101 protein-coding genes, 1 pseudogene and 1 other annotated feature (2 of these 103 cut by a window edge) are annotated in these 115,343 nt (G+C 50.1%); of the genes and pseudogenes, 45 read left to right on the forward strand and 57 right to left on the reverse strand.

The genetic code is table 11. The features are described from left to right. The 14 genes from C9I98_RS16680 to cls form a co-directional block, all read right to left on the reverse strand. On the reverse strand, positions 1–623 hold the 5' end (the start) of the coding sequence (locus C9I98_RS16680; protein ID WP_107272230.1) for a vWA domain-containing protein. Its footprint begins 961 nt before the window's first position; only the first 623 of its 1,584 coding nucleotides appear in the window; it begins with the start codon at positions 621–623; its stop codon lies off the left edge, out of view. Positions 624–633: 10 nt separating this feature from the next. Next, positions 634–1,239, reverse strand: a complete 606-nt coding sequence (gene tadF, locus C9I98_RS16685; protein ID WP_245907172.1) for a tight adherence pilus pseudopilin TadF — start codon at positions 1,237–1,239, stop codon at positions 634–636. Then, positions 1,178–1,756: a TadE family protein gene (locus C9I98_RS26875; protein WP_081878905.1), complete on the reverse strand. Its 579-nt coding sequence runs from the start codon at positions 1,754–1,756 to the stop codon at positions 1,178–1,180. The genes tadF and C9I98_RS26875 overlap by 62 nt, the downstream gene beginning before the upstream one ends. Beyond that, complete coding sequence (locus C9I98_RS16695; protein WP_051902095.1) at positions 1,757–2,464, reverse strand: tetratricopeptide repeat protein; 708 nt, start codon at positions 2,462–2,464, stop codon at positions 1,757–1,759. A gap of 5 nt (positions 2,465–2,469) precedes the next feature. After that, positions 2,470–3,318: a type II secretion system F family protein gene (locus C9I98_RS16700; RefSeq protein WP_036820406.1), complete on the reverse strand. Its 849-nt coding sequence runs from the start codon at positions 3,316–3,318 to the stop codon at positions 2,470–2,472. Beyond that, positions 3,318–4,229 (reverse strand): type II secretion system F family protein, encoded by a 912-nt coding sequence (locus tag C9I98_RS16705; RefSeq protein ID WP_036820403.1) that lies wholly within the window; start codon positions 4,227–4,229, stop codon positions 3,318–3,320. The genes C9I98_RS16700 and C9I98_RS16705 overlap by 1 nt, the downstream gene beginning before the upstream one ends. Next, positions 4,226–5,500: a TadA family conjugal transfer-associated ATPase gene (locus C9I98_RS16710; protein WP_107272232.1), complete on the reverse strand. Its 1,275-nt coding sequence runs from the start codon at positions 5,498–5,500 to the stop codon at positions 4,226–4,228. Before C9I98_RS16710 ends, C9I98_RS16705 begins: the two co-directional genes overlap by 4 nt. Next, positions 5,497–6,735 (reverse strand): CpaE/TadZ family protein, encoded by a 1,239-nt coding sequence (locus C9I98_RS16715; RefSeq protein ID WP_107272233.1) that lies wholly within the window; start codon positions 6,733–6,735, stop codon positions 5,497–5,499. Before C9I98_RS16715 ends, C9I98_RS16710 begins: the two co-directional genes overlap by 4 nt. Before the next feature lie 15 nt (positions 6,736–6,750). After that, positions 6,751–7,236 carry a hypothetical protein gene (locus C9I98_RS16720; RefSeq protein ID WP_146153884.1) on the reverse strand — a complete coding sequence of 162 codons (486 nt, stop codon included), beginning with the start codon at positions 7,234–7,236 and terminating at the stop codon, positions 6,751–6,753. Positions 7,237–7,244: 8 nt separating this feature from the next. Then, on the reverse strand, positions 7,245–8,591 hold the full coding sequence (locus C9I98_RS16725; RefSeq protein WP_036826137.1) for a type II and III secretion system protein family protein: 1,347 nt from the start codon (positions 8,589–8,591) through the stop codon (positions 7,245–7,247). Next, a complete protein-coding gene (locus C9I98_RS16730; protein WP_036826139.1) occupies positions 8,591–9,418 on the reverse strand; it encodes an RcpC/CpaB family pilus assembly protein in 828 nt (275 codons plus the stop codon). Before C9I98_RS16730 ends, C9I98_RS16725 begins: the two co-directional genes overlap by 1 nt. Positions 9,419–9,428: 10 nt before the next feature. After that, positions 9,429–9,872 (reverse strand): A24 family peptidase, encoded by a 444-nt coding sequence (locus C9I98_RS16735; protein ID WP_036826141.1) that lies wholly within the window; start codon positions 9,870–9,872, stop codon positions 9,429–9,431. Between the two features lie 6 nt (positions 9,873–9,878). Next, positions 9,879–10,109 (reverse strand): Flp family type IVb pilin, encoded by a 231-nt coding sequence (locus C9I98_RS16740; RefSeq protein ID WP_107272234.1) that lies wholly within the window; start codon positions 10,107–10,109, stop codon positions 9,879–9,881. A gap of 449 nt (positions 10,110–10,558) precedes the next feature. Continuing rightward, entirely contained in the window at positions 10,559–12,016 is a 1,458-nt protein-coding gene (gene cls / locus C9I98_RS16745) for a cardiolipin synthase (protein ID WP_107272235.1), read from the reverse strand. A gap of 366 nt (positions 12,017–12,382) precedes the next feature. On the opposite strand from cls, the gene C9I98_RS16750 reads away from it, so the two are divergent. The 4 genes from C9I98_RS16750 (at position 12,383) to C9I98_RS16765 (ending at position 16,139) form a co-directional block, all read left to right on the forward strand. Next, entirely contained in the window at positions 12,383–13,816 is a 1,434-nt protein-coding gene (locus C9I98_RS16750) for a sodium-dependent transporter (RefSeq protein ID WP_107272236.1), read from the forward strand. A 130-nt stretch (positions 13,817–13,946) separates the two neighbouring features. Next, positions 13,947–14,648: a TIGR01621 family pseudouridine synthase gene (locus C9I98_RS16755; RefSeq protein WP_036830756.1), complete on the forward strand. Its 702-nt coding sequence runs from the start codon at positions 13,947–13,949 to the stop codon at positions 14,646–14,648. Between the two features lie 179 nt (positions 14,649–14,827). Then, positions 14,828–15,034: a hypothetical protein gene (locus C9I98_RS16760; RefSeq protein ID WP_036830759.1), complete on the forward strand. Its 207-nt coding sequence runs from the start codon at positions 14,828–14,830 to the stop codon at positions 15,032–15,034. 166 nt (positions 15,035–15,200) lie between these two features. Next, a complete protein-coding gene (locus tag C9I98_RS16765; RefSeq protein ID WP_036830760.1) occupies positions 15,201–16,139 on the forward strand; it encodes a class I SAM-dependent methyltransferase in 939 nt (312 codons plus the stop codon). Between the two features lie 59 nt (positions 16,140–16,198). Here the strand turns inward: C9I98_RS16765 and gspS2 are convergent, their stop codons facing one another. The 12 genes from gspS2 to C9I98_RS16825 form a co-directional block, all read right to left on the reverse strand. Next, positions 16,199–16,588, reverse strand: coding sequence for a type II secretion system pilot lipoprotein GspS-beta (gene gspS2, locus C9I98_RS16770; protein ID WP_036830762.1), 390 nt, complete (start codon positions 16,586–16,588; stop codon positions 16,199–16,201). 24 nt (positions 16,589–16,612) lie between these two features. Then, positions 16,613–16,912, reverse strand: a complete 300-nt coding sequence (locus C9I98_RS16775; protein ID WP_036830764.1) for a YciI family protein — start codon at positions 16,910–16,912, stop codon at positions 16,613–16,615. A gap of 185 nt (positions 16,913–17,097) precedes the next feature. Then, the gene (yciA, locus tag C9I98_RS16780) at positions 17,098–17,502 is read right to left on the reverse strand and encodes an acyl-CoA thioester hydrolase YciA (protein ID WP_036830766.1); all 405 of its coding nucleotides are present in this window, start codon (positions 17,500–17,502) and stop codon (positions 17,098–17,100) included. A 14-nt stretch (positions 17,503–17,516) separates the two neighbouring features. Next, positions 17,517–18,056, reverse strand: coding sequence for a septation protein A (locus C9I98_RS16785; protein WP_107272237.1), 540 nt, complete (start codon positions 18,054–18,056; stop codon positions 17,517–17,519). A 185-nt stretch (positions 18,057–18,241) separates the two neighbouring features. Then, on the reverse strand, positions 18,242–19,489 hold the full coding sequence (locus tag C9I98_RS16790; RefSeq protein WP_036818220.1) for a dicarboxylate/amino acid:cation symporter: 1,248 nt from the start codon (positions 19,487–19,489) through the stop codon (positions 18,242–18,244). 330 nt (positions 19,490–19,819) lie between these two features. Then, entirely contained in the window at positions 19,820–20,629 is an 810-nt protein-coding gene (gene trpA / locus C9I98_RS16795) for a tryptophan synthase subunit alpha (RefSeq protein WP_036818221.1), read from the reverse strand. Further along, a complete protein-coding gene (gene trpB / locus C9I98_RS16800; RefSeq protein WP_036818222.1) occupies positions 20,629–21,819 on the reverse strand; it encodes a tryptophan synthase subunit beta in 1,191 nt (396 codons plus the stop codon). The genes trpA and trpB overlap by 1 nt, the downstream gene beginning before the upstream one ends. Positions 21,820–21,831: 12 nt before the next feature. Further along, positions 21,832–23,205, reverse strand: coding sequence for a bifunctional indole-3-glycerol-phosphate synthase TrpC/phosphoribosylanthranilate isomerase TrpF (gene trpCF / locus C9I98_RS16805; protein ID WP_107272238.1), 1,374 nt, complete (start codon positions 23,203–23,205; stop codon positions 21,832–21,834). A gap of 2 nt (positions 23,206–23,207) precedes the next feature. Beyond that, positions 23,208–24,218 (reverse strand): anthranilate phosphoribosyltransferase, encoded by a 1,011-nt coding sequence (gene trpD, locus C9I98_RS16810; protein WP_036818226.1) that lies wholly within the window; start codon positions 24,216–24,218, stop codon positions 23,208–23,210. Between the two features lie 27 nt (positions 24,219–24,245). Beyond that, positions 24,246–24,854, reverse strand: a complete 609-nt coding sequence (locus C9I98_RS16815; protein WP_036818228.1) for an aminodeoxychorismate/anthranilate synthase component II — start codon at positions 24,852–24,854, stop codon at positions 24,246–24,248. Positions 24,855–24,866: 12 nt separating this feature from the next. Then, a complete protein-coding gene (locus C9I98_RS16820; protein ID WP_036818229.1) occupies positions 24,867–26,447 on the reverse strand; it encodes an anthranilate synthase component 1 in 1,581 nt (526 codons plus the stop codon). After that, on the reverse strand, positions 26,444–27,457 hold the full coding sequence (locus C9I98_RS16825) for a bifunctional 3-deoxy-7-phosphoheptulonate synthase/chorismate mutase (protein WP_036818231.1): 1,014 nt from the start codon (positions 27,455–27,457) through the stop codon (positions 26,444–26,446). The genes C9I98_RS16820 and C9I98_RS16825 overlap by 4 nt, the downstream gene beginning before the upstream one ends. A 102-nt stretch (positions 27,458–27,559) precedes the next feature. Further along, positions 27,560–27,653 (reverse strand) — a sequence feature (Trp leader region). Between the two features lie 126 nt (positions 27,654–27,779). Between C9I98_RS16825 and rnm the strand changes: the two genes are divergently transcribed. The 3 genes from rnm (at position 27,780) to rluB (ending at position 30,502) form a co-directional block, all read left to right on the forward strand. After that, positions 27,780–28,655 (forward strand): RNase RNM, encoded by an 876-nt coding sequence (gene rnm / locus C9I98_RS16830; RefSeq protein WP_036818235.1) that lies wholly within the window; start codon positions 27,780–27,782, stop codon positions 28,653–28,655. A 36-nt stretch (positions 28,656–28,691) separates the two neighbouring features. Then, positions 28,692–29,312 (forward strand): L-threonylcarbamoyladenylate synthase, encoded by a 621-nt coding sequence (locus C9I98_RS16835; protein ID WP_036818237.1) that lies wholly within the window; start codon positions 28,692–28,694, stop codon positions 29,310–29,312. A gap of 176 nt (positions 29,313–29,488) precedes the next feature. Further along, positions 29,489–30,502, forward strand: a complete 1,014-nt coding sequence (rluB, locus tag C9I98_RS16840; RefSeq protein WP_107272239.1) for a 23S rRNA pseudouridine(2605) synthase RluB — start codon at positions 29,489–29,491, stop codon at positions 30,500–30,502. Between the two features lie 85 nt (positions 30,503–30,587). Here rluB and C9I98_RS16845 read toward each other — a convergent pair whose 3' ends face one another. Continuing rightward, positions 30,588–31,349, reverse strand: a complete 762-nt coding sequence (locus tag C9I98_RS16845; RefSeq protein WP_036825178.1) for a YciK family oxidoreductase — start codon at positions 31,347–31,349, stop codon at positions 30,588–30,590. 93 nt (positions 31,350–31,442) lie between these two features. Here C9I98_RS16845 and sohB point away from each other — a divergent pair, with 93 nt between their 5' ends. Both sohB and C9I98_RS16855 read left to right on the forward strand, forming a co-directional pair. Continuing rightward, positions 31,443–32,501, forward strand: a complete 1,059-nt coding sequence (gene sohB / locus C9I98_RS16850) for a protease SohB (RefSeq protein WP_036825177.1) — start codon at positions 31,443–31,445, stop codon at positions 32,499–32,501. 8 nt (positions 32,502–32,509) lie between these two features. Further along, positions 32,510–32,938, forward strand: coding sequence for a DUF805 domain-containing protein (locus C9I98_RS16855; protein WP_036825175.1), 429 nt, complete (start codon positions 32,510–32,512; stop codon positions 32,936–32,938). A gap of 77 nt (positions 32,939–33,015) precedes the next feature. On the opposite strand, the gene C9I98_RS16860 is transcribed toward C9I98_RS16855, so the two are convergent. Further along, positions 33,016–33,261 carry a YciN family protein gene (locus C9I98_RS16860; protein ID WP_036825174.1) on the reverse strand — a complete coding sequence of 82 codons (246 nt, stop codon included), beginning with the start codon at positions 33,259–33,261 and terminating at the stop codon, positions 33,016–33,018. 661 nt (positions 33,262–33,922) lie between these two features. On the opposite strand from C9I98_RS16860, the gene topA reads away from it, so the two are divergent. Beyond that, complete coding sequence (topA, locus tag C9I98_RS16865; protein WP_107272240.1) at positions 33,923–36,568, forward strand: type I DNA topoisomerase; 2,646 nt, start codon at positions 33,923–33,925, stop codon at positions 36,566–36,568. A 69-nt stretch (positions 36,569–36,637) separates the two neighbouring features. On the opposite strand, the gene miaE is transcribed toward topA, so the two are convergent. Further along, positions 36,638–37,426 (reverse strand): tRNA isopentenyl-2-thiomethyl-A-37 hydroxylase MiaE, encoded by a 789-nt coding sequence (miaE, locus tag C9I98_RS16870; protein WP_107272241.1) that lies wholly within the window; start codon positions 37,424–37,426, stop codon positions 36,638–36,640. A gap of 279 nt (positions 37,427–37,705) precedes the next feature. Between miaE and C9I98_RS16875 the strand changes: the two genes are divergently transcribed. From C9I98_RS16875 to C9I98_RS16885, 3 genes are all read left to right on the forward strand, one after another. Further along, entirely contained in the window at positions 37,706–38,704 is a 999-nt protein-coding gene (locus C9I98_RS16875) for an ABC transporter substrate-binding protein (protein ID WP_107272242.1), read from the forward strand. 74 nt (positions 38,705–38,778) lie between these two features. After that, entirely contained in the window at positions 38,779–39,675 is an 897-nt protein-coding gene (locus tag C9I98_RS16880; protein WP_036827197.1) for an ABC transporter permease, read from the forward strand. Further along, positions 39,672–40,925, forward strand: coding sequence for a quaternary amine ABC transporter ATP-binding protein (locus C9I98_RS16885; RefSeq protein ID WP_107272243.1), 1,254 nt, complete (start codon positions 39,672–39,674; stop codon positions 40,923–40,925). The genes C9I98_RS16880 and C9I98_RS16885 overlap by 4 nt, the downstream gene beginning before the upstream one ends. Before the next feature lie 78 nt (positions 40,926–41,003). Here the strand turns inward: C9I98_RS16885 and C9I98_RS16890 are convergent, their stop codons facing one another. Further along, positions 41,004–41,765, reverse strand: coding sequence for a hypothetical protein (locus C9I98_RS16890; RefSeq protein ID WP_036828087.1), 762 nt, complete (start codon positions 41,763–41,765; stop codon positions 41,004–41,006). A 381-nt stretch (positions 41,766–42,146) separates the two neighbouring features. Between C9I98_RS16890 and cysB the strand changes: the two genes are divergently transcribed. The 3 genes from cysB (at position 42,147) to C9I98_RS16905 (ending at position 45,196) form a co-directional block, all read left to right on the forward strand. Continuing rightward, positions 42,147–43,121, forward strand: a complete 975-nt coding sequence (gene cysB / locus C9I98_RS16895) for an HTH-type transcriptional regulator CysB (protein ID WP_036828939.1) — start codon at positions 42,147–42,149, stop codon at positions 43,119–43,121. A gap of 149 nt (positions 43,122–43,270) precedes the next feature. Next, positions 43,271–44,458, forward strand: coding sequence for a methyltransferase (locus tag C9I98_RS16900; RefSeq protein WP_036825325.1), 1,188 nt, complete (start codon positions 43,271–43,273; stop codon positions 44,456–44,458). Further along, positions 44,459–45,196, forward strand: a complete 738-nt coding sequence (locus C9I98_RS16905; RefSeq protein WP_036825323.1) for a sulfite exporter TauE/SafE family protein — start codon at positions 44,459–44,461, stop codon at positions 45,194–45,196. Between the two features lie 135 nt (positions 45,197–45,331). Here the strand turns inward: C9I98_RS16905 and C9I98_RS16910 are convergent, their stop codons facing one another. Both C9I98_RS16910 and C9I98_RS16915 read right to left on the reverse strand, forming a co-directional pair. Further along, positions 45,332–47,338 (reverse strand): putative bifunctional diguanylate cyclase/phosphodiesterase, encoded by a 2,007-nt coding sequence (locus C9I98_RS16910; protein ID WP_036826423.1) that lies wholly within the window; start codon positions 47,336–47,338, stop codon positions 45,332–45,334. Between the two features lie 364 nt (positions 47,339–47,702). Next, positions 47,703–48,911, reverse strand: a complete 1,209-nt coding sequence (locus tag C9I98_RS16915) for an aromatic amino acid transport family protein (RefSeq protein ID WP_036832707.1) — start codon at positions 48,909–48,911, stop codon at positions 47,703–47,705. A gap of 434 nt (positions 48,912–49,345) precedes the next feature. Here C9I98_RS16915 and C9I98_RS16920 point away from each other — a divergent pair, with 434 nt between their 5' ends. Next, on the forward strand, positions 49,346–50,590 hold the full coding sequence (locus tag C9I98_RS16920) for a CinA family nicotinamide mononucleotide deamidase-related protein (protein WP_036832705.1): 1,245 nt from the start codon (positions 49,346–49,348) through the stop codon (positions 50,588–50,590). A 42-nt stretch (positions 50,591–50,632) separates the two neighbouring features. Here C9I98_RS16920 and yfaE read toward each other — a convergent pair whose 3' ends face one another. From yfaE to ubiG, 5 genes are all read right to left on the reverse strand, one after another. Then, entirely contained in the window at positions 50,633–50,920 is a 288-nt protein-coding gene (gene yfaE / locus C9I98_RS16925) for a class I ribonucleotide reductase maintenance protein YfaE (RefSeq protein WP_036832702.1), read from the reverse strand. Then, positions 50,917–52,050, reverse strand: coding sequence for a class Ia ribonucleoside-diphosphate reductase subunit beta (nrdB, locus tag C9I98_RS16930; protein ID WP_036832699.1), 1,134 nt, complete (start codon positions 52,048–52,050; stop codon positions 50,917–50,919). Before nrdB ends, yfaE begins: the two co-directional genes overlap by 4 nt. Positions 52,051–52,107: 57 nt before the next feature. Further along, positions 52,108–54,375, reverse strand: coding sequence for a class 1a ribonucleoside-diphosphate reductase subunit alpha (nrdA, locus tag C9I98_RS16935; RefSeq protein ID WP_036832696.1), 2,268 nt, complete (start codon positions 54,373–54,375; stop codon positions 52,108–52,110). 385 nt (positions 54,376–54,760) lie between these two features. After that, positions 54,761–55,438: an HAD family hydrolase gene (locus C9I98_RS16940; RefSeq protein ID WP_036832694.1), complete on the reverse strand. Its 678-nt coding sequence runs from the start codon at positions 55,436–55,438 to the stop codon at positions 54,761–54,763. 132 nt (positions 55,439–55,570) lie between these two features. Next, positions 55,571–56,278: a bifunctional 2-polyprenyl-6-hydroxyphenol methylase/3-demethylubiquinol 3-O-methyltransferase UbiG gene (gene ubiG, locus C9I98_RS16945; RefSeq protein WP_036832692.1), complete on the reverse strand. Its 708-nt coding sequence runs from the start codon at positions 56,276–56,278 to the stop codon at positions 55,571–55,573. Between the two features lie 909 nt (positions 56,279–57,187). Here ubiG and gyrA point away from each other — a divergent pair. After that, positions 57,188–59,818, forward strand: coding sequence for a DNA topoisomerase (ATP-hydrolyzing) subunit A (gyrA, locus tag C9I98_RS16950; protein WP_036832690.1), 2,631 nt, complete (start codon positions 57,188–57,190; stop codon positions 59,816–59,818). A 223-nt stretch (positions 59,819–60,041) separates the two neighbouring features. Beyond that, a complete protein-coding gene (gene serC / locus C9I98_RS16955; RefSeq protein WP_036832687.1) occupies positions 60,042–61,124 on the forward strand; it encodes a 3-phosphoserine/phosphohydroxythreonine transaminase in 1,083 nt (360 codons plus the stop codon). A gap of 273 nt (positions 61,125–61,397) precedes the next feature. Here serC and C9I98_RS16960 read toward each other — a convergent pair whose 3' ends face one another. Continuing rightward, positions 61,398–62,642, reverse strand: a complete 1,245-nt coding sequence (locus C9I98_RS16960) for a sensor histidine kinase (protein ID WP_107272244.1) — start codon at positions 62,640–62,642, stop codon at positions 61,398–61,400. Then, entirely contained in the window at positions 62,617–63,282 is a 666-nt protein-coding gene (locus C9I98_RS16965; RefSeq protein ID WP_036831768.1) for a response regulator transcription factor, read from the reverse strand. Before C9I98_RS16965 ends, C9I98_RS16960 begins: the two co-directional genes overlap by 26 nt. Positions 63,283–63,376: 94 nt before the next feature. Here C9I98_RS16965 and C9I98_RS16970 point away from each other — a divergent pair, with 94 nt between their 5' ends. From C9I98_RS16970 to C9I98_RS17010, 9 genes are all read left to right on the forward strand, one after another. Then, the gene (locus C9I98_RS16970) at positions 63,377–64,642 is read left to right on the forward strand and encodes a DUF5666 domain-containing protein (RefSeq protein WP_036831770.1); all 1,266 of its coding nucleotides are present in this window, start codon (positions 63,377–63,379) and stop codon (positions 64,640–64,642) included. Between the two features lie 159 nt (positions 64,643–64,801). Continuing rightward, complete coding sequence (aroA, locus tag C9I98_RS16975) at positions 64,802–66,082, forward strand: 3-phosphoshikimate 1-carboxyvinyltransferase (protein ID WP_036831772.1); 1,281 nt, start codon at positions 64,802–64,804, stop codon at positions 66,080–66,082. Positions 66,083–66,307: 225 nt separating this feature from the next. Beyond that, on the forward strand, positions 66,308–66,991 hold the full coding sequence (cmk, locus tag C9I98_RS16980) for a (d)CMP kinase (RefSeq protein ID WP_036831774.1): 684 nt from the start codon (positions 66,308–66,310) through the stop codon (positions 66,989–66,991). 98 nt (positions 66,992–67,089) lie between these two features. Beyond that, positions 67,090–68,760: a 30S ribosomal protein S1 gene (gene rpsA / locus C9I98_RS16985; RefSeq protein WP_036831775.1), complete on the forward strand. Its 1,671-nt coding sequence runs from the start codon at positions 67,090–67,092 to the stop codon at positions 68,758–68,760. Positions 68,761–68,832: 72 nt separating this feature from the next. After that, positions 68,833–69,123, forward strand: a complete 291-nt coding sequence (gene ihfB / locus C9I98_RS16990; RefSeq protein WP_036831776.1) for an integration host factor subunit beta — start codon at positions 68,833–68,835, stop codon at positions 69,121–69,123. Positions 69,124–69,321: 198 nt separating this feature from the next. Beyond that, complete coding sequence (locus C9I98_RS16995) at positions 69,322–69,606, forward strand: LapA family protein (RefSeq protein WP_036831777.1); 285 nt, start codon at positions 69,322–69,324, stop codon at positions 69,604–69,606. Positions 69,607–69,609: 3 nt separating this feature from the next. After that, positions 69,610–70,779: a lipopolysaccharide assembly protein LapB gene (gene lapB, locus C9I98_RS17000; protein ID WP_036831778.1), complete on the forward strand. Its 1,170-nt coding sequence runs from the start codon at positions 69,610–69,612 to the stop codon at positions 70,777–70,779. Positions 70,780–71,090: 311 nt separating this feature from the next. Continuing rightward, positions 71,091–71,786: an orotidine-5'-phosphate decarboxylase gene (gene pyrF / locus C9I98_RS17005; protein ID WP_107272245.1), complete on the forward strand. Its 696-nt coding sequence runs from the start codon at positions 71,091–71,093 to the stop codon at positions 71,784–71,786. A gap of 128 nt (positions 71,787–71,914) precedes the next feature. Then, positions 71,915–73,183 (forward strand): MgtC/SapB family protein, encoded by a 1,269-nt coding sequence (locus C9I98_RS17010; protein ID WP_107272246.1) that lies wholly within the window; start codon positions 71,915–71,917, stop codon positions 73,181–73,183. Between the two features lie 107 nt (positions 73,184–73,290). Here the strand turns inward: C9I98_RS17010 and C9I98_RS17015 are convergent, their stop codons facing one another. From C9I98_RS17015 to pspF, 6 genes are all read right to left on the reverse strand, one after another. Further along, positions 73,291–74,115 (reverse strand): peptide ABC transporter ATP-binding protein, encoded by an 825-nt coding sequence (locus C9I98_RS17015; RefSeq protein ID WP_036829260.1) that lies wholly within the window; start codon positions 74,113–74,115, stop codon positions 73,291–73,293. Continuing rightward, the gene (locus C9I98_RS17020) at positions 74,112–75,113 is read right to left on the reverse strand and encodes a peptide ABC transporter ATP-binding protein (protein WP_036829262.1); all 1,002 of its coding nucleotides are present in this window, start codon (positions 75,111–75,113) and stop codon (positions 74,112–74,114) included. The genes C9I98_RS17015 and C9I98_RS17020 overlap by 4 nt, the downstream gene beginning before the upstream one ends. Beyond that, positions 75,113–76,000, reverse strand: coding sequence for a putrescine export ABC transporter permease SapC (gene sapC / locus C9I98_RS17025; protein ID WP_036829265.1), 888 nt, complete (start codon positions 75,998–76,000; stop codon positions 75,113–75,115). Before sapC ends, C9I98_RS17020 begins: the two co-directional genes overlap by 1 nt. Continuing rightward, complete coding sequence (locus C9I98_RS17030) at positions 75,987–76,949, reverse strand: ABC transporter permease (protein WP_107272247.1); 963 nt, start codon at positions 76,947–76,949, stop codon at positions 75,987–75,989. The genes sapC and C9I98_RS17030 overlap by 14 nt, the downstream gene beginning before the upstream one ends. A gap of 1 nt (position 76,950) precedes the next feature. After that, complete coding sequence (gene sapA / locus C9I98_RS17035; RefSeq protein ID WP_107272248.1) at positions 76,951–78,573, reverse strand: ABC transporter substrate-binding protein SapA; 1,623 nt, start codon at positions 78,571–78,573, stop codon at positions 76,951–76,953. A 155-nt stretch (positions 78,574–78,728) separates the two neighbouring features. Continuing rightward, complete coding sequence (gene pspF, locus C9I98_RS17040) at positions 78,729–79,793, reverse strand: phage shock protein operon transcriptional activator (protein WP_036825425.1); 1,065 nt, start codon at positions 79,791–79,793, stop codon at positions 78,729–78,731. Positions 79,794–79,983: 190 nt separating this feature from the next. Here pspF and pspA point away from each other — a divergent pair, with 190 nt between their 5' ends. From pspA to tyrR, 6 genes are all read left to right on the forward strand, one after another. Further along, entirely contained in the window at positions 79,984–80,649 is a 666-nt protein-coding gene (gene pspA / locus C9I98_RS17045; RefSeq protein WP_036825423.1) for a phage shock protein PspA, read from the forward strand. Between the two features lie 80 nt (positions 80,650–80,729). Then, positions 80,730–80,960, forward strand: a complete 231-nt coding sequence (pspB, locus tag C9I98_RS17050; protein ID WP_036825421.1) for an envelope stress response membrane protein PspB — start codon at positions 80,730–80,732, stop codon at positions 80,958–80,960. Further along, positions 80,957–81,343, forward strand: coding sequence for an envelope stress response membrane protein PspC (gene pspC / locus C9I98_RS17055; protein ID WP_036825419.1), 387 nt, complete (start codon positions 80,957–80,959; stop codon positions 81,341–81,343). The genes pspB and pspC overlap by 4 nt, the downstream gene beginning before the upstream one ends. 172 nt (positions 81,344–81,515) lie before the next feature. After that, the gene (locus tag C9I98_RS17060; protein ID WP_036825417.1) at positions 81,516–82,913 is read left to right on the forward strand and encodes a YcjX family GTP-binding protein; all 1,398 of its coding nucleotides are present in this window, start codon (positions 81,516–81,518) and stop codon (positions 82,911–82,913) included. Next, positions 82,910–83,950, forward strand: coding sequence for a YcjF family protein (locus C9I98_RS17065; RefSeq protein WP_036825416.1), 1,041 nt, complete (start codon positions 82,910–82,912; stop codon positions 83,948–83,950). The genes C9I98_RS17060 and C9I98_RS17065 overlap by 4 nt, the downstream gene beginning before the upstream one ends. Positions 83,951–84,052: 102 nt before the next feature. Next, positions 84,053–85,588, forward strand: coding sequence for a transcriptional regulator TyrR (tyrR, locus tag C9I98_RS17070; RefSeq protein WP_107272249.1), 1,536 nt, complete (start codon positions 84,053–84,055; stop codon positions 85,586–85,588). Between the two features lie 80 nt (positions 85,589–85,668). Here tyrR and C9I98_RS17075 read toward each other — a convergent pair whose 3' ends face one another. Further along, complete coding sequence (locus C9I98_RS17075) at positions 85,669–86,145, reverse strand: methylated-DNA--[protein]-cysteine S-methyltransferase (protein ID WP_107272250.1); 477 nt, start codon at positions 86,143–86,145, stop codon at positions 85,669–85,671. Between the two features lie 190 nt (positions 86,146–86,335). Between C9I98_RS17075 and rimJ the strand changes: the two genes are divergently transcribed. Further along, a complete protein-coding gene (gene rimJ / locus C9I98_RS17080) occupies positions 86,336–86,920 on the forward strand; it encodes a ribosomal protein S5-alanine N-acetyltransferase (protein WP_036817950.1) in 585 nt (194 codons plus the stop codon). A 65-nt stretch (positions 86,921–86,985) separates the two neighbouring features. On the opposite strand, the gene cydC is transcribed toward rimJ, so the two are convergent. The 4 genes from cydC to ald all read right to left on the reverse strand — a co-directional run bounded on the left by cydC (position 86,986) and on the right by ald (position 92,827). Then, positions 86,986–88,707, reverse strand: coding sequence for a heme ABC transporter ATP-binding protein/permease CydC (cydC, locus tag C9I98_RS17085; protein ID WP_036817948.1), 1,722 nt, complete (start codon positions 88,705–88,707; stop codon positions 86,986–86,988). Further along, positions 88,700–90,472, reverse strand: a complete 1,773-nt coding sequence (gene cydD / locus C9I98_RS17090) for a heme ABC transporter permease/ATP-binding protein CydD (RefSeq protein ID WP_036817945.1) — start codon at positions 90,470–90,472, stop codon at positions 88,700–88,702. Before cydD ends, cydC begins: the two co-directional genes overlap by 8 nt. An 82-nt stretch (positions 90,473–90,554) precedes the next feature. Continuing rightward, complete coding sequence (trxB, locus tag C9I98_RS17095; RefSeq protein ID WP_107272251.1) at positions 90,555–91,517, reverse strand: thioredoxin-disulfide reductase; 963 nt, start codon at positions 91,515–91,517, stop codon at positions 90,555–90,557. A gap of 188 nt (positions 91,518–91,705) precedes the next feature. Beyond that, positions 91,706–92,827, reverse strand: a complete 1,122-nt coding sequence (gene ald / locus C9I98_RS17100) for an alanine dehydrogenase (RefSeq protein WP_107272252.1) — start codon at positions 92,825–92,827, stop codon at positions 91,706–91,708. Between the two features lie 156 nt (positions 92,828–92,983). Here ald and lrp point away from each other — a divergent pair, with 156 nt between their 5' ends. The 5 genes from lrp to serS all read left to right on the forward strand — a co-directional run bounded on the left by lrp (position 92,984) and on the right by serS (position 100,918). Then, the gene (gene lrp / locus C9I98_RS17105) at positions 92,984–93,478 is read left to right on the forward strand and encodes a leucine-responsive transcriptional regulator Lrp (RefSeq protein WP_036832575.1); all 495 of its coding nucleotides are present in this window, start codon (positions 92,984–92,986) and stop codon (positions 93,476–93,478) included. Positions 93,479–93,878: 400 nt separating this feature from the next. Beyond that, positions 93,879–97,265, forward strand: coding sequence for a DNA translocase FtsK (locus tag C9I98_RS17110; RefSeq protein WP_036832577.1), 3,387 nt, complete (start codon positions 93,879–93,881; stop codon positions 97,263–97,265). A gap of 110 nt (positions 97,266–97,375) precedes the next feature. After that, on the forward strand, positions 97,376–97,990 hold the full coding sequence (gene lolA / locus C9I98_RS17115) for an outer membrane lipoprotein periplasmic chaperone LolA (protein ID WP_036832604.1): 615 nt from the start codon (positions 97,376–97,378) through the stop codon (positions 97,988–97,990). Positions 97,991–98,158: 168 nt separating this feature from the next. After that, complete coding sequence (locus C9I98_RS17120; RefSeq protein ID WP_036832580.1) at positions 98,159–99,499, forward strand: replication-associated recombination protein A; 1,341 nt, start codon at positions 98,159–98,161, stop codon at positions 99,497–99,499. Positions 99,500–99,625: 126 nt separating this feature from the next. After that, on the forward strand, positions 99,626–100,918 hold the full coding sequence (gene serS, locus C9I98_RS17125; RefSeq protein ID WP_036832583.1) for a serine--tRNA ligase: 1,293 nt from the start codon (positions 99,626–99,628) through the stop codon (positions 100,916–100,918). A gap of 414 nt (positions 100,919–101,332) precedes the next feature. Here serS and C9I98_RS17130 read toward each other — a convergent pair. The 5 genes and pseudogenes from C9I98_RS17130 to C9I98_RS17150 form a co-directional block, all read right to left on the reverse strand. Next, a pseudogene (locus tag C9I98_RS17130) lies at positions 101,333–102,917 on the reverse strand (sodium:solute symporter family transporter); the annotation flags it as partial. After that, the gene (locus C9I98_RS17135; RefSeq protein WP_036832585.1) at positions 102,910–103,905 is read right to left on the reverse strand and encodes a nuclear transport factor 2 family protein; all 996 of its coding nucleotides are present in this window, start codon (positions 103,903–103,905) and stop codon (positions 102,910–102,912) included. The pseudogene C9I98_RS17130 and the gene C9I98_RS17135, both read right to left, overlap by 8 nt. 60 nt (positions 103,906–103,965) lie before the next feature. Further along, complete coding sequence (locus C9I98_RS17140) at positions 103,966–104,940, reverse strand: nuclear transport factor 2 family protein (RefSeq protein WP_173424735.1); 975 nt, start codon at positions 104,938–104,940, stop codon at positions 103,966–103,968. Positions 104,941–105,269: 329 nt separating this feature from the next. Next, positions 105,270–106,229, reverse strand: a complete 960-nt coding sequence (locus C9I98_RS17145; protein ID WP_036832587.1) for a LacI family DNA-binding transcriptional regulator — start codon at positions 106,227–106,229, stop codon at positions 105,270–105,272. Between the two features lie 65 nt (positions 106,230–106,294). Then, positions 106,295–107,035 (reverse strand): HpcH/HpaI aldolase family protein, encoded by a 741-nt coding sequence (locus C9I98_RS17150; RefSeq protein WP_036832589.1) that lies wholly within the window; start codon positions 107,033–107,035, stop codon positions 106,295–106,297. A 364-nt stretch (positions 107,036–107,399) separates the two neighbouring features. Here C9I98_RS17150 and hisD point away from each other — a divergent pair, with 364 nt between their 5' ends. The 5 genes from hisD (at position 107,400) to C9I98_RS17175 (ending at position 112,807) form a co-directional block, all read left to right on the forward strand. Continuing rightward, complete coding sequence (gene hisD / locus C9I98_RS17155; protein ID WP_036832591.1) at positions 107,400–108,701, forward strand: histidinol dehydrogenase; 1,302 nt, start codon at positions 107,400–107,402, stop codon at positions 108,699–108,701. Further along, the gene (locus tag C9I98_RS17160) at positions 108,698–109,432 is read left to right on the forward strand and encodes an SDR family NAD(P)-dependent oxidoreductase (RefSeq protein WP_036832593.1); all 735 of its coding nucleotides are present in this window, start codon (positions 108,698–108,700) and stop codon (positions 109,430–109,432) included. The genes hisD and C9I98_RS17160 overlap by 4 nt, the downstream gene beginning before the upstream one ends. 46 nt (positions 109,433–109,478) lie before the next feature. Next, a complete protein-coding gene (locus tag C9I98_RS17165; RefSeq protein ID WP_036832595.1) occupies positions 109,479–110,483 on the forward strand; it encodes a cupin domain-containing protein in 1,005 nt (334 codons plus the stop codon). Continuing rightward, positions 110,483–111,193 (forward strand): alpha/beta fold hydrolase, encoded by a 711-nt coding sequence (locus C9I98_RS17170; protein ID WP_036832598.1) that lies wholly within the window; start codon positions 110,483–110,485, stop codon positions 111,191–111,193. Before C9I98_RS17165 ends, C9I98_RS17170 begins: the two co-directional genes overlap by 1 nt. A gap of 240 nt (positions 111,194–111,433) precedes the next feature. After that, positions 111,434–112,807 carry a YjiH family protein gene (locus C9I98_RS17175; RefSeq protein ID WP_036832600.1) on the forward strand — a complete coding sequence of 458 codons (1,374 nt, stop codon included), beginning with the start codon at positions 111,434–111,436 and terminating at the stop codon, positions 112,805–112,807. Positions 112,808–112,863: 56 nt separating this feature from the next. Here the strand turns inward: C9I98_RS17175 and C9I98_RS17180 are convergent, their stop codons facing one another. Both C9I98_RS17180 and C9I98_RS17185 read right to left on the reverse strand, forming a co-directional pair. Continuing rightward, positions 112,864–113,727 carry a hypothetical protein gene (locus C9I98_RS17180; RefSeq protein WP_051902746.1) on the reverse strand — a complete coding sequence of 288 codons (864 nt, stop codon included), beginning with the start codon at positions 113,725–113,727 and terminating at the stop codon, positions 112,864–112,866. Positions 113,728–114,180: 453 nt separating this feature from the next. Then, positions 114,181–115,343, reverse strand: partial view of a dicarboxylate/amino acid:cation symporter gene (locus C9I98_RS17185; protein WP_036832602.1) — the 3' portion only. It continues 160 nt past the right edge of the window; the window shows 1,163 of its 1,323 coding nt (coding positions 161–1,323); its start codon lies beyond the right edge, outside the window; the stop codon is at positions 114,181–114,183.

Consider the following 115,343-nt stretch of genomic DNA (forward strand, 5'->3'; position numbering starts at 1 on the left):
CTCTCCAGCACTTCGTATGACAGGGTCTCAATGGCTTGTTTTAAGTCTCTGATTTTTGATTTTGGATCATTCATGGAGCCTGAGAAATCAGAGACAAATACGAGGTCGATACTTCGATCGCCAAGGTATTCAATATAGCTTTTCGAGCGGGCCCGATTTGCCACAAGTTGGGTTTGATCGAAACTAGGCACGATGTCGCTGTGAAACCACGACAGGTGCTCGGTTTTGGCTTCAACGGCGTATTGATAGTATTCGGTTGGCCTGCCTAGTTCGTGGAGGTCAACCTCGTTAGTGATTTCCTTGCCATCAAAGCGGGTGATGGTTAATTCCGGAATAGCTTGAGTATGGCGAACGTAGTGCTGGATATAGCTTTGGGTTAACTCAACCTCGGTAGCCGTTGGCTGGTAGCCGATACTGTTGTTTTCATCTTGGTAATGGCCTGGTGCATTGGCACTCGACAAAGCCAATACTGCCGCTTCGGTCGCATCAGCGAGGCGGTTTTGTTTTTGGATATAGCGAGTCCCTTCGGTTGCCCAAAAAATAATCCCAAATAGGCCAACCAGCGACATGGCAACGTAGATAGTTGCGATACCTTGTTGTTTGTTGAAACTTTGATTGTTCATACACGTCTCGCTAACGACCGACAATGGCTGAAGTTGAATGCAATGTTTGGGTGCTGCTACTGTTGAAAAAGCGGCTGAACCAAGACTCCCGCTGCATGCAAACCGTGACTTGGTACATAGGTAGCGGCTCGTTGTCGAGGTTATAGGGGATCAACGGCGAGCTGGGTGTAAGTATCGCCACCGGGCAGTTAATGTTGTTAGCCGATTGGTATTGCTGGTGCCGGCCACCGACTAAGGATTCAGTTGTTAGGTGGAAAGCATTTGCATCCGCCCCCAGCATTCGCTGAGCAATTTGGGCCATTTGCTGGTGGTCAGTTTGGGATAGCGAGAGCCGTACAACGCCTTCTTCGTTGGCATAAAAGCGTCTGCGCTCTTTCAGGACATTGACCAAGGTATAAGATGTACGATCGAGGCTGACACGCTGGAGCAGCTGCATGCTGATGTCACTGACAAACAAGAAGATCGCGCACAGAAATACCATGATGAAGGCCATCTCGATGGCAAATACCCCGCGTTGGCGCGCAAGTGTGCGGCATGCTTGGCTTGGTTTTAGGCTATTCACTGCGATACCACCCTTGATGTTCTTGAACAACGACCATGCGCCGCTTGATGTCACGGGAAGCGGCTCCGGCCAGGATAAACATGGGTTGATAGGTATAGCTGAGCTCGAACTCGACCAAAGGGCAGTAGGCTTGTGCTGAACCATTGTCAGGGTTGGCATGTCGGCAGCCTTGCGTAGATAGGTTGTTCGCCAAATCACTGACATTGGCAAAATAACGTGATTGAAACCGAAACTGATTAGGTTCAACCAGGTAGTGCCAAATGGCATTCTCTTGTTCGAAGCGTTGCTCTATCAGGCTGTCGTAGTTGTCGGTCATCACCACTTTACTGTCACGGGCAGACTCCCTCAGGGCAGACTCAACCAAGGTGGTGATATAGATAAACCGGCTGATTTCGAAGATGGCGAAAACCGTCAGGATCAGCACGAGTCCCCCCAAGGCAAATTCAATCGCCACCACTCCCCGTTGCTTGGATGGACGGGATTGTTTAAATGGACGACATTGCTTGAATGGGCGTATTTGTCTATTCGCGAGTGATCCATTGCTCATTGGTGAGCAAGCGCGCCTTTGCATTTAGATTTCCTCTGCGTGAGTCAGAACAGAAAACAGCGCCACCATTTCTTGTTCGGAATGGTGTGGCGAGAGCAGCTGGCGTGCCTGTGTGTAATCGCCAAGCCTGACGAATGCAAGGGCAAGGTTAGTCCTGACTTGGCGGTTTTCAGGGTGGTTTTGATATACCGGTAGCAACATGTCGACCACTTGGCTGTACTGGTGTTGGGCTAAATGGATCACAGCGAGGTTGTTCTTGATGGTGATATCGTTATGCCCAGCCAAGCGGGCTTGATTGAAGGCTGCTTCGGCGTTGCGATAGTCATTCAGGTAGCTATAGCTAACCCCTTGAAGGACATAGAGATCAGGATCTTGGTACCCGGCCAGCTTGGCCTGCTGGTAGAAATCCAGTGATTGCTGGTAGCGTGACTCCCGGCTGGCAATTTTTCCTGCTAGCAGGTAGAGCTTAGGATGTTGCAAACCCGCGTTGAGTTGGTGCTCAACGTAGAAGTTGGCTGATTCGGTATCATTGAGCTGGAGGTAGCTTTCTGCCAATGCCAGCATGATGTCCCCGTCGCCAGGGTTATGTTGTAACTGCTGACGGTAATGGTCAATCAAGCCCTGGTGATTGTTGGCTTTGGTGAGATTCTCAACATGCTGTTGCTCGCTGGGTGCTGTTGCGCAGCCAGTCAAGAACAAAGCGGCAATGATGAATAGGTGAGAGGCTTTCATTGGCTTTACCCCAAATCTCTTAATAGCATGATGGCACCCGGTGCCAAGATTAATATGACAATGGGAAACATGATCAGCAGGATAAGCGGGACACTCATCTTGGCTGACAGTTTGCCAATCTTTTCTTCGACATTGAGTATTTGCATGTTGCGCATGTCTTCAGCTAACGCACTGAGTACGTTGGCAATGGAGGTACCGTATTGGATGTTTTGGATTAGCGTTAGCGTGAAGCTGCGCACCTCTTGGGTGGGAATACGCTCACTCAATTCATGCAATGACTTTTCCAGCCCAAGGATTTTGCTGCTGTCGGCTGTTTTACGGATGTGGAAGCTGAGATCCTTATCAAAAGCCGTTAATTCTTCGCCTAAGTAGGTGAGTGAGGCTTCAATCGTCATCCCGCTTTGGATACAGACCGACATCATGTCGAGCATGTAAGGCAATTGGCGGGAAATTTTTGCCACCAGGACTTTCTTGCGCATGGCTAGCATCATGTCCGGCATGAAGACAATGACGAAAGTCGCTATAACCCCGAGCAGGACTTGGTTGGTGATCGTAAAACTAGACGTCGCCAGAAGTACGATAACGCCTACAAGCAATATCAGCTTGGCCGGCACATAGTATTTGGCGAGTTGCTTGTTGTAGATACCGGCATCAACGAACTTTTGCTCCATCTCCTGCTGCTTTCCCTTGCCGAACTGGCTGACAAACTGGTTAAACTTTTGCAGGTTAGTGGCTCGATTTTCATCGAGGAAAGATTGCACGTTGTTTTTGTGCAGCTTCTGGCTCAGCTTTTGGGTGATTAAAGTTGCTGCAACAAAGCTTAGCAACAGTGCAGAAATGATCAGGTAGATCATTAGCGTACCCCCTTGATCAATAGCCAAATAATCAGCAGGCCAAGGACCTCGCTGCCGACGACATAGTAGAGTACGTAGCGCCCTGTTGGATCATATAGGACAAAGTCGAGGTTGGTCGGGTTGAGGTAGCTCAGCAGTACCATGAAAGCGATGGGTAGGGCGGCAACGATTTTGGCTGACAGCCTGGCTTCGGATGTCATTGCTATTTTCTTTTTTTCCAGGGTACGGGCGTTGACAAGCACCCGGATCAGGCGTGCCATTACCCCCTTCATTTGCCCGCCCCGTGACATATTGGCGCGAATAGTCACGACGAAGAACAGAAAAGCCGGGTAGGGATAGTTGTTACAGGCACGGCGGAACACTAACTCTGGCGGTTCGCCAAGCTTGAGTCGTTCACCCATCACCTTGAATTCTTTGCCGATGTCGTTCTCAAGGGCTTCGCCAACGTAGCTGATTGAACGCATAACGCTTTCACCAGCCGTAATGGCACTCATCATAATGTTGAGCGCGTCGGGAAAGGTTTCCTCAAACTGATCGCGGCGACGTTTCAGTAGCCACCCCCAACCCCATAACAGGCCAATAAGCGGCATAATGATCGGCAGCCAGTAGTTATCGACAAGCAAGATCCCCTTGTTGATATACCCTGACACGGAAGCGAGTGCGGCAACAAACACCAGGATTTTTAGCCATGCGCGATTACCCAGCATATTGACTGCTGGGTGCAGGGTATCGGTGATACGGCGGTAGTAGGGGTTACCCGTGAGTGAACGGATATTGACCACTTGCTTGCTGTCTGGATCGAACTCGACCTTGGCCATTTGCTCATACAGGTAGTGCTGGCGCAGGTCATTGCGGCGCTTACCATAGAGCAAGGCGGCAATACCAAAGAGTATCAAAGAGAGATAGATCATTGTCCGCTCCGGAATGCGGCAAGCAACTCTTCATGCAGGCCATAGAATTGTGCTTTTTGCATCAGCTGCGAGCGTTGCATGATACCCGGTGTTACAAACTCGCCCATGACCCGATCAGGCAATTGGTGTTCGCTGGTTTGGAAGCTAAATAGCTCCTCCAGTACGACGTTATCGCCTTCTAAGCCCACCACCTCGGAGATGCTGGTGATCTTGCGGGTACCGTCCCGCTGTCGGCTTACCTGAACGATTAGGTTAACCGCACTGACAATGGTACGGCGAATGGCTTCGAGTGGTTGGTTCAGGTTCGCCATCATCACCATGGACTCCACACGTGAAATCGCATCGCGGGGGGCATTGGCATGGAGGGTCGACATCGACCCGTCATGGCCGGTGTTCATCGCCTGCAACATTTCAAAGGCTTCGGAGCCTCGACACTCGCCAAGGATTATCCTGTCCGGGCGCATACGCAGCGAGTTGATCACTAGGTCTCGTTGGGAGATCAAGCCGGTATTTTCTGTGCTGGCAGCGCGGGTTTCCAACCGGACCACATGGGGCTGCTGTAATCGGAGTTCGGCGGCATCTTCAATGGTGATGATACGCTCGTCTTCCGCAATGTATTGGGAGAGCGCGTTGAGCAGGGTGGTTTTACCTGAGCCTGTTCCGCCAGAAATTAAGATATTCATCCGGCAGCGAGCGGCAATCATCAACACCCTGGCCATCTCTGGTGACAGGGAGTGATACATGACCAAGTCTTCCAGGCCGATTTTCTTCTCGCGGAATTTGCGGATTGAAATCGAGGTGCCGTCAAGCGCGACTGGGCTGAGTACGATATTGACCCTGCTACCGTCGGGCAAGCGGGCATCCACCATTGGGGAGGATTCATCAACTCGACGACCAACCTGCGCGGCGATGCGCTGGGCGATGTCAACTAGCTGCTGTTCGTTAACAAAAGTAATGTCGGACTTTTGTACCTTGCCGTTACGTTCAAAGAAGATGTTATTGCAGCCATTCACCATGATGTCGCTGATGCTGTCATCATCAATCAGCGACTGGATTGGCCCGAGGCCAATAAGCTCATCAACCATGTTTTTGACAATGGCGTTGCGGATCAGGTTCGGGACCGGGTAGCTAGCGTTGTCAGCCAGTACATTGACGGCATTTTGCAGCTGCTTGACTAATTCGTCACGCTCCATGCTCGATACCAGTTGGGCATCGAGGACTTCGTAGATCTTGTTGCGAAAGTCGAGGTAGATATCTTTGCTGCTGTTCATCGTTTAAACCAGGTTTGGATCTTGGACATAATCGGCGCTTTTCGCTCGACAGCTTGGCCTTTGATCAAGCGGATCAAGGTCGTTAGCGGGCCGTTGCTGTTTTCTAGCTTGTGCAAGCGCTTGCCACTGAGAAGGTGGTGGGCGGTATTTTTATCAAACGGCATTACCACATCGATGGCTCGCCCGAGGTAGGCTTCTATTTCGGCTTGGTTCATCGCAAACGAAGGCTCAGGGCGGTGAGCGTTGAGGATAGTGATGATCCGGCTCTCACGCATGTTGAGGCTTTGGTAGTTTTGTAGCTGCTCGATGATCTTCTTGGTATTGCGTGCCGATGTCACACTTGGTTCAACGATCAAAATACAAATGTCATGATCTTCCGCCAATTGCTTGATGTTCAGCGGGAAGCGTACCGATCCCGAAAAGTCATCAATAATAAAGTTGGTTTGGCGGATCAGCAGATCACTGATGGTGCGGGTGTAGTCAAACAGCGTATGCGGTGGTTCCTCGCCCGTCACGGAGAGTAGGCGGCATTTCTTATTGATTCGAATCAGGTAGTCGGCAGCACTTTGCTCATCCATATCGTGCAGCTGGTGGCTAAAGTGCGAGGTGTCATGGCGGTTAAGGTCTTTTTTACCCAGCATAATGTCCATATTGGTCATATGGTACTGGTGATCAACCAACACGCAATCGGCTCCCGAGCTGGCCAGCGCGGTAGCGATTTCTGCACTGAACAATGAGGTGCCCACACCGCCCTTGCTACCAACCACTGCCACCGTTTTTGCCTTGCGGTTTTGACTCACCCCGGCAAATTTCTTTTGGTTGTTGTGAACGTGGCGGATAAAGTCGGTAAGCTCTTCCTTACCCACAGGCCAGAATAGGTAGTAAAAGCCCATGTCCTTCAAACCACGCAATGTGGTGATCGCATCTTCTTTGCCGATCACGATAACACCGTTATGGTTTGGTAACTGGCTGGCAAAGCTGCGGGCGTCTTCAACCACATTGCTCGATTGGTTCAACTCTAGCAAGACTAACTCTTGCAGTTGGACACTCTGCAAATCGGTGGTGTTGATATTATCACTTCGACACTCGGGGGCCGCCCAGCCTTCGAAGCGGAATACTTCTTCCACCAAAGCTTTGCAGTTTGGTGTTTGGTAGAAAAGGGTACAGCCAGCTGGCCCATGCGCACTTGGCTGAGGTTCTGGTGATTTGGCTATCGCCTTGGCGAGATCAAACATACAATACCTATCGGATTAGTGGCGCAAACGCTTTGGGTCGCTTACCTGGTTAATACGGTTACCCTCGGTATAGCAACCCTCGGGCATATCCCAAATGCCAAAGCCCATTGTCGGGCAATGCTCAATCAGAAGCCGGTAGGCATTCACCGTGATAGTGATATCGCTGAGTGTGGCGCTATTACCTTGGCTGGCGGCTATGGCTGTGACATTTTGCGGAGCTACGCCTTGTGAAATCAGTTTTGATTTCAAATAGCCAGCCAGCGCTTTGCCTTGGCGCGAGTAATAGACTGTTTGCCATTCAAGGGTTTGTTGCTCTTGATATAGCTGGTTGATGAGGTCGTCTATTTGTTGCTTTGCCGCTTTGGTAGAGCGCTGTTTTATTTGTAAGTCCAGGGTATGAACCTGTTGGTAAATAAGCGCTTCGCTGCCTTTGGTATTGACGGCCTTATCGGCACACCCTGCAAGCGCCACGAGCATCAAGGCGATCGGGAGATTTTTCATATAGCCCATCATTGGATAAACCCTCCTTGGCTGAGGATATCTAGGGTCATGGCTTCAGCATCAGGATCAGATTGTTGATGGCTTGATGGCGTCAGGTTCAATAACCGCTCAAGGGTGCTGGTTTTATTAATGTGCGGCAGTCGGATCGTCTCGCTTGCTACTGGTTGCACTAGGTTTACCGTGGCGATGATCACCAATTCGGACTTGGTGCGTTGGGTGCTGGCTTTTGAGAAGGCCGCGCCAAGAATGGGTAAATCACCCAACAGCGGGATCCGACTCGCTTTTTCAAGATCATCACTGCTCATCAAGCCGCCAAGCATAAAGCTCTCGCCGTCGGCCAGCTCCAGTGTTGTCATGGCTTTTCGCGTTGTCAGTAGGGGGACTTGAATACCGGCAGACTCTGCCGTTCCCGTAACCGAGCTGACCTCTGGTGATAACTGCAGGCGGATCTTGTCGTTGTGCAGCACCCGAGCGGCAACACCGAGTTTGATACCGAATTCTTTATAGGTAATGTTGGTGGCGCTACTGCTGGTCACGATGACGGGCACCTCGCCACCCACCAAGAAGTTGGCAGACTCGCTAGACATCACGGTGAGGTTGGGCTCGGCCAACACTTCGGCAATGCTATCTTGGCCTATGGCCGTGACCAAGGTGCTTAGGTCACTGGCATCGAATTGCTGAAATGAAAACATGCCGCTGGCATTGCCAATGGATGACCAGTCAGTGCCGATGGTTTGGTTAAACTCTTGCGAGACTTGGGCAATTGAAACCTTGACGTTGACTTGCTGGGTTGTGGCCAGCTCTAGCCCTTCGATAATGCCTATATATGTGGTGTCTTGCTCGACATCGACCCAAGGGGGAGTGTCGGTGATGTCTTCTTTGTTGTTAGCTTCGTTGTCGTAGCGTTCCTCACGTTCACGATTGAGCAAGCGGGCAACTAGGCGATAGACATTTTCACGCTGCTCGGAGCTGTATACGGTGCCGCGTACAGCCACTTGCTCGCCGACGGATTCAATCTTGATATCCAACTCAGGGAAAGACAGCTTAAGTTGGCGGCGAACTTGGCTAAGATCGATATCTACAAAAATAGCTTGGGACAGGAGTACTTGCCCCTCGCGCCCGTAGACAATGACCCTGGCGTTACCGACTTCATTGGCAAACAAAACCAGGTTGTTATTGTTGACCACCTTATAGTCGGCAATGGTTGGGGCACTGATAAACACAGTCCCGATGTCTTGCTCCAAGGTGATATTTACCGCGTCGTTGACGGTGATATAGCGAGTTTGTGCATTGGCAAGGCTGGCAAACAGCGTACTGGTTACTGCCAATAACACCAGAAGGCGAAGTAGTGCCATTAGAATAACGCCTCCAATTGTTGTTGGTTCTCGTTACCGCGTAGCTCTTTGACGCCAATGTAATTGTCGATAATATCTTGCACCATGGCCTCCGGCGGTTGTGGGTAGTCGTGGCTTGGGTATGCCTCGATATACAAGGTGCGCTGGGCGAGTGATAACGTGGCGATATGCTCTGGCTCGATTTCTATCACAATGGTCGATTGGTTTTCGTTATCGTAGTTAACCTTGGCCTGTACACTCGATTGCTTGGCGTCGCTAAGTGCAATGACCTTGACTTGTCGAAGTAGCAAGTGCGCTTTGATGCCAGTGAAGTCATCGAGCTCGACGTCCTTGTTGGTGAGGTTCACTTCCGATGAGCTAATCGCCAGCAGGTCAATAAAATCACCAGGCTGAATGTAGTGCTTGATAAGGTTGCGGTTGGCGACAGTCAGCGGGTAAAGCATCATGCCTTCGGTGGTAATTAAATCGAAATAGCCAGTTTCGCCCGCAGAAGTTTGGTCATGGGGGAATACCCACTCGCCGGCTGCAATATCACGATTGAGCAAGGTGGTTGTATCGAACTTGAGTTCAACCTCTGAGGTAACCCCCAAGCTGTTCGCTTCTTGTTGGCTGAGTTGGACACGGGAAACGGTGGTTTTATCTAGTTGGGCGCCACGTTTAAGCGCCGTATTGGCACGCCACGCCGTTATGGTGTTTTCAGTTACGGACGCAACCGGTTCTAGCGTTGGCGGTGTTGGCTCATTAGCGAGAATAAAGGTATCAACCAAGCCATAAATGCCGGTTAATATGGCAAAAAATGCCACAAAGAAAATGAGTCTGGAATTCATTGTCGACCTGTTAGTAGTAAGCGACGAGAATTTGCAGGTAGAAACCTATTGCAATGGCCACCCCATAAGGCAGCCCTTTCTCTTTTTCACGGCTTTGCTTTAAAAGGTACTGGCATATGAGTCGGTCTTTAACGAGGTAAAACAGCGCTAAGACCCCGCCAATGACCAGCGTATATATAACGGCTGGCAATAGCTGGGATGGTAATAGTGCGGCAGCAAACGCGGCGGCTAATTTCCCGTCGCCGGCGGCAAAAAGGTTGAGCTTAAAAAGGAGCATGCCGACAACAAGGACAATCAATGTACTAAACAACCCATATACCAAAGAGCCAGCACCCAATGAAAGGAGTGCAGAGACGATAAAAATGGCTAGGCACAATTCATTGGGTATCTGGCGCTTAAATATATCAATACTGGCTGTGAACAAAATCAGTAAAGCCAGTGTTAATACTAGCAATGGTTCTTATGACTCAGTAGCAGGGCTAACCACAGCAATGGCATCACGAATTGAGTTGTAAGCATGCTCTAAAGTTTCTAATAGGCTGTTACCCTCAAAAGATTCAACAGAAAAAACAACTGCTAATAAAGTTGCCATTGCTACACCGATTAGACCGTACTCAATCGCTGTTACACCACGCTCGTCTTTTTTAAATGAAGTGAAAAATGCTGCAGTATTAGTAATTAGCTTATTCATTACCTTATTCCTATATTAGCTGATGCTTCGTTATGTAATTTGGAATGAAATGGTATGGATATACACCAAATTGAAAAAGATAGATGTAATAATGAAATCTTATAGATGGTTGTATGGTGTATAAAATGGTGGGTTAAAGGGCGGTTTTGGGTAAAACTTAAAAATAATCGAAAAATAAGAATTGGATAATAAATAACCAAGCTAAATATTAGCCTTGCTAGTTATTAATTGTACCGTGCAATATAAACTCGAAAAGTAATACCTTATCCATAATTTAAACAACTTGTTAAAATGCTGATCTAAATATTCACCTAGGTTATTGGTTTTGGATGTAGCATGTGATAGGTGTGCTTTAAATATTTTTTTCAAAAAAATATTTAGTGACAGAAGTCACAATAAAAAAGCTAACCCTTAAGAGTTAGCTTTTAATATCGAGCAATAAATATTGCTTATAGTAACGGGCTAAACATATAAAAGAATTGCTCGATGAGTTTGTTGGTAATATGCCGTTTTTCCCATTCAGATCGGTTTACCAGCGTAGAGTCTTTAATATATTCCTGTTGCAACCAGTTAAGCTGCTGGGTGAATTCAGGGTCATCGACGGCTAATGTCACTTCAAAATTCAGCCACAAGCTACGCATATCTAGATTAACGGTACCGATTAGGCAGTGGTTGCGATCGATAACGACAGATTTGGTATGGAGCAGGCCACCATGGAAGCGGTGAATGTTTACCCCTGCATTGAGTAGTTCTGTGAAGAAGGAGCGGCTTGCCCACTCCACCATGATGGAATCATTCTTGTCGGGAATAACAATATCAACCGAGACTCCACGCTCGGCTGCATCTTTCATTGCCTGCAACAGGTTTTCACTAGGCACAAAGTAGGGAGTGGTGATGACCACGCTTTCTTTAGCTTGGTAAATACTCAGTAACAGCACTTGATGAATAATGGCTTCCGGCATACCAGGGCCTGATGGGATCACTTGGATCATATCCATAGTGTCGGCCAGGCTCGGTAGGGCACACTCTGGCAAGTTTGGTAGGTAACGATCGCCGGTTTCAACCTCCCAGTCCCAAGCTTGAATTGAGTTCATGACGGCGACGGTCGGGCCTGTCACCCTTACCATCACATCTACCCATTGGCCAACACCGGCCTCGGTCTTGAAAAAGGCAGGATCAACCAAGTTCATCGAGCCGGTATAGCCAATTTCGCTGTCGATCACAACGAGCTTGCGGTGCTGGCGTAGATCAAGGCGGCGAAGGAACATCCTGAATGGGGTAACAGCCAAGGCTTCGGTGATCTTGATGCCCGAATGACGCATCAATTTCGGCCAGTGGGAGCGGAAAAAGCGCGCACTGCCGGCGGAGTCCAAGAGCACTTTCACTTCTACGCCGCGTTTGGCAGCTAAAATCAGCGCCGTCGCCACTTCATCCGCCAAGCCTCCTGGGTGCCAAATGTAAAATTCCATATCAATGGTGAGGTTGGCTTGATGAATATCTTCTATTAATGAGCGCAGGATTTTTTGTGGTGAGTCTTGCAGCGATAAAGTGTTGCCGCTGAGAGCAGGGATCCCAAGCCGGTTTTCGCATAAATCGCTAATCGGCCTTGCGTGCTCGCTCATTAACTGCGGCTGGTGGCCGGGGCAGTCATTCAAACTTTGGAACCAGTCGGCATAGGGTTGGAACATCTCCTTGGCGCGTTCAGCTCGTTTCTTGCCAAGGTTAAGTTCACCAAATAGTAAGTAAGCTACCACCCCGCCAACGGGGATGATGTAGATAATCATAAGCCAGGCAAGCGATACCCCTACAACACGGCGCTTGAACACCACGCGCATGGTAACGGCTGCAATCATCAGCCAGTAAAAGAATACCCCGACCCAGGCTAGTATTTGGTAAAACTGTTCCATTTAGATTAATTGGTGGTGGACGTTATTCTCTATTCTGCATTGAAACGATAGGAATACCAGAAAAATCCATCTCAAGAGGGTGAGAAGACTGCAAAAAATGGAAAGAAATTTATGCTGATTTGTTTGACAAATGTAACAGGTAACAGGGCGAAGGTGTGCAATATATAAGCTAAATGCACAGAAAAGTAGAAAAAAGGCAGTTAATGATCAAAAAGTAGAGTCGCGGGCTTCACATTCTAATCGCAACCTGTTTTACTTGGCAATGTTAAGGCGTCAGAAACACTTTTTAAGGTGTACACTAAAGTTTACAGCTATATTTACAGACGCCAATTTCTATCAAACACAACAGAAAATTTTGGAGCGATTGTGGCTACGAGTAATACAACCACACAACCCCGCGATAACTGGGGGTCAAAATTAGGCTTCGTAATGGCCGCGGCAGGATCCGCAGTAGGTCTAGGTAACATCTGGAAGTTCCCATACACAGCTGGCGAGAGTGGTGGTGGTGCTTTTGTTGCGATCTATCTATTGTTCGTTATCGTTATCGGTTTCAGCGTGATGCTGACCGAGTTTGCCGTGGGTCGTAAAACCGGCCTTTCCGCTGTAGGTGCGTTTAAATCAACAGATCGCCGCTGGACATTTGTCGGCGTCATCGGTGTTGTCAGTGGCCTACTTATCATGGGCTTCTACCCAGTTGTTGGTGGCTGGGCGATTGCCTACATCTACAAAATTGCGACTGGCCTGCTAAGTACGCCAGAAGCCATTGGTGATAGCTTCGGCAGCTTTATCTCTAACCCAGTTCAGCCACTTCTGTGGATGGGCCTATACCTAATGTTCAACATTCTTGTTGTTATCAAGGGTATTTCTGGCGGTATCGAGAAAGCCGGTAAGGTGCTAATGCCTCTACTATTTATCATTTTGATTCTAGTAGCGGTTAAAGGCCTGACGCTGCCTGGCGCGATGGCGGGTCTTGAGTTCTTGTTCAAGCCAGACTTTTCTAAAGTCGACAGCAACGTTGTTCTAGCCGCACTGGGTCAGGCATTCTTCTCACTAAGCTTGGGTATGGGCTGTATGATCACATACGGTAGTTACCTGAAGAAGAAAGAGAACCTAGTTCAGACTACAGCCATGGTTACTGCGATGGATACGGGTGTTGCACTACTTGCTGGTATCGCAATGTTCCCTGCAATGTTCGCATTCAGCATGGAGCCTGCGGCAGGTCCTGGTTTGATCTTCGTCGTTGTTCCTCAGCTATTTGCTGAAATGGGCGGCGTGATTGGTCTTCTACTGGCTATCTTGTTCTTCGTGGCATTGAGTGTTGCGGCACTGACGTCTTCTGTTTCGCTAATGGAAGTGGTTGTTTCGTACCTAATCGATGAAAAAGGCATGAAGCGCTCGACAGCAGTATTCTCTGCAAGTGCTGTGATGGCTGTACTGTGTGTATTCGCTTCACTATCACTAGGCGGTACTGGTCCTCAGCTATTCGGTACGGGTGCATTCGACGTATTTGACCTACTGACTGACAAGATCTTCCTAGCTGTGGGCGGTATGCTTGTGTGTATCTTCGCTGGCTGGCGCCTAAGCCGCAGTGAGCTTGAAAAAGAAATCACTAATGACGGTGAAATCAAGTTCCCACTATTTGGCCTATGGTACAACCTAGTTAAGTACATTATCCCATTCGCTATCGCAATCGTTGCAATTGCTGGTGTTAAAGCAGGCTTCGACAGCGGCAAAGGTGAGATTATGGTACTGGGTCTGGTGATCATCGCCCTTGGCGGTCTGGCTTCTAAGAAGCTGTAATCAGACTAACAAAACCTTTTGTGACAAAGCGGGAGCCTTGATGGCTCCCGTTTTTTATTTGTCATAGCCTGACTGGCTTTAGCCCTAATTATCGGTATACTTCACGCGTTACTTCCAGAGCCTGACTGTTATGTTCGATATCCTTCACTCCCATCCTGATTTTCTCGTTATTAATAAATACCCTAATGTTTCCGTGCATAAGGATGACGGCGATACTATGCTGTTGCAGGAAGTCGCCAAACAGAGTGGGGATGAGCAGCTGTATTTGATCCATCGGTTGGATAAGATGACATCGGGGTTGCTGCTATTAGGCCGAAATCGGCAGGCTGCCGCTGAGCTGTCGGCAAACTTTGCTCAGCGGGAGGTGGAAAAATACTACTTGGCAATTGGCACCAAGAAGCCAAAGAAAAAACAGGGCATTGTGGTCGGCGATATGACCCGCTCTCGCCGTAGTAGCTGGAAACTCGAGTCCAGTTGCGATAATCCATCGGTGACTCAGTTTTTCTCGACTGCAGCCGGCAATGGCCGTCGGTTGTTTCTATGCAAGCCGTATACGGGGAAAACCCATCAGATCCGCGTGGCATTGAGAAGTGTCGGTTCGGGGATCGCGGGGGATCCTATCTATGGCACGGAAGATCTGGATCGTGGCTATCTTCATGCCTATGCCATTCGCTTTCCCTATCAAGGGGAGCAGCAGCAGTTCACCTGCCAGCCAAGCAACGGTGAGCTATGGCTGGTTGAAGAAACGAAAGCAGCGCTAGCACAATGGTCTGCGCCATGGTTGTTAGACTGGCCTGTAATACCGAATAAAATCAAACTGGCGGCGGAATAACCGCATTTGTGGAAATTTAACTATAAAAATAGCGATTATCATTGGGTTTTTGAATGAAACGCGTATTTAGTTAAATTAAATCTGTGCTGGTTGCGCTAATTTTGACCGTTCGCAATTACAATGTTGATAAAGATCACATATAATATCGGTCTAGGAACTACCTAGACCGAGAGTAAAAAATGCGCCTGACCCGCTCTGTTTCGCTTCGTATGCGATTGAAGAAAAAGAAGAATAAATCACGTTTTTGGGGGCTGGCGTCATTTCGTCGTAATCGTCTAATCAACAAGAAGCGCATAGCCCGCCAGCGTCAGGTACGCATGAACGCGGAATATGTCGTTCTGGCAACGCATCGCCAACAGGAAGATGCAATAAAGCTTGTGGCTTAATTTGCCGAGTTTATCGAATTTTTAAAAAGCACCTTTTGGGTGCTTTTTTGCTATCTGTTGCTTGGTATTGGGTTAACAGCTATGTCTGGCACGACCAGGAAGGCTGCACCTTGGCGTGACTTGGGGGTATAATGGCGCCCTTAATTTTTCTTGACGTTGTAGAATGATGGAAACCAGTGCGCTAAATACCCTTGAGCAACATTTGCTTGAACAATTAACTACGCCACCGACAGAGGTACGCCGACTATTTCATGGCCGAGGCCGATGCTGGCCCGGGCTTGAGCAGCTAACGGTGGACTGGCTTGCAGGGCAAGTACTGGTTTCCTTGTTTAAAGAGCCGTCTGAGGAATTCCTCGTCGAGTTGAACCAGCTGCTTGAGACGCTCACCGCTTCTGTCGTGTGGAAAAACAGCGGCGCAACATCTTTGTTGCTCCAGCACCGTGATCGCCAAGGCTCCCCGATGGAATTGCTCTGGGGGGAAAGCTCTGAGTATCAGGACGTGGTGGAGAATGGCCTGACGTTTAAGCTGGATCTTGGCCGTAAGCAAAATAACGGCCTGTTCCTTGATATGCGATACGGGCGTGACTGGGTCATGAAACATGCCGAGGGTAAGCGCGTACTAAACCTGTTTGCTTACACTTGCGGTTTTTCTATTGCGGCGATTGAAGGCGGGGCAGAGCATGTGGTGAATTTGGATATGGCGAAAGCGGCCCTGAGCCGTGGCCGAGATAACCACCACCTTAATAAGCATGATCTTAAAAAAGTCAGCTTTCTTGGCCATGAACTATTCAAATCATGGGGTAAGGTACGCAAATTAGGGCCTTACGATATGATTATCATTGATCCGCCTTCTTTTCAAAAAGGCAGCTTTGCCCTGACCAAAGATTACCAGAAGATCCTTCGTCGCTTGCCGGAGCTGTTGACGGAAAAAGGTCAAGTGGTCGCTTGTGTGAATGACCCGGCTGTTTCATCGAGTTTCTTGATTGAAGGGATGGAAACGGAAGCGCCTGAATTAGTTTTCGAGCAGCGTTTGGAAAACCCACCGGAGTTTAAAGACATCGAGCCCGAAGGGGGCTTGAAGGTGCTTATCTTTAACCGCCAGTAGTAACTAGCACTGTAGTGGTTAGGTAGCAGACGCCCGGTGTTATTAGCCGGGCGTTTTATTTACTGAGCCAGCTGGTTGCAGAGCTCGGTATGAACGGGTTGCTGAACCATGGTACGGCCCCGCATATCCATAATCACGATGTTATAGCTGATCCCTTCGTTAACGATTGGGCTTAGCTCTTCGCTGTTGCAGTATCCCATCGCTGCGGTTTTGGCTGCTTGGGTTGGCGGTGTTTTACTGCCGCCGCCATAAAGGATAGTGATCTCGACCACTTTTTCTCGTGCCTGTGCCTTCATGATTTGATACTCATCAACCTTGTCATATGGAGCACGGTTATTGATAGCTGCAGCCCGGCTTTGCGCGAGTGCATTGATGGCATCGTCCTGAGAGTTAGAGGCACAACCTGACATAACAAGTACGGCTAAGCAGGCAAGTGTTCGTTTAAGCATATCTTTGTTTCTCTGTGCGTTCTGCTATGGCAGAACTTTCTTGAAAGGTTTGACAATCACGTTGTCGTAGACGCCCGCTTCAATATATGGATCGGCATCAGCCCAAGCTTGTGCATCTTCAAGAGAGTTGAACTCAGCAATGACGGTTGAGCCGGTAAAGCCAGCTTCGCCTGGGTTCTCGCTGTCAATGGCAGGCATCGGACCGGCAACAAGTAGGCGGCCTTGCTCTTGCAGATCTTTAAGGCGTGCAAGGTGGTTTTCACGCACGCTCAAACGGCGCTCTAGGCTGTTTTCAACATCTTGAGAAAAAATGACGTACCACATGTAATTGTTATCTCCTTATCTGGCTGGCAATCCCCAGCCATGGGTGACCAATAGAAATCCCATACTAATCGAAAAGAAAAGCCCTAACTAGCAGTTAGGGCTTTTTTGCGGAACTGAGCATCGTTTTAAGAAGTAATCTCTCAAAAGGAGGTGTTATCACACGTCATGCCGAAAAAAGTTGGCGATTACTTCTGTGCTTGTTTCACTGCGCGAGGGCGGCCGTTGCTATCAACCGCCACGTAGTTGAATGTGGCATCGCAAACCATGAAGCGCTCTTCAACGCCGTGTTCTTTAACGGGCTTAACCCATACTTCAAGGTCAATGCTCATCGAGCTGTTGCCGATTTTAGTACATTCGCCATAACAGCAAACCACATCACCCACCTTAACCGGCTTTTTGAAGGTAATGCTGGAAACCGAAACGGTAACGATACGGCCACCGGAGATCTCTTTGGCAAGGATACCGCCAGCAAGGTCTAGTTGTGACATGATCCAGCCGCCAAAGATATCACCATTGGCATTGGTGTCGGCAGGCATTGCGAGGGTGCGAAGCAGAAGTTGCCCGCGAGGGATATTGTTTTCTGATGTCATGTTGCGGCTCTGTACTACTCTGAATCGGGTTCTTTGGGCATATGGTGGTAAATATAGCCGCCGGTGGCAAGGGTGAAAATCAAAGTTAGTGCCAAAAGTCCGAACACTTTGAAGTTAACCCATACATCGAGCGGTAAACGGAAGGCAATATAGACATTCAGCACCGCGCAGACAATGAAAAAAATCACCCAGGCCGCATTTATTCGCTTCCATGCAAATTCAGGAAGGGTGATGTCTTTACTTAGCACCCCTTTGATCAATGGCTTACCAAGCATTTGGCTGATGGCCAAACCAAGGGCGAAAATGCCGTACACGATAGTCACTTTCCATTTGATGAAATTTTCGTCATGGAAGAAGATGGTCAGCCCGCCAAACACCGCCACCATCAAGAATGTGATGACCTGCATTTTCTCAACGGTTTTGTACAGTACCCATGTCACCGCCATTTGAACAGCCGTTGCTGCAATGAGCGCCCCCGTTGCGACGTAGATGTCATGGGTTTTATATAAGATGAAGAAAACAACGAGCGGGATAAAGTCAATCAGCTGCTTCATGTATAGAGAATCCTGATGAGTATGGTCTTGTATTATATCAATTACTTATAATTATACCCAAGTTACTTCAAGGTGTAGGATTCAGGGCGAGAGTCACGGTGGTACAGCGCTTGGAATGAAGAAAGGCTGCCAAGATGGCAGCCTTTATCAAAGTAGGGCAAGCGCTGTTTTATAGCGTGCAGGGTCTACGCTTGGCTGTTGCTAGGCTTGGCCTCGCCGGTATCAACCATGCTATCAACGATGACGGCACAGGCGGCATCACCGGTGATGTTCAATGCGGTGCGAGTCATATCGAAGATACGGTCAAGGGCGAACAGGAGCGGCAAGCCTTCGATGGGAATGCCCGCGGCAAGCAGCACGGCAACAACCAGGAAGGACGGGCCCGGTACGCCTGCTTGGCCAACCGCACCCAACGTCGAGGTTAGGATAATCGCGATATAGGCCCCGATACTAAGGTCGATATTAAAAATTTGGGCGAAGAAGATAGCCACAAGGCCGTAGTAAATGGCGTTACCGCTCATATTGATGGTGGCGCCAAGCGGTAGCACGAAAGAGGCGGTAGCATTTTTTACCCCTAGCTCTTCTTCACAGACTTCCATGGTGACCGGTAGGGTGGCCATTGACGACGCAGTGGACAGGGCAACGGCTTGCGGCTTTTTCATTACCGACAAGAACTTGAGCGGCGATACGTTGCTAAACACCTTGATCATGGCCGGGTAGAAAATAAAGCCGTAAATCAACAAGGCGACGATGTACACCATGAACAGCTTGAACACCACCATAAGGGCATCGAAACCGAATGTGCCAACCGCATCTGCCATTAGGCCAAACACACCCAGCGGGGCGACTTTCATCACGACATTGATCATCCAAATCATGGCTTCGACAATGGTGTTGACCCCGTTAATCAGCGGGTCACGGCGTGCTTTGTCCACCTTGGACAGGGCGATGCCGAAAAACAGACAGAAAACAAGGATCTGAAGGATGTTCGCTTCTGTCAGTGATTGGAATACATTGGTGGGGATCATGCCAAGCAGGGTCGCCCAAAATGAAGGTAGGTCGCCCTGGTCGGCATAGGCATTGGAGAACATGCCTTCAACGCCGGTTAAGTCGACCCCGATGCCAGGCTTGAAAACGCCGCCTAAAACCAGTGCCAAGATAACAGCAACGGCAGATGTTAGCCCGAAAAAGCCAAGGGTGGCGAGGCCAACTTTGCCTGCCGACTGGCTGCTCCCCAAGCTGGCGGCGCCCGAGATGATCGCAACGGCAACAAGCGGGATGACCAACATCTTGATTAGGTGAATGAACATGCTGCCGAGCGGGGCAAACATGCCGGCAGCTGGCCCCATCATTGCACCGACAATGGTACCCACGCACATGGCGATGACGACTTGTACGCCGATATTGCCGAATATTCCCTTTTCCTGTAACACCGTTTGAGACCCTCAGTTTTGCTGGTTAGCAATGCATGTTTGCGTTTGTTTGGTTGCGCTGTAGTTATAAATATTTGTACTTGGAATGTTGCGTCAGTGTTTTACCGCTAAACCTGTGAACGGTCAATAAATAGCGGAAAATCCTTATGTTTAACGGCTGTAGCAAATGGTGGTGTTCATTGTGCTACGACTGGTTAACAAGTTGGTTACTGTAAGGGCTGAAGGCAGGAAGATCTTTGATCTCTGTTTAGTTTTTGCTTCGTCAGTGGAAACGAATACAAAAAAGCCGTACTAAGTACGGCTTTTGCGAGGCAATTAAGTGAAGCGCGCTTAGCCCAAACGGCTAGCGGCTTTCATTTCACTAATGAACTGATGCATGTTGGATAAAATTGCATCGTCGTTGCCAAGGTTGCTTTCGATCACTTTCACTACCGCTGAGCCTGAGATGGCACCCGCGGCGCCAGCTTCGATCGCTTCTTTCACCTGTGCTGGCTCAGAAATACCGAAGCCAAGCAGGGCTGGTGGCGCATCGTGCGCTTTTAGGCTGTCAAGCAGGTGGTTAATCGGCATGCCTGCTTTGGTTTCTGCGCCAGTCACACCCGCACGCGATAGCAGGTAGGTGTAGCCGCCGCCGTATTGTGAAACGGTTTTAAGCGTGGCTTCATCGGCGTTTGGCGGTGCGATAAAGATTGGGTGCACGCCGTGCTTCTCGGCACTTGCGCGGAACTCGTCTGATTCTTTAACCGGCACATCGGCAACCAGCACAGAGTCGACACCGGCTTGTGCACACTTCTGGTAGAACGTGTCGATGCCGTTGGCAAAAACAAGGTTGGCATACATCAATAGGCCAATTGGCATTTCAGGGTACTTAGCACGCACTTTAGCCAATAGCTTGAAGCACACCTCAGGGGTGGTACCCGATTCAAGGGCGCGGATAGTGGCGCCTTGGATTGTTGGGCCATCGGCAAGCGGGTCTGAGAATGGGATACCCAGCTCAAGCGCGTCGGCGCCAGCTTCAACCAAGGTTTCGATGATCTTCAGAGAAAGCTTTGGGTTAGGATCACCGATAGTCACGAAAGGAACAAATGCACCTTCATTTTTAGCCGCCAGGCGTTCGAATTGTGCTTGATAACGATCCATTACAGTGCTCCTTTTGCGTCTAGGATGTCGTGAACAGTGAAGATATCTTTATCGCCACGGCCTGATAGGTTCACAACCAATAGTTGTTCTTTTTCTGGGTTTTCTTCAATCATCTTCAGGGCGTGTGCCAATGCGTGTGCAGACTCCAGTGCCGGGATAATACCTTCGTTGCGTGCAAGCGATTGGAATGCGTCCAGCGCTTCGTCGTCGGTAACCGCGACGTATTCAGCACGGCCCGTGGCATTAAGGTGGGCGTGCTGTGGGCCAACAGACGGGAAGTCCAGGCCAGCAGATACGGAGTATGACTCTTCAACCTGGCCATGCTCGTCCTGCATCAGTGGCGCTTTCATGCCAAAGAAGATACCCAGCTTACCGTGCTTGAGCGGTGCGCCGTGCATGTCTGTATCCAGACCTTTACCTGCAGGCTCAACACCAATCAGGCCAACAGGCTCTTCATCGATGAAGTCAGAGAACATACCGATGGCGTTAGAACCGCCGCCAACACAAGCGATAACGGCATCTGGCAGGCGACCTTCTTTTTCAAGGATTTGCGCCTTGGTTTCTTCACCAATGATGTGCTGGAACTCACGAACGATAGTCGGGAACGGGTGAGGGCCAGCCGCCGTACCTAGCAGGTAGTGAGCCTTATCGTAGGAGGCAGACCAGTCACGCATGGCTTCGTTACAGGCATCCTTCAGGGTTGCAGAGCCTGAATGGACTGGGATCACTTCCGCGCCCATCAGCTTCATGCGGAACACGTTCGGGCTTTGACGTTCAACGTCTTTGGCACCCATGTAAACGCGGCATTTTAGGCCAAGCAGGGCACATGCCAGTGCGGTTGCGACACCGTGTTGGCCTGCACCGGTTTCTGCGATGATTTCGTTTTTACCCATGCGCTTCGCCAGTAGGGCCTGGCCCAGTACCTGGTTAGTTTTGTGCGCGCCACCGTGAAGTAGGTCTTCACGCTTTAGGTAAAGCTTGGTTTTGGTGCCCTTAGTCAGGTTCTGACACAGCGTCAATGCCGTTGGGCGACCTGCGTATTCTTTTAGCAGGTTAAGGAATTCTTCCTGGAAGCTTGGATCTTGCTGTGCTTCAACAAAGGCGGCTTCTAGTTGGTCGAGGGCTGGTACCAGAATCTGAGGGACATACTGACCACCAAATTCACCAAAGTAGGCATTTATCTTACTCATTGTGTTCTTTCCTTAATACTTTCTGATAGCCGCAAATGCCGCTTTCAATTTTGATGGGTCTTTCTTACCTGGCTCGCTCTCAACACCTGAGTTTAAGTCGAGGCCTCTGCAGCCGATATCGGCGGCTTCGCTGGCATTGTCTGGGCTTAGGCCGCCAGCCAGCATGATAGATTGCTTGTCTTCCGCTGGGATAAGCTGCCAGTCAAAAGCAACCCCCGTGCCGCCTGACTGCTCGCCAACTTTGGTATCAAGCAGGTGCTTGTCGACATCGGCCCAGTTTGCAAAGCTTGGTGCCGTATCGGTAACGCCATGGGCTTTCCAGATTTCGCAGCTTGCCGGTAGCAGTTGCTTCAGCTGCTGAATATATTCTGGGCTTTCGTCGCCGTGCAGTTGTACTGCCGCTAGCGATAATGACTTGGCTGTCTCGGCTACTGTGCTTAGCTCGGCGTTTTGGAATACGCCCACATAGTGCAGCGGGGCACCGCTCATGACCAAGCGCGCTTGCTCAAGGTCAACATGGCGAGGCGACTTGGCGACAAAAATCAAGCCGCCATACACGGCGCCGCTTTGGTACACCGCGCTGGCATCTTCAGGGCGGGTTAGGCCGCAAACTTTGTTCTCGCCTAGGGTAACACGGCGAACAGCAAGCTCGATGTTTTCTTCTGCCATCAATGAGCTACCGATCAAAAAGCCGTTGGCATAGGCAGAAAGATCACGCACTTGCTGGTGGTTGTAGATCCCCGACTCTGAAATAACGACCGTGCCTTCAGGTAAGCGTGGTGCCAACTCCTTGGTACGGTTTAGGTCGATGCTTAGATCGCGCAGGTTACGGTTGTTGATACCCACAACCTTGGCTTTCAGGTCAATTGCGCGCACCAACTCTTCTTCGTTGCTGACTTCGGTCAGGATGCCCAGGTTCAGCGTTTTAGCCACTGCTGCCAGTTCACGGTACTCTTCGTCGTTGAGTACCGATAGCATGAGCAAAATGGCATCCGCTTGGTAGTGGCGAGCAAGGTAAACTTGGTAGGTATCCACCATGAAGTCCTTGCACAGTACCGGTTGGGTTACTTGGCCGCGTACCTGTGGCAGGAAGTCGAAATTACCTTGGAAGTATTTCTCGTCGGTCAACACCGAAAGTGCGCTGGCATGGCCGTTGTAAACTTGCGCAATGTAATCAAGGTTAAAGTCGTCGCGGATCAAGCCTTTTGATGGTGATGCCTTTTTACATTCAAGAATGAATGCCGCATTGTCGCCAGAAAGGGCTTGGTAGAAGTCGCGATCGGATGGGGTTAGGCCGTCCTTGAAGCCCTCTAGCGGTTGCTGCTGTTTACGCTCGGCAACCCAGATACGCTTGTCGTCGACAATTTTTGCTAGAACCGTTTCCATCTTTAACCTCGTGCTGCCAGTTGGCCGACAAGCTCGTAAGCCTTGCCAGATTGCATTACATCAATTGCTTTTTGGGTATTGGCTTTCAGATCTTCGTTGCCGAATAGGCGAAGAAGCAGTGCGACGTTAACCGCCACAGCGCCAACTTGTGCTTCCGTTCCCTTACCCGTCAGGATGTCAGTGATGATCTGACGGTTCTCTTCCGGCTCACCGCCCTTGATAGTGTCAAGAGGGTGGGTGTTAAGGCCGAAGTCGGCCGGCGTCAGGGTGTACTCTTTGATTTCGCCGTCGATGATTTCTGCCACTGTGGTTTCACCGTGGATAGCCACCTCATCTAACCCGCTGCCGTGGACAACCGCGGCGCGTTTCATGCCCATCGTCGCCATGGTTTCGGCAATCGGGCGAACCAGCGACTTGTCATAAACACCCATTAGCTCGATGTTAGGGCGAGCAGGGTTAATCAATGGGCCAAGCAGGTTGAAGATGGTACGTGTCTTGAGTGTTTGACGAACCGGCATCGCGTGGCGAACACCGCCGTGGTACTCAGGGGCAAACAGGAAGCACACACCCAGATCATCCAGCGCTTCACGTGCTGTTTCTGGTTTCATGGCAAGGTTGATGCCGAACTTGTCGAGTAGATCCGACGAACCTGATTTGCTCGACACCCCACGGTTGCCGTGCTTGGCTACCTTGATGCCGCAAGCGGCAGCCACAAAAGCCGCGGTGGTTGAGATATTGATGGTGTTAGCGCCGTCACCGCCTGTGCCAACGATATCGGCAAAGTCGTAGTCCGGGCTTGGAAACGGGTTAGCGTTGGCAAGCAGTGCCTTGGCCGCACCTGCGATTTCCTCTGGTGTCTCACCCTTGATTTTCAGCGCTGTTAATACGGCTGACAGCAGAATAGGCTCAACTTCACCTTTGATGATGGCATCAAACAGCGTCAGGCTCTCTTCTTGGGTTAGCGCTTGCTGTTCGTATAATTTGTTTGCAATGGTGTAAATGGTCGCATCCATAATCTTATTCCCTAAAATTCGTTGCTATCAGGCTTTGGCATCTGTTGCTGGGTTGGTCATTACCCAGTTCAAGGTATTGGTCAGTAGCTGCGCGCCTTGGGTCGTCAAGATTGACTCAGGGTGGAACTGGTAGCCACATACCCGATCCTCATCATTGCTGACCGCCATTACCAAGCCGTCGACATCGGCTGTTACTTGCAGGCTCGATGGTACTTGCTCGGCAACCAGTGAATGGTAGCGGGCAATGGATAGCGGGCTTGGCAGCTCGCCAAATACGGCATGGCCGTTGTGGTTCATCATCGCTGATTTACCATGAACGATCTCGCCAGCACCTGAGACTTTACCACCGTATGCTTCGATAATCGCTTGGTGGCCGAGGCAGATACCGATCATGGGTACCTTACCCCTAACTCGCTTAATGAGCTCTGGCATACAGCCGGCATCCGCAGGGGCGCCTGGGCCTGGTGATAATACCAATACAGGATTGTCTTTTTCTGCCAGTGCTTGTTCCATTTGTTCAACAGTCAGGCTGTTGCGGTAAATGGTGACCGGAAAGCCCAACGAGCGGAATTGATCAACCAGGTTGTAGGTAAAAGAGTCAAAGTTATCGAGCAGGACGATATGTGCGTTGTTCATACTTTGGCTCCCTTATTGAACTTTCGCTGGTGCTGTGTGGGCTTTGCGGATAGCTGTGATCACCGCTTGCGCCTTGCCACGGGTTTCGTCGGCTTCTGCCTGTGGTACGGAATCATAAACCACGCCGGCACCGGCTTGAACGCTGGCCACACCCTCTTCGACATAAGCCGAGCGGATCACGATACAGGTATCCATATCGCCATGACCGGTGAGGTAACCGACTGCACCACCGTAGGTACCGCGGCGACGTTGCTCGACATCACGGATAAGCTGCATGGCGCGGATTTTTGGTGCACCAGTCAGGGTACCCATGTTCATACACGCCTGGTAGGCGTGAAGCGCATCCAAGTCACCGCGAAGTTGGCCAACCACACGAGATACCAAGTGCATTACATGGCTGTAGCGGTCAACTTTCAGTAGGTCGGCAACATAACGCGTGCCCGGCTCGCTGATGCGGGCAACGTCATTACGGGCCAAATCAACCAGCATCATGTGCTCGGCGTTTTCCTTCATGTCGCTGCGCAGTTCGAGCTCGATACGGCCATCAAGGTCAAGGTTGATAGAACCATCGGCATTCTTACCACGGCGGCGGGTACCGGCGATTGGGTAGATTTCGATTTGGTTGCTCTCGGTGCAGTATTTCAGCGCACTTTCCGGCGAAGCACCGAACAGGGTGAAGTCGGCATCTTGCAGGAAGAACATGTACGGGCTTGGGTTGCCAATCTTTAGCTCTTTGTAGGCAACCAGCGGTGATGGACACGGCAGGGTGAACTGGCGTGATGGCACCACCTGGAAGACATCGCCATTGATGACATGTTGCTTAAGGTCAAGCACTTGCTGGCAGAAGTCTTCGTCACTGACGCTAACCGTCGGCTCGCAATCGTCTAACAGCTCGGCTGCCGGCAGCGGCTTAGGTTCTAGGCAGGCTTCTTTGATGTGCTGCAAACGGCGGCTTAATTCAAAGTAGCTTGCGGTGTACTCATCGCCACCAAACAAGGTGGCTTGCAGCTTGCCCTTGCGGCGCTGGTGGTCGATGACCAGCAACGTCTCGGCAATGTAAAACAGGTAATCGGGACAGCGGTTGTCTTGGGCGACCTCTGGTAGCGGTTCGAAGCCGTCGACAACGTCATAGGCAAACAAACCACCAAGGAATAAAGCTTCGCGCGGGTGGCCCGCGATATCAAACGCGTGCTGGATCAGGCGCAGGGCGTCAAACGACGAGGTTTGACGCAGGCGGCTGTCCTCATCAAGGGCACGTTCTGCCGATGGGAAATCAAGTACCAGGCATTTGGCTTCACGGCTCACCTGAATGTCAGAAGGCATTTTCCCTTCAAGGGTTTGTAATACATTCAGGCCGTTATCGGTTAGGGCTTCAAGGCGAACTTGCTTGCCACGGCAGACAATGCGTACTGCCGAGTCGATGAGCATCAGGCTCTTCAAATCTTGCTTTGAGTCGATTTCCGCCGACTCAAGCAACAGGTTATGTGGTCGGTTGCCACAGACGGAGTAATACAGCTCCGTCGGGTCCGCAACATAAGGGACGTCTAGGCTCAGTAGTTCTAACTCGCCAGCGCCTCGTGGGGTAGTGTTCACAGCGTTCTCCCTGCCGCTTCTACAAACGGTTTTAACTCTTGCATCAACTGCTCGAACATTGGACCTGTCAGTGCCTGGTGGCCATCTGATAAGGCTTCACACGGGTTAAGGTGTGATTCGACGATAATACCGTCGGCACCGACTGCAGCAGCTGCTCGCGAAAGTGGAATCACCAACTCGCGAACACCTGTGCCGTGGCTTGGGTCAACAACCACTGGTAGGTGGGTGCGTTGCTTAAGGTAAGCGACGGCATTGAGGTCCAATGTGTTACGTGTTGCTGTTTCGTAGGTGCGGATACCACGCTCGCACAGGATAATGTTCGGGTTTCCTGCGTCGTAGATATACTCCGCCGCTAGTAACAGCTCCTCGATAGTGGCTGAAAGTCCGCGTTTGAGCAAGACCGGTTTCTTACTTTCTCCCACAGCTTTGAGCAGGGCGTAGTTTTGCATATTGCGAGCACCGATTTGTAGACAGTCAACATATTCACACATTGCATCCATCTGGCTCACTTCCATTACCTCTGACACGGTAGGGATGCCAAGTTGCTGGTTGGCTTTTTGCAGTAGTTTCAAGCCTTCAACACCCATGCCCTGGAAATCGTAAGGGCTGGTGCGCGGCTTGTATGCGCCGCCACGCAGGGCAACCGCGCCGTGCTTTTTAACGACTTCGGCAACCGACAATAGCTGCTCTTCCGATTCAACCGAGCAAGGCCCAGCAATAACAGCAAACTTATCACCGCCCACCGCGGCGTTGCCAAAGCGGACAACGGTGTCGTGTGCCTGTACTTCACGGCTCACCATTTTGTACTTGGTCAAGATTGGCTTTACGGTCTCGACACAAGGGTAGGCATCAAGGTGAAGCTTTTCCAGTACTCGCTCGTCACCTAATGCGCCTAGCACGATACGTTCGACACCCGGCATGTAAAGTGGCTTTAGGCCAGCTGTTTCAATGCGCGACAGGATTTCTTTTGCTTGTTCTTCTGTGGCATTTGGCTTTAGTACGATAATCATAACGTCTTCCTTTATTGCTCTACGTTGAGTGGTTGCTTGCCAACGTATCGTGCTGAATTTGGTTAAATACTTGAAAAATTATTCTGTTACTTGAAACTGGGCATAAAAAAACCCGCACGCTGGCGGGTTTGTGTTGTCTGACTGTAGGTACAGCAAATCACACCACCCGCGTTGGGAAGTGCCACCACCAAGAGAATAAAGCGCAGAGCTGATGATGAAATTGCTGTAACATGTAAATATCCTGTAACGTTAGTACGTATTGGTATTCAGTAATTGCGTACTAGTAAACTAGTTCATGAACTCAAAGTCAAGAAAATAATTTATGTTGTTTGATTTACATAGCCACACGACAGCTTCGGATGGTCGGCTGTCGCCAGAAGAACTGGTTGCGAGAGCGGTTGAGCGCCGGGTTGATATCCTGGCTATTACTGATCATGACACCGTCAGTGGGCTTAATGCTGCTCAGCAGGAGATTGAAGCAAAAAACTTGCCGCTAACTCTCATCAAAAGCATTGAAATATCGACTCTTTGGCGAAATTTTGATATTCACATTGTGGGCTTGAATATCGACCCTGAGCACCCGGCCATTACCCAGTTAATTGCCGAACAGGCGGCTCGGCGAGATGCCCGTGCGCAGCTAATTGGCGAGCGGCTGGAAAAGAACCGGATGCCGGGAGCCTATGAAGGGGCCAAGGCAATTGCCAATGGCGCGACACTGACCCGCTCGCATTTCGCCCAATGGATTGTTGAGCAGGGCTACGCCAAAAACATGCAAGCCGTGTTTAAGAAGTTCTTAACCCGTAATAACCCTGGCTACGTACCACCGAATTGGTGTTCGATTGCCGATGCGGTCGAGGCTATTCACCTTGCCGGCGGGCAGGCCGTGTTGGCCCACCCGAGCCGGTATAAGATGACTGCGAAGTGGATTAAGCGCTTGCTGGCGGCGTTTGTTGAAGCCAAAGGGGATGCCATGGAGGTGTCGTTGCCACAGCAGTCGCCTCAGGAAAGGCGCTTATTGGCTGATTATTCAATTGATTACAAATTACTAGCTTCACAAGGTTCCGACTTCCACTATGCCTCTCCATGGACCGAACTGGGACGCAACCTATGGTTGCCGAAAGGTGTGACTGAGGTCTGGCATGAATGGGATGTCGAGAAAAAACGCATTGAAGGGGAAGAGGGTATTGCCACGGACTAATTGGGTCTGGTGGCTATCGCTTCCTTCGGAGGAAAAATGAGTCAGTTTTTTTATGTTCACCCTGAAACACCCCAAACAAGGCTAATCAACCAAGCAGTGGCGATCATTCGCAATGGCGGTGTGATTGTATACCCAACCGATTCGGGCTATGCCTTGGGCTGCCAGTTGGAGAACAAGTCGGCACTGGAGCGTATCTGCCAGATCCGCCGCTTGGACGATAAGCACAACTTCACCTTACTCTGCCGCGATTTGTCAGAGCTGTCACTGTATGCCCGTGTCGACAATGGTGCCTTCAGGTTGCTGCGTAACAATACACCGGGTGCCTACACCTTTATCTTTAAAGGCACCAAAGAGGTGCCTCGCCGCCTAATGAACCCGAAGCGCAAGACCATCGGTATCCGCGTACCGGATAACGCGATTGCGTTGGCGCTACTGGAAGCTCTTGGAGAGCCGTTAATGTCAACGTCGCTGATTTTGCCGGGGAATGACACGACTGAGTCTGATCCGGATGATATCCGTGACCAGCTAGAACATGCGGTTGATCTGATTATCAACGGCGGTTACCTCGGCGAGCAACCGACCACGGTGATTGACTTTAGCAACGATGAAATGGAAATCGCTCGCGTGGGTGCCGGCGACCCTGCTCCCTTCGAGTAGAGGTTAGGATTAAACCCAGTTGCATATCAATGGCTGAGAACACGGTGATAATCCGCAGTTGTTCAGCCTTTTAGGTGGTAACTGGGCTAAGCTTTTGGCATAATCCGCCATCGCTTTAAGATGGCTTAAAGTGTGATGATATTTCGACGCCTGTGAAGGCGACAAAGGTTTGTCTGATGAGTGAAAAATTACAGAAGTTGCTGGCACGTTCTGGCCAGGGGTCTCGCCGCGAGATCGAATTAATGATCCAACAAGGCCGTGTAAGCATTGACGGCAAAGTGGCAAAACTAGGCGATCGCCTTGAAGACCTAAATGTGACATTACGTATCGATGGTCACAAAATTGACCTAGTAGCATCTTCTGATGAAGTTTGTCGTGTATTGGCATACAACAAACCAGAAGGCGAGCTGTGTACCCGTCATGATCCTGAAGGTCGCCGCACCGTATTCGACCGCTTGCCGCGTCTTAAAGAAGGCCGCTGGGTATCGGTTGGCCGTTTGGATGCGAACACCGCCGGTCTGCTGTTGTTCACCACCGACGGTGAACTGGCAAACCGCCTAATGCACCCAAGCCGTACCATTGAGCGTGAGTACATGGTGCGTGTGTTTGGTGAAGTGACCGAGCAAATGGTACGTAACCTGGTACAGGGCGTGAAGCTTGAAGACGGTATGGCACGTTTTGAAGACGTGGTATACGCCGGTGGCGAAGGTATGAACCATACTTTCTACGTTGTGATCACCGAAGGTCGTAACCGTGAGGTTCGTCGCCTATGGGATTCACAGGGCGTGACTGTAAGCCGCCTGAAGCGTGTTCGCTACGGTGAAATCTTCCTGACTAAAGACTTGCCTCGTGGCGGTTGGATGGAGCTTGAACTAAACGACGTGAACATTCTTCGTGAATCGGTTGAAATGCCGCACGAAACCAAAACCGAGCTAACGGTTGAGGGTCAAAAGCGTAAGCGTGGTGTTCGCCAAATCCGCCGTGCCGTGCGTCGTCACGAAGAGCGTGTCAATGATGAGGGAGGCCGTCGCGGTCGCCGTGGTCGTCAGGACAACCGCCGTTCATCGTCTCGCAACCAAGAAGCCGAAGAGCGCAATACCGGTAACGGTCGTCGCAAGCCGTCTGGCAATGCTGCGAACCGCCGTAACCCGCTTAAAAACAAGCCAGCTAAGCCGCGTACACGTAAATAAGCGCAGTTTTGGTTTGAACCAAACAGTAAAAAGCAGCCGATTGGCTGCTTTTTTTATGCGTGAGGTACAGCGGCAAGCGGTAGGGCTAGCTTGCTGCGCCTGGCTTACGCTTAGGCTGGGCATCGATACACTGGCCGTTGACATCTTTGCTCTCTGGGCCCATTAGGTACAGGTAAAGCGGCATGATGTCTTCAGCGGTCTTGAGCAGGTTCGGGTCTTCTGCCGGGAAAGCTTTGGCGCGCATACCGGTGCGGGTACCGCCTGGATTGATGGCGTTAACACGAACCGGGGTATTGCTCATCTCGTCGGCAACGATTTGCATCATGCCTTCGGTGGCAAACTTGGAGATGGAGTAAGCACCCCAGAAGGCTCGGCCTTCGTGGCCAACTGTTGACGAGGTAAAGATAATACGGCCATCAGGGGCCTTCTTCACCAAGGGCATGATAGCCTGGGTCAACAAGAATTGCGCCTTAACGTTTACCTGCATCACTTCGTCAAAGGTATCTTCGCCTAGTTGGTCAAACGGGCTCAGTACACCAAGCAAACCCGCATTGTGCAGTACGCCGTCAAGGCGGCCAAATTGGGTTTCGATAGTCTCAACCATATCAAGGTAGTTTTGCTTGGTTGCGCCCATCAAGTCCATCGGGATAATCGCAGGTTGGCTGTAGCCCAGTGATTCAATTTCGTCGTACACGGCTTCAAGCTTCGCCACGGTGCGGCCAAGCAAAATAACGGTTGCCCCGTGGGCGGCATAGCTGATAGCTGCCTGACGGCCAATTCCTTCACCAGCGCCGGTCACCAAGATGACACGATCTTTCAGAGAGTTGTCAGCAATTTGATATTCCACGAATAACTTCCTTATTGGTTTTTCTAGTCGCTCCATTGTATACAGTGACAACTTGGTTACAATGGCAAGACGTCAAAAGATGAGGACTCAACATTGGATTTTTTGTTTGATTATGGGCTGTTCCTAGCCAAGATTGCCACGGTGGTGATTGCGATTGTCAGTATTCTTGTTATCGCGAAGAGCTTAAAGGGTCATCATACCGCTAAGGGCGAGCTTGAAGTGACTGATTTGAGTGAGCAATATAAGAATACTGTTCATCAATTAGAGTCTCACTTATTTGATAAGCCACTGCTAAAAGCACGCGATAAGGCAGACAAAAAAGCAGAAAAAGAGAAGCACAAGGCTCGCCAGAGCGAAGTGAAGAAGGCGGCCAAGGAAGGGGATTTATCCCACTCGCGCGAGCCGCGTCTGTTTGTATTGGATTTCCACGGTAGCCTTGATGCCCGTGAAGTGACTTCGCTGCGTGAAGAAGTGACAGCCATCCTTGCGGTTGCAATGGAAGGCGATGAAGTGTTGCTTCGCCTAGAAACTGGCGGTGGCATGGTTCATGGCTACGGCTTGGCATCATCACAGCTTGATCGTTTGAAAGCGGCGGGCATCAAGCTAACAATTTCTGTCGATAAGGTTGCCGCGAGCGGTGGCTACATGATGGCTTGTGTTGCCGACAAAATTATCTCAGCGCCTTTTGCGGTTGTGGGGTCAATTGGTGTTATTGCCCAGCTGCCAAACTTCAATAAATTGCTGAAGAAAAACGACATTGAGTTTGAGCAGATCACCGCCGGTGAATTTAAGCGAACATTAACGATGTTCGGTGAAAATACCGATAAAGCGCGTGAAAAGTTCCAAACTGAAATCGAAGAAACTCACGGGTTATTCAAAGACTTTATTGCCGTTCACCGCCCTGATCTAGACCTAGAGAAAGTGGCAACGGGTGAGCATTGGTTTGGCAAGCAGGCATTGGATCTTGGCTTGGTTGATGAGATCGGCACCAGCGATGATTTCATTACCCATGCCTGTAAGGACCGTGACGTGCTTCAGGTACGCTATGTGCAGCGCAAAAAGCTGGCAGAGAAGCTAGCCGGTGCCACGGGTGATGCGGCAGATAACTTGCTGCTGAAGTGGATCAGCCGCGGCCAGCGCCCAATCGTATAGGTGTGATCATGAATCAGAAGTGGGCACTATTTTCATTCAAAGGTCGTATGCGACGCCGTGATTACTGGTTATACAGTGTGCCGGTGCTGCTAATTTCATTGCCGGTGTTTATTTATAGCACCCCGGAAAATGTTGCCAATAACCCAGTATTGAATATTTTGTCGATTCTCATCTTGGGCTTGGTGTTCTGGGCGTCGCTTGCATTGAATATCAAGCGTTTGCATGATCGCAACAAGAGTGCATGGTGGGTCATCGTGACCCTGCTGCCATTGGTTGGCCCAATCTTCGTGATTGTGGAGTTGGGCATTCTGGATGGTACCAAGGGGCCGAATCAATTTGGTGAGGATCCGAAGGGGCGCGGCGAGCCGCCTTCGTCACCGGATAAGCCTTCTGGCGATGATGGTGAACGCAAAGATACCATGACCATCGATATGTAATTGAAGGTTATCGCCTGATAAGAAAACAGCCCCGCGACATGCGGGGCTGTTTTTTTCCAGTGCAGGCTAAGCTTGAATCAAGACAACGTGAACTCTGGTGATAGCTTGTGGGCAAGGAACTTGAACATATTGAAGACGGCTGTGGTCTTCTCAGTTGGGATGCCGTTGTCATCAAGGAAGTACTCACCTTTGAAGATCAAAACACCGTCACGCTCTTCCACAGAAGTTGCACGCATGCCGTCAAGGTAAGCATCGTGCTCTTGGATCATCTGGTTGGCAATCATTAACAGTTCGTCTTGAGAGATAGTCTTTTTCGTACTCATGGGATGTTCTCTGGATCTAAGTGATTGTCCCAGCATATGGTGCTGGGCAGATGGGCGATAGTGTATTGAAATTGAGTGGCGATAACAAATCCCTGATGTAACCGAGGGCTTAGGGCTAAATTGTTCAATCATGAGGCTATTTAGTGGCTGAATAGGCGAAATTCTGTGAGCCGATACAAAAAATGATTGATTTTTATAGTCAAACTGTTGATGAGGTGGTAATGATTACCGCCCGTTGTGCTTTGATGCGTATCGTTTAAAAGCAGGGTGGGCATTCGGACAACATATTCGGACTATATATAGAGGGAATACTGCCGTTATATCAATATGGCGGTATTTTGAGTCGCGGTAAATCGGTGCATTTTTCGGTGTCAGGCTGGTGATTAACAAGGTGTTAACAACTGGGGAAGGGGCGACCAATCAGACCCTTTTTGTTAAAAAGCAGTTGACCTTCTCCAATACTAGCCCAATATGTAAATACGAATCGTATTACGTAACTAGTTACCAATAGATGTCCTCAACGTGGTTGAGCTTCACTATGTGAATAGTTACTTAATCAGTTTGGTGTGATTAGAGTTACAGTGCTAGGGTTTAACATTTAGCGTGTAACCATTTGTTTTTATATTGAGTTTTGTGAGCACGAGGACGAAATAGAGTCATTATGGGTAAATCTCTCGTTATTGTGGAGTCCCCAGCCAAGGCGAAAACGATTAATAAGTACTTGGGCAAGGACTTCATCGTTAAGTCAAGCGTGGGTCACGTTCGTGATTTGCCAACAGGTGCACGAAGCACTGGCAAAAAAGCGGCCCCGACTTCGACCAAAGGTCTAAGTGCGGAAGAAAAAGCACGTATCAAGAAAGAAAAAGATCGTAAATCCCTGATCGGCAAGATGGGCGTAGACCCATACAACGACTGGGAAGCGAAATACGAAGTGCTGCCGGGCAAAGAAAAGGTTGTAAACGAACTTCAAAAATTAGCTGAAGATGCTGATTTTGTTTACCTCGCAACTGATTTGGACCGCGAAGGAGAAGCTATTGCGTGGCACCTTCGTGAGATCATCGGTGGCGATGATGAACGTTACAAGCGCGTTGTATTCAACGAAATTACCAAGAATGCGATTCAACAGGCGTTTGAAGAGCCGGGCGAGCTTAACATCGATGGTGTTAATGCCCAGCAGGCACGCCGCTTCTTGGATCGCGTGGTTGGCTTTATGGTCTCGCCGCTGCTTTGGAAAAAAGTCGCACGTGGCCTGTCTGCAGGCCGAGTTCAGTCGGTAGCGGTGAAGCTGATCGTTGAGCGTGAGCGCGAAATCAAAGCGTTTGACCCAGAAGAGTACTGGGACATTCATGCCAACACCCAAACGGGCGCTAGCGATGCGCTTCGCTTGATGGTGGCCCAGCAGGCGGGTAAGGCATTCCGACCTGTTAACGAAACTGAGACCATGGCGGCTAAGTCGTTGCTTGAGAAGGCAGCGTACCAAGTGGTTGATCGTGAAGATCGCCCAACCAGCAGCAAGCCATCGGCACCTTATATCACCTCGACGCTTCAGCAAGCGGCGAGTACGCGTCTTGGCTACGGCGTTAAACGCACCATGGGCTTGGCACAGCGCCTGTACGAAGCGGGGTATATTACCTATATGCGTACCGACTCGACCAACCTATCGAAAGAAGCGGTTGAGTCTGCGCGAGAATTTATCGGCGCTGAATACGGTGAGAATTACCTGCCAAGCAAGCCAAATGTTTACGGCAGCAAGGGTAATGCGCAAGAAGCGCACGAAGCGATCCGTCCTTCAAGCGTTGATGTTCAAGCCGAGCACCTTGAAGGTGTCGACCAAGATGCCATTAAGCTTTACGACTTGATTTGGCGTCAGTTTGTCGCTTGTCAGATGGTACCGGCGAAATACGACTCAAGCACGATTACGGTAAAAGCGGGTGACTTCACCCTGAAAGCCAAAGGCCGTACCCTTCGTTTTGCGGGTTGGACACATGTACAGCGTCCATCAGGTAAAAATGAAGACACAACGCTGCCTATGGTCCACGTAGGCGACACGTTGAAGCTAGAGTCATTGGAACCTAAGCAACACTTCACTAAGCCGCCAGCACGCTTTACAGAAGCTGCATTGGTTAAAGAGCTAGAGAAGCGCGGTATTGGCCGCCCTTCAACTTACGCGTCAATTATCTCGACGATTCAAGATCGTGGCTACGTTCATGTTGACCAGCGTCGCTTCTATGCCGAGAAGATGGGTGAGATTGTTTCTGATCGCCTAGACGAAAGCTTTGCTGACCTGATGGATTACGACTTTACCGCCCGCATGGAAGGTAACCTCGATAAAATCGCTGAAGGCGAAGCAAACTGGAAAGCAGTACTGGATAAGTTCTTTAGCGACTTCACCACCGAGCTAGAAAAAGCGGAGTTGGATGAAACTGAAGGCGGGATGAAGCCAAACAATATCGTACTGACCGATATTAAGTGCCCGACCTGTGAGCGCCCGATGGGTATTCGTACCGCATCTACCGGCGTGTTCCTGGGGTGTTCTGGTTACGCACTGCCGCCAAAAGAGCGCTGTAAGACCACTATCAACTTGGGTGACGAAGAAGGTATCGTCAATGTGCTAGAGGAAGACGTGGAAACCGCCGCATTGCGTGCGAAGAAACGTTGTCCGAAATGTAGCACTGCGATGGACGCTTACCTGATCGACCAAGAGCGCAAGTTGCATGTATGTGGTAACAACCCAAGCTGTGACGGTTACATTGTCGAAAAAGGCGAGTTCAAGCTGAAAGGCTATGACGGTCCTGTTATCGAGTGTGACAAGTGTGGCTCTGATATGGAGCTGAAAAACGGCCGCTTCGGTAAGTACATGGGCTGTACCAACGAAGAGTGTAAGAACACGCGTAAGATCTTGAAGAACGGTGAGATTGCACCGCCTAAAGAAGATCCAGTGCACTTACCTGAGGTACCATGTACCCAAGATCCAGATGCTTACTTCGTATTGCGTGACGGTGCGTCAGGTTTGTTCATGGCGGCAAGTACCTTCCCTAAATCACGCGAGACTCGTGCTCCGTTGGTTGAAGAGCTGGTGCGTTTCAAAGATCGTCTGTCACCGAAGTTTACCTACCTGACAGAGGCTCCAACGGAAGATCCGGATGGTCGCCCGACTGTGGTTCGCTTTAGTCGCAAGACCAAAGAGAACTACGTTCGTTCTGAAATCGATGGCAAGCCTTCAGGCTGGACCGGGCTATACATTGACGGTAAGTGGGAAATTACCGACAAGCGTAAGAAGCCGAAGAAAGAAAAAGCCGAGAAATAAAGAAAAACCGCCGAAAGGCGGTTTTTTTATATCGATTGGGACTGGTTTACCGAGCCAGGTTGAAACAGGCTAGGCCGTTGCCACTGCAGGCACGCCGCTGTGAAAGCGGAAGGTGTCGTCAGGGGTGTTGATCAGCTCAGCTTCCTTGGCGCCGATCTGGGCAACCCGCGCTGAGATATCTTCCCCGGCAATTTGTTCAGCCAGCTTGAGGTAGTCTTGGTAGTGGCGGGCTTCCGAGCGCAGCAGCGAGATGTAGAACTTTTTCAGCTCATCATCAAGGTATGGCGCTAGCTTGGCAAAACGCTCGCATGAGCGCGCTTCGATGAATGCACCAATGATCAACTTGTCGACAAGGGCGGCAGGCTCATGAGTACGGACCGTCTTCATTAGCCCACGGGCATAGCGGCCAGCATTCAGGCTGGAGTAGGGGATTCCCCGGTTTTCCATGATTTCCAGTACTTGCTCAAAGTGGTGAAATTCCTCTTTGATCAAGCGAACCATCTTATCAATCAGCTCTTGCCCGAAAGGGAAGTCTGCCTTCGGTGTTAGCGGCGCTGACAGCCCATTTTTCTTGCCGTGGAACGCCGACGTATCACGATCTTTGCCGTAAACAAACTCTTCATAAGGCTTGGCCCAATCGAGCAGTGCTTGGCCGCTTTCGGCATCCACCGCGTATTTGCGGATCAGGAAGATCGCGGTCTGGCTGGCTTTCAGCTCGCAATTACAATGGTCGACTAACAAAGGGACCAAATGCTCAGGTTTGGTTGCTTCTTCAATCCATGCATCCGGTGTTGGGCACTGGAGGAATTGCTTTATCGGAGCCAATAGCTCATCAATCATTTTTTGGGTGGTATTCATCGTTTTTTGTTGAGGCTGGTCTTTGTTATTGCCGTGATTATAACAAAAAATCGTTGGTTAGAGAGCCGCTTACCCACACCGCCATAATTCGTTGCTATAGTTTAAATAGTTACAGTACTAATTAAATAGGCATGCACCCCCCTTTATATATTAAGGATTTTTGACAGCGCCGTTTTGATTTTTGCTGATGGAATGCTTAGTATACTAAAGGTTTTGTTAATAACTTGTTGCGCAGGCTGCGTGAAAAGCATGCTGAAATTGTTTTACAAAGGAATGGATATGATTAAGAAGCTCTCGCTAGCCCTGGTTCTTGCAGGTGCCTCGATAAACAGTTACGCCAGTGAATGTGGTGATGTCACAATTGCCGATATGAACTGGAACTCTGCAACACTCATCGCCAATGTTGACCGCTTTATCCTTGAGCATGGCTACGGCTGTAACGCCGAGTTGGTTCCCGGGGATACCATGCCAACGGGCACGTCAATGATCGAAAAAGGCGAACCGGATATTGCCCCAGAGCTATGGAGCAACTCCATGAAGGAGGCATTGGATCGCGGCGTTGAAGAAGGTCGCTTGCGCTATGCAGGTGCCAGCCTCTCTGATGGTGGTGAAGAAGGATTTTGGGTACCCGCCTATATGGTTGAAAAAGATCCCTCTTTGGCGACCATTGCCGGTATCAAAGCCAATGCCAAGCTGTTTACCCATCCAGAAGATCCTGACCGTTCTGCCTTCCTTGGTTGTCCAGCTGGCTGGAACTGCCAGATCACCGCTGGCAACTTGTTCAAGGCAATGGAACTTGAAGATGCCGGTTTTGAGCTGATTGATCCAGGGTCAGGTGCTGGGTTAGCAGGCTCAATTGCCAAGGCTTATGAGCGCCAAGAGCCATGGTTTGGCTACTACTGGGCGCCGACGGCTATTCTGGGCAAATATAAAATGGTGAAAGTAGACTTTGGCTCAGGGGTGGATGAAGCCCATTACAAGTCTTGTACTGCGAATGCTGACTGCCTAGAACCTAAAGTGACCATGTACCCGCCATCAGCGGTAGATACGGTCGTCACCGAGACTTTTGCCAAGCGTGCACCAGACGCATTGGCTTACCTTGAAGCACGTTCATTTACCAATGCGCAAATGAATGGGCTACTGGCATGGATGGAAGATAACCAAGCCGACGGCGAAATTGCCATGGAGCAATTTTTGATTGAAAACGAGTCAACTTGGACGACGTGGGTTAGCCCTGATGTGGCGAAGAAAGTGAAACAAGCGTTGTCTGAGCTGTGATCCAAACCTTCAGTGAATGAAGTGGCCCGGTATGGATGCCGGGCCTTATTTAGTTGTTAAGAATGGAAAAAATTATGTCAGATCAATCATGGTTAACGGAGTTTCCAAAGCTTGATCGCGCCCAGCTTTTGGAAATACGAAAAACCTTAGATGGTGCGTATCGCGCTTTCTCTCGTGAATATGGCGACAGTATCGAGGCCGTGTTCGACCCGCTGTTATCGTTTCTTATCTGGTTTGAAAAACTCTTGCTCGGTTCGCCCTGGTGGCTCGTGATCGCGGTGTTGGCTGGCTTGGCCTATGCTGCCAGTCGCTCATGGCGCCTGACGGTATCGGTTATTGTGGCCTTCATGCTGATTGGATTCTTCGGTATGTGGGATAACACCATGCGAACCATGAGCATTATTTTGGTATCCACCTTGGTGGCGATAGGCATAGGCTTGCCCGTTGGGGTAATGATGGCCCGCTCGGATAGGGTACAAAACATTGTCACCCCGATGCTCGATATTATGCAGACCATGCCGGCATTTGTGTACTTGATCCCGGTGGTGATGCTATTGGGTATTGGTAAGATCCCGGGTTTGATTGCGGTGGTGATTTACGCCATCCCGCCGGTGATCAGGCTGACCAACCTAGGTATACGCTTGGTGGATAAGGAAGTGCTAGAAGCGGCAACGGCTTATGGCGCCAGCCCGATGCAGCGCTTGTTTGGCGTCCAGCTACCACTGGCGATGCCCAACATCATGGCGGGTATCAACCAGACTATAATGATGGCATTGGCCATGGTGGTGATTGCTTCGATGATCGGCGTGAAGGGGCTTGGTCAGCCGGTGTTGAAGTCGATAACCAACCAATATTTCACCCTCGGGCTACTTAATGGACTGGCGATTGTTGCATTGGCGATAATCTTCGACCGTATTACTCAAAGTTACGCCAAGCGAACCCAGCAGCATCTTGGAGGACAACAATCATGAGCCAGCCATCCCAACAGCAACCATTGATTAGCGTTCGTGGCTTGTACAAGGTATTCGGCCCCAATGCCGACAAGGTGCTTGAGCAAGTCAAAGCCGGTGAGTCGAAAGATTATATTTTGTCGGCAACCGGCCATACCGTGGGCTTGAGTGATATTAATCTCGATATTTACCCAGGGGAGATCTTTGTCGTCATGGGGTTGTCCGGCTCCGGGAAATCGACTCTGATCCGCCATTTCAACCGCTTGATTGAGCCGACAGAGGGTATCATCGAGGTGGAAAACGCCAATGTGTTGGCACTCGGTGACAAGGAGCTGCAGCAATTTCGCCGCCATAAGATGTCGATGGTATTCCAGCGCTTTGGCTTGATGCCACATCGTACCGTATTGCAGAACATCGCCTATGGCTTGCAGATCCAAGGGGTCGACAAGTCGGAGCGGGTTAAGAAGGCGCAATACTGGTTAGAAACGGTTGGCCTAGATGGTTACCAAGATCTTTACCCAGCCAGCCTTTCAGGTGGTCAGCAACAAAGGGTCGGTTTGGCCCGGGCACTGTGCACCGATGCCGAAATTTTGTTGATGGACGAAGCCTTCTCAGCACTCGACCCGCTTATCCGCAGTGAAATGCAAGATCAGCTTATTGAGTTGCAGGAGAAATTGCACAAGACCATTGTATTTATTACCCATGACTTGGATGAAGCGCTCAGGCTGGGGGATCGCATTGCCATTCTTCGCGATGGTGAGGTCGTACAGCAAGGTAAACCGGTTGAGATATTGCTTGAGCCAGCAGACGACTATGTTGAAGCCTTCGTGAAAGACGTGAACCGTGCCAGGGCGCTTACGGTTGAAACGGTGATGAAGCCGCAGGCAGTACGTATTTCGGCAGAGACAATAGGCGAAGCTATCAAGCAAATGCGCAGCGAAAAAGGCGATTATGGCTACTATATTAGCGATGATGGCTACCAAGGCGTGATTACCCAGCAAAGCCTCGAAGAGGTGGATGAGCAGGATTACGGTAAAGCCATTGAGCCATCCATGTTAGAAGCTGTGCCCGCAGTCCATGCCGATGCCTTGTTGGAAGAGGTGATTCCAGAAACATTAGATAGCGAGCACCCGCTACCAGTCATTAATGCGGAAGGTGAAGTGGAAGGGCACCTATCCCGTACGACCTTGGCCGAAGTACTTAGCGAGCAAGGCAAAAGTGGTGAGGACGAAAGCGGAAAAAAGCCAATGGGGGATGATTTAGCAGCCTAGCGCTGTTGCCTCCTTGCTGAGGATGGAAAATAAAAAAGGTCACCGTGGTGACCTTTTTTGTGTTCGATATTTTGCCGATTACCATTTGCGCTTAGGTTGGAACAGTACGTCGAGTTCGTCCTGCTCTTTTTCAATCATTTGCTGGCGCTCTTGTTCATGGCTGAGGTTTTGGCTACTGTCAATTTCCATTAGCATTTTCTGTAGCTTTTCACGCGCTTGGTTAGCGTAGTTGTCGTTTTTGCTGGCCAGGGCATCGATACCTTTCTTGAGCAATTGCTTTGAGGTACCCAACTGGCGCTTATTGCGGGCGTCATTGGCACGCTTAATCACATTTTCGATGTTAATGCGCAATTGAATGCCTTCCAGGCGCGCGTTTTCAGCAACGAAGGATTGAGTCGGCATACGGCCTTTACTGTGTTCACCCTTAATCACGACTTTTAAGCGTTTCACCAGCTGAAGCATGCCAATGGCTTGTTTATCCGTTGTTGGCACTTTGAAGCTGGCGACATCGGCATTAGAGTAGTTTTCTTGTAGCTGACGAATTTGCTCGGCAACATTTTTGATGCGCTGCGGTAGCGATTTATCTGATGGGTCAACCTCAAGCATACCTTCCAGCGAAGACAGTACGCGTTGGTTCAGGCACACTAAAAGTTCTTTACTATAAGGTAGGTGGTGGGCATTACCGATCAGGTCTTCAGTCGCATCGATCACGGCAATGAACTTTGCCAGTTCCTGCTGCTTGCTGCTTTCCAGTTTTTGTCGGTACTGAATAATGATGTTGTAGCCAACAATCAGGATCAGTAGCAGACTTACCAGGCCAATGATTAGTGGCATACTCATAAGTTACGTCGATCATCCGTGCTTAAATTAAGTCTTATAAGATACACCATCTCCCTATGAGGGCATAGTTTTGTTGCAATTTTTGCGTGTTTAAGTAGCAAGTTATTGATATGGCGAAAGGCAAATTGGGTAAATCTTCCTCAATCTGGATTTTTGCAATAATTGCCCTGTTTTCCTTATTTGACGGGCTTTAGATTGAGAGAGGCGTGAAAAAGTGAGTCATGGTAGGAGTTATTGAATACAACTGCTATGAATATTAATGCCTTAAGTATATAACTTGGTGTTATATACTTAATTGAACTGGTTTAAGTTTCCTGGTTCGTTGACCCGTTTAGCCAGCATGGACGCAGAGTGTAATAGGGCAGATAAGTAGGCGATAGTATGAAATTACAACAACTAAAATACATTGTTGAGGTGGTCAACCATAACCTCAATGTCTCCTCTACGGCTGAGAGCCTCTACACGTCACAGCCGGGGATCAGTAAGCAGGTGCGCTTGCTTGAAGATGAATTGGGCATTCAGATTTTCGAACGCAGTGGCAAACATCTGACTAAGGTCACCCCAGCTGGTGAGGACATCGTCACCATTGCCCGTGATATTTTGTCTCGGGTTGAAAGCATCAAGTCGGTGGCTGGTGAGCACACGCACCCTGAAATGGGAACCTTGAATATCGCCACGACCCATACTCAGGCTCGTTATGCACTGCCGCCCGTGATTAAAGGCTTCACCAGCCGCTACCCAAAAGTGACGCTGCACATGCACCAGGGTACGCCCTCGCAATTGGCTGAGGCCGTGGCCAAAGGCACCACCGACTTCGCCATTGCGACGGAAGCCCTGCACCTGTATCAAGATATGATCATGCTGCCTTGCTACCATTGGAATCGCTCTATTGTGGTAAGGGCCGATCACCCTTTGGCTCAGAAGGATGACATTACCCTCCATGATCTGGCGGCGTATTCGTTGGTGACGTATGTTTTTGGTTTCACAGGTCGCTCAGAGCTTGATAGCGCATTTAACCGCTCGGGTTTAACCCCGCGTATTGTCTTTACCGCCACCGATGCCGATGTGATTAAGACCTACGTTAGGCTGGGGATCGGGGTTGGCGTCATTGCTAGTATGGCGGTAGACCCTGCGATTGATGGCGATCTTGTTGCCATTGATGCCAGCCACCTTTTCGAGGCAAGTACCACCAAGATTGGCTTTAAAAAGGGGATTTTCTTGCGTAGCTATATGTATGACTTCATGGCGCGTTTTGCCCCGCACCTCACTCAAGACATTGTCGATAAAGCCGTGACACTAAAAACCAATGCGGAAATTGAAGCCATGTTTGCGGATATGGAATTGCCGGTTAAGTAATTCAATTGATGCTGGTTTGTTAACAATACCCACCAAAGGCAGTATATAGCTGCCTTTTTCTTTCTTAAATCGAAACAGTCTCTTTCTGCTCTTTATTGCTTTGATGGTATACAATAACGGGGATTAACCTGATTAAGTAAGAGAGCACCATGTTTGCCCCGGTTTTTGCCCAGTTGGACGCCGTTTTAGCTGAAACCCGTCATTTTTGGCAGTTTATGCCTTTTTCTGTTCAACCTGATGAATGGCAGGCGCAATACCCGGCGCTATATCAATGGCTCAACTCGCTTTCAGACGAGCAAATGGCTGAGTTGCTGGACGACCCGCAGGCATTGGCTTTTCAGCTGGCTCCTTATATTCCCCAAGCACAACAATTGTATCGCTTATCGCAGGTTGAAGGTTTGGCGCGTATCGAGCGTATAGCCCCAAAAGGATTGGATATCGGTATTCCTGGCCGTAAATGGCAGCAACTGCAAGCCTTTAATGGTGCATTGCCGGCTTTAAACCTGCCTTGGCTAGAATGGTGTGCGGGCAAAGGCTATTTGGGCAGGGTGCTGACAGCGACGCACCAAACGCCAGTGGTGAGTTTGGAATGGCAGCAGGCGCTGTGTGACTCAGGCGCAGCAGCAGCCGAAAAGCTCAAGTTGGCGATGACTTTTGTTCAAGGGGATGCCTTCTCGGCAGACAGCGAGCAATACATCCATGCAGGCCAACATGCTGTTGCACTTCACGCCTGCGGTGATTTGCATGTTTCCTTATTGCAGCGAGTGGCAAGCAAACAAGGGCAGGCGGTAAGTGTCTCTCCTTGTTGCTACCACCTGATCCGAGATAAGTCTTACCAACCAATGTCTCGTTTGGCACAGCAAAGCGAGCTGGCATTGTCGAAACATGACTTGCGTTTGCCTTTGCAGGAAACCGTGACAGCCGGTAACCGGGTGAAGAATTTACGTTTCGTCGAGGTCAGCTTCAGGCTTGGTTTTGACAGCTTGCAAAAGCACATACAGGCAACCGATGAGTATATGCCTGTACCGAACGTGCAAAAAGCCTTGCTAAACGACGGCTTTGAAGCTTTCTGCCGTTGGGCGGCGGAGAAAAAGCAAGTCACCCTGCCTGACAACATTGATTTTGCCTATTGGCAGCAGGTGGGGGAGCAACGTTTTGGCTGGGTTGAAAAACTGGAGTTGGTACGCCAGCTGTTCCGCCGACCGCTAGAAATGTGGCTGGTTTATGATCGCGCCTGCTTTATGGAAGAGTCGGGATATCAGGTCACTGTCGGTACTTTTTGTGACAAGCCGATCACCCCTAGAAACCTATTAATCCACGCGGAGTTGAAACAGTAAATGGAAGAATTGAGCACGCTTACGCTCTTGTATTGTGCCTTGGCTTTAGCTGCAGGCTGTTTTGTTCAAAGTACCGTTGGCTTCGGTATGGCCATTGTTGCCGCCCCAATCATCTTTATTTTTGAGCCGCGTTTCGTACCCGGCATGCTCACCGTTGTGGGGTTGGTGCTTTCACTGATAAACATGTGGCAATACCGACGCGTCTTAAGTTTCAACGGCCTTGGCGCGGCCATCATCGGGCGAATTCCGGGATCGATTATTGCCGGTATCATGTTGATGTATATTTCGCTTCAGTCACTCTCCTTGGTGCTGGGGGTAGGCGTGCTATTGGCGGTTGCGATCAGCCTGCTGAAAGTGCGTATCGAGCCGACAACCAAGTCGATGTTCTGGGCTGGTTTTGCATCAGGCTTAATGGGGACCAGTACCAGTATCGGCGGGCCACCGCTGGCGCTTGTACTGCAACATGCCGGTGCGAGTAAGCTAAGGGCGAACTTGGCGGGCTACTTTGCGGTTAGCTGCTTGATGTCTTTGGTTATACTTGCGGCAACGGGCTACTTTGGCTGGTGGCACCTGAAGTACAGCTTAATGATTTTACCAGTACCGATACTGACGTCTATTTTTGCCTACCGTGTTCAGCATTTGATCAAAGCCGAGTGGCTACGGTATTCATTGCTGATCCTGTGTTCATTCTCTGGCGTGGTGGCTATTTGGCAGGGTATATCGCCAAGCGCAGTCTAACAAAATATAAATTAGCGCTATGTAGATTAGCGCTATGTAGATTAGCACTATCTAGATTAAGTAGATTAACAACAGAAAGGCCAGTTGCATCGTTTGCAACTGGCCTTTTTGTTGTAGGTGTAACCGCTATTGGGGTTAGTGAACCGTGCCAGAATTGATTTCACTTACCTTGGTGGCTGGCTGAAGATCCTGCACGGTGTTTAACAAGGTAAAGTTGCGGTCTTCATGTTCAAAGGCCGGCATTGGGCGACCAAGATAATAGCCTTGGCAGTAATCAAAGCTACACTGCTGCAAGTAATTGAGCTGTGCCTCTGTTTCAACCCCTTCTGCGACAACCTTCAAATCAAGCTTTTCACAGATCGCCTGTGTCGCTTCGATGATTGCCTGACTGCCTTTGTGTTCGCCCTGGACGAAGCTTTGGTCGAGCTTTACGATACTGATGGGCAGATCTTGTAGCTGTGATAGCGACGAGTAACCCGTGCCAAAGTCATCGAGGTAGAGCTCAAGGCCAAGCGAAGCTAAGTCATCAAGGCATTGTTTGGCTTCGTCGTAGTCTTGGAGCATGGTTGACTCGGTTAGCTCAAGTGCCAATTGCGATGGCGGTATTTGGTAGCGCTGTAGGAAGGCTTCAATCGTCGGTGCCAAGCTAGATTGAAGCTGTGCCCTTGATAGATTGACGCTCATGATAAAGTTCTTGCCATACTTCTTGCGCCATTTGGCCAGCTGCTTACAAGCGGTTTTGATGATCCACTTGCCCAGCGGTACGATTTGGCCTGTTTCTTCTGCTAACGGGATAAACTCAGCCGGGGATACCTGGCCAAGCTCTTCATCATGCCAGCGGATCAGGGCTTCAAAGCCTTTTAGTGATTTCGATTTCAAATCAACAATCGGCTGGTAGTAGAGGTCAAACGCTTCGGCTTCTAAGGCCAGAGTGAGGTGATGGCGCAAGGTCATCTTGCGGTATAGCGCGTCTGCCATGTCAGGCGAAAAATGATGGCTGCGGTTTCGCCCGCGCATTTTTGCCCGGTGCATTGCCATATCCGCTTGGGTGATAAGGGTTTCAATGTCTTTGGCATCGGTCGGGTAGTTGGCCATGCCGATGCTACAGCCAATGGAAAGCTCGCCTACTTCTTTTAAATGGAAGGGGCGGTTAAGGGCGTTAATAATTTGCTTGGCAAAAATCGCAGGCTCGCTGATATTGCGATGCTCGACCTGGATGATGAATTCATCACCACCAAAGCGAGCGAGTAGCCCCTTGAGCTTGAGCTCTTCCTGTAGGCGGATTGCGATGGCGCGCAATAGCTTGTCACCGATGGCATGGCCATAGGTGTCGTTAACCATTTTAAATCCGTCGATATCAAGGAAGAAGAGGCTATATGGCTGTTGGCTGTGCTGGTTTTCTATTATCGCATTGGTAATGCCGCGGCGATTGAGCAGCCCGGTCATAAAGTCATGCTCGGCGTTGTACTTGGCTTTGTGCTGCTGCTCAATTTCTTGGCTGATGTTGATCAGGGTAAGCAGCAGCTGCTGTTGATCTTCCAGCCACTTGCATTCAATGCTAAACCAATGGTGGTTCTTGCCTGTCCAGCATAGTTTTTTAGTTTTGACCGGCTTATTGTTTTGGCTATCGTGCAACCATTGCTCTGCCTGCTGCGCGTCGCCAAGGAAGCTGGCTAGGTCTTGCAAATGTGGGCCATAAGCATGGTTGAATGCGTCGTTGGCACTGACAAGTTTGCCCTGTTGGGAAAAGAGTAGGGCTAAATTACCACTGCTTGATACCGCAAGCTCTCGCTTTAAGGTGGCCTCTTCAGAAATGACTTCAACCAGCATACCCAGCCTGCCGTTTTCTAGCGGAATACCAGAAAAATGACAGAGTGCTTTTTTGATGATGTTGTTCGGTGAGAAGTACCACCATGTCTTTACGACTTCGCCTTTTTCAAAGCGGCGTTGGTAGCCATCGAGAATCGCACTGACTGCTTCTGACATGCCGACACTGAGGTCGCGGGACGAGAGTTCCTTTGGGCATGTTGCTTCCCATAATGGCAGTGAAGCAGAGTTGGCCCAAATGATTTTTTTATTCTGAATATCAAATACCCAAACTGGTGATTGAAGGTATTCAAAAAGCGAAAAGGTATGGTTCATTACCAGTGCTTATACATTTATTTTGTGATAGTAGTTCAAGATTAACTTAAAAATAGAAGTATAAATATGATAATAATAAAAAATCGTGAGATTTATTCACTAACGATGAGAAAAAAGATGTAATTCATTGAATGCAAGTAAAAAAAGGAGTTATAGGTCTGATTGGCCAGCTTCTCATCTAATGAAATTAATAATACAGGATTAATTATAACCTGCTTGTATATTACATCTTTAAGGTGTTTTGAATTTATATTACCAGCGAGCGATTTATATCGCTTGTTATTTAATCAGGCTAATTTGAATTAAATAGTTAACGCCAAGGTATCAGAAGATATACCTTGGCGTTTTTTTATTCGCTGACCAATTAGCCAATCGTAGGAATTAGCCCTGCCATTTGCAGAAACTGAGCAGAGATAATCAACACCCCAGCCCCGGTAGCAGCAACAAGCGCTGGCGTGCCACCTGCTACCCGGTATTCATTCTCTTCGATCTGGCGCTGCTTGCGTTGTGCAACCACCATGGCAACAGGCAAGAATATTGCCAAAATGACCAATGCAATAGCTGCGAAGCCTAGGGCCATAATAAAGCCCTGTGGGTAGAACAGCGCGAATCCAAGCGGTGGAACAAAGGTGATCAATGCCGTATGAAGGCGGCCGTGCTTGTGGCTATCACGCTTGAAGCTGTCGGAAATAAAATCGAACAGGCCTAGGCTCACCCCCAAAAATGACGTCGCCAGGGCTAGGTCGGCAAAGATGGATACTGACTGGCTCACCATTGGGTTGTGCAGCATGTCGCTAAGTGTACCAATGAAAGCACCGAGCGTGCTGCTGGCCAGTAAGTCTGCCTGGCTGAGTACGCCTTGGCTGGCAATTTGCCAGAATACGTAAATGATGAGCGGTAACGATGAGCCAAAAATCATGACTTTACGAAGTGAGCGAATATCCATGCCGATGTAGCGAACAACGGAAGGAATGCTACCGTGGAAACCAAACGAGGTGAACACTACCGGCAAAGCTGAAATGATCAGCCCGTTCTCGATAGGCATATTAACGAGGTGGCCGCCTTCAACATTCGGTGCCAGCAAGCCCAACATCACTACCAGTGCAATGATTTTCAATGTGAACAATACGCGGTTCACGATATCGACCGAGTGGGTGCCGATGGCAACAACAGAGGCAATGATCACGGTAAACAGTACCGCGCTGGTTTGCGCTGAGACTTCAATGCCCATCCAAAAATTCAGCTTATCGTTAAGCTGATCGCCGCCACCCGCAATGTAGGCCGCACACAAAGAGTACATCAAGAAAGCCACAGCGAAGCTGGCAAGCAGTTGGCCCTTACGCCCAAGCAGCTGGTTGGCTAATGAGTTTAAAGTGGCTGTTGTTTCAGCATATTGGTGGACCTCCAGCATTAGCAATGCGGTGTAGGTCATCAGCAGCCAAATGGCGAACATAACCAGTGTTGCAGTTGTAAAGCCCAACCCGGCTGAGGCTAGTGGTAGGGCGAGCATTCCCGCGCCAATGGTTGTACCGGCAATGATGAGCATACTGCCGAAGGTTTTGTTGGTAGACATTGCTTGTTGCTCCCAGATTATTGAGTTGTTGTGTTCGGGAGGTGGTTGATGCACCTGTGGTCACTCCCTTAATAGAGGTGTTGGCCACAATGGCGAATTATGAAGTGTTCAATATTATTTACACTTGATAAGGCCTTGTGGCTATCGATAGGAGTGTCTTTTATGGTGTTTTGTCATGCTTTTCTCTTGCTTTGAAGCTTTATGGTTGTGACTTGTCGGCTTTGTTGCTTGCCTGTGCTGTTGTGGACTTTATATTGAGAGGAATACGCTGTCAACTTCGGTGTAAGGAGGTGTAAATCAAGCTTTACATTGTCGGTTGGTGATGAGAGATAATCGGTAGTGTGATGATGAACCAATTATTGGCCGCAACTAAATCACACATATAGTGCGAATCAGGCTAGTATGTAAAAAAACGAATAAAAACAGAGGGAAGTATGTTACAGGTAGCAATGATCAGCACTGGGGAAGAAGTACTGCATGGCGATATTACGGATACCAACGCTGCGTGGTTGTCCCGGGTGCTATTCGAACATGGCTTTTCCATGACCCGAAGAACCACAGTGGGTGACCAGTTGGACATGTTGGCGAAAGAAATTGAGCATTGCAGCTTAACGGCCGATGTCGTGATCGTTAATGGTGGCTTGGGGCCAACAACCGATGATTTAACCGCACAAGCAGCAGCGGTGGCAGCAGATGTCGGGCTGGAGCTATCTGAGCATTGGGTTGAAGAGATGAAGGCGAAGTACGCCAAGCTTAGCCGTGTAATGCCAGAAACCAACATCAAGCAGGCCATGCTACCTGAGGGAGCCGAGTTGCTCGATAACCCAGTGGGTACAGCGTGTGGCTTTGCCATGCACATCAACCGTGCCTGGGTATTTTTCACGCCTGGTGTGCCAAGTGAGTTCAAGGTGATGACCCATGGGCAGATCTTGCCACGGCTCGCGCAAAATTATGATGATGTCCAAGCGAAAGATTGTCATCGCCTCTATACCTTTGGTTTGTCTGAATCGGGCATTGGCCAGACCTTGCAAGCCCTCAAGCTGCCAGAGGGATACGAGCTTGGCTATCGCTCGTCTTTACCGTTTATTGAGGTAAAGATCTTCTGTCCGAGGGGGCACCAAGAAGCGGCGCATATTCGGCAGCAGGTTATAACCCTGTTGGGCGACAATATTGTTAGCTTTGGCCAACCGTTGCTGGAAGAAGTAGCTGACAAATTGGTAAAAACGGATTATCGCCTAACTGTGTGCGAGCAGATGACCGGTGGCTTCCTGGTCAATTGGCTACATTATAGCGAAGCTGTGCAACCAAGGCTCAATCACGCATGGGTATTGGGTGAACACAACATTGATGAGCAACAAGAGCCGTTGGCTGCCGTGCTTGCTATGGCGACAGCTGCGCAGGAAAACCAAACCCATGATCGCCAAGGCGGTAGCAGACTGATCCTGGCTTCCGGTACGTTAAACGAGGGGCAAGTGGCCGTTGCACTGTCGACGCCAGCGGGTACTTGGGCCCAACTGATCACTACCAAGCGCCGATATGCCAGCAGAGATTTTCGCTACGTGGTGTCAACCGTGATGCTCGATATGCTAAGGCGCTGGTTATCTGGCAAGGAAGTGATTGGCCAGTATGAATCATTGCAGCGGGTGGGAGATATTTATATCCCTGCCAATGAGGGTTAGCGAGCTATTTAGGTGGGAAAACCCGCGATGTGAGAAAGCTGGCTAGATAGCTTTCTTATTTTCTTGCTGAGCTAGCTGATAGCTAAACTCAAGCTCGACATCGGTTTTTGGCGTTGAGCAACAGGCAAGCACTTCATTTGGGGCAATGAAAGCCATGCTGTCTTGCTGGTCGACAGCACCAGTGGTTAATTGGCAGCGGCAAGCCCCGCACATGCCGTTGCGGCATTGGTACTCGGGCTGAAAACCGGCTTTTTCAAGCTGGTTGAGCAAAGGTTCACGGCTATTGCCGTGAACCTTAACACCATTAACGGTAATGGTGACTCGACTCATAGTTCGAAGTCGCCCAAATCGTCTGCGCTTACGTCGTTGTCAATTTGGCCAACAAGGTAAGAGCTGATTTCAGCTTCTTGCGGTGCAACTTGAACGTTGTCAGACGATAGCCATGAGTTGATCCATGGGATTGGGTTCTGCGTTGCGCCCGGGTAGGCGTGCTCAAGGCCCACGGCCGCCATACGCAAGTTAGTAATGTACTCAACGTATTGGCACAGGATGTCTTTGTTCAGGCCGATCATCGAACCGTCCTTGAACAAGTATTCTGCCCACTCTTTTTCTTGCTCTGCCGCATCACGGAAAATGTCAAAACACTCGCCTTTGCACTCTTCGGCAATTTCAGCCATTTCCGGATCGTCCTGACCGGTGCGAAGCAGGTTCAGGATATGCTGAGTACCGGTTAGGTGCAGGGCTTCATCGCGGGCAATGAGCTTGATGATCTTCGCGTTGCCTTCCATCAGTTCACGCTCTGCGAAAGCGAACGAACACGCAAAGCTCACGTAAAAGCGGATAGCTTCCAGTGCGTTAACCGACATCATGCATAGGTACAATTTCTTCTTCAGCTCGCGAAGGTTAATGTTAACCGTTTCGCCGTTGATCGTGTGTGTACCTTCACCTAGGCGGTGGTAATCGTTGGTCGCTTGGATCAAGTCATCGTAGTACTTAGAAATGTCGCCCGCACGCTTGATGATGTGATCGTTGGAAACGATGTCATCAAATACGATGGCAGGATCATTCACGATATTACGGATGATATGGGTGTACGAGCGTGAGTGGATAGTCTCAGAGAAAGACCAAGTCTCAATCCAAGTTTCCAGCTCAGGAATCGATACGATAGGCAGTAGCGCCACGTTCGGGCTACGGCCTTGAATTGAATCTAGCAGGGTCTGGTATTTCAGGTTGCTAATGAAAATGTGGCGCTCGTGCTCTGGCAGGTTGTTGTAATCAATACGGTCGCCAGACACATCCACTTCTTCCGGACGCCAGAAGAATGAAAGCTGCTTTTCGATTAGCTTTTCAAAGATCTCGAATTTTTGCTGGTCATAACGGGCAACGTTGACAGGCTGGCCAAAGAACATCGGCTCTTTAAGTTGATCGTTATTGGTTTGACAGAAAGTGCTATATGCCATCTTATCCTCAACATCAATGGGAGCCCTCCGGCTCCCATTGTCTTAAAACTTAATAGGTTAAATCTTACAGCTTGTGCAGTCGTCTGCGCTTACATCGCCTTGGCTGTCTGCTGCACCATCACGGGTGTTGTGGTAGTACAGGGTCTTAACGCCAAGTTTATACGCGGTAAGCAGGTCTTTTAGCAAGAGTTTCATCGGTACTTTTCCGCCCGGCTGGATGCTTGGGTCGTAGTTAGTGTTGGCTGAAATCGCCTGGTCGATGAACTTCTGCATAATACCAACTAGCTGCAAGTAGCCGTCGTTGCTGCCGATGTTCCAAAGTAGCTCGTAGTTGTCTTTGTACTTGGTGTACTCAGGCACTACCTGCTTCAAGATGCCGTCTTTTGATGCTTTAACAGAAACGAAACCGCGTGGTGGCTCGATACCGTTGGTGGCATTCGAGATCTGCGATGATGTTTCTGATGGCATCAGTGCTGACAGGGTAGAGTTACGCAGACCGTGGGTCTTGATTTCTTCGCGTAGTGTTTCCCAGTCGTAGCGCAGTTCAGCAGTACATACCTTGTCGATGTCCTTCTTGTAAGTATCGATAGGCAGGATGCCTTGCGCGTAAGTCGTTTCGTTAAACGCCGGACATGCACCTTGCTCTTTTGCCAAGCCAACAGACGCTTTCAGTAGGTAGTACTGCATCGCTTCGAATGCTTCGTGCGTTAGGTTGTTCGCACTGCCGTCTGAGTAGCGTACGCCGTGCTTAGCCAGGTAGTAAGCAAAGTTGATCACGCCCACACCCAAAGTACGGCGGTTCATGGTTGAACGGTATGCCGCAGGCAGTGGGTAGTCTTGGTAATCAAGGAGCGCATCAAGGGCACGGACCGTTAGGTCAGCCAGCTCTTCCAAGTCGTCTAGCGATTCGATTGCACCCAGGTTGAACGCAGACAGCGTACATAGGGCAATTTCACCGTTTTCGTCTTCAACGTTGTTCAATGGCTTGGTTGGCAGGGCAATCTCAAGACATAGGTTTGACTGGCGAATTGGCGCAACGCTTGGGTCAAACGGGCTGTGCGTATTACAGTGGTCAACGTTCTGGACGTAGATACGACCCGTTGATGCACGCTCTTGCATCAGCAGCGAGAATAGCTCGATAGCCTTGATAGTCTTGCGCTTGATGCTGTCGTCCTGCTCGTATTTCACGTACAGGCGCTCGAATTCGTCTTGGTCGGCAAAAAATGCATCGTACAAGCCCGGTACGTCCGATGGTGAGAACAGGCTGATGTTCTCGCCCTTGATCAAACGGGTGTACATCAGCTTGTTGATTTGAACACCGTAGTCCATGTGGCGAACACGGTTTTCTTCAACACCGCGGTTGTTCTTCAGTACCAGCAGTGATTCGACTTCACCGTGCCAAATTGGGTAGAACAGGGTAGCTGCACCGCCGCGAACACCACCTTGTGAACAGCACTTAACGGCTGTTTGGAAGTATTTGTAGAATGGGATACAACCGGTGTGGAAGGCTTCACCACCGCGGATCTCTGAGCCCAGCGCACGGATACGGCCAGCGTTGATGCCGATACCGGCACGCTGGGAAACGTAGCGCACAATTGAGCTTGCTGTTGCATTGATTGAATCAAGGCTGTCATCACACTCGATCAGTACACAAGAGCTGAACTGGCGGGTTGGCGTGCGCACACCCGACATGATTGGCGTCGGTAGTGAAATCTTGAACTGAGAAACTGCATCGTAGAAGCGCTTAATGTAGCCCATACGGGTTTCGCGAGGGTACTTACCGAATAGGCAAGCCGCGATCATCATGTATAGGAACTGGGCGCTTTCAAAGATTTCGCCGCTAACACGGTTCTGAACTAGGTACTTACCTTCAAGTTGCTTAACCGCAGCGTATGAGAAGTTCATATCACGCCAGTGATCGATGTAAGAGTCCATCAGATCGAATTCTTCTTTGCTGTAGTCTTCCAGCAAGTGCTTATCGTACTTGCCTTTGTCAACCAAGCTAGAGACGTGGTCGTACAATGCTGGCGGCTCGAATTGACCGTAGGCTTTTTTACGCAGGTGGAAGATAGCAAGACGCGCTGCTAGGTATTGGTAGTCAGGCGTTTCTTCTGAAATGAGATCAGCTGCTGCTTTAATGATGGTCTCGTGGATGTCTTCAGTCTTGATCCCTTCGTAGAACTGAATGTGTGATTTTAGTTCAACCTGCGATACCGAGACATTTTCAAGGCCTTCTGCGGCCCAAGTGATTACTCGGTGGATTTTATCAAGGTCGATACTTTCTGTGCGTCCATCACGCTTTGTAACAGTGAGCTGTTGATTCATTTTTGGTCTTTTTCCCAGATATCCATATATAGCAGTGTTTTTTGTAACTTTAAGCAACGGCACCTAAGCAGAACGTGATCTAAGCATAGTTTCCGGTTGTGGTAGTAAACACTATATATTGGGGTGTTGAGCTTATAGGGTTACAAGATAGTGACGATATGGGGTTATTGCAAGAAGGTAATTTTTAACCAGCTGTGGATAACTTGGGGACGGGTAAAATAAAGTTAGCGCCTACTAACTGATTTGCTCAACTGTGACAATATCATAGAAAAATGCAAAGGGAATTGAGCAAGTGGAATGAAGAGCTTTAAAAAAAATCACTTGATTTTTTCCCCTTCTTACACTTGCTATAACCCTGTCACTTTTTTGGTTATTTATTGGCAAGTTAGCCCTGTAACGTTTGTGTTTCGAGGTGCTGTATCAGCTCTTCTGGGTGACTCAGAATGGCTTCAGCTTGCCAGTCATCCGGGGTGTGCTGTTTACCTATATACCCCCAGCCAGCTACAAAGCCAGTCATACAGGCGGCATTGGCTGCAATCATGTCTTTTTCAATATCACCGATATAAATGCAGTCTTCATGGTGAATACCGAGCATTTCACTTGCGTGTAGCAAGGGCTCCGGGTGGGGCTTGGCCACGCTTAGGGTATCACCGCAAATGACGGTTTGTGCCCGCATCAGTTCTGGAAAGAAGGGAAGGAGCATGTCGGTGAGAAAGCCGGGCTTGTTGGTCATGATGCCCCAAGGGATCCCCTGTTGCTCGAGGTAACGGAGTAATTGCGGTATGCCTTGGTAGAGCGAGGTGGAGACACAAATCTTTTGCTGGTAATAGTCCAGAAACTGCTGACGAAGGTCGAGTGGGTCTAGGTGGGTGGGGATTTCACCAAAACCGGCGGTAAGCAGTCCCTTGGCGCCATAGCTGGTATGAGCCTGAATTTGCGCCTCTTGCAAAGGCGGCTGGTTGTAATCGGCGAGAACTTTGTTGGCGGCATTCGCCATATCTGGAGCGGTATCAAGCAAGGTGCCGTCAAGGTCAAATAAGACGGCTTTCACTGCTGTTGCCATATTCTACTTCCTTGTTATCTACACATTGGGGCCTGGCGGCGCTATGGGGTGGGGCTAAAACAAGTGTAGTGCTTGGAAGCAAGGCGATACAAGGGAGCGGGGGATGCGTTCGCCACTCCCTTCTAAATCTGCCTATGGCTTAACAGTATGCACGATGTAGTTTACATCGACATTTTTACCCAACCAGTAGTTATCGGTGAGTGGGTTGTAGTGCAGGCCGGTAATATGGCGATCTTGCAGCGGGGTGAGGTCAATCATCGCCATCAACTCCGACGGACGGATGAACTTCTCATGGTCGTGGGTACCCTTAGGTACCATTTTTAGCAACTGCTCAGCGCCAACAATGGCAAACAGGTATGACTTGATGTTGCGGTTGAGTGTTGAGAAGAACACATGACCGCCTGGCTTGACCATTTTCGCGCATGCGGCGATAACAGAGGCAGGATCTGGTACGTGCTCAAGCATTTCCATGCAGGTAACCACATCATAGGTTTCAGGGTGAAGCTCGGCGTGCTCTTCGGCTGTGCGCTGGACATATTCCAACTTGGTGCCCGTTTCCAATGCGTGCAGTCGTGCCACCGTCAGTGGCTCTTTACCCATATCAAGACCCGTGACATCAGCGCCTTCAACCGCCATGCTCTCAGCCAATATCCCGCCACCACAGCCAACATCCAACACTTTCTTGCCGAATAGGCCGTCAGCATGGTCGATAACAAAATTTAGGCGAAGGGGGTTAATTTGGTGAAGGGGCTTAAATTCGCCTTCTAAATCCCACCAACGGGAAGCCATGTCTTCAAATTTACTGATCTCTGCTGGATCGACGTTCAACTGCTTGGTCATCTTTTGTAGCCATAATCCATAAGGGTGGAGGCATTATAGCGAATTATAACAATTTGGTAATACACAAGATAAGAAAGGGAGAGACAGTGAAGAAAAGGTTAATTTATCTGGGTAAAGAGTGGGGAGGCACAGTAAGCAAGCTATAAATAGGGGTATTAAAAGAAGGAGGATAGCTTGCCACTGTGCTTCAGTGTTGATTTAAGGCAATCCGTTGCCCATGTAGAACGATTACTGGTGGTGCCGGTGTTGCAAGTAAGCGCTACATTAGTATGAAAAGTACGCAATTTGACTTACTCGGTTGCGTCAATCATCGCAAACTGCATTAGGTCCGCGTTAACTGTGCCCGTAGTAGTAAATGCCACGCCAGCTAAAATGAGCATAAGAAGATATTTACCGCCGATGATACACATACCGATTGTGGTGATTGCTTTGCCTAACATATTGACCTCGCTTATTTGTTTTATTTGTGGAAACTAAGTTTTCGTTTTCTATGACTGATTTTACCCGTCTGGGCGGGGTGGAACTTGATAATGATCAGTTTTTATTCAGCCTTTAGTCAGCTTGGCTAGGTTATGTGACTAAACATTAAGCGCGTCATATTTTTACAATTGGTTGCAATTTGTTTGGAGCGTGAATTTTTTCCGAAAACAGCGATTGAATGAAAAGTGAGCGGCTAACGCTTGTATTTTTAAATAAGCATTTTCGCTTTTTCTTTATTACGCTAAATTACTCACAACATAACGTGTGAAAGGTGTGCCTATCTGCACTGAAATATGCTATATTCTCGCACCTTGCACGTATGGTACCCAACGTTATAGGTATCGCATTGAAGGGCTAGACTCTAACGTGTGATAGCTATGCCGTTTGGTATACGTATACGACAGAAATTACCTGAGGGATATTGGCTCCATGAGCGATCTTGCAAAAGAGATCACGCCCGTAAACATTGAAGAAGAGCTGAAAGGCTCGTATCTCGACTACGCGATGTCAGTTATCGTGGGTCGTGCTCTTCCTGATGTGCGTGATGGCCTTAAGCCGGTACACCGTCGCGTTTTGTTCGCGATGAATGTATTGGGCAATGACTGGAATAAAGCATATAAAAAATCAGCCCGTGTGGTTGGTGACGTAATCGGTAAATATCACCCACACGGTGATAGCGCGGTTTACGACACCATTGTACGTATGGCGCAACCTTTCTCTCTTCGCTACATGCTGGTAGATGGTCAGGGTAACTTCGGTTCGATTGATGGCGACTCCGCTGCGGCAATGCGTTATACCGAAGTTCGTATGGCTAAGATTGCCCACGAATTGCTGGCTGATCTAGACAAAGAAACGGTTGACTACGTACCAAACTACGACGGTACAGAACAAATTCCGGCTGTACTGCCTACGAAAATCCCGAACCTGTTGGTTAACGGTTCTTCGGGTATCGCGGTTGGTATGGCAACGAACATCCCACCACATAACCTTGGTGAGGTGATCGACGGCTGCTTGGCTTATATCAATGATGAAGACATCACCATTGATCAGCTAATGGAATACATTCCGGGCCCAGACTTCCCGACTGCTGCAATGATCAGCGGCCGCAAGGGTATCATCGATGCCTATAAGACTGGCCGCGGCAAGATCTACCTGCGCTCGAAAGCGGAAATCGAAGCTGACAAGAACGGTAAAGAAACCATTGTTGTTACCGAAATCCCGTACCAGGTGAACAAAGCTCGCCTGATCGAGAAAATCGCAGAGCTAGTTAAAGATAAGAAAGTAGAAGGTATCAGTGCACTACGCGATGAGTCTGACAAAGACGGCATGCGTATTGTTATTGAATGTAAGCGCGATGCTGTGGGCGAGGTTGTACTTAACAACCTGTATGCTCAGACTCAGCTACAGACGACATTCGGTATCAACATGGTGGCACTGGACAACGGCCAGCCGAAGACATTCAACCTGAAAGAAATGTTGAAGTGCTTCGTGAACCACCGCCGTGAAGTGGTGACTCGCCGTACCATCTACGAGCTACGCAAAGCCCGTGAACGTGCCCACATCCTTGAAGGTTTGGCACTGGCATTGGCAAACATCGATGAAATCATCGAACTGATCAAAAACGCGCCGACACCGGCTGAAGCGAAAGCTGGCCTGGTTGCACGCGGTTGGGATCTTGGCAATGTTGCAGCGATGCTTGAGCGCGCTGGTACCGATGCCGCTCGCCCTGAGTGGTTGGAAGAGCAGTACGGTATCCGTGACGGTCAGTACTTCCTGACTGAGCAGCAAGCACAAGCCATTCTTGACCTACGTCTACATAAACTGACAGGTCTTGAGCACGAGAAGATCCTTGGCGAATACAAAACGCTTCTAGAAGAAATCGCAGAGCTAATGCACATCCTTGCAAGTTCTGAGCGTCTGATGGAAGTGATTTGCGAAGAGCTAGAGTTGGTGAAAGAGCAGTTTAACGATGCTCGTCGTACTGAAATCACCGCTGCTAGCCACGACATCGATCTGGAAGATTTGATCAACCAGGAAGATGTTGTTGTTACCCTTTCTCACGAAGGTTACGTGAAGTACCAAGTTCTAAGCGACTACGAAGCACAGCGTCGTGGCGGTAAAGGTAAAGCGGCAACGCGCATGAAGGATGAAGACTTCATCGAGCGTCTGCTGGTAGCCAACACCCACGATACAATTCTGTGTTTCTCTAGCCGTGGCCGTATGTACTGGCTGAAAGTATACCAGTTGCCATTGGCAAGCCGTACTGCACGTGGTAAGCCGATTGTGAATATCCTGCCACTGGAAGAAGGCGAGCGTATTACCGCTATCCTACCAGTGAAGGAATATGAAGCTGATAAGTTCATCTTCATGGCAACCGCTGACGGTACCGTTAAGAAGACGCCGCTAACTGACTTTAGCCGTCCTCGTAGCGCAGGTATCATCGCTGTAAACCTACGTGACGGTGACTCGCTGATTGGTGTTGATATCACCAACGGTAGCGATGACATCATGCTGTTCTCGAAAGCGGGTAAAGTGGTTCGCTTCTCTGAAGAGCAGGTTCGCGGCATGGGCCGTACCGCAGCAGGTGTTCGCGGTATCAAGCTTGCCGAGAGCGACAACGTTGTATCTCTGATTGTTCCTCACAACGAGGGTGACGTCCTGACAGTAACTGAAAATGGTTACGGTAAGCGTACTGAGCTATCAGAGTACCCAGCGAAGAGCCGTGCAACACAGGGTGTTGTATCTATCAAGGTTTCTGACCGTAACGGTAGCGTTGTCGGTGCTGTTCAGGTTGAAGACGGCGATGAGTTCATGATGATCACTAACGGCGGTACGCTGGTTCGTACCCGTGTTGCTGAAGTGAGCCGCGTGGGCCGTAACACCCAGGGTGTTACGCTGATCCGTACAACCGAAGGTGAGCAAGTTGTTGGCTTGCAGCGTATCGATGAGCCTGAAGAAGAGCTAATCGAAGATGCTGAGATTGTTGAGGGTGCTGAAGCGCCAACAGCAGAGCAGCCAGCCGCTGACACTGACGCAGAAGGTTCTTCTGAAGAAGAATAAGTTTTGCAGTAGCAACGACTGAACAGAGCGCAGCCCAATGGCTGCGCTTTTTTTTGCTGGTTTGTCTGGAAATGGACAAATTTACAAGAAACTCTTTTCAGCACCACCATAAAGGTGTAAAAACAAAGACATGATCGGTGTCACAATCAAGGTTCGTCCCCATAACCGTGTTGCCGCACTCTTTTTCTACCCCCATGTTTACTAGCAGGAGCATGTCTTTATCATGGATAAGGTTTTTAATTTTTGCGCTGGTCCGGCAATGATCCCGGCAGATGTCCTTAAAAAAGCACAACAAGAGCTGATCAATTGGAATGATCAGGGTACTTCTGTGATGGAAGTGAGCCACCGTGGCAAGCCTTTCATCGAGCTGGCGAAACAGTCGGAGCAAGATCTGCGTGACCTGATGGGGATCCCGGATAACTACCATGTACTATTTTGCCATGGTGGTGCCCGTGCGCAATTTGCTGCTGTACCGATGAATATTCTGGGCGATGGCGAGACTGCCGATTATATGAACGGTGGTTACTGGGCACAAAGCGCGTCGACCGAGGCAAAGAAATACTGCAGCCCTAATGAAATTGACATTACCTGCGAGCGTGATGGCAAAACGGCGATCTTACCGGCTGCCGAGTGGCCAATTTCTGACGAGGCAGCGTATGTTCACTTTTGCCCGAACGAGACCATTGATGGTATCGAGATCCGCGACCTGCCTGTGACGGATAAGCCGATCGTGGCTGATTTGTCATCGACGATTCTGTCTCGCGAAATCGATGTATCGAAGTACGCCCTAATTTATGCGGGTGCGCAAAAGAACATTGGTCCTGCTGGCCTAACCATCGTGATTGTTCGTGACGACTTATTGGGTAAAGCCCAATCAATCATCCCTAGCATCCTGGATTACACCGTACAGGTCGATAAAGAGTCGATGTACAACACGCCACCGACATTTGCTTGGTATTTAGCGGGTGAAGTATTTAAGTGGCTGAAAGAGATTGGCGGTGTGGCTGAAATGCAAAAGCGCAATGAGGAAAAAGCCAAGGTGCTTTATGACTACATTGATCAGTCTGACTTTTACCGCAATGACGTTCACAGCGATAACCGTTCATTGATGAACGTGCCATTCCAACTGAAGAACCCGGCGCTAGACAGTGTTTTCCTTGAAAAGGCTGATGCCGCAGGGCTGAAAGCGCTGAAAGGCCACCGTGCCGTAGGGGGTATGCGTGCATCTATCTACAACGCCATGCCACTGGAAGGGGTACAGGCGCTGGTTACGTTTATGCAGGCTTTCGAGCAAGAGCACGCCTAAGCACGACGCAAAATAGTCTTGAAATAGATGTAAAGACAAGCCCCTGCTGTGATGACAGCAGGGGCTTTTCTATGCGTGTTTTTGGCACCTAGGCTTTATACCAACCTACATAAGTACTTGATCAGTCTTACTGGTTAAAATCGCTGCTATCTACGTTAGAGATTTTGTTATTAGAACCACTAGTTACTGCAATCTCTGCCTTGATAACAACGATTTTTCCTGCGTAATACTTTGCTCAATTACTTACCCAGGTTGGTATTAAAAGATGAGCGCCTAAGTGTGCCGGAAGCGAACTAGGGTGGTGAATTGTTGCCCGTCGTCTTCAGTGGAGAAGGCCCATACCATTCGCTCGCAGATCCGCTCGACAATTGCCAGCCCACAGCCATAACCGGCATTGTAAGTTTCGTTGCCGTCGTGGCGGTTGGATATGGTGAGCTGATCACCCGAGAGCTGAATATCAATATCGCCGACGCTGTAACTGAAGGCGTTTTTAATCAGGTTGTTCATAATAATATTGATGAAGCTTTGTGGTGCCTCAATGAATGCTCCATGGCTAACGTCCAGCTGAAAGTTGGCATTTTGCTTGGCAAATATAGGGGCCATGGTGTCCAGCTGGTGGCGCAAGCAGTGCTCCAACGAGAACAAACCAATATGTTGTGGCTCAATGGTTGCCTTACCAAGCAATAGGAACGCCTCGGTTAGTTCTTTCATATCGGCGCTGGCTTGCTGGATCCGGTAAATGGCTTTGGTTGCTGCACGAGGTTGATCTGGGAGCTTTTCCAGCAACTCGGCCGAGCCCTGGATCACCATAATCGGTGTGCGAAGCTCGTGGGAGGCAAAGCGGCTAAACTCCTTTTCTCGTTGAAAGTAGCCGGCGATCTGGCTTTTGCTTTCGAGCAGTGTGTGCTCAATCTCACGGGTTTCCTTGTAGGCCGAGTCAATGGTGAACAACGGCTTGTCAGGCGACATTTGCGAAATTTTTTGTTCAATTTGCTGTAGCGGGCGAGAAATGGAGCGCACCAGATATAGCCCGTAGAGCACCATGGCAAGGGACGCAATGCCGCCAAGAATAAAGACGATTTGATGCAGGCGGGCTTCATAGGTGTCTAAGTAGTCATCGGCATCGTCTTTAAAGACGATATACAGCAAGCCCTGGCCTGAAGGATGGTCGAGCACGATGAAGTGCTTGTCTTCGCCGCCAAGCAAAAACTCATAGAATCCTGTGCTCTGATAAGGCTTTAGCCAGCCGGGGTAGGGGTGAATATCCCAATAGGTGTCAAATTCATTGCTGTTTGGCAAAGGGGCATCTTCCCCATGCAACTGGTACTCTTCCAGATATTTGGTCGCTTCGGTATCTAACCAGTGGTGCAAACTGATCACTTCCAGCTCATTTTCAGCGAGATAAATCACCCCCCAAAACAGGCTGCATACCACCAGGGTGGCAATACCAAAACTCCACCTAATTTGGCGGTAGAGGCTATGGTAGCGCTGCTTACTTGAGTCGGTAGCCTTGGCCATGAATTGTCTCCAACCGTGATGTTTCAAACCCCTTGTCGATGGCATTGCGCAAGCCGTAAACATGGCTACGCAGGGCGTCGCTACTTGGTGCTTCCTCTCCCCACACTTCCTCGATAACTTGCTTGCGGCTAACCATATTAGGCGCGTGCTTGAGTAGCACGGTGAGAATCTTGAATTGGATACGACTCAGTTTCATTGGCTTGTCGGCACGGGTCACCTGATCGGTTTGGGTGTTTAAGCGAATATCAGCAAAGGAGAGAATCCCCATGTCTTTGCGGGGGCCGCGGCAGGCAAGTGCCTCAAGCCTTAGGCTGAGCTCCTCCATGGCAAAGGGCTTGATGAGGTAATCATCGCCACCGGCCTTGAAAGCGGCAACTTTGTCTTCAAGGGTATCCTTGGCGGTAAGAAATAAGATCGGTGTCGAGCACAGCAGTTGCTGGCGGATTTTCTGCACGGTACTGATGCCATCGGCCTTGGGCATCATGACATCCATCACTATTACATCAAAGTTGTCTTTCCCCAGTAAGCAAAGTGCCGATTCGCCGTTGTAGGCAAAGTCGGTAATGTGCCCGCCGATCTCTAGGTAGTCGGCAATGGTTTCGGCGACATGATGATTGTCTTCGACAATGAGTATTTTCATCCGATAGCTCTTTATTTCTTCACGATCTCTTCACGTTTGTCCTTATAAGATACGCGCCATTAGAAGGTAACGCTCGAATTAGTAAGGTTTTATGATGAAAAAAATGCTCCTAGTCACTGTAATTGGTGCAATGCTAAGTGCTTGTGGCGGCAGTGGTTCAGATTCCTCAGATGGCACGGGCCAATCTAAAAGCCTCAATGGCAATATTGACCAAATTTCTTACTCAGACCAAGAATTTACCATCAATGGTGAAACGGTGGACTTCTCACAGGCGGAAGTCACCTACCAAGACATCCATTTTGACCCGAACAACTTGGTCGCAGGCATGCGCGTGGACGTTGACTATGACGACGGGCGTGTCAGCGAAGTGGAAGTAGAACCGGTGCTAACGGGGAATGTCGATACGATCAGTGGCAATACTATCACTGTGAACGGTGTGTCTTTCACCGTGGCTAACCCCCCATCAATTAATACCAACGACTGGGTAATGGTGTTTGGTTATACCTTGGCAAACGGCCAGTGGCAGATTGATATAGTCACAGCAGTTAACGCTTACCCGTTCGACGAAGTTGAAGGGCGTATTACCGACTTTAACGGCCAGGCACAAACCTTCAAGGTGAACGGCATGGTGGTGAACTACAGCAACACGCCGCAGCATGAGATTGACGATGACCAACCGCTGCAAAATGGCTTGTGGGTTGAAGTGTTTGGTGATTACTCATCATCTGAGATGCTGGCACGTGAAATTGATATCGAAGACGAGCATGATTTCGACGGTACCGAAGTTGAAGGCATGATTTCTTGGGTAAACAGCGATCAATCACAATTTGAGATCAACGGCCGTACCAGCGTGCGCGTTGATAGCCGCACCCGCTTTGAAGACGGTAACCAATCACATCTAACGGTGGGCCGCTTGGTGGAAACCGAGCTGAAAAATGAAGCGGGCTATTTGGTGGCTGTCGAAGTTGAGTTTGAAGGCAATGACTCGGGAGTCAATGTCGATAGCTTCAGTGTTGAAGGGGAAGCGTCTTATGACGGCACTACACTAACGATCAATGGTATTTCTTTCATCACGGATTCGGCGACATACTTTGATGATGGCCTAACGCTGGCGACCATTGATGGACGTTGGGTTGAGCTTGAGGGTACCGAGGTGGCTGCAGGCTTCTTGGTGCGAGAAGTTGAACCAGAGCAGCAGGAGCTTGAAATCAGCCTTGAAGGGCCTGTAGATGCAGGGGATAACTCATTATGGGGCTATAAGGCAACAGATAGTAGCTTGGGTACAACGGATGGTTCATGGGTAGATGTCGAGTGCCAATTCGATGGTACGACTATTTCCCGTTGCCTCGCAGATGACTAAACCGATAAGCATTATCTGATGTTTATGAAAAGCGCCTGCGGGCGCTTTTTTTCTATCTGTAAAAAAATCCCGTACAACAAAGGACTCAGTACTAGCGAACTGAGTCAATATTGGTTAATCTGCTTGAACTGCGACCAAACAGGATTGAAGAAGTAATAGATGGAAAGTTTAACGTTACAGCCAATAAGTAAGATTAATGGCACCGTGAATCTGCCGGGTTCAAAGAGCGTATCAAACCGTGCACTGCTATTGGCGGCGTTAGCAAAAGGTACCACGCGTCTGACAAACCTCCTGGATAGCGACGACATTCGCCATATGCTCAATGCTCTGACCAAGCTGGGTGTAAGCTACCAATTGTCGGAAGATAAAACCGTTTGTGAAGTGACAGGCCTTGGCGGTGCATTCCAGCCTACCGAAGCGCTGGAGCTATTCTTGGGTAATGCTGGTACTGCGATGCGCCCGCTGGCTGCCGCGCTTTGCCTTGGCGAAGGTGAGTTTGTGCTTACCGGTGAGCCACGCATGAAAGAGCGCCCTATTGGCCACTTGGTCGATGCCCTTCAGACGGCGGGTGCTCAAATCACTTATCTTGAAAACGAAAACTACCCACCGCTTAGCATTAAAGGCACAGGCCTTGCCGGTGGTGAAGTTGAGATCGACGGCTCGATTTCAAGCCAGTTCCTAACGGCATTCTTGATGTCGGCACCGATGGCGAATGCTGATACCACCATCCGTATTAAGGGTGAGCTGGTTTCTAAGCCGTACATTGATATTACCCTGCATATCATGGCGCAATTTGGTGTCGAGGTTGAAAACCGTGACTACCAAGAGTTTGTCGTGAAAGGTGGCCAAACCTACCAGGCGCCGGGCGACTTCCTGGTTGAGGGCGATGCATCATCGGCGTCATACTTCCTTGCTGCTGCCGCTATCAAGGGCGGTGAAGTGAAAGTTACCGGTATTGGCAAGAAGAGCATCCAGGGCGATGTGCAGTTTGCGGATGCGCTTGCGGCCATGGGCGCGGAAATCGAGTGGGGCGATGACTATGTGATTGCGCGCCGCGGCGAACTGAGAGCGGTCGACTTGGATTTCAACCATATTCCTGACGCAGCAATGACTATCGCGACAGCGGCACTGTTTGCCGAAGGCACGACGTCGATCCGCAATGTGTACAACTGGCGTGTGAAGGAAACCGATCGCTTGGCGGCCATGGCAACCGAGCTGCGCAAAGTGGGTGCTGAGGTCGAAGAGGGTGAAGACTACATCACTATCGTACCGCCGGCGCAACTGCAGCATGCGGCTATCGACACTTACGATGACCACCGTATGGCCATGTGCTTCTCGCTGGTGGCGCTAAGTGATACCCCTGTGACCATCAATGATCCGAAGTGTACGTCGAAAACCTTCCCTGACTACTTCGACAAGCTGGCGCTGCTAAGCCAATAAGTTGCAAGTGATCTCAAGAACCCGCCTCTCATGGCGGGTTTTATCTTTTTGGCAAATAGATAGGCCAGCCGATATCAGTATTGCTGCATTACTCATTGGTATCGTCACTATTTTCCCGTATAATACGCCCCCGTTTAAGAGCGCAAATACTCAGTTACATCTGAGTTAAGTATCAGATGTAAGTCGGTATTTGTGCTTATACCTAAACAATTTCGGAGAGAACCTATGTCTACTCATGCTCCAGTAATCACTGTCGATGGCCCAAGCGGTGCAGGTAAGGGCACCCTGTGTATGCTGTTGGCCGATAAACTGGGCTGGAAGCTGCTTGATTCTGGTGCAATCTACCGCGTGTTGGCACTGGCTGCCATCCACCATGGTGTTGACCTTGAGTCGGAAGACGCGCTGGTTCCGCTTGCTGCCCATCTTGATGTGCAGTTTGTGGCTGAAGGCGAGTTAGTGAAGGTTATTCTTGAAGGTGAAGATGTCTCTAGTGAGCTGCGTAAAGAGCAAACCGGTATGGCTGCCTCTAAAGTTGCGGCACTGCCACGCGTGCGTGAAGCCCTGCTTCGCCGCCAGCGTGCGTTCAGTGAAGCGCCGGGCTTGGTGGCTGATGGTCGCGACATGGGAACCGTTGTATTCCCTCAGGCGGAAGTGAAGATCTTCCTTGACGCGAGCGCTGAGGAACGCGCCAATCGACGCATGAATCAGTTGCAACAGAAAGGGTTAGATGTTAACTTTGACCACCTTTTGAAAGAAATTCAGGAACGTGACTATCGAGATCGCAACCGTGCGGTCGCGCCGTTACGTCCCGCAGACGATGCTTTGGTGCTAGACTCTACAGAGATGTCTATTGAACAAGTCACCGCACAAGCATTGGCTTTTATTGAAGAAAAATTATCAGCCGAGTAATCGGCTGATGGCGTCGGTGTCACGGAAGATAACTGACTTTACTACCAACCCCATGCGGTAGGATACCCATGGTTGTTAATCATATTGAAGATTAAAAAATGACTGAATCTTTTGCTCTACTATTTGAAGAGTCTCTAAACGAACTAGAAACACGTCCAGGTGCAATCGTTAAAGGTACTGTTGTAGCTATCGAAAACGGTTATGTACTAGTTGACGCAGGCCTTAAGTCTGAGTCTTCTATCCCTGCTGATGAGTTCAAGAACGCTGCTGGCGAAATCGAAATCGAAATCGGCGCAGAAGTTGACGTTGCTCTAGACGCAGTTGAAGATGGCTTTGGTGAGACTAAACTTTCTCGTGAGAAAGCTAAGCGCCACGAAGCTTGGATCCAGCTTGAGAAAGCTTACGAAGACGCTGAAACTGTTGTTGGTATCATCAACGGTAAAGTTAAAGGCGGCTTCACAGTTGAACTTAACGGCATCCGTGCGTTCCTACCAGGTTCTCTAGTAGACGTGCGTCCAGTTCGTGACACTGCTCACCTAGAAAACAAAGAGCTAGAGTTCAAAGTAATCAAGCTAGACCAGAAGCGTAACAACGTAGTTGTTTCTCGTCGCGCAGTTATCGAATCTGAAAACAGCGTTGAGCGTGATGAACTTCTTGCTTCTCTACAGGAAGGCATGGAAGTTAAAGGTATCGTTAAGAACCTTACTGACTACGGTGCGTTCGTTGACCTTGGTGGTGTTGACGGTCTTCTACACATCACTGACATGGCTTGGAAACGCGTTAAGCACCCATCTGAGATCGTTAATGTTGGTGACGAAATCAACGTTAAAGTTCTTAAGTTCGACCGTGAGCGTACTCGCGTATCACTAGGTCTTAAGCAGCTAGGCGAAGATCCATGGGTAGCAATCGCTAAGCGTTACCCAGAAGGTACTAAGCTTTCTGGCCGCGTAACTAACCTAACTGACTACGGCTGCTTCGTTGAAATCGAAGAAGGCGTTGAAGGTCTTGTACACGTTTCTGAGATGGATTGGACTAACAAGAACATCCACCCATCTAAAGTTGTTAACGTGGGCGACGAAGTTGAAGTTATGGTTCTTGATATCGACGAAGAGCGTCGTCGTATCAGCCTAGGTCTTAAGCAGTGTAAAGCTAACCCATGGCAGTCATTCGCAGAAATGCAAGCTAAGGGCGATCGCGTAACTGGTAAGATCAAGTCTATCACTGACTTCGGTATCTTCATCGGTCTTGAAGGCGGCATCGACGGTCTAGTTCACCTATCTGACATTTCTTGGAATGTTGCAGGTGAAGACGCAGTTCGTGACTTCAAGAAAGGCGACGAAATCTCTGCAGTGGTTCTAGCGGTTGACGCTGAGCGTGAGCGTATCTCTCTAGGTATCAAGCAGATCGAAGAAGACCCGTTCAACGGCTACGTTGCAGTTAACAAGAAAGGTGCTCTAGTTACTGGTACTGTTACTGCAGTTGACGCTAAAGGCGCAACTATCGAGCTAGCTGAAGGTGTTGAAGGTTACCTACGTGCTTCTGAAGCATCAGTTGACCGTGTTGAAGACGCAACTCTAGTTCTTTCTGTTGGCGATTCTGTTGAAGCTAAATTCACAGGCGTTGACCGTAAGAACCGCGTAATCAACCTATCTGTACGCGCTAAAGACGTTGCTGAAGAGCAAGAAGCAATGGCTAACCTGAACAAGCAAGAAGATGCTTCTTTCGGTAACGCTATGGCTGACGCTTTCAAAGCTGCTAAAGGCGAATAATTGAGCATAGGGGGATCACTTTTCCCCCTAAACGGTTATACTATTGAGAAACATACTAAAAACGGAGTGTTTATGACAAAGTCTGAATTAATTGAAAGACTATGTAGTCAACAAACACATCTTTCTGCCAAACAGGTAGAAGATGCAATCAAGGAAATCCTTGAGCACATGGCGACTACGCTTGCCGATGGCGATCGTATCGAAATCCGTGGCTTTGGTAGCTTCTCATTGCATTACCGCGCTCCACGTGTAGGTCGCAACCCTAAAACTGGTGACAAAGTTGAGCTGGACGGCAAATACGTTCCTCACTTCAAACCAGGTAAGGAATTACGTGACCGCGTTAACCAGTCTATTGCTAGTTAACCACGTTTAGAACAAAAAAACGGCATGCTGATAGTATGCCGTTTTTTTATGTCTATTGATCATGGTCTGATGAGCCAAAATCTTGCATAATCGACCAATGCCATTCTGAAGTTGATAATGTGCTTCTAATAATAAGCCCCTGTATCATTGCACTTAGCTTGGCACTATCAATTTTTGTTCAAGTGAGAAGGATTCACGATGAAGATACTTACTGTTCTAGTGTTAGTTGCCTGTTTCTTGGTTACCCTAGCTTTGGGTGCGCAAAACCAGCAGCTAGTGAATTTTGATTTTTTGATTGCTCAGGGTGAGTTCCAACTTTCTACGCTACTGGGTATTGCTTTCGGTTCCGGATTTGGGATTGGCTGGCTGATTTGCGGCATGCTATATCTTAAAACGCGCTTTACTAAAAACCGCCTAACTAAGAAAGTTGCCAAGCAGCAGAAAGAACTTGATCAGCTTCGTGCCGAGCCTGTAAAGGAATAACGAATGCTTGAGCTGTTGTTCCTATTGCTACCGATTGCCGCCGCCTATGGCTGGTATATGGGTAATAGGAGCGCGAGTAACAAACAACAGGAGCAGTCGCATCACATGTCTCGCCAGTATGTCACTGGCTTGAACTTACTGCTGTCAGACCAATCTGACAAAGCGGTAGATGTGTTTATCGAACTGCTCCAAGTTGATAGCGAAACCATTGATACCCACCTGGCGCTCGGTAACCTGTTCCGAAGCCGGGGTGAGGTTGATCGCGCCATTCGTATCCACCAGAACCTCATTGCCCGCCCAAACCTGACAATTGATCAGCGCAACTTGGCGTTGCAACAGTTGGCAAAAGACTACATGGCTGCCGGCTTCTTTGACCGAGCAGAAAAAATCTTCGAGCAATTGCTTGATGAGCCCGACCATAGAAAGGGCGCATTGCAGCAATTACTGACCATTTACCAGCAAACCCGCGAATGGGAGAAAGCCATTGAGATGGCAACCCAGCTGGTAAAAATGGGCAAGAGCAAGCTAAAGCATGATATCGCCCACTACTGGTGTGAAATGGCCATGCTGGAGATGAGTGCCCAGAACCCGGATAAGGCGAAGCAGTTGCTGAAAAAGGCGCTCAGCGCCGATAAGGCCTGTGTACGCGCAACGATCATGCTAGGCAAGATCCTCATCACCAATGAAGACTATAAAGCGGCGGCCAAGCAATTAGAGCGGGTTGCGGAGCAAGATATCGAATTTATTGGTGAAGCCTTACCACTGTTGCTTAAGTGCTATGAGGCATCGGGTAACGAAAATGGCTGGTTGAAATACCTCAACTACTGCGTTGATCAGAAAGCGGGCTCCACCGCTGAGCTGATGTTGGCTGACGAGATTTCAAAACGTGAAGGTGCTGTGATGGCCCAAACCTTCATGACACGGCAGCTACAGAAGAACCCGACCATGAAAGGCTTCCACCAACTGATGGACTATCACCTCGACGAAGCTGAGGAAGGGCGTGCCAAAGACAGTTTGACCACCCTACGTGGGCTGGTTGGTGAACAGCTAAAAATGAAGCCCCATTACCGTTGTCGCCAATGTGGCTTCGCGACCCATTCACTGTATTGGCAGTGTCCTTCTTGTAAGGGGTGGGGCTCGGTGAAGCCAATCCGTGGATTAGATGGTGAATAATTAATACTTTAATGTTGGTTTTGTTTGAAATAGCCCACTTGCACTGCGAGTGGGCTTTTTTATTGGTTAAAGTCGGCGATTATTTGCCGAATTTAGGGCTTTAATATTTTTGTGGCAAAAAAGTATCGCTAAATTAGCGTTGAAATATAAACCTTAACCAGTAAACGTTTGGTTGGCGCTAAACAGTGTGGTTTTCATCGCTTTGAGTGCATGATTAAATTAATACTCGCAAAAAAACAAATTTACTGTACAATCCTGACCGCGCTCAGCATGCTGGGCCCGATTTACCCTATAACTAAGCAGGAGATGCCATGTTAGACCCAAAAGTGATTGTTGCTCTTGATTACCCAAGCCAAGACGAAGCGTTAGCTTTCGTTGATCGAATTGAGCCGGGAAGCTGTCGATTAAAAGTTGGCAAAGAGATGTTTACTTATTTTGGCCCTGACTTTGTGCGTAAACTGCATGATCGGGGTCATTCTGTATTCCTGGATCTGAAATTCCACGACATTCCGAATACTTGCTCTCGTGCTGTTGCAGCCGCCGCAGACTTGGGTGTGTGGATGGTGAATGTCCATGCAACTGGTGGCGAGCGCATGATGGCAGCGTCACGCGAAATTCTTGAGCCATTTGGCAAAGATCGCCCATTGTTGATTGCGGTTACCGTGCTAACCAGCATGGAAGCATCGGATCTGCGCGGTGTCGGCATTGACCGCGAGCCTCAGGACCACGTACTTAACCTTGCTCGCCTAACCAAGAACAGCGGCCTTGACGGTGTGGTATGTTCTGCGCAGGAATCAACCTTGCTTAAAGGTGAGCTAGGTGCCGAATTTAAGCTGGTTACGCCGGGCATTCGCCCTGCAGGCAGTGCAGCTGGCGATCAACGCCGTGTGATGACACCCGTCGAAGCGGTGAGCGCGGGTTCGGACTACCTTGTTATCGGACGCCCGATCACCCAAGCGCAAGACCCGGCATCAGTACTGGCAGAAATTAATAAGACGCTAGCATAACTGACACTTATGGTTAGAGAAAAACGCTCGGTTAGCCGGGCGTTTTTTGTTTCAAGTTTCGACTTTCCCCACATTTTAATCCCCCTGAATATATACACTGGTATGTATATACCTGCTAGGGGGCAATCATGGATAGCGTGGTCGATCTTGATTCTGTGTTTTGGCGGTTAGCAATTGCGCTGGCACTGGGTGCGATAATTGGTATCCAGCGCGGTTGGGTTGAACGCAATGAAATGTCCGGTACTCGGGTAGCCGGTATTCGAACCTTTACCCTCATCGGGCTGATGGGCGGGCTATGCGGTATCCTCTCCCAAATCTTCTCTGAACTCTTTCTTGGCTTGGCTTTTGTTGCCCTCGCCATTATCGTTATCGTCGCTTACGTAAACCGCCAACGGATCAATACCAACCTGAGTATCACCGGCTTAGTCGGCATGTTGATCACTTTCTTGCTGGGTGCATTGGCAGTGGTAGGCGAACCGGTGCTAGCGGCCTCTGCCGCAGTGATAACGGCGATTATCTTGGATAACAAGCAAGAAATGCATGACGCCCTTACCAAGCTCAAAGAGTATGAATTGGATGCCGCGCTTCGCTTGTTGTTGATTTCTGTGGTGATGCTGCCGTTGCTACCCAATGAGCCCATGGGGCCTTGGGGGGCAATCAACCCCTATGAGATCTGGTGGATGGTGGTGCTGATTGCCAGTATTTCGTTCCTTGGTTATTTCGCGATGAAGATTGGCGGGGCGGAGAAGGGGATCTTGTTTACCTGCCTATTTGCCGGGCTGAGTTCCTCCACGGCGCTCACCTTGCAGTTTTCCCACCTTTCGAAGCAGCAGTCGGGACTTAGCGGCTTGCTCGCAAGTGGCATCTTGCTCAGTTGCGGCACCATGTTCCCGCGTATTCTGTTTGTCTGCTATGTCGTCAACGCGGCCTTGGTGCAGCTGATTTGGCTGCCGATGGTGGTGATGATGCTTGGCTTTTATTTGCCGGCAGGCTGGATATGGTTCAAGCACCGAAGCCAAGGCCATACTGAGCCGGAGGTAAAACAAAACCCGCTGGTATTGTCGTCAGCCTTGTTTTTCGGCTTGGTGCTACTGGTGATCATGTTGCTTTCAAGCGCGCTTCAGTACTGGTTTGGTGATACCGGGACTCTGCTCTTGGCGGCGATATCAGGCATTACCGATGTGGATGCCATTACCTTGGCGCTTGGGCGCCAGAGCGCGGGAAGCTTGTTGCTAACTATGGCAGCCATGGGGATCTTTATCGCCTCGGCGGTAAATAGCGTGGTGAAAATGGGGATGGCGTGCGTGATTGGCTCGCCCGGTATGCGTTGGTATGTGGCTATTCCTATCACGGTTTCGGTAAGCTTGGGGTTGGCAACGGTAATGATGATGGTTTAGCCAATGCAATCAGCTACTTAACGGTAGAGCGGCAAAAACAAGACAGGCAGAGCATAATTGCTCTGCCTGTCTTGTTTATGTATTAGGTGCCTTGCCTATTTTGCCTTTTAACACTCAATCTTGGGTGTGGCGCTGCTGATCCGGTTGGTACGGTCATGGGAAGGTGCCGAGAAGTGGCTATCCAGCAGCTTTTGGGTCAAGGGGTGCTGCGGGTTATCAAACACTTCCAGGGTATTGCCTTGCTCGACAACCTCACCGTGCTGCATCACCATTACCTTATCGGTAAAGTGCTTAATGACGCCCATGTGCTGGGATACGTAGATATAAGACAGCCCCATTTCTTCCTGCAATTCGAGTAACAGGTTGATGATCTGCGAGCGCATCGACATATCCAGCCCGTTCAATGCCTCATCAGCCACGATGATACATGGCTGCAAGATCAAAGCCCTTGCCAGCGAGACGCGCTGTTTTTGCCCCGTTGCCAACATTTGCGGGTAGAAATAGGCATGTTCAGGCAAAAGGCCAACGCGCTTGAGGGTTTCCATGATCCGGCGCTCGCGCGCTTGCGGGGTCATGTTGGTATTTCGTTTCAGCGGCCCTTCTAAGATCTTGCCGATTTGGATCCGCGGGTTAAGCGCGGTGTTCGGATCTTGGAAGATCATGCGGATCAGCTTGCAGCGGGTTTGGTAGTCTCGGTGGGCCAAGGGTTCGCCGTTGACGCGGATGATCCCTTCTGTTGGCTCTTCTACCCCAGATAGCATTTTGGCCAAGGTTGATTTACCCGAGCCGTTTTCACCCATGAAAGCAATGGTTTCGCCCGCTTCGAGAGAAAACGATACCGGCTTGACGGCTTCGATGGTACGGCGCCGGAACAGGCCCGAGCGGTAGTGATAATCCTTTTTTAGGTTTTCAACTTCGAGTAGGGCGCTCATTTTTTCGCTTCCTCCATATTTAGCGGGAAGTGGCAGCTAAATTTATGGTTTTTGATCTTGCGTCGTTTCGGTACTTCGACACATTTACGCTGGGCGTGTGGGCAACGTGGCCCCAAGCGGCAGCCAATAGGCAAATGCTGAAGTGGAGGAATCGAGCCGGGTAGGGTTTCCAGCTTGCTCTTGTGCGCGAGAATATCCAAGTTAAAGTCGGGCATAGCGCGAAGCAGTGCCTCGGTGTAAGGGTGATGCGGTGACTCAAGCAGTTGCTTGCGGCTTGCCGATTCAACAGACTGGCCACAGTACATCACCGTAATACGGTCGGCCCACTGGGTTACCGTGGTCAAATCGTGGCTGACCAGCAAAATAGTGGTATTGCCCAACTGGTTCATGCGGCTTAGCAAGCGGAAGATTTGCGCTTGGGTGATCGGATCCAAGTCGTTGGTTGGCTCATCGGCAATCAGCAGGCGCGGTCGGTTGGCAATCGCCATGGCAATCATGACTTTTTGACACTCACCATCGGTCAGCTCGTACGGGTAACTACGCATTACCCGGCGGTGATCTTTAATGCCGACTTTGTGGAGCAGGGCAATGGCTTGCTTCTGGCGCCATTTAAAGCGCTGCCAAAAGCGGCCTGTAAACGACGATGACGGGATTGCTTCACGCAGTTGCTCGCCCACCCGCTCCGATGGGTCTAGACAAGAAGACGGCTCTTGGAAAATCATCGCGATTTCGCGGCCAACGACCTTTCGGCGCTCACGAGGTGAAAGCGCGAGCAGATCGATATCGCCGAGCCGGAGGCGGTCGGCACTGACTCGCCAATTATCCTTTGCCACGCCCGCAATGGCTTTGGCAACCAGACTTTTGCCTGAACCGGACTCACCCACAAGGCCACGAATTTCACCTTCGTTAATGGTGAGGCTCATGCGCTCAACCGCCTTCACCATGCCCTGCGGGGTATCAATCTCAATGGTCAGGTTACGAATATCAAGTAATGGCATCAGTCAATCCCCGCGTTAATTGCTTGGCGGAGTCCTTCTCCTACTAAGTTTACTACTAAAACACTGAAGGTAATGGCAAGGCCGGGTAAAGTAACGGTCCATGGCGCAAGGTAAATCAGCTCAATAGAGTCGCCTAGCATTGCCCCCCATTCAGGAGAAGGTGCTTGGGCACCCAAGCCGAGGAAACCCAGTGCGGCGATATCCAAGATTGCTATTGAAATAGCACGGGTCAGCTCGTTAGTCAGTACCGTTAAGATATTCGGTAGTATCGAGTTGTACAGTAGGTAGAAGTCGTTCGCGCCATCAAGGCGGGCTGCCATGATGTAGTCTTTTTCAACTTCGTTGTGTACCGCCGTATAGACCGCGCGGATAAAGCGCGGGATCAAGGCGAGCCAAATCGCCAGCAGGATATTGGTTTCACCCGGCCCCATGTATGCCACGACAATAATGGCCAATAGCAATGACGGGATAGATAGCACCGTATCGAGCACGTGGTTAAGAAAGCTCGATTTGAGTCCTCGGGTCATACCGGCCGTGACACCGATGACAATACCGATAGCCGCAGAGGCCAGTGCAATAAGCACCGCGTAGCCAAAGGTAATGCGGGAACCCATCAATAGGCGGCTGAGCATATCCCGGCCAAGATCATCGGTACCGAAGAAATACTCGACATGGCCTGCGGGATCCCACGATGGCGGCATGAGCAACTCGCCCACTTGCTGTACTGGGGCGTAAGGGGTAACCCAAGGGGCAATCAGGGTAAGCAGGGTGAGAACAACCAAGCACCAAAAGCCAAAGATGGCGAGTGAGTTAGCCCGGAAGTTTTGCCAGGCGCGCTCCAACTGGGTTGGGATCTTGGTTTCCTGATAAACGTTATTTGATAGCATACCATTCCTTCCTAACCAGTGGGTTTACTAGGGCACCAGTCAGATCTGACAGGATGTTGGCAATAAGGATGAAACCACCCACGGTGATCACACCTGCTTGGATGGCGACATAGTTTTGGGTTGAAATGGCGTCAAGCAACCAGCGGCCAATCCCCGGCCAGTTGAAGATGGATTCGGTTAGCATGGCAAAGGTCATCATGGTTGAAAACTGCATGCCGAGCTTGGGAATGATGGGCGGAATGGCATTCTTCAATACGTGGCGGATGATTATTTCAACCATCGATAAACCCTTGGTCTGGGCAACCTTGACGAAGTTTTGGTTCATGATGTCAGCAACCGACGCTCGGGTCAGGCGGATCACCTCGGTGGTCGGTGCCATTGCCAATACCAATGTAGGCAAGATCAGGTGGCTGATCACATTCATCAGCGCCTCAGAGCGGTATGGCTTGTCCGAAAGCAACACGTCAATCAAGGCGACACCGGTGACATGGTCGATTTCATAGAGCAGGCTGAAGCGGCCGGAGACCGGCAGCCAGTGCAGCTCTAGCGAAAACAGCATGATGAGCAGTACAGCAAGCCAAAACAGCGGGATCGAATAACCAACCAAGGCAACGGATGAAATCGTGGTGTCAATCATGCTGCCACGGTTCACCCCTGCCACGGTGCCTAACGGAATACCGACCAACAAAGACAATACGAAGGCAAAGAAACACAATTCAAGGGTAGCCGGAAACACCGCCAATACTTCATGCAGCACGGGTTCGCCCTGGAGGTTTAGCCCAAGATTGCCAGAGAATAGGTTTTCAAGGTAAAGGCTCCAGCCGGTCCAGAATGATTGGTTACTCCAAAACGAGCTAGGCTCAAGGCGAAGCAGGCTGTAGCCAACCAGCGTTAGGATCAGCAGGGTAATGAGAAAAAGGTTTAGGCGTCGGATCGTGTAAATAAACATATTAGTCTTCGCCCCGATAAACCGTTGAGAAGGAGCGGGTGCCAAACGGGCTCATTTTTAAACCGTTAAGTGATTGGTGGTGAACTTGGAAATGTACCCCGTGCGCCAATGGGATAATCGGCACTTCTTGGTCTAGGATATCTTGCGCCAAATGGTAGTAGTTCAAGCGCTGGTGGAGCTTGGTGGTTCGCGAGGCCAGCTCCAGCAAGTTATCGAAGTTGAGATCACACCAGTTCGCCACGTTCAGGCCCGCCATCTTGGCATCGCAGGAAAGCAGCGGACGCAGAAAGTTGTCCGGGTCGCCATTGTCGGCAATCCAACCTGTTAGCACCAAGTCACTGTTTGATTTGCTGATTGTGCTCAGGCGGCTGACGGTATCTTGGGTAACGATGTCAACCTGTACGCCAACGGCATTAAGGTCGGCTTGGATAAGCTCGGCGGTTTTGCGCGGGCTCGGGTTGTAGGGCCTTGGCTCTAACGGCACCCAAAGCGTCAGGTTAAGGTTCTTGTCATAGCCTGCTTGCTTGAGGAGCGAGAGTGCTTGGGCCGGATCGTAATCCAGTGCTTGGCTATCGTGGTTGTACGCCCAAGACATCGGCGGCAGAATGCTCTTGGCCTGGGTGCCGGTGCCGTAATAAACCGAGTTGAGCAGGTTTTCGCGGTTGATTGCGTGGTTGATTGCCTTGCGAACCCGGGCATCTTTAAGTTCCGGCTGCTCATTATCAATCGCCAGAAACGCGACATTCATACCCGTCTGGGCGATAAGCTCGAAGTCCTCATCGGCACTGATCACCGGCAGCTGGCTGGCAACCGGCGAAGAAAGCACATCACACTCTTGGCTCAGCAGCTTCGCCAGCGTTCCCGTTCCCCTTGTTGCAATATCAAACACCACTTGCTCCATTGGCGCTTTGCCTTGCCAATAGTCTGGGTGGTTGTTGAGCCGGATATGATCGTTTGGCGAGTATTTATCAAACGAAAATGGCCCTGTACCAATCGGCTGCATATCCAGTTGGTTAGGCTTGCCTGCACGTAGCACGTTGTTGGCATATTCCTGAGAGTGGATAACCGCGTAAGTGGTCGCGAGGTTGGAGAGAAACGCGTTATCAGGCCGGGTTAGGCTGAATTCCACCGTGTGCATATCGACCATTTCTACGTTTTCGATCAGGTTGCTAAAGCCCTGGCTCTCAAACCAAGGGTAGCGACCACCGGAGACGTTATGGAACGGATGGCGAAGGTCGATGACTCGCTTAAAGCTAAACACCACATCTTGAGCATTAAACTGGCGCGTAGGTTTAAACCAATCAGTAGATTGAAATTCGACTCCCTCACGAAGGGTAAAACGGTAGATCAAGCCATCATCACTCACGGTCCAGCTTTTGGCGAGTGACGGTAGCGGTTGGTGGCTAACCGGATCAAGTAGCAATAAGCGATCAAAGATTTGCGCAGCGAGAGTGTCTGCTGTTAGGCCACCATCAATTAACTGTGGGTTAAAGGTGGTTGGCGTATCTTGCCCGCAATAGACGAAGCCTTGGCTGCGAATATTGCTGTCTTGCTTCGGTTCGCTACAGCCAATTAGGCTAGCAAGGCCAACGCATGCAAGCAGAAGACGAGTATAGGCGCTCATAAGATAAGGAATTATTTGAAAACAAGATTATAAATTTAACATTATCCCACTCTGTCACCAAGTCATCTCCTTAAATTACCCGATAATCGTAGGTGTTTTATGCTGGCAGTCTTTCATTTGCTGCCAGCATAAGCACTTCCACCAGTGCCACCTGCCTACTGGATCTCGTTATTGCCGACAAGTTGGTACTTTTTCAGCAACCCTCTTAGTTGATGGTAGCTCAAAGATAATAGCTCGGCGGCTTTACGTTGGTTGAATTGGGCTTGAGCAAGTGCCTGCTTGATAAGGGCTATCTCTTGATCTTGTTGCCATTGGCGAAAATCAACCGGTAGTGTCGGCTGTATTTCGTGCTCTGTTTGCTGTGCTAACTCGCGCTCTGTTTGGGGCTGGTTGCCGGATGGTACCGATGCCTGTTGCTGATCCGCTACCGTTTTATCGTCCTGCTGCCAAGGTGGCTTGAAAGGGTCGATAACAATGTCATGGATAGGCTCTTCTTCGATTCCCTGGCGGAAGATGGATCGCTCGACCACGTTTTTGAGCTCACGGATATTGCCGGGCCAGTTGTAGCTAAGTAATTGCTCAGTGGCTTGATTGCTGAACCCAGAGAAATAGCCAAAGCCGAGTTCGCGACACATTTTGACCGCGTAGTATTCGGCTAGCGGCATGATGTCCTCGCGCCGCCCACGGAGTGGGGGCAGGTGGATAATGTCAAAGGCGAGGCGGTCAAGCAGGTCTGCCCTAAATTGCCCTTTTTGCGCCAGCTGCGGCAGATCCTCGTTGGTGGCACAAATGAGCCTCACGTTGGCTTGGCAGGTTTTGCTGCCACCAACCCGCTCGTATTCACCGTATTCAATCACCCGTAGCAGCTTCTCTTGTACCCCAAGCGGTGCGGTGGCCAACTCATCAAGGAATAGCGTACCGCCTTCGGCACGCTCGAAACGGCCTTGGTGCCGGCCCTTGGCCCCGGTAAACGAGCCGGCCTCGTGGCCGAACAACTCGGAATCAATCACCCCTTCGCTTAACGCCGCGCAGTTTAGCGAGAGCAGCGGCTGATCCCAGCGCCGCGACAGGTAGTGCATCCGCTGGGCAATGAGCTCCTTGCCGGTACCGCGTTCACCTAAGATAAGTACAGGGCGGTTGAGCGGTGCTAGACGCGAGGTGTGGTCGAGCACTGTCAGGAACGCTTCGGACTCCCCGATCAGGTTGTCAGGTTTTCGCATGGTCAATCTCGCTAACTTTTGGCGTATATGTTCATAACATAGCAGGTTGAAATATGTACTGCAAAGCTAAGTGGCTGATATGTAATGAGCAAAAAGTTGGCACAGTAGTTGATATAACTAACGTAGAGCGGCTCTATGGAACCACAGAACCATAAGTCTAAGATCCAAACACACCTTAGGAGATGTAATTATGGGTATTTTTTCTCGCTTTGCGGATATTGTGAATGCCAACGTAAACTCGCTGTTGGATAAAGCGGAAGATCCGCAAAAAATGATTCGTCTTATTATCCAAGAGATGGAAGACACCTTGGTGGAAGTGCGTACCTCTTCAGCACGTGCTTTGGCAGACAAGAAAGAGCTTCAGCGCCGCATTCAAGGTATCGAAAGCCAATCAGCTGACTGGCAGCAAAAAGCCACATTGGCCATCCAGAAAGGCCGCGAAGATCTAGCACGTGCCGCACTGATTGAAAAGCAAAAGCTCAATGACGTCGCACTGACCTTGAACGAAGAGTACAAGTTAGTTGAAGAGACCATCGAGAAGCTAGCCACAGAAGTCGCGGAGCTTGAGCGTAAACTGCAAGAAACCCGTGCCCGCCAGCAAGCGTTGGTGATGCGCCACAAGGCGGCGGGTACCCGTCGTGATGTCCGTCGCCAGCTTGATACGGGTAAAGTGGATGAAGCACTGTCTAAGTTCGAGCAATACGAGCGCCGCATCGATGAGATGGAAGCGGAAGCAGATAGCTACAACCTGGGTCGCGGTAAGAACCTAGAAGATGAGTTTGCCAACCTACAGGCACAAGACGAAATTGAAAAAGAGCTTGAGCGCATGAAGGCTAACTTGAAGGACAAGGAGTAATTCACGTTCGACTTGCTTTGTTGTTATGATGAGTTAAACAAAAGTAATTATTTGATTCTGCGCGGATAAGGAGAAAGAAAATGTCTATGGGGTTTATTGTCGGTCCACTAGTAGTGTTTATGATCTTTGTTGCCCCGTTGTGGTTGATCCTTCACTACCGTAGCAAGAAGCACGCGAGTGAGGGGTTATCGGGCGATGACCAACAGAAGCTGCAAGCGTTGGTTGCTCGCGCAGAGCAAATGCAGGATCGAATTGTCACACTAGAACGAATTCTTGATGCGGAAGCACCACAATGGAGGCACAAGCAATGAGTAAAACCCTCTATCGCGACCCGAAAAACGGCAAGCTAGGCGGTGTTTGTGCCGGTATTGCCGAGTATTTTGGCATGGAGATATGGCTGGTACGGATCCTAATGGTGTCGGCCTTCCTGCTGGGGTTTGGATTTTTTGTGATCGTAGGATATATCGCCGCTTGTTTGATCCTCGATAAAATGCCAGAGGAGCGAAGCTACCAGCAATATGTCTACCGTGAGCACAATGTGAAACAAAAGCCATGGCAAGCAGGCAAACCGGCCAGCCAGATTTTGCAGAATGTTGAATCCGAGCTCGACGGTATGGAGCACAACCTTCGTAAGATGGAAGCCTACGTCACATCGTCGGCCTTCAAGGTCGACCGAGAGTTCCGCAACCTGTAGGTGCCAAACCACAAGGTGCTATTCCCAATGTGTTCCGGGAATATCGCGTTGCACCTACGAATGATGAAGCAGGCAACCGCCTGCTTTTCTTTATTCTGAATTACTGGTTCATCGAAGGTTAATCAGTAATTTGCTACCGTTGACTGAGTGATAGACGCACATAGGAAAAACGATGAATCGATTTGGTAATGAGTTGAACAAGCTAGTGAACCGGAGTTTAGACCGCCATGTGCGTTTGGCGGTGACGGGGCTATCCCGAGCGGGTAAGACCGCGTTCATTACATCACTGGTGAATCAGCTCATGCATGTAAGTACTAACCCGCGCTTGCCGCTTTTTAGCGCGGTGCGTGATAGCAATTTGCTGGGGGCCAAGCGTGTTCCGCAAATTGATATGCATGTCCCTAAATTTGGCTACGAAGAGGGCATGAACTCGTTGCTTTCATCCCCGCCGTCATGGCCCGAACCGACACGGGATGTGAGCCAGACCCGATTGGCGCTGCGCTACAAGCCCCAGAAGGGGCCAATGAAACTGTTGCAAGAGACCGCCACCTTGTACCTGGATATTGTTGATTACCCAGGGGAATGGCTGTTGGATTTGCCGCTGCTCGATCTTGATTTCATGGCGTGGTCAAAACAGCAGGCACAGGCTATCAAGGGTAAACGCTTGGAGTTGGCGGCAGATTGGTTGGCTATGGAAGAAGAGTTTGACCCATTGGCACCGGCAGATGAAGCCAAAATTGAAGCGATTTCCCAGCGTTTTACCGAGTATTTGTTCCGTTGCAAAGCCGAGGGTGGCTTGCATTGGGTACAACCGGGACGCTTTGTGTTGCCCGGCGAGCTGGCGGGCGCACCTGTGTTGCAGTTCTTCCCGATGGTGTGGCTCGACAAGTACACCGAGGTGCAGCTAGCAGAAGCTGGCGAAGAGACCAATATCGGTATGCTGAAAAGCCGTTACCGCTATTACCAGCAGCATGTGGTAAAGGCGTTTTACAAAGAACACTTTTCAAAATTTGACCGCCAAATCATTTTGGTGGACTGCTTGCAGCCGCTCAATGCGGGGACGGAGTCGTTCAATGATATGCGCCAAGCTTTGGATCAGCTGATGCAGAGCTTCAAGTATGGCCGTAGCTCGTTGTTGCGCCGCTTGTTCTCGCCGCGTATCGACAAAGTGTTGTTCGCGGCCACCAAGGCAGATCATGTTACGCCAGAGCAGCACCCCAACTTGGTGAGTTTGCTGCAGCAGCTGGTGAACGAGGCATGGCAAACTGCCTCTTTCGAAGGGATCAAAATGGACTGCCTGAGCCTGTCGTCGATTCAGGCCACCGAGCCCGGCTTTGTGGACTACCAAGGCAAGCAAGTGCCGGCGCTGCGCGGGCATACCTTAGGCGGCGAAGGCAAAACCCTGTTTCCGGGTGAAGTGCCAAGGCGCCTGCCAAATGACAGCTTTTGGCAACAGTCGGGCTTCGACTTTATCAATTTCAGACCGCTAGACCAGCAGAGCGATGAACCGCTACCGCATATCCGGATGGATAAGGCATTGGAGTACTTGCTGGGGGATAAATTACGATGAGTGAACATTACAAACAAAAAATTGTATTTGATGAGCCAGAGCCATCAGCCCAGCAAGGGAGCGATGAGCTGACCTCGCAATTACAGTTTGAGCAAAGCGAGACGTTTTTGCCGGAAGTGGCAGAAAGCGAAGACAACGAATTGGAAGCATCGCTAGCCCGTACGCTGGCAGCCAAGCCAAAGCGCAGAACCGGCTGGCTAAAAGGCTTGTTGGTTGGTGCTGCGGCAATGGCGGGTTGGCAAACCGTCGATTATGTGGTGACGGCCTACCAGGGCGGGGACTGGTTGGCGCTCGGTTGGAGCGCAATCGTCGCGGGCATTGCTGCCACCGGTATCGCAGCCTTGGGTCGTGAGCTAATAACACTGCGTCGATTGAAGCAGCGCCAAAGCGAACGCGAACAGGCCCAGGCTTTACTGGAAGCCGAAGGGATTGGCCAGGCGAAGGCGTTTTGTACCAAGCTGGCGCGCAAAGGCAATATACGCGAAGAGCATGCTGGTTATGATCGCTGGCTGCAATCGCTGGCGGCAACCCACAATGATCGTGAGGTGATGCAGCTGTATGACAAGATGGTGCTGAGCCATCAGGATACCCTTGCCCGTAAGCTCGTGGCGAAATACGCCAGCGAAGCGGCGGTGATGGTGGCGGTGAGCCCGCTGGCCGTGGCTGACATGTTGCTGGTGGCATGGCGCAATTTTCGCTTAATCGAGCAAGTCTCGGCGGTGTACGGCGTTGAGCTGGGCTACTGGTCTCGCATCAAGTTGGTGAAGTTGGTGCTGGCTAACATGGCGGTGGCCGGGGCCAGTGAGATCATTGCCGACTCGGGGATGGATATGCTGTCGATGGATTTGGCAGGCAGGATGTCAACCCGTGTCGCACAAGGGGTTGGTGTCGGTTTGCTAACCGGGCGTCTTGGCCTTAAGGCGATCAGTTTGATGCGTCCATTGCCATGGCAGCCAGACCAGCAGCCAAAATTGAGTGAAATTCGTAAGGATTTACTGCTACGTATTACTCGCCAGCAACAATCGGCAGAAAAATAGTGGCTTAGCACACAGCATCGATGATCGGTCTCTTGACGGAAAGGCAGCGAAAGCGCAAACTTCATGTGTCAACAATTCCTGACACTTTGGAAGAGAAAAAATATGAGGCTACAAGTCTTTTGTGAAGACCGATTAGGTATGACCCGTGAGTTGCTGGATATTCTTGCGAGCCAGCAAATTGACTTGCGTGGTATTGAGATTGACCGTGTGGGGATCATTTACCTCAATTGCCCTGAAATTGAATTTGAACAATTTAGTCAATTGATGTCGCAAATCCGTCAGCTAGACGGAGTGACCGACGTGCGGAAGATCCAGTTCATGCCAAGCGAGCGTGAGCACAAAGAGCTGAAAGCCTTGCTTGAAGCCTTGCCTGATCCATTTTTCTCTATCAACCTGCAGGGTAAAGTTGATTTAGCCAACGATGCCGCTGAAGCATTGCTTGGAAAAACACGCGAGGAGATCCTTGGCGAGAATATCCAATCGATTGTCGGCTTCAACGTTCACCAGTGGTTGGAGAAAGACCAGGCCACCAAGCGTAGCGAAATGGTGGTGATGTCTGGCCTCGACTACATGATGGAAGTCATGCCTGTTTACGTGACAGACGAAAGCGAGGAGCAGGTGCTGGCCAGTGCGGTGATTTTGCTGAAGTCGCTGTCGGAAGCCAAGATGCCAATCGCGATGCGCAAGCTAAGCGGTGACAACGGTTTTGAGCATTTGGTTGGGCAATCTTCCCGCTTTAAGCAGTTGCTATCCCAAGCCAAGAAGCTCTCTTTGCTGGATGCGCCTTTGCTTATCCAAGGTGAAACGGGCACGGGTAAAGAGATGCTGGCTCGTGCCTGCCATCAGCGCTCGCTACGCCGCGAGAAACCGTTCCTGTTGGTTAACTGTGTCTCAATGCCAGACAATGCCGCCGAAACCGAATTGTTTGGTATGGCCGCAACCGCAACCGAGCCGGGCAAGAAAGGTATTTTCGAGCAAGCCGATGGCGGTACCGCCTTCCTCTATGAGGTTGGCGAGATGTCCGAGCACCTTCAAATCAAACTGCTTCGCTTCCTGCAGGACGGCACCTTCCGCCGCGTGGGCGAAGAGAAAGAAATGAAGGTTGATGTGCGGGTGATTTGCTCGACCCAGAAAAAACTGCCGGATTTGGTGGCCGCGGGGCAATTCCGCGAAGATCTTTTCTATCGTCTGAATGTGTTGTCGCTGCATGTGCCGCCGCTGCGCGAGCGTACTGCTGATATTGTACCGCTAGCCGATTTGTTCCTGTCCCAGTTTGCCCAAGAGTTGCAACAGCCTAAGCCGCTCATTTCTGGCGAAGTGGCCCAGTACCTTAGCCAATATGCCTGGCCGGGCAATATTCGCCAATTGCGCAATGTCCTGTTCCGCGCGATGACCCAGTTGGAAGGGAGCGAGATCAGCGTCGAAGATGTTCAGTTGCCAGAAAATGAATCGACCACGGTGATCAGCGAAGAAACCCTGGACGGCTCGCTCGATGAAATCATGAAACGTTACGAGTCTGGTATTCTAAACAGCCTGTATCGAAGCTATCCATCAACCCGTAAGTTGGCGAAGCGCCTTGGGGTGTCGCACACTGCTGTGGCAAACAAACTGCGCGAGTACGGGATCAACAAAAGTTAATCGCGCCTAAGACGCATAGAACAATATTAAGGGGGAGGCCACGGCTTCCCCCTTGTTGTATTCGCTGTTTAATAGGGCGGTTAGATCAGGGTCTGCTCGCCGTTCTCCAGCGCCCGTAGTTGGACAATCACATCTTGGCCATAGCGGCAGCTGTCTTTTGCTTCTTGGCTTGAAGCAACGCGGTGGCAGGGAATGATTATCGGAATAGGGTTGACGTTTTTAGCCATGCTAATGGCTTGTATGGCGCATGGGTGCTCGATGTGGGCGGCGATTTGGTGGTAGGAACGTTGGCTGTTGTAGGGGATTTCTTGCAGCGCAGTCCATACCTGACACTGGAAGGTGGTACCTTGTGGGGCGAGGTCGAGGTTGAATTTTTTTCGTTTTCCTTGGAGATATTCTCTTAGCTGGGTGGTAAAGGGTGACATGAAATTTGGATCATGCTCCCATCGCTCGTCTGGACTAAAACCGCCGCTTGCGATGGTGAGTTGCCGTAGTCCGTTTTCATCTGCCAAGAGATATATTTTTCCCAATACCGTATCAAGGTAATCGTAATACATAATCTTCACTGTGTTAGTTAGCGGTAAGTGGTGGCGCCAGTCATGACTCAATCATAGTCTATACCCAAGCTTTGGCAGGTATAGTGGTTGAATTTAGGCCTAATTTCTTTGTTCTATCATAAGTTTATAGTTAATAAATTGTCACTATGCTAACGTTTGATTAACGGAGTGAGTAAAGGGAGTCGGGTTATTGTTTGAATCTATTATTAATCGCTCGGCAGTTATCGACTTGGATGCGTTCAAGGCTCGGTTAATTTCGCCAAAAGATGTGAAAGCGATAACCAGCTACTATCAGCGCAACCGAGCGTTTCTTAAGCCCTGGGAGCCATTGCGTGAAGAAGCCTTTTTTACGGAAGCCGGTTGGGAAAGGCGCCTTGAGCAGTTGATGCAGTTACACAAGCATCAACTCGCGTACTACTTTGTGATCCAGGAAAAAGGCAGCAAGGAAATTGCTGGCGTGGTGAACTACAGCAATTTAGTTCGCCACCCGTTTCATGCCTGCCATGTGGGCTATTCCCTTGATCAGCATTGGCAAGGGCAGGGGGTCATGAGTCAGGCATTGGAAGCTACCGTCCAGTGGATGTTCAACGAGCAGAACTTTCATCGGGTGATGGCGGCCTACATGCCGCGTAACGCGCGCAGTGCTGCCGTACTGGCGAAATGTGGCTTCGAGGCTGAAGGCAGGGCTAAAGATTATTTATTGATTAACGGCAACTGGGAAGATCATATCCTGACGGCGAGAACCAATCCCCACTGGGTTGAGCATCAGGCATAAAAAAACGAGAGTAGCGGCAATGACGCACTCTCGTTTTTGTTTTCGGCTAGCAGGCTGTAACGGCGTTAGATCCGTTGCCAAAGCTCCGCGTAGCGACCATTGGTTGCCATAAGCTCGTCATGCTTACCTTGCTCGGTGATTTCACCTTCATCCATCAGGCAAATGTGATCCATTTGTTCTAGCCCGACCAAGCGGTGGGTGATGAATAGCACGGTCTTGTCTTTCGCATGTTTTTGCAATAATGCCATAATTTGCTGTTCGGTACGGCGGTCAAGCCCTTCGGTTGGCTCATCCATCAGCAGGATAGGGGCGTCGTGTAGCAGTGCTCGCGCAATACCGATTCGGCGGCGTTCACCACCAGAGATTTGGCGGCCGCCTTCACCCAACCAAGTATCCAACCCTTTACCTTCAAGCAAGGCTTCGAGGCCAACTTGTTCCAGTACCGACTTGAACTCTTCATCAGTGCCGTTTGGTTTGGCCAAGATCAGGTTTTCACGTAGCGAACCGTTGAATACATCGACCCGTTGGCTGACCACAGTGATTGCTTCACGCAGTGATGATTCGTGCCATTGTGCCAACGGCGTACCATCTAGGGTGATAGTGCCTTGCTGGGGGTCCCAGTTACGAGTGAGTAGCTGGAGAAGCGTCGATTTACCACAGCCGGTACGGCCGAGTAGGGCAACTTTGTCGCCGGCTTTAAGGGATAACGAAATACCTTTTAGCACTGGCTTATCACTGCCGTAGTAGGTGTAGCTGATATCTTGGATATCAATGTTACCCATGGTTGCAGCTTGATGGCCGTTCGGGTCGAACGGGGTATCGGGCTTGGCTTCGATAATCTCGTTTAGGCGGCGCGCCGAAGTCAGCGTCTGGCTTAGGTACTGGAAGGCACCGGCAACAGGCATCATAAGCTCAAAGCTTGCCATGGTTGCAAATGCCACCATGGCAACAAATGGATCCGGCGCATTGCCACCAACACCATCGGCAGCCATCCAGGTCATCAGCACCAGCGTCCAGCCGGTTGCCGCCATCAAAATGGCGTTGGCAAGGCCGGTTAGGTTAGCCATTTTACGTTGGGCCGCCAACAGGGATTCTTGCTCGCCCAATGCTTGCTGGTAGTAGCGATCCTCGGCGTTGAATAGCAATAGCTCGGCATGGCCTTGGATCCAGTCCATCAGCTTGATGCGGTAGTTAGCTTTTGCCAGGGTCAGCGCTTGGCCGTTTGATTTACCGAGACGGTAGAAGATCACCGGCAGGCTAAGCATCAGGGCCAGCAGGATCGCACCCAGCGTAAAGCCAAGGGCGGGATCAAACCAAGCCAGGAAGCCGGTTATCGCAAGCAGGCCGATCACCCCGATGATCAATGGGCTGACAAGGCGAAGGTAAACGTGATCCATCGCGTCAACGTCTGCCACCAAGCGGTTGAGTAGGTCGGCATCGCGAAGGTTGGCTTGACGGCCCGGGATCAACGGCGTGAGCTTGCGGAAGAAGAACAAGCGCAAGTCTGCCAGCAGTTTAAAGGTGGCATTGTGGCTAACAACACGCTCACCCCAGCGACCTGCGGTACGGGCCATTGAGAAGCCACGCACACCGGCACCCGGCAGCATGTAGTTGAAGGTTTCGCGGGCAATAGTCAACCCAGCCACGGCGGATGCGGCGATAAACCAGCCAGAAAGGGTTAACAGGCTCATTGCCGCCAGCAAGGTGGCAAGGCCGAGCAGCATGCCCAGTGTTAGGCCGAACCAGTGCTTGCGGTAAAGTTTTAGGTAAGGGATTAAATCACGCATCGAGATCCCTCTTATCTGTGTGGGCCAGCATGTCGGCCAGAAGACCTTCATGGCGGATTTGTTCAAAATGACCGTTCTGAACCAGCTTGCCGTTGTCCATCACCAGTACTCGGTTCATCACAGCGAGCTGGTCAAGGCGGTGGCTGACCATGAGGGTCGTTTGGCCGTCAACGGCTTGCTTTAAGCTTTCCAGTACCAAGTGTTCGCTGTTGGCATCAAGGCTGGCCGTCGGTTCGTCAAGCAGCCAGAAGGCACCACTTTGCAACATGGCACGGGCAACCGCGATACGCTGAGCCTGGCCCACCGAGAGGCCGCCGGAACGATCCCCCACTTGGTGCAGGTAACCTTTTTCAAGGCGTTGGATAAACTCTTCGGCGTAGGCTTGCTTGGCCACTTGCATGATGTGCTCGTCGGTTGCCAGCGGGTTGCCAAGGCTGATGTTGTCACGCACGGTACCGTGGAGCAGCAACGGGTTTTGGCCCACCCAGCTGATGGCTTGGCGCCATTGGCTGTGGTCTAGCTCTTTGAGTTCGACGCCGTTAACTTTCAGGCTGCCTCGGTATGGCAAAAAGCCCAGGATCGCATTGAGCAGGCTCGTTTTACCGGCGCCACTTGGGCCAACGAGTGCAACCTGTTCGCGGGCGTTAATGCTAAAGGTCAGCGGGCCAGCCAAAACTTGGCCCTCGGGGCTGAGCACCTCGAGGTTTTCGACTGCAATCTCGATGGTTTCAGGCGAGTCGAGGTTCCGATCACCTTGGCTCATTTCATCGGCGTCGGCGTTGAGAAACTCAACAATCGACTCTGCGGCACCAATGGCCTGCGCCTTGGCGTGATAGAAGGTGCCCAGGTCGCGCAGCGGTTGGTAAAACTCGGGCGCCAGCACCAATACAAACAAACCCGTGAAGAGGGTGATTGGCACACCGTAATGACCGAAGTTTAACTCGCCAATAAAAGCAAAACCAAAGTAAACCGCAACGATGGCGACCGAAATCGCCGAGAAAAACTCAAGGACTGCCGATGACAAGAAGGCCATGCGAAGGACTTCCATGGTCCTCTTGCGCAGCACGTGGGAAGCCGCATGCAGGTTTTCTGCCTCGGCTTCAGCGCGGTTGAATAGGCGCAGGGTAGATAGGCCTTGCAAGCGGTCGTAAAAGTGCCCAGAAAGGCGCTGAAGCGCTTTAAAGTTACGGCGGTTAGCATCGGCTGCACCTAGGCCAACCAATGCCATGAAAATAGGAACCAGTGGGGCTGTGATCAAGAAGATTAAGCCGGCAGCCCAGTTCAGTGGGAATACGGCAAACAAAATCACCATAGGTACCAGTACCGCAATCGACATTTGCGGAATGTAGCGCGAGAAGAAGTCTTGCATTTCTTCTACTTGCTCCAGTACCAAGCTAGCCCATACACCTGCTGGCTTGTCCTTGATGTAGGCCGGCCCTAGCTTTTGTAGGCGCTGGAGGATCAGTTGGCGGATATGCAGGCGGATTTGCTCGCCACAGCGGTAGCCAAAAATTTCTCGGCCCCAGCTACAGCCTGCGCGCAGCCCGATTATCACAAATAAGCCGATGAAGCTGCTAACCAGATCGTACTTGTCGGTGTGTTCAATAATGAGTTGATGCAAAATGTGGGCAAGCAAAGCGGCTTGGCCGACAAGGAGTAATCCCGATAGGAAACCAAGGCCGACACTGAACATAAGCCAACGCTTGGCTAACTTGCTCTGTGATTTCAACCATTTGGTTAAATCGCGTTGTTGTTGTTTATCCATATCAAAATCTTGAGCTGCTTGGTGTGGCAAGCAAATAGTGAAGGCAAAAAACGGCCACGTCGATATGCGTGGCCGGTATGTATTATTGTTTTTCTTCTAGGGCGTCAAGATAACGCTCGGCATCCAGCGCAGCCATGCAGCCGGTACCCGCGGATGTGATAGCTTGGCGGTAGGTGTGGTCCATAACATCACCAGCAGCAAAAATACCTTCAACGCTGGTTTGGGTTGCATTACCTTCAGTGCCAGATTGAACCTTGATGTAACCGTTGTTCATTGCTAGCTGGCCTTCGAAAATACCGGTGTTCGGCTGGTGGCCGATGGCAATGAAGGCACCCATCACATCGATGGTTTCTGTTGCATCAGATTGGGTGTCTTTAATGCGAACGGCGGTCACGCCCATGTCATCACCCAGTACTTCTTCTAGCGTACGATCGGTGTGCAGGATAATGTTGCCGTTCTCCACTTTGTCCATCAGTCGTTTGATCAGAATCTTCTCTGAGCGGAAGGTGTCACGACGGTGGATTAGGTGAACTTCTGAAGCAATGTTAGACAGGTAAAGCGCTTCTTCAACTGCGGTATTACCGCCACCGACAACCGCTACTTTCTGGTTGCGGTAGAAGAAACCATCACAAGTGGCACAGGCTGATACACCGCGACCTTTAAAGTTTTCTTCAGACTCTAGGCCAAGGTACTTCGCCGAGGCGCCAGTCGAGATGATGAGGGCGTCACAGGTGTATTCGCCGCTGTCGCCCTTAAGGCGGAAAGGACGCTGGCTGAAATCAGTCTCGTTGATGTGGTCGAAAATGATTTCAGTCTCAAATTTTTCAGCATGGGCTTTCATGCGATCCATGAGTGCAGGGCCAGTCAGGCCTTCGGCATCGCCCGGCCAGTTTTCAACTTCAGTCGTTGTTGTTAGCTGACCGCCTTGCTGCATACCGGTGATCATTACCGGGTTTAGGTTGGCACGAGCAGCATAAACTGCTGCAGTGTAACCTGCAGGGCCAGAACCAAGGATGAGCAGTTTACAATGTCTTACGTTACTCATTACTTCTCCAGGCTGAGATGAGATTTTTATCATGTGAAGGGTGATTGTAGGTAAATTGTTTCTCTATTGAAAGGATATTTACTTAGGTAACAAAAGAAGCGAGGAAGGATAAACAGTTTGCCCATTCCTTCCTTCCCCATAGATTATTTTCTTATATGCGATAATTTATGGCTATAAGAGCATTTGTACTAATGCATGCTGATGGCCACGGTAGGATCGGTGTAATGGAGGTCGAAGCTCTCGGCGACTTCTTTACAGGTTACCTTGCCATAAATGACATTGAGCCCGCCGAGGAAACCGGGATCATCGATAAGGGCTTTTTTATACCCCTCATTTGCTAATTTGATCACGTAGGGCAGGGTGGCATTGTTCAGCGCAAACGCGGATGTTCTCGCGACCGCACCGGGCATGTTGGCAACACAGTAGTGAACCACATCATCCACAATATAGGTGGGCTCGGTATGGGTGGTTGGCTTCGACGTTTCGAAACAGCCCCCTTGGTCGATGGCGACATCGACGAGTGCCGACCCGGGCTTCATGGCCTTTACGTGCTCTGCGGTAATGAGTTTGGGCGCTGCAGCCCCCGGAATCAGCACGGCACCGATGATCACATCGGCATCGGGCACCAATTTATTGATTGCTTCTTCGGTAGAATAAAGCAACTTCACGCTACCTTGAAACTCGCGGTCGAGCTCGCGCAGGGTGTCTAAATTTCTGTCAAGTAGGGTGACGTCGGCACGCATGCCCACCGCCATTCTTGCCGCGCTTGAGCCAACAACACCACCGCCCAAAATCACCACTTTGGCGGGCTCTACTCCGGGTACCCCACTAAGTAATAACCCCCGTCCGCCATTAGAATTCTCTAGTGTTTGCGCCGCCGCTTGGATAGACATTCTGCCTGCAACTTCAGACATTGGCGCTAACAGGGGTAATTTCCCGCTGTGATCTGTTACTGTTTCATAGGCAATACAGACAGCTTTGCTATCAATTAGGTCTTTTGTTTGGGGAAAATCTGGGGCAAGATGGAGATAGGTGAATAATATTTGCCCTTCGGAAAGCATGGCTCTTTCTTCTGCTTGAGGCTCTTTTACTTTGACAATCATCTCTGATCTGGTAAAAACTTCTTTAGCGTTAGAAATAATAACAGCGCCTGCGCTTTCATAGTCTTGGTCTGATAACCCGATCCCTGCTCCGGCTTGGGTTTCTACAAGCACTTGATGGCCAAGTGAGACGAGTTCACGAACACTGCTGGTGACTAAGCCGACCCGGTTTTCGTGGTTTTTGATTTCTTTGGGAACTCCAATAATCATGCTGCTCCTCCCTTGATATCTAGTGTGATTGGCTGTAGACAAGGATTCAAATGCAGATCTAAAGGCAGTATAGTTGGCTAATTAGAGTATTTGATTCTAAAAAACGGAAAGTTGTAGTATATTTTTTTGCAAGGAAGTAAGAAGGTGGAATAAAAAATGGTAGATACCAAGAAAAAACCATCCAAGGAATTGGATCGCATTGACCGTAACATTTTGAATGAGCTGCAAAAAGACGGTCGAATTTCGAATGTTGAGCTATCCAAACGTGTAGGCTTATCCCCAACACCATGTCTAGAGCGTGTGCGCCGCCTTGAGCGCCAAGGCTACATCAGTGGCTACACTGCACTACTAAACCCTCAATACCTCGATGCATCACTACTCGTGTTTGTTGAAATCACTCTTAACCGTGGTGCGCCTGACGTATTTGAGCAGTTTAATAAGTCAGTACAGGAACTAGAAGATATTCAGGAGTGTCATCTTGTTTCTGGTGATTTCGACTACTTGTTGAAAACACGCGTATCAGATATGTCGGCATACCGTAAACTACTGGGTGAGACACTGCTACGTCTACCGGGCGTTAACGACACCCGTACCTACGTGGTAATGGAAGAGGTTAAGCAAACCAATAACTTGGTAATTAAAACGCGCTAACTTCAGCCGTTTTAATGCGTCTGGCTCAGGCCAGAACCCTGAATGATCAAGCGGCTATCTAGTCGCTTGATTTGTTTATGCCCGCTGTAATTGGCCATTTTCTGCGCCGCAGTCCCCTAATTTTGCTACTTGTAGCACGTTATTTTTCGCCGTGAATATTGTTTGCTGCGTCATTGGCTATGATGGGATTGGTACTTTTATGTTGTCCCTTCGCTAAAAATCACCATTTCTTTACTTTGCTAAGGTGCCTAATAGTCAAAAAAAGACAATGTTTAGTATAAGATAGGGCTTTAGTGTTTACATTGCTTAGCATGGCTTAAGCCTCATGGCGCATCGGTTATCTTGCGCTTGTGCTGGCCGGCGATGCTAAAGAACAGATTTTGTTACATCGGAGTGTTTTTTGAGGAAAGTTAAGGGCAAAAAGCAGCCTAAAATCCGCCTTTCCGGAGGACAGCGTCTACTGGAAAGCTTTCTGATCATCGGCATACTGTCGGCGATTTTCATGATGGTCGCGTTGCTGTCGTTTGACCCGGCTGATCCATCTTGGTCGCAAACCGCCTGGGAAGGCCCTGTTCAAAACAAGGCTGGCTCATTGGGTGCACTGGTTGCTGATACCTTGTTTTTCACCCTTGGATCGCTGGCTTACCCACTCCCCGCTGTGATTATTATGGCGGCTTGGGTAATGTTCCGTCGCCGGGACAAGAAAACAGCCATCGACTACATGATTTACGGTACCCGCCTGCTTGGGCTATTGCTGTTGTTTGTGACCAGCTGTGCTCTGGCAGACCTAAACTTCGATGATATTTGGTATTTCTCGTCGGGTGGCGTGATTGGCGATGTGGTGTCGAACATGGCATTGCCGATGTTTAACCTGCTTGGCGCGACATTGGTGTTGATGTTCTTCTGGGCGGTCGGCTTTACGCTATTTACCGGTATTTCTTGGTTGACTATTGTTGATACCTTGGGTGAAGGCACCCTTGGCTTGTTCGCCAAGCTGCTGAACAAGGTGCGCTCAGACAAGTCTGAAACCTTGACCCCGTTTGCTGCTGAAATTCCTGGCGAACACCAAACTGAATTTGGTAAGCAACTCATCCAGCAGCAAGAAAAAGAGCTGGATGCCGACGATGTGCTGCTGGCAAGCTCAAGCGCCGACAGCAAGCCTGTTGCTGACCGCGATATCTTTGCCCGTAAAGAGCCGCAAATTTCCCAGATGGGAGCGGAACAAGCTGATCCTCTGCTTGCTGAAACCAAAGTATGGGAGCTGTCATCGCCATCGGAGCCAATGATTGTTATGCCGGGCAGGAAGCAGGTTGCTCACGACAATAACCTCAATGTTCCTGCGGCTGCAGTGGCGGCAGCTGGCGTGGCAAGTGCCGCCGTATCGGCAGCAGAGCAGACAGCGAGTGCAGTTGCCGAGCCAACGCTAGATATTGCAACGCCAATCGCCCCAGTCGTATCCCAGCCTGCTCCTGTTGATACTGCCCCGTCACAGCCAATGGAAGACGTAACCTCAACCAACCAAGCAAAAGGCATGACCATTGCCGAGCTTGAGCGCCAGTTGGATCGGGACGAGAACTTCACGGTTTATGTCGATGACGGTGCGCTGGTTGACCATAGCACTTCGGCTGAACATAGCTCCTCTGTTGAAAATAGCACCTCAGTTGAAGGAAATACTGCGATTGACAGCAGTACGCAGATAGAGAACCTTGCTCAGGCTGAAGATAGTGCTTTGGCTGAAAGTCGTAACTTGGCTGACAGTAATGCGGTTACCAGTGAGCAAGCTCATCTTGAGTCGGCAGAGACGGTATCCGATACCGCCCAGCCTCAAGCCGGGCCAGCCGATTTGGCCGTGCCGCAGCACTTTGAGCAAGAGGTGCAATTTACAGCACAGCCAGACATGAGTGATGAGGCTGTATTGGGGCAAGATGAACCACTAGGTTCACATCCGGTTCAGACGGACCCTGTAGTATCTGAAACTATGTATTCAGAAGCATGCTATGAAATGGCACCCGAACCAGCGCCGGTTGTCGAGCCGTTATCCGTTGACACGGTAGCGCAAGCGGCAGAAAGCCAGCCTGCACCATTGCCTGATCACGATATTGAAATCGGGGTACAGGATGGCATGTCCGAGCTAGAGCGGGCAGAGCGTGAATCAGGCGCGCCAGAAGCGCTGAGCGACGAAGAAGCCTTCTTGCAGAAAATCCGTGATGCGCAAAAGGCGCAAGCTCAGGCGGCAGGCTTGGACAATCCGTTCTTGATGAAGAAAGAAGCGGACTTGCCGGCCCCTACCAGCCCAATGCCTACGTTGGATCTGCTGGCTCCAGCAAAACAAAATGTAGAGCCTGCAAGCGAAGAAGAGCTCAAGCAAACGGCAATGTTGCTCGAAGCCAAGCTTGCAGATTACAAAATCAAGGCCAAAGTGGTTGGGGTATACCCAGGCCCGGTTATCACCCGTTACGAGCTGGACTTGGCGCCAGGGGTGAAAGTGAGCCGAATTTCAGGCTTGGCGAAAGACTTGGCGCGTGCCATGTCAGCGTCGGCAGTGCGCGTGGTTGAAGTGATTCCGGGTAAGCCATATATCGGCTTGGAGTTGCCTAACGTCAACCGTGAAACCGTGTACATGTCGGAAGTGGTCGGCAGTGATAACTTCCAGCATAAGAAAGGCGCGCTGCCAATCGTGCTGGGCTACGACATTGCCGGTGAGGCGGTGGTTGAAGATCTTAGCAAAACACCTCACTTGCTGGTGGCGGGTACCACCGGCTCTGGTAAGTCGGTGGGTGTAAACGTGATGATTTTGAGCTTGCTGTATAAGTGTAAGCCGGAAGATTGCCGCTTCATCATGATCGACCCGAAAATGCTTGAATTGTCGATTTACGAAGGCATTCCTCACCTGTTGACTGAGGTTGTCACCGACATGAAAGATGCCAGCAATGCATTGCGCTGGTGTGTGGGAGAAATGGAACGACGCTACAAGCTGATGGCTGCGGTTGGGGTACGAAACCTCGCTGGCTTTAATGCCAAACTGGAAGAAGCTGCGGCAGCGGGGCACCCAATCCATGACCCGTTGTGGAAGCCGGGTGATAGCATGGATGAGTACCCACCACGGTTGGAGAAAATGCCGAGTATTGTAGTGATCGTCGATGAATTTGCCGACTTGATGATGGTTGTTGGTAAGAAGGTGGAAGAGCTAATCGCCCGTTTGGCGCAAAAAGCGCGTGCCGCCGGCATCCACTTGGTATTGGCAACCCAGCGTCCATCTGTTGATGTCATTACCGGCCTAATTAAGGCGAATATTCCAAGCCGCATGGCCTTTACCGTTTCTACCAAAACGGACTCGCGTACCATTCTTGACCAAGGCGGTGCGGAATCGCTACTTGGCATGGGTGATATGCTTTACTTAGGGGCAGGACAGAACCACCCAGTGCGTGTTCACGGCGCATTCGCGTCTGATGATGACGTTCATAACGTGGTGAATGACTGGAAAGCCCGCGGCAAGCCGCAATACATTGAAGGTATTTTGGAAGCCGACCAAGGGGCAGAAGGCCTGCTACCGGGCGAAGCGCCTGTGGGTGGCGATGATGACTTGGATCAGCTGTTTGATCAGGTCGCAGCCTTCGTGGCGGAGTCGCGCCGTGGCTCGGTGTCTGGTGTCCAGCGTAAGTTTAAGATTGGCTATAACCGCGCAGCCCGTATTGTAGAGCAACTGGAAGCGCACGGCATTGTGAGTGCGCCGGGGCATAACGGTAACCGAGAGGTACTTGCACCGCCGCCACCGCCAAGAGATTAGAGTCTAGAACCAAGCGGTTAAATCAATTTCAAGCATGGGAGCTTCCCTTGCGCTATTTCAATAAGACTTGCTGCCATTGCTTGGCAGCAAAGTAAAAAGGTCAACCAATGATTAAAAAAGCATTATTCACCTTACTCATTGCTACACCAATGGTATTTACCGCGAATGCATGGGCAAACCCGCAGCAGGAGCTGAGCTCGCGGTTGGGCAAAGTGAATGCCTTCAGTGCCGACTTCTCGCAAAAAGTGATTAGCCCAGATGGCGACGTGTTGGTCGAAGGCGAGGGTGATGTTGCCATCAAGCGGCCGAACCTATTCCGTTGGAATACCGAGACACCGGATGAGAACCTACTGGTTTCAGATGGTAAGACGCTTTGGTACTACAGCCCGTTTATCGAGCAGGTAACCGCGATGTGGCTTGATGATGCCACTGAGCAGACGCCATTTGTGCTACTTACCCGTAATAGCTCGCAAGACTGGCAACAGTACAATGTGGCGCAAACCGCAGATACGTTTACCCTGACACCGAAAAGCGGTGCGTCTTCAATGGGTAAATTTATCGTTACTGTCGCTAAAAGCGGTGAAGTTCGTGGATTTTCGGTGGTAGAACAAGATGGCCAGCGCAGTAACTTCACCTTCACCCGTTTTAGCAAGCAGGCGCCGGCGTCTGATATTTTCCGCTTCTCACCACCGCAAGGGGTAGAGCTGGACGATCAGCGTAATTAAGCTTACGCGCAAGCGCTCGTATTGCCGCTGGCTTGATGGTTATCATCGAGCCATCAAACCCGATTCAATGAGGTGGTACTTTGTACCGCCTTTTTCGCATTTCAAACAGGGCGGTTTTGAGTGTTTGGCATGGCCAAGCCATGAACCGACTGGTAAGGAGTTGTTATCTTGAATAACTTCAGTTTAGATTTTTCCTCAGACTTTCGGCCCCTAGCTGCCCGAATGCGCCCGCGCACCGTGCAAGAGTATATTGGGCAAAAGCACATTTTGGCCGAAGGCAAGCCGCTACGACGCGCGCTGGAAGCCGGCCACCTTCATTCAATGATCCTATGGGGGCCGCCGGGTACAGGCAAAACCACATTGGCCGAAGTGGCGGCGAACTATGCCAATGCCGAGGTCGAGCGCGTGTCAGCCGTGACCTCAGGGGTGAAAGATATCCGTGCCGCTATCGACAAGGCGCGTGATAACAAGATGGCAGGCCGCCGCACCATCTTGTTTGTTGACGAGGTGCATCGTTTCAATAAAAGCCAGCAAGATGCTTTCTTGCCGCATATTGAAGACGGCACGGTGACGTTTATTGGTGCGACGACAGAGAATCCGTCGTTTGAGCTAAACAACGCATTGTTGTCCCGTGCACGTGTTTATAAGCTCAAATCGCTGGAATCGGCAGAAATCCTCGAAGTGATCGAGCAGGCGTTATCAGACAGCGAGCGCGGCATAAGCGAAACGAACCTCAATTTTGTCGATGATGTGAAGGAGCGCTTGGCGGATCTCGTGGGCGGGGATGCACGTATGTCGCTGAACTACCTCGAGCAGATCATCGATATGGCCGACGAAGATAGCAGCGGGATCAAGCAGATAACCCTTGCGCTATTAGCAGAGGTGGCAGGCGAGAAAATTGCCCGCTTCGATAACAAGGGGGATTTGTGGTACGACATGATATCGGCGGTACACAAGTCTATCCGTGGCTCTAGCCCAGACGGAGCCCTGTATTGGTTCGCCCGCATGCTACAGGCTGGTTGTGATCCGCTCTACGTAGCCAGACGTTTGTTGGCCATCGCTTCGGAAGATATCGGCAATGCCGATCCGCGTGCCATGCAGGTGGCGGTATCAGCGTGGGATTGCTTCACCCGAGTTGGAGCCTATGAAGGCGAGCGTGCAATCGCACAGGCGATTGTTTACTTGGCCAGCGCACCGAAAAGTAATGCGGTTTATACCGCATTTAAGCAGGCCAAAGCCGATGCAATGAACCACCCGGATTATGAAGTACCACATCATTTGCGTAATGCACCAACCAAGCTGATGAAAGAGCTGGGCTATGGTGAAGAGTACCGCTACGCACATGATGAGCCGGGCGCGTATGCCGCTGGTGAGTGTTATTTCCCGCCTGAATTGGCAGGAACACGTTACTATCAGCCAACAAATCGTGGTTTGGAAACCAAAATTGCAGAAAAGTTAGATTATCTCGCTTCTTTGGATGCAAAAAGCACGTCAAAACGCTATCAATAATAGGGCTTTTTGGGTATTGTTGAGGGATCAGCGTTAGGTTGCCTAACGTTTCCTAAATTTAAATTATTTAGCCATCAATTTGGCTGAATAATGTGCACTTTAGAACATTACGAGCACAGGATTAGCATGCTAGATTCTAAATTACTTCGAACTGAGCTGGACGCAACAGCTGAAAAATTAGCGCGCCGTGGTTTTACACTAGACGTTGAACTACTACGTTCCCTGGAAGAAAAGCGTAAGTCACTTCAGGTTAAGACTGAAGAGCTTCAGGCACAGCGTAACTCGCGATCGAAGTCCATTGGCCAAGCTAAAGCGAAGGGCGATCACGAAGAAGCAGAGCGTATCCTTGCTGAGGTTGGTAACCTAGGTTCTGAGCTAGACGAAGCAAAGAAAGCACTTGCTGAACTTCAGGCTGAGCTAGATGCAATTACCCAAACGCTTCCAAACCTACCGGACGACTCTGTTCCTGCAGGTAAAGACGAAGACGAGAACGTTGAAATCTCTCGTTGGGGCCAGCCAAAATCTTACGACTTCGAAGTGAAAGACCACGTAGACCTAGGTGAAATGGGTGACGGTCTTGATTTCGCAAGCGCAGTTAAAATCTCTGGTTCACGTTTTATCGTGATGAAGGGCCAGTTCGCTCGCCTACACCGTGCGATTGCGCAGTTCATGCTTGACCTGCACACAGACGAGCACGGCTACACCGAGATGTACGTACCGTACCTAGTGAACAAAGACAGCCTATTTGGTACAGGTCAGCTACCTAAATTTGGTGAAGACCTATTCCACACCCAGCCAGCGACTGAAGAAGGCGTGGGTATGTCACTGATCCCGACTGCGGAAGTGCCTGTAACTAACATGGTTCGCGATACCATCAGTGACGAAGCAGATCTGCCTATTAAGATGACGGCGCATACACCATGCTTCCGTTCTGAGGCAGGTTCTTACGGTCGTGATACTCGCGGTCTTATCCGTATGCACCAGTTCGACAAAGTTGAACTTGTTCAGATCACGCGCCCAGAAGATTCAATGGCTGCACTAGAAGAGCTAACCGGCCACGCTGAGAAAGTACTTCAGCTGCTAGAGCTTCCATACCGTAAAGTGATCCTATGTACTGGTGACATGGGCTTCGGCGCAATGAAGACTTACGATCTTGAAGTTTGGGTTCCAGCTCAAGAAACTTACCGTGAGATTTCTTCTTGTTCTAACTGTGGTGACTTCCAGGCCCGCCGTATGCAGGCACGTTTCCGTCGTAAAGGTGAGAAGAAGCCTGAGCTTGTTCATACACTAAACGGTTCTGGCCTAGCGGTTGGTCGTACTATGGTTGCGATTCTTGAGAACAACCAAGAAGCTGATGGCCGTATCATGATCCCTGAAGTACTACGTAAGTACATGGGCGGCCTAACTCACATCGGTTAATTCCCGATAGCAGTTAGCTAGCAAATACAAAAACCCAGCCAAACGGCTGGGTTTTTTATTAGTGCTTTTTATCAACCCATCAACTCTCTTACTGGGTGCTCTTTTGTGTATATGCTGCGTCTTCATCTTGCGCTGATGTTGAGCCCGATGTGACTCTCTGCGCCAGCCATACAGCCGCAGGGCTAAGTACCAGGCCAGCGGCAAAGAACCAGAAACCAGACAGGTTAAGCAGTGCCAACATGGCTAGCATGAGTGTCATGGTCGTTGCGGTACCCACAACATAGCTCTTGCCGGCAAATGACTGGCTATTTAGCGCAAGCAGCGACAGTGAAAGGGCACCACCGAAGACATAAGCGCAGGCATAACCGAAGATGACCAGGGCGTTGCTGTTGTCAATCAGGGCATTGAATAGGTAGAGGAATGCCAGAGAAACAACAAACATCACAAGCAGGCCATAGCTGGCTTTGTCCACTTTACCCGGTACCAAATACCAGCCATTGTCCATTGTCGGCTTGTTTAGGCGCTGGTATTCATCTTGCTGACCCTTCACTGTGTAAAGGTGCATTTCGTTTTGTTTGCCGGTTAGTGCAAGGCTTGCGACCCAAGCGACAACACTGTTTACCGCAACACCGATCACGCAGTACCACGGCCAAGAAATGTCGGTAGCAACCGCCACATACCAGATAGCCAAGAAACTTGCCGCCACACCAATCAATAGGCCTTTCTCTGTAATGTGCTTGGAGTAGAAACCAAGTACGAACATACAGAAGCTGGCGCCAACAAAGTACGAACCTGCCTTACTTAATACTTCCAAAACCGAGCCTGTACTGGTGGCGAACATCAGGGCAGGGATGATAACCAGCAGCGCCCAAGTGACGGTAAAGAAGCGCGAGACTTTAAGGTAATGCTCTTCTGACTCGTTTTGCTTGTAAAAGCGCTTGTAGAAGTCGGCAACGGAGACGGTGGCCATCGAGTTAAACGCTGAGTCGAGGCTAGACATACTGGCGGCCAGGATTGCCGCAGCAATGATTCCCATCAAGCCCGGCACACCGTACTCGCTGGCGTAGTGCAGGATAATGGTATTGCCGTTATCAAATGGCTTGCCTTCGTAGTAGGCATTGAACAGCACACCCAGTACGATGAACAGGAAGTAGATGAAAAACGCGACATAACCCATCATCAGCATCGACTTCTTGGCATCGCCCATACTCTTGGCTGCCATACAGCGCTGTACCATCATCTGGTTACCGCCGTAAACCGTGGTGTGGAACATGGTCATGGCGATAACGCCCGCCCAAACCGTGGTTACCTGGCTCAGATCCATGCTGGTCTGTAGCGAATCGGTCATGCCTTTGGCTTTTAGGTCGGCCAGCACTTCGGTCATCGGTGCAGGCATGCCATTCCATACCGCCTCGATGATGATAAAGGCCCCGATGAACAAGATGAACGCTTGGATAACATCGGTCCAAATAACGGCAGCGATACCCCCCATTACGGTGTACACCAAGGCAATGGCGGTCACTATCATGATGCAGTACACCACATCGATACCCGTGATGAACTCAAGGATCATCGCCGTGGCATAAAGTACCGCGGCAGAGCTAAGTGCTTGCTTCATCAAGAAGATGATCGACAGCGTTAACCGTGAAGCTTTGCCGAAACGACGCTCTTGGTATTCGTATATCGAAGTCAGGCCATTGTTGTAGAAGAATGGCATGAATACCGACACGATAAAGAAGATCACCAATGGGTAGTTGAGGTGGATGGCAATCACCGATAGCCCTTCGGTATAAGACCACGCCGGGCCGCCCAAGAAAGACATCGCACTGACATAGGTACTCACCACCGAGATACCAATTGCCCACCATGGGATATTCTTATCACCAAGCGCGAACTGCTTAGCCGAGGTGACCTTTTTGCCAATGACGGCACCCAGGATCAGGGTGAGGACAATGTAGCCGCCCAGAATTGTCCAGTTTAACAGTCCGAACTCATGCATAAGCAGGCCCCTCTAGTTGTTCTTTCATTTGGCCGAACAAGTCGTAGCCCAGCTGAAGCATGATGTGGCCAATATCGATAGCCACCCAGTTTTCTTTGAGCAGTTCGCCGTCTCGACGCCAGATATCCATCACACGCAGTTCAATGTGCTTGCCTGTTGGTGCCAGCCCGAGCCAACCGCTATGGCCGGTATGGGTACCGTGCATGTGCGGCCAACCGCCTGTGCTTACGTAGTCATTTTGAGCCAAAATATTGAGCTCGATGTCTACGCTGCGATCAGGGAAGGCGAAAACGAACGGGGCTTGGTGGTGGTTGCGGAAACCTTTGATGCCGCGAGTGGTGCCGATACCCGCAGGGCCATACCACATAAAGTCGCTATGCCAGTAGTTTTCAAGATCCATCGAGTAAAGATCCTTACCGTCGAATCGGCCAAGGCAGCCGAGCATGTCTTTAACCAGCTGCTTGCTCTTCTCGCTGCGATCGGGGCAAACGTCACCATGGTTGAAGCCATCCGCTGTTGCTGGCGCCATGACCAAACCATCGTGGCCTAGGCTGCGGCGCATTGGGTTTACGCCTGCTTGGTTCATTGCGTCGATAAAATCTGGGATAAGGTATGATTCGGTAATTTGGTCGTTTTCAACACAGACCATTTCGGTGTAGCGAAGATACAGTGTCTTCCCGGTTGCAGGGATGCCGAATAAGCTGTTTTCGAATGTACCGGCAATATAACCGGTAGAGTTGTACCAAGTTCTTCCCTCGTACTCACCGTCCATGATGACCAGCGGGCGACGCTCGGCGTCAGGCAGGGCATGCTTTAGCAAGGATAGAAACGCTTCATTAGCCAACTGCGGGCCGTTCAAGTCATTAACAGGGTGGGCAACGCACCATTTCACATCCGCATTGAGGTATTGGTTAGCAACTTGGGCTTGCTCTGCTTTGCCGGCTTTGAAGTAGCTTTGGTAAAACTTCTCGACGATATTCTGTGACATCTTGCTTCCTTACAGTCTTAAGGGCCATAAGCCCGGTTGATATTGAAATTGAATCGTTGATTAACCCTGCTGTAGCAGTATTTGTTTCCAAACCGCAGTTTGATCATAAAGGGTGAACTCACGGCGCAGCCCCCAAGGGCCAAATTCAGCGTGGCTGATCCCCATAACGTACACGTCAGCGCCGGTTGGCTTACCGAATGCACCGTAGCCTTCATGCTTGCCTTCTAGCGACCAGCGAATTGCGGCGCGAGGCGGCATCATCGGGTCATCGCGACCGATACGGTGGTGGACAGTAAACTTAGCGTTCGGGAATGCGGCTCTAAGTTGCATCCAAAATTGGTCTACCTCATTGTGTGACAGGGCAGCTGTTCCGCCCGGGTACTCAGCCATGCAAGCACGGTCGTAGTCATTGGCGACGGTTGAAAACTCCGCATTCATCAAGCGGCGAAGGATGTCTTCGTAACGACAGCCCCATTCATTGTCATTGCCAATGCCTAGGTACGGCCCCTCGATGTCTTGGGCTGGTGTGAACGGGAACGGGCTTTTTTCAATACCGCCTTCTCGCTCGATCAATTGGCGGGCGTATTCTTCCGAGCTCAGGCCGAGCTGCTTCGCAATCGCGCCTTGGTCGCGGATCAACCATTCGTCGTTGATTTGGTTATTGATAGCGTGGCAGTCGGCAATAATGCGATAGCGCAGTTTGGTGCCGCTTGCCTTGCCGTAAACACCGTTCCCAAGGTGGGTCGCAGTTGAAGTGATTCGGTGGGAAGAGAGCATGCCTTGCTCGGGTGAGCCACTCCAGATCACGTCTTCGCCAAATAGGGTACGGTCAGGAAATTCGGCGAGGGTGGCCATAGTCGCGCTGATCACATCTTTGTTGCCCTGCGAGATAGCGCTTGGCGAGCGAACAATAATATCTGGTGAGTAGTAGTCGTGAAGGGTGTGGAGTCCTCTGTCTTCCCAGATTTCTTTGGTGATCCCCAGAATGTAATCAGGAAAATCGCGCCAGCGTGGATCAAAGCCTGCCATGGCCATAAATAACCTCCTATTGGACTGATACGTTAATGAGTTGTTATCGTTTTTGGTTACGTATCCAAATTAGCTTATGTTGCAAATATGTCAATAAGCTGTTTTGGCTCTGTGTGAAATGCGTGCTGGGGATCAGATTTTTAACAATTGGTGCGTTTTTATGCAGAAAATGATTGCAATAAGAGATTGGTTCGAGATGTTTTATGTAATCGAGTGGGCTAGGAAGAGGAAAATATCAATACTAACAAGTGGTTAATAAAAAATGAGCCAGCGACATAATAGAAGCTGGCTCATTAAAAGCTCAAGAGGTAGGGCTGACAGTAATGAATAGTTATTTAGACCTGTGTACTACCACGCTCAATCAGCAAGCCTGGGTGCATGAGGTAATCGCCACTTGCTTCTTTCTCGTCTTGGATACGGGATAGCAGATCATCGACGGCAAGCTGGGTGATTTTATCCAGCGGTTGCTGGATAGTGGTCAGGCTGTAGCCGGGCCAGTTCGACATTGGGATATCGTCGACACCCATGACCGCGTAGTCCTTCGGCACATTCTTGCCAGCCTGGCGCAAGCCGTCAATCACCCCCAGCGCCAATATATCGTTGGCACAGAAAATGGCTTGCGGTTGATGGGGCTTGGCGAGGATCTCGTTGGCTGCTTGGAGGCCAGATTCGAAATTATAGTGGCATTGGATATAGTCCGCCGCAGGCAGCCCAAGCTCGCTAAGGCGCTTGGAAAAGCCCTTCCAGCGCTCTTCACTGGTCATCGAACCGGCATCACCACTGACGTAGATCATCCGCTCAAAGCCTTTGCCCGCAAGGTAGTCGGCTGCTTGGATCCCGGCATCTAAGTTGTCGAGGCCAACACAGTTGGCCGTGACGCCCTCTATGTAGCGGTTGATTAGGCTGAGGTGCACACCGAACTTTTCACATTGGGCAATGGCCCGGCTAGTGAGGCGGCTGGTGGCAATGATCAGGCCATCCACCTGATATTCGATAGCGCGGGAGATAGCCAAGTCCAAATCATCCTTATCGATAGGGCACAGCACGACTTGCCCGCCGCGTTTTTGGATGGCATTGGCTAGTTTACGGGTCTGCAAATCGTACATTGGGTTGCTTTCGCTATCGAGCGCGATAGCAACCAATCCAGAACGGTTGGAGATCAGGCTTCTGGCGATAGCGTTGGGGGTATAGCCCAACTTATTCGCCGCATCGAGCACCATTTGGCGTTTCTTCTCACTGATACTGGCCTTGGGGTTAAACGCCCTAGATACAGTAGATTGGGAAACGCCAAGCATCTTGGCGACATCAATTGATGTTACTTTGGCCTTAATAACGACCTCCTTATTATGAGCACTGTGCTTTATAGGGCAGCACGTTGCCGGTTAAATCCATCGATAATCATTTTATGCTCAGACGCTAATCCAAAGAAAGAGACACCCGCTTCTTTCCAGTCAGAAATTTGACTCGCATCTGCTACGAACATGCCTACTGGCTTGTTGTACTTTTTCGCAGCCGCTATCACCTTCAAGCTGGCCTCCCTAACAATATCGGCCTGCACAGAAGGCGCACCGTAGGCAACAGCCAGATCCACTTGGCCGATAAATAGGGCGTCGATGCCGTCAACCGCGGCAATAGCCTCGACATTGTCGACACCGGCAGGATCTTCTATCTGGGCAACAACCGTGGTTGTCGCTTGGCTGGTGGACAAGTGCTCCGCCATTGGCTTGGTCGCATAGTTGGCTGCGCGGGTTGAGCCGGCATAGCCACGACCATTTTCGCCATAGTGGCTACGCTTGACTATCTGCTCGGCTTGCTCGGCCGTGCAGACATGCGGCACTTGGATTCCCGTCGCACCGCAATCTAATGCATTGAGGATGGTCGATGGCTCGGCATCGGGGATCCGCACTAAGGTTGGGAGTCCTGATAAACGCGCAGTCATGATGCAGAGATCCAACGTCGCCCTGTCATAGGGCGAGTGCTCAGCATCAAGAATGAGAAAATCCAAGTTAGCTAGTGCTAGTACCTCAATGATATGTGGGTGAGGGGTCTTAACGAAAGTACCTAGTTGAACGGCTTGCTGAAGTTGTGATGAAAAGCGCATAACGGTTCCTTGTTGAGCTGATTTGAATTGGAAAGGTATGCAAAATAAATATCCGCAATTTAACTGATTGGCAACATCATTGAAGAAAATTTCCTTCATATGTGATGTGTAACCAAGCTGGAGAAATTGGTTTGATTGAATGGTGCCTTAATTAAAACTATTGAAAATCAATATGATATGGCTTTCTTGGTGATTTTGCTTAAATTTATGTTTGCGCAATGTAAATAAATTGTTTAATGTTAATTGCATTCGTAGTCATTTTGCTGATTAGGTTCGATGGTTGTGCGGCAAACTGGTACTAACGAATAAAAAATTTTCTATAAAAATGCATACGTAATCAAAAGTAAAGCAAGGAGAAGCATACATGGCTCGTTATCTGAAAGAAGGCATTACCGAAGAAGTTTCTGCATCCAATGACGCTAAAGTACGCGGCATTGTTGAAGGTATTCTTGAGAGTATTCAGGACCGCGGTGATGAGGCAGTACGTAAATTATCAGAAAAGTTTGATAATTGGTCTCCAGCCCAGTTCCGTCTATCAGAAGCGCAAATCCAAGCATGTATCGACAGCCTTGATGACGCGACACGCCACGATATTGAATTCGCCCAAGAGCAGGTGCGCAACTTTGCCCAAATCCAGCGCGATTCAATGCATGACGTTGAAGTCGAAACCCTACCTGGTGTCGTACTTGGACATAAAAATGTGCCAGTAAACAGTGTCGGTTGTTACATCCCAGGGGGTAAGTACCCGCTGGTAGCGTCAGCACACATGAGCGTGTTGACAGCGAAAGTGGCTGGCGTGAAGCGTGTTATTGCGTGTGCCCCTCCGTTCAATGGTGAGCCGAATACTGCGATTGTCGCGGCAATGGCAATGGCTGGCGCCGATGAGATTTACTGCTTTGGCGGTGTTCAGGCGGTGGGCGCAATGGCACTCGGCACGGAATCCATCTTACCTGTAGATATGATTGTTGGCCCGGGTAATGCCTTTGTTGCCGAAGCCAAGCGTCAGCTATTTGGCCGTGTTGGTATCGACTTGTTTGCCGGCCCAACAGAAACTTTGGTTATCGCTGATGAGGAAGGGTGCGACCCGGAGCTGGCTGCCGCAGATCTACTTGGCCAAGCAGAGCACGGCTATAACTCACCCGCTGTACTGTTGACGAATTCTGAATCTTTCGCGCAAGAGACTATCAAGGAAATCGAGCGCCAGTTAACTATCCTGCCAACCGCCGAAGTTGCCGGCAAGGCGTGGGAAGACTACGGCCAGGTCATTGTATGCGAGACATACGAAGAAATGGTTGAAGTTGCCGATGACATTGCCTCTGAGCATGTTCAGGTAATGACACGTGATCCACAGTACTTCTTAGACAATATGACCAACTATGGTGCCCTGTTCTTAGGTCGTGAAACCAACGTCTCTTATGGCGACAAGTGTATCGGTACCAACCATACCTTACCAACGAAGAAGGCGGCGCGTTATACCGGCGGCCTATGGGTTGGTAAGTTCATCAAAACCTGTACCTATCAGCGCGTAACGGCTGAAGCGTCACTGAAAGTGGGCGAATACTGTTCACGCCTGTGTGCACTGGAAGGCTTTGCCGGCCACAAGGAGCAAGCGGATATCCGTGTTCGCCGCTATAAAAAACTAGAAGAAGAGGGCGCGTTATCATGAGCAAACTTGCTTTGGTAACGGGCGGAAGTGGCGGCCTGGGGGCCGCCATTAGCCAGCATCTCGCCCAATCAGGTTACCAAGTTATCCTTACTTACAATGCCAATGCGGCGGCTGCCAGCCAAGTATTGGCATCGATGGCCGGGCAGGGACACCGAAGCTGCAAGCTGAATGTGGCTAATAGCGAAGAAATCCAGGCGTTGGCCGATCAGCTAAAAGCGGATGGTCAGGGGCTTGATTTATTGGTCAATTGCGCCGGAACCACTCAGTACGTTGCCCATAACGACTTGAACTCGCTGACCGATGAATTGATTGACCGTATCTTCAATGTGAATGTCAGGGCGCCTTTTGCCATGGTTCGCTCGATGCAACCCTTGCTCGAAATGAAGCAGGGCTGCGTGGTGAATATCACCTCTATTGCCGCCCAAACGGCGATGGGCAGCAATGTCGCTTACTGTGCCAGCAAAGCCGCGGTTGAAAACATGACCCGCTCTTTGGCAAGGACATTGGCACCCAAGGTGCGGGTGTTGGCCGTTGCGCCGGGCTTGGTAGATACCGAGTTTGTGAAAGGCTTGGATAGCCAATGGCGTGATCAGCAAGAGCAATCCACCCCGCTGAAACGATTAGCCAACGCCGAAGAAGTGGCCAAGGCCGTGGTCGTTGCTGCCGAACAAATGACATTTTCAACCGGGACCACCCTTGCCGTTGATGGCGGTCGTCCGCTAGGGGCGTAACCGGCCATTTTTCAGAGTCCAGCCCCGCTGTTTAAAGGAATAAAGCATGAGCTTACAACAAGAAATCAATAACCAACTTGTTCGATACATGGAATTAATCCCCGGTACTAGTGCTTTCATCGATGCACGCACACCGGGCAGCCATCTAAAAGATAATTTTTGTATCATCGGTGCTGGTGTTGCCGAAAGTAGCCGCCAGCATGTCCATATTCGCGATACTGCCGGGTTTAATATTGGCGCTGCAGGCCAACCACCGGGTATCAAGAACTCCTTGCACTCGCACCGCACCGCTGAGTTGTTTGTGGTATTCAAGGGGCAGTTCCGCCTCTATTGGGGCAATGAAGGCGAATACGATGCGGTGTTGTCAAAAGGGGATGTGATTTCTATTCCGACCAACCTGTTCCGTGGTTTTGAAGTTGTGGGGCGCGATTACGGCTTTATGTACTCGGTGCTTGGCGGCGACGATTCGGGTGGTGGCGTGATTTGGCACCCTGGCGTTATCACCGATAGCCAAGGCCATGGTCTTTACCTTAAAGCTGACGGCTCTTTGGCGGATACCCAAGCCGGTGATGCGGTGCCAACTCAAGAAGAATTGATGCCCTTGCTAACCGAGCAGGAAATGCAGCAGTTTGACACCTATACCGTTGAGCAAATGCTGCCATTTGTGGCGATGAGTAAAGATTACCGCCCGGTGGTGAATGATTTTGCTGGTGTCGACTATCAACAATATGCCCTGACGGGTAGCCCGTTGGCTGGCTATGATTTCCAGGTGAAGAGCCACGATGATGTCAGCATTCAGGCCTATAAGCTTGCGAACCAGACAGCCTTGCCGCTGCATAAGCGCAAAGAAAAGCAGGTGCTAATCAACTTTAGCGGTGATACCGAAGTTGAGGTTGTTCAAAATGGTGAAACGGCCAGCGTACTGCTGACCACCGGTGACGTGTTCAACGTACCGCTTGGCGCCGCGATTAGCCTGAAGAATGTGCGGGGTGAAAGCTTTACCTATTGCATTCTGGGTAGCGACCAACCGGAAAAGCCTGAGGTTGTGTAATGAGCCAATCTGTTCCGTTACTTTGGCTACCGGGGCTGCTGTGTGATCAGCAGCTCTTTGAGCCGGTCAATGATCTGCTGCCAAGTTATATCCAACCTCAGTGTGCCAGTTTGGATGTGGCTGATTCCATGCAGGCGTTGGCAAGAAAAGTGCTTGAGGAAGCCCCTGACACTTTCGTGCTTGGTGGCCTTTCTATGGGGGGGATCCTGGCCTTTGAGGTGTACCGCCAAGCGCCGGAAAGGGTGAAGGGGCTGATATTGCTCGACACCAATGCCGCCGACGAAAAGCCTGAGGTAACCGTCAAACGCGATGCCTTGGTTGATAGGGCGATTGCGGGGGAGTTTGCTGCCATCACGCCAGAAGTACTTATGCCTGTGCTTATTCATTCAGATCGGCTGAATGATAAAGAGCTAACGGCGACGATTAGCCAGATGGCGGAAAATGTGGGGATCGAGGCGTTTATTGCCCATGCAAAGGCATTGGCAACCCGGCCCGATGCAAGACCATTACTTGCTGATATCACCGTGCCGACCCTGGTGATTTGTGGGCGGGAAGATGCCCTTTGCCCTGTCACCAATCACTTGTTGATGGCCCAGCATGTCCCTGAAGTGAGCCTTCATGTCTTGGCGGGGTGTGGCCATTTATCCACCATGGAGTGCCCGCAAGCTGTTGCAAAACATATCGTTAATTGGTTTGAGATGGCTTTTTGAACCTAACTTAGATCTACCGAGTTTAGAGATTTTCATTGTTGTTGATTGCTCGTGTGTTTACGTCTATCCCTTTGCCCGCATTGTTGCGGGCTTTTTTGTAGTGATTAATCTGAATTAATATGCTTTTTACGTGATTTTTTTTGCTGTTTGCTATTGAGTCTGGTGCTTTTATCGATATAATCACCACAAAGAAAAGTTATTCACTATTTGTGAAAAGAAAATCATCTAGGGAGCAGTCAGATGAGCGATACACTTCTCGCACAAGAGAACCACAAAACCAGCCGGAATGTGCTGATGTTTGCAATTCCATCTCTATTGGGATTGTTTTTCTTCCTTGCGCCACTCACCATTGATGGCAACTTCACTTTCCCGCTGGCGTTGATGGCTAAAGGCTTCAAGGCGGTATTGGGTGAGGCTATCTTGCCGACAGTAACAGCCGTTATCTGTTTTTCTGCCTTAGCGTCTATTGGTGCAAGTCTATTCAAACCTGCTTTTGTGACTAAATCTGAGTTGCTAACGCGCTTGTTTATGCTGACTCCTGTGTGGTTGGTTATTCGTTCCCTAGGTGCGGTATTCACCCTTATCGCTCTACACCAAGTGGGCCCTGAGGTTATCTGGAACGGTAACACTGGTGGTTTGGTACTGAACGATCTGCTTCCTTCACTTTTCGTGACTTTCTTTTTCGCAGGTTTGCTACTGCCACTATTGCTTAACTTTGGCCTGCTAGAGCTATTGGGCACGATGCTGAGTAAGTTTATGCGTCCTGTGTTCCGTCTACCGGGTAGGGCTGCCATCGACTGTATTTCATCTTGGCTTGGTGACGGTACGGTAGGTGTTATCCTGACCAGTAAGCAGTACGAGCAGAAGAAATACACTGCACGTGAAGCTGCGGTAGTCGCGACAATGTTCTCACCGGTAGGTATCTCGTTCTCGCTAGTGGTACTGACACAAGTTGGCCTTCAGAACTACTTCGTTCCATTCTATGTCGCCATCTGTTTGTCTGGTGTGGTAGCTGCGATGGTGATTCAGTTCTTACCGCCACTATCTTACAAGAAAGACCTATACATCGACGGAACTAAGCCTAACCGTGACGATGAGCTAGTGCCTGAAGGCCAATCGGTAATGAGCTTTGGTATGCAGCTGGCGCTACAAAGAGCAAGCAAGGTGAAAAGCCTGGGCTCTGTGGCTAAAGAAGGTGTTCACAACGCGCTAGACATGGTGTTCTGTGTACTGCCTGTGGTAATGGCTATCGGTACTCTGGGTCTGATTGTTGCTGAAACCACACCGCTATTCTCGCTACTGGGTGCACCATTTGTACCGCTACTAGAGCTATTGAATGTTGCTGAAGCGCAAGCCGCTGCTCAAACAATGCTAGTTGGTTTCACCGATATGTATGTTCCGTCGATTATTGCTGCTTCAACAATCGATGCTGACATGACCAAGTTCGTTGTTGCTGCGCTTTCTGTGACTCAGCTAATCTTCATGTCGGAAACAGGTTCGGTCATCCTAAGTAGTAAGGTACCGGTGAACTTCCTTGAGCTGGTTGCCATCTTCCTACTAAGAACACTAGTTACACTGCCAATTATTGTTCTATTTGCTCACTGGATTTTCTAAACGATTTTCTTAATCTTTAAGCAACATCCTTACCTAACCCGCTAGGCTCCCATGGCCTAGCGGGTTAATAAATGAATCACCTTCTTCTCTTCTTGCAATTCATGCATTCTTAGCTCCGGCATCTTGATAGATATCTCCCCACCAATTTGGCTAAGTACATTATCGAAAAACTGAAATAGCACGTCTGATACCTGCAGCGAGAATACATACAGTTCGTCCTTGATCTTGAATTCGTCGGGGTGGTCTAAATCGATGGCCTCAAATTGTTCATTAAGCTCTTCGAGGATCTGCGGTTCAATGACTTCGCTATAGGGCAGGGCAATCTGCTTGAGTCGTCGTTGTAGTATTTGCAGGTGTAGATTCAATTCTCGCTGCATGGTCTCGCTGTCACATGCGTAGTTGTGAATGGTATAGCGGAAACGGCTGAGGCTATCGATAGCATTTAAGGTTACAGGCCATACCGATTGATATTGGCGGAAAACCTCGTCCTTGTCGGCGGAAATGAGGCTTTGGGTGATGGTGTCGTCGATAAGATAAAGTACATGGCGTATCGTTTTGCCATGCAGCGTTTGGTTGCGCTGGATAGAGTAGCCCGGCCATTCATCGAGCAGGCGCGATACGCGCTTCATCAGTATACGGTACATCGGCTTATGGTTTTGCTCTGCTTGGCTGAGCAAGGTTCGGATCAGTGCCTGAATCGCCATTGACTCGGCCAGCATCGATTGGGGGTGTTCAGCCGAGCTTTCGCATAGCCGCTGGTGGGATTGGCGTCGGTGAAAGCGCAGCAAATGGATAAGTTGACGCAGGCCAATGATTTGGTTGAATCGTCTTTCGAGCAACTGCTTTCTTTGCTTGAGATGGTATGCCCAGACACCAATGACACTGAGTGCGATCAGGATAGAAACGAAAAGATAAAGCATATGGCCTCCGTGACGCAATTAAGGTCGATAGGGATCAATATGCAACACCTGTTCCAGTGGTTATTATGGTGGGATTTAATATTTATTGATTAAATTCAGATTCTTACGTTGGGTGTGTTTCGTGTCTAGGGAGGGTTGAACCATTGTGGTGCATCAGGATGTACCTAAACGGTGCAAATCCTTTTGTTCTGGGGGCAGAAGGCCAGCGGCATGTAAACCATGTCCCCGGTCTGTAAAGGCGGAAAACTGTTGCTCTTCCTTTTGGAACAAGCTCTTGCTCCTCCCCTTTTCAAGGCCGGGAGGGGTTACCCGCCGAACCTTAAAGCGAACACCCAACAGTAGCTATCTGGCACAGCGCCTAAAGCATCAACGACTAGCTTTAGAGCAACAAAAAAGGCTCCGAAGAGCCTTTATTTAGCGTGACTAGGAAGCGTCATCAATGATGACTTGAACTTAGTCGTACGAAGGTGTGCTGCGTGTTGGGTTAAGGTGAACCTCTTCTTCCTTCGCGCCAGCTTGTGGGTCGTTGAAACGGTCGATATCCATTTCACCTTCAGTTTTCGCTACGATACAGGTTACACAGCTGTCACCGGTAATGTTAACCGCAGTACGGATCATATCCAGAAGACGGTCAACACCCATGATAAGTGCAATACCTTCAACTGGTAGGCCAACTTGGTTCAGTACCATCGCCAGCATGATCAAACCTACGCCCGGTACGCCCGCGGTACCAACAGAAGCTAGCGTAGCCGTCACGATAACCGCCATGTAGTCGCCCATGGTCAAGTCGATATTGAATGCCTGAGCAATGAACGCGGTCGCCACACCCTGCATGATGGCTGTACCATCCATGTTGATGGTGGCGCCTAGCGGTACGGTGAAAGAAGCAATCTTGTTCTTAACACCAAGGCGCTTGGTAGCCGTTTCCATGGTAACTGGAATCGTTGCGTTTGAAGAAGCCGTTGAGAAGGCGAACATGATCGCGTCTTCCATCTTCTTCAGGAACATCTTAGGGCTAAGACCAGTGAAGATCTTAAATAGTGAACCGTATACCACAATACCGTGCAGTAGCAGGGTACCGCTGAGAACTAGGAAGTAGCCTAGTAGGTTGAAAATCGCATCAAGACCTAGACCGGTGAATAGTTTCGCCATCAAGAAGAACACACCGAATGGGGCGATGTTCATTAGTAGCGTAACCAGCTTCATGATCACTTCGTTCAGGTCAGCGAAGACACCCGCAATGCGCTCGCCTGCGGCGCCAGCCATGCTGATGGCAACACCGAATAGCACAGCAAACACAATGATCTGTAGTGTGTTGCCCTGAGCCATTGAGCTGATTGGGTTAGTTGGGAACATATCAATGATGACTTGTCCCAATGACGGGGCTTCTTTGGCAGCGAAAGTGGTTGCTGCAGAAAGGTCAGCACCGGCACCTGGTTGGAATAGGTTACCCATTAGAAGGGCTAGGGTAATCGCAATTGCCGTTGTGGTTAGGTAGAACGCAAGGGTTTTACCGCCTAGGCGACCAAGTGTACTGATGTCCTTCAGTGTACTTGTACCGCAAACCAGCGACACAAATACCAGTGGTACAACAAGCATTTTCAAGCTGGCAATGA

It is taken from the genome of Photobacterium sanctipauli, assembly GCF_003026495.1.
Classification (GTDB): domain Bacteria; phylum Pseudomonadota; class Gammaproteobacteria; order Enterobacterales; family Vibrionaceae; genus Photobacterium; species Photobacterium sanctipauli.

Coding starts and splice junctions, on each gene's coding strand:
- C9I98_RS26875 (WP_081878905.1), bottom strand. CDS start 1,756: ATGCAAAGGCGCGCTTGCTCACCAATGAGCAATGGATCACTCGCGAAT.
- C9I98_RS16695 (WP_051902095.1), bottom strand. CDS start 2,464: ATGAAAGCCTCTCACCTATTCATCATTGCCGCTTTGTTCTTGACTGGC.
- C9I98_RS16700 (WP_036820406.1), bottom strand. CDS start 3,318: ATGATCTACCTGATCATTTCTGCACTGTTGCTAAGCTTTGTTGCAGCA.
- C9I98_RS16705 (WP_036820403.1), bottom strand. CDS start 4,229: ATGATCTATCTCTCTTTGATACTCTTTGGTATTGCCGCCTTGCTCTAT.
- C9I98_RS16710 (WP_107272232.1), bottom strand. CDS start 5,500: ATGAACAGCAGCAAAGATATCTACCTCGACTTTCGCAACAAGATCTAC.
- C9I98_RS16715 (WP_107272233.1), bottom strand. CDS start 6,735: ATGTTTGATCTCGCCAAGGCGATAGCCAAATCACCAGAACCTCAGCCA.
- C9I98_RS16720 (WP_146153884.1), bottom strand. CDS start 7,236: ATGAAAAATCTCCCGATCGCCTTGATGCTCGTGGCGCTTGCAGGGTGT.
- C9I98_RS16725 (WP_036826137.1), bottom strand. CDS start 8,591: ATGGCACTACTTCGCCTTCTGGTGTTATTGGCAGTAACCAGTACGCTG.
- C9I98_RS16730 (WP_036826139.1), bottom strand. CDS start 9,418: ATGAATTCCAGACTCATTTTCTTTGTGGCATTTTTTGCCATATTAACC.
- C9I98_RS16740 (WP_107272234.1), bottom strand. CDS start 10,109: ATGAATAAGCTAATTACTAATACTGCAGCATTTTTCACTTCATTTAAA.
- cls (WP_107272235.1), bottom strand. CDS start 12,016: ATGGAACAGTTTTACCAAATACTAGCCTGGGTCGGGGTATTCTTTTAC.
- C9I98_RS16755 (WP_036830756.1), top strand. CDS start 13,947: ATGTTCGATATCCTTCACTCCCATCCTGATTTTCTCGTTATTAATAAA.
- C9I98_RS16760 (WP_036830759.1), top strand. CDS start 14,828: ATGCGCCTGACCCGCTCTGTTTCGCTTCGTATGCGATTGAAGAAAAAG.
- C9I98_RS16765 (WP_036830760.1), top strand. CDS start 15,201: ATGGAAACCAGTGCGCTAAATACCCTTGAGCAACATTTGCTTGAACAA.
- gspS2 (WP_036830762.1), bottom strand. CDS start 16,588: ATGCTTAAACGAACACTTGCCTGCTTAGCCGTACTTGTTATGTCAGGT.
- C9I98_RS16775 (WP_036830764.1), bottom strand. CDS start 16,912: ATGTGGTACGTCATTTTTTCTCAAGATGTTGAAAACAGCCTAGAGCGC.
- yciA (WP_036830766.1), bottom strand. CDS start 17,502: ATGACATCAGAAAACAATATCCCTCGCGGGCAACTTCTGCTTCGCACC.
- C9I98_RS16785 (WP_107272237.1), bottom strand. CDS start 18,056: ATGAAGCAGCTGATTGACTTTATCCCGCTCGTTGTTTTCTTCATCTTA.
- trpA (WP_036818221.1), bottom strand. CDS start 20,629: ATGGATCGTTATCAAGCACAATTCGAACGCCTGGCGGCTAAAAATGAA.
- trpB (WP_036818222.1), bottom strand. CDS start 21,819: ATGAGTAAGATAAATGCCTACTTTGGTGAATTTGGTGGTCAGTATGTC.
- trpCF (WP_107272238.1), bottom strand. CDS start 23,205: ATGGAAACGGTTCTAGCAAAAATTGTCGACGACAAGCGTATCTGGGTT.
- trpD (WP_036818226.1), bottom strand. CDS start 24,218: ATGGATGCGACCATTTACACCATTGCAAACAAATTATACGAACAGCAA.
- C9I98_RS16815 (WP_036818228.1), bottom strand. CDS start 24,854: ATGAACAACGCACATATCGTCCTGCTCGATAACTTTGACTCTTTTACC.
- C9I98_RS16825 (WP_036818231.1), bottom strand. CDS start 27,457: ATGATTATCGTACTAAAGCCAAATGCCACAGAAGAACAAGCAAAAGAA.
- rnm (WP_036818235.1), top strand. CDS start 27,780: ATGTTGTTTGATTTACATAGCCACACGACAGCTTCGGATGGTCGGCTG.
- C9I98_RS16835 (WP_036818237.1), top strand. CDS start 28,692: ATGAGTCAGTTTTTTTATGTTCACCCTGAAACACCCCAAACAAGGCTA.
- rluB (WP_107272239.1), top strand. CDS start 29,489: ATGAGTGAAAAATTACAGAAGTTGCTGGCACGTTCTGGCCAGGGGTCT.
- C9I98_RS16855 (WP_036825175.1), top strand. CDS start 32,510: ATGAATCAGAAGTGGGCACTATTTTCATTCAAAGGTCGTATGCGACGC.
- C9I98_RS16860 (WP_036825174.1), bottom strand. CDS start 33,261: ATGAGTACGAAAAAGACTATCTCTCAAGACGAACTGTTAATGATTGCC.
- topA (WP_107272240.1), top strand. CDS start 33,923: ATGGGTAAATCTCTCGTTATTGTGGAGTCCCCAGCCAAGGCGAAAACG.
- miaE (WP_107272241.1), bottom strand. CDS start 37,426: ATGAATACCACCCAAAAAATGATTGATGAGCTATTGGCTCCGATAAAG.
- C9I98_RS16875 (WP_107272242.1), top strand. CDS start 37,706: ATGATTAAGAAGCTCTCGCTAGCCCTGGTTCTTGCAGGTGCCTCGATA.
- C9I98_RS16880 (WP_036827197.1), top strand. CDS start 38,779: ATGTCAGATCAATCATGGTTAACGGAGTTTCCAAAGCTTGATCGCGCC.
- C9I98_RS16885 (WP_107272243.1), top strand. CDS start 39,672: ATGAGCCAGCCATCCCAACAGCAACCATTGATTAGCGTTCGTGGCTTG.
- C9I98_RS16890 (WP_036828087.1), bottom strand. CDS start 41,765: ATGAGTATGCCACTAATCATTGGCCTGGTAAGTCTGCTACTGATCCTG.
- cysB (WP_036828939.1), top strand. CDS start 42,147: ATGAAATTACAACAACTAAAATACATTGTTGAGGTGGTCAACCATAAC.
- C9I98_RS16900 (WP_036825325.1), top strand. CDS start 43,271: ATGTTTGCCCCGGTTTTTGCCCAGTTGGACGCCGTTTTAGCTGAAACC.
- C9I98_RS16905 (WP_036825323.1), top strand. CDS start 44,459: ATGGAAGAATTGAGCACGCTTACGCTCTTGTATTGTGCCTTGGCTTTA.
- C9I98_RS16910 (WP_036826423.1), bottom strand. CDS start 47,338: ATGAACCATACCTTTTCGCTTTTTGAATACCTTCAATCACCAGTTTGG.
- C9I98_RS16915 (WP_036832707.1), bottom strand. CDS start 48,911: ATGTCTACCAACAAAACCTTCGGCAGTATGCTCATCATTGCCGGTACA.
- C9I98_RS16920 (WP_036832705.1), top strand. CDS start 49,346: ATGTTACAGGTAGCAATGATCAGCACTGGGGAAGAAGTACTGCATGGC.
- yfaE (WP_036832702.1), bottom strand. CDS start 50,920: ATGAGTCGAGTCACCATTACCGTTAATGGTGTTAAGGTTCACGGCAAT.
- nrdB (WP_036832699.1), bottom strand. CDS start 52,050: ATGGCATATAGCACTTTCTGTCAAACCAATAACGATCAACTTAAAGAG.
- nrdA (WP_036832696.1), bottom strand. CDS start 54,375: ATGAATCAACAGCTCACTGTTACAAAGCGTGATGGACGCACAGAAAGT.
- C9I98_RS16940 (WP_036832694.1), bottom strand. CDS start 55,438: ATGGCAACAGCAGTGAAAGCCGTCTTATTTGACCTTGACGGCACCTTG.
- ubiG (WP_036832692.1), bottom strand. CDS start 56,278: ATGACCAAGCAGTTGAACGTCGATCCAGCAGAGATCAGTAAATTTGAA.
- gyrA (WP_036832690.1), top strand. CDS start 57,188: ATGAGCGATCTTGCAAAAGAGATCACGCCCGTAAACATTGAAGAAGAG.
- serC (WP_036832687.1), top strand. CDS start 60,042: ATGGATAAGGTTTTTAATTTTTGCGCTGGTCCGGCAATGATCCCGGCA.
- C9I98_RS16960 (WP_107272244.1), bottom strand. CDS start 62,642: ATGGCCAAGGCTACCGACTCAAGTAAGCAGCGCTACCATAGCCTCTAC.
- C9I98_RS16965 (WP_036831768.1), bottom strand. CDS start 63,282: ATGAAAATACTCATTGTCGAAGACAATCATCATGTCGCCGAAACCATT.
- C9I98_RS16970 (WP_036831770.1), top strand. CDS start 63,377: ATGAAAAAAATGCTCCTAGTCACTGTAATTGGTGCAATGCTAAGTGCT.
- aroA (WP_036831772.1), top strand. CDS start 64,802: ATGGAAAGTTTAACGTTACAGCCAATAAGTAAGATTAATGGCACCGTG.
- cmk (WP_036831774.1), top strand. CDS start 66,308: ATGTCTACTCATGCTCCAGTAATCACTGTCGATGGCCCAAGCGGTGCA.
- rpsA (WP_036831775.1), top strand. CDS start 67,090: ATGACTGAATCTTTTGCTCTACTATTTGAAGAGTCTCTAAACGAACTA.
- ihfB (WP_036831776.1), top strand. CDS start 68,833: ATGACAAAGTCTGAATTAATTGAAAGACTATGTAGTCAACAAACACAT.
- C9I98_RS16995 (WP_036831777.1), top strand. CDS start 69,322: ATGAAGATACTTACTGTTCTAGTGTTAGTTGCCTGTTTCTTGGTTACC.
- lapB (WP_036831778.1), top strand. CDS start 69,610: ATGCTTGAGCTGTTGTTCCTATTGCTACCGATTGCCGCCGCCTATGGC.
- pyrF (WP_107272245.1), top strand. CDS start 71,091: ATGTTAGACCCAAAAGTGATTGTTGCTCTTGATTACCCAAGCCAAGAC.
- C9I98_RS17010 (WP_107272246.1), top strand. CDS start 71,915: ATGGATAGCGTGGTCGATCTTGATTCTGTGTTTTGGCGGTTAGCAATT.
- C9I98_RS17015 (WP_036829260.1), bottom strand. CDS start 74,115: ATGAGCGCCCTACTCGAAGTTGAAAACCTAAAAAAGGATTATCACTAC.
- C9I98_RS17020 (WP_036829262.1), bottom strand. CDS start 75,113: ATGCCATTACTTGATATTCGTAACCTGACCATTGAGATTGATACCCCG.
- sapC (WP_036829265.1), bottom strand. CDS start 76,000: ATGCTATCAAATAACGTTTATCAGGAAACCAAGATCCCAACCCAGTTG.
- C9I98_RS17030 (WP_107272247.1), bottom strand. CDS start 76,949: ATGTTTATTTACACGATCCGACGCCTAAACCTTTTTCTCATTACCCTG.
- sapA (WP_107272248.1), bottom strand. CDS start 78,573: ATGAGCGCCTATACTCGTCTTCTGCTTGCATGCGTTGGCCTTGCTAGC.
- pspF (WP_036825425.1), bottom strand. CDS start 79,793: ATGCGAAAACCTGACAACCTGATCGGGGAGTCCGAAGCGTTCCTGACA.
- pspA (WP_036825423.1), top strand. CDS start 79,984: ATGGGTATTTTTTCTCGCTTTGCGGATATTGTGAATGCCAACGTAAAC.
- pspB (WP_036825421.1), top strand. CDS start 80,730: ATGTCTATGGGGTTTATTGTCGGTCCACTAGTAGTGTTTATGATCTTT.
- pspC (WP_036825419.1), top strand. CDS start 80,957: ATGAGTAAAACCCTCTATCGCGACCCGAAAAACGGCAAGCTAGGCGGT.
- C9I98_RS17060 (WP_036825417.1), top strand. CDS start 81,516: ATGAATCGATTTGGTAATGAGTTGAACAAGCTAGTGAACCGGAGTTTA.
- C9I98_RS17065 (WP_036825416.1), top strand. CDS start 82,910: ATGAGTGAACATTACAAACAAAAAATTGTATTTGATGAGCCAGAGCCA.
- tyrR (WP_107272249.1), top strand. CDS start 84,053: ATGAGGCTACAAGTCTTTTGTGAAGACCGATTAGGTATGACCCGTGAG.
- C9I98_RS17075 (WP_107272250.1), bottom strand. CDS start 86,145: ATGTATTACGATTACCTTGATACGGTATTGGGAAAAATATATCTCTTG.
- cydC (WP_036817948.1), bottom strand. CDS start 88,707: ATGCGTGATTTAATCCCTTACCTAAAACTTTACCGCAAGCACTGGTTC.
- cydD (WP_036817945.1), bottom strand. CDS start 90,472: ATGGATAAACAACAACAACGCGATTTAACCAAATGGTTGAAATCACAG.
- trxB (WP_107272251.1), bottom strand. CDS start 91,517: ATGAGTAACGTAAGACATTGTAAACTGCTCATCCTTGGTTCTGGCCCT.
- ald (WP_107272252.1), bottom strand. CDS start 92,827: ATGATTATTGGAGTTCCCAAAGAAATCAAAAACCACGAAAACCGGGTC.
- lrp (WP_036832575.1), top strand. CDS start 92,984: ATGGTAGATACCAAGAAAAAACCATCCAAGGAATTGGATCGCATTGAC.
- serS (WP_036832583.1), top strand. CDS start 99,626: ATGCTAGATTCTAAATTACTTCGAACTGAGCTGGACGCAACAGCTGAA.
- C9I98_RS17135 (WP_036832585.1), bottom strand. CDS start 103,905: ATGTCACAGAATATCGTCGAGAAGTTTTACCAAAGCTACTTCAAAGCC.
- C9I98_RS17140 (WP_173424735.1), bottom strand. CDS start 104,940: ATGGCCATGGCAGGCTTTGATCCACGCTGGCGCGATTTTCCTGATTAC.
- C9I98_RS17145 (WP_036832587.1), bottom strand. CDS start 106,229: ATGCTTGGCGTTTCCCAATCTACTGTATCTAGGGCGTTTAACCCCAAG.
- C9I98_RS17150 (WP_036832589.1), bottom strand. CDS start 107,035: ATGCGCTTTTCATCACAACTTCAGCAAGCCGTTCAACTAGGTACTTTC.
- hisD (WP_036832591.1), top strand. CDS start 107,400: ATGGCTCGTTATCTGAAAGAAGGCATTACCGAAGAAGTTTCTGCATCC.
- C9I98_RS17160 (WP_036832593.1), top strand. CDS start 108,698: ATGAGCAAACTTGCTTTGGTAACGGGCGGAAGTGGCGGCCTGGGGGCC.
- C9I98_RS17165 (WP_036832595.1), top strand. CDS start 109,479: ATGAGCTTACAACAAGAAATCAATAACCAACTTGTTCGATACATGGAA.
- C9I98_RS17170 (WP_036832598.1), top strand. CDS start 110,483: ATGAGCCAATCTGTTCCGTTACTTTGGCTACCGGGGCTGCTGTGTGAT.
- C9I98_RS17175 (WP_036832600.1), top strand. CDS start 111,434: ATGAGCGATACACTTCTCGCACAAGAGAACCACAAAACCAGCCGGAAT.
- C9I98_RS17180 (WP_051902746.1), bottom strand. CDS start 113,727: ATGCTTTATCTTTTCGTTTCTATCCTGATCGCACTCAGTGTCATTGGT.